At 65.3% G+C, this 112153-nt stretch carries 99 protein-coding genes, 8 tRNA genes and 1 pseudogene; 58 read left to right on the plus strand and 50 right to left on the minus strand.

Translation table 11 applies throughout. The annotated features are described in order from the left end of the window. Positions 1 to 834: 834 nt before the first annotated feature. The 4 genes from ACYVB7_RS15530 to ACYVB7_RS15545 form a co-directional block, all read right to left on the minus strand. Positions 835 to 1806 carry an RES family NAD+ phosphorylase gene (locus tag ACYVB7_RS15530; protein ID WP_460509332.1) on the minus strand — a complete coding sequence of 324 codons (972 nt, stop codon included), beginning with the start codon at positions 1804 to 1806 and terminating at the stop codon, positions 835 to 837. After that, a complete protein-coding gene (locus ACYVB7_RS15535; RefSeq protein ID WP_460509333.1) occupies positions 1807 to 2226 on the minus strand; it encodes a hypothetical protein in 420 nt (139 codons plus the stop codon). Between the two features lie 190 nt (positions 2227 to 2416). Then, positions 2417 to 2668 carry a toxin-antitoxin system HicB family antitoxin gene (locus ACYVB7_RS15540; RefSeq protein ID WP_460509335.1) on the minus strand — a complete coding sequence of 84 codons (252 nt, stop codon included), beginning with the start codon at positions 2666 to 2668 and terminating at the stop codon, positions 2417 to 2419. Further along, positions 2668 to 3081 (minus strand): PIN domain-containing protein, encoded by a 414-nt coding sequence (locus ACYVB7_RS15545; RefSeq protein ID WP_460509336.1) that lies wholly within the window; start codon positions 3079 to 3081, stop codon positions 2668 to 2670. The genes ACYVB7_RS15540 and ACYVB7_RS15545 overlap by 1 nt, the downstream gene beginning before the upstream one ends. Positions 3082 to 3496: 415 nt before the next feature. On the opposite strand from ACYVB7_RS15545, the gene ACYVB7_RS15550 reads away from it, so the two are divergent. The 6 genes from ACYVB7_RS15550 to ACYVB7_RS15575 all read left to right on the plus strand — a co-directional run bounded on the left by ACYVB7_RS15550 (position 3497) and on the right by ACYVB7_RS15575 (position 9093). After that, positions 3497 to 4648, plus strand: a complete 1152-nt coding sequence (locus ACYVB7_RS15550) for an IPTL-CTERM sorting domain-containing protein (protein ID WP_460509337.1) — start codon at positions 3497 to 3499, stop codon at positions 4646 to 4648. Positions 4649 to 4832: 184 nt separating this feature from the next. Beyond that, the gene (locus tag ACYVB7_RS15555; protein WP_460509339.1) at positions 4833 to 5312 is read left to right on the plus strand and encodes a 4Fe-4S dicluster domain-containing protein; all 480 of its coding nucleotides are present in this window, start codon (positions 4833 to 4835) and stop codon (positions 5310 to 5312) included. 38 nt (positions 5313 to 5350) lie between these two features. After that, positions 5351 to 7198 (plus strand): aldehyde ferredoxin oxidoreductase family protein, encoded by a 1848-nt coding sequence (locus tag ACYVB7_RS15560; RefSeq protein ID WP_460509340.1) that lies wholly within the window; start codon positions 5351 to 5353, stop codon positions 7196 to 7198. A 5-nt stretch (positions 7199 to 7203) separates the two neighbouring features. Further along, entirely contained in the window at positions 7204 to 8526 is a 1323-nt protein-coding gene (locus ACYVB7_RS15565) for an NAD(P)/FAD-dependent oxidoreductase (protein WP_460509342.1), read from the plus strand. A 12-nt stretch (positions 8527 to 8538) separates the two neighbouring features. After that, positions 8539 to 8793, plus strand: a complete 255-nt coding sequence (gene thiS / locus ACYVB7_RS15570; RefSeq protein ID WP_460509343.1) for a sulfur carrier protein ThiS — start codon at positions 8539 to 8541, stop codon at positions 8791 to 8793. Further along, positions 8794 to 9093, plus strand: coding sequence for a hypothetical protein (locus ACYVB7_RS15575; RefSeq protein WP_460509344.1), 300 nt, complete (start codon positions 8794 to 8796; stop codon positions 9091 to 9093). It begins immediately after the preceding gene. 80 nt (positions 9094 to 9173) lie between these two features. Here the strand turns inward: ACYVB7_RS15575 and oppF are convergent, their stop codons facing one another. The 8 genes from oppF to ACYVB7_RS15615 all read right to left on the minus strand — a co-directional run bounded on the left by oppF (position 9174) and on the right by ACYVB7_RS15615 (position 18189). Beyond that, positions 9174 to 10175 (minus strand): P-loop NTPase family protein, encoded by a 1002-nt coding sequence (oppF, locus tag ACYVB7_RS15580; protein ID WP_460509345.1) that lies wholly within the window; start codon positions 10173 to 10175, stop codon positions 9174 to 9176. After that, a complete protein-coding gene (locus ACYVB7_RS15585) occupies positions 10168 to 11160 on the minus strand; it encodes an oligopeptide/dipeptide ABC transporter ATP-binding protein (RefSeq protein WP_460509346.1) in 993 nt (330 codons plus the stop codon). The genes oppF and ACYVB7_RS15585 overlap by 8 nt, the downstream gene beginning before the upstream one ends. Positions 11161 to 11170: 10 nt before the next feature. Next, positions 11171 to 12079: an ABC transporter permease family protein gene (locus tag ACYVB7_RS15590; protein WP_460509347.1), complete on the minus strand. Its 909-nt coding sequence runs from the start codon at positions 12077 to 12079 to the stop codon at positions 11171 to 11173. Between the two features lie 14 nt (positions 12080 to 12093). Further along, positions 12094 to 13014 (minus strand): ABC transporter permease family protein, encoded by a 921-nt coding sequence (gene oppB / locus ACYVB7_RS15595; RefSeq protein ID WP_460509348.1) that lies wholly within the window; start codon positions 13012 to 13014, stop codon positions 12094 to 12096. 90 nt (positions 13015 to 13104) lie between these two features. After that, entirely contained in the window at positions 13105 to 15255 is a 2151-nt protein-coding gene (locus ACYVB7_RS15600) for a GGDEF domain-containing protein (RefSeq protein ID WP_460509350.1), read from the minus strand. Positions 15256 to 15439: 184 nt separating this feature from the next. Beyond that, positions 15440 to 17053 (minus strand): peptide ABC transporter substrate-binding protein, encoded by a 1614-nt coding sequence (locus tag ACYVB7_RS15605; protein WP_460509351.1) that lies wholly within the window; start codon positions 17051 to 17053, stop codon positions 15440 to 15442. 86 nt (positions 17054 to 17139) lie between these two features. After that, positions 17140 to 17733: a 3'-5' exonuclease gene (locus tag ACYVB7_RS15610; RefSeq protein ID WP_460509352.1), complete on the minus strand. Its 594-nt coding sequence runs from the start codon at positions 17731 to 17733 to the stop codon at positions 17140 to 17142. A gap of 135 nt (positions 17734 to 17868) precedes the next feature. Further along, the gene (locus ACYVB7_RS15615) at positions 17869 to 18189 is read right to left on the minus strand and encodes a ComEA family DNA-binding protein (protein WP_460509354.1); all 321 of its coding nucleotides are present in this window, start codon (positions 18187 to 18189) and stop codon (positions 17869 to 17871) included. A gap of 80 nt (positions 18190 to 18269) precedes the next feature. On the opposite strand from ACYVB7_RS15615, the gene ACYVB7_RS15620 reads away from it, so the two are divergent. The 19 genes from ACYVB7_RS15620 (at position 18270) to ACYVB7_RS15710 (ending at position 46209) form a co-directional block, all read left to right on the plus strand. Then, entirely contained in the window at positions 18270 to 20750 is a 2481-nt protein-coding gene (locus ACYVB7_RS15620) for a GspE/PulE family protein (protein WP_460509356.1), read from the plus strand. A 310-nt stretch (positions 20751 to 21060) separates the two neighbouring features. Beyond that, positions 21061 to 24165, plus strand: a complete 3105-nt coding sequence (locus ACYVB7_RS15625) for an ATP-binding protein (protein WP_460509358.1) — start codon at positions 21061 to 21063, stop codon at positions 24163 to 24165. After that, complete coding sequence (locus ACYVB7_RS15630) at positions 24162 to 27578, plus strand: AAA family ATPase (RefSeq protein ID WP_460509360.1); 3417 nt, start codon at positions 24162 to 24164, stop codon at positions 27576 to 27578. The genes ACYVB7_RS15625 and ACYVB7_RS15630 overlap by 4 nt, the downstream gene beginning before the upstream one ends. A 223-nt stretch (positions 27579 to 27801) precedes the next feature. Next, entirely contained in the window at positions 27802 to 28731 is a 930-nt protein-coding gene (locus ACYVB7_RS15635; RefSeq protein WP_460509361.1) for a type II secretion system protein, read from the plus strand. 38 nt (positions 28732 to 28769) lie between these two features. Next, positions 28770 to 29690, plus strand: coding sequence for a type II secretion system protein (locus tag ACYVB7_RS15640; RefSeq protein ID WP_460509363.1), 921 nt, complete (start codon positions 28770 to 28772; stop codon positions 29688 to 29690). Beyond that, entirely contained in the window at positions 29687 to 30181 is a 495-nt protein-coding gene (locus ACYVB7_RS15645) for a hypothetical protein (protein ID WP_460509365.1), read from the plus strand. The genes ACYVB7_RS15640 and ACYVB7_RS15645 overlap by 4 nt, the downstream gene beginning before the upstream one ends. Continuing rightward, on the plus strand, positions 30178 to 31473 hold the full coding sequence (locus ACYVB7_RS15650; protein ID WP_460509367.1) for a PilN domain-containing protein: 1296 nt from the start codon (positions 30178 to 30180) through the stop codon (positions 31471 to 31473). Before ACYVB7_RS15645 ends, ACYVB7_RS15650 begins: the two co-directional genes overlap by 4 nt. Continuing rightward, on the plus strand, positions 31470 to 32051 hold the full coding sequence (locus ACYVB7_RS15655) for a hypothetical protein (RefSeq protein WP_460509368.1): 582 nt from the start codon (positions 31470 to 31472) through the stop codon (positions 32049 to 32051). The genes ACYVB7_RS15650 and ACYVB7_RS15655 overlap by 4 nt, the downstream gene beginning before the upstream one ends. Next, a complete protein-coding gene (locus ACYVB7_RS15660; protein ID WP_460509369.1) occupies positions 32048 to 32626 on the plus strand; it encodes a hypothetical protein in 579 nt (192 codons plus the stop codon). Before ACYVB7_RS15655 ends, ACYVB7_RS15660 begins: the two co-directional genes overlap by 4 nt. A gap of 4 nt (positions 32627 to 32630) precedes the next feature. Next, entirely contained in the window at positions 32631 to 33407 is a 777-nt protein-coding gene (locus ACYVB7_RS15665; protein WP_460509370.1) for a type II secretion system protein, read from the plus strand. Between the two features lie 232 nt (positions 33408 to 33639). Continuing rightward, complete coding sequence (gene mshL / locus ACYVB7_RS15670) at positions 33640 to 35241, plus strand: pilus (MSHA type) biogenesis protein MshL (protein WP_460509371.1); 1602 nt, start codon at positions 33640 to 33642, stop codon at positions 35239 to 35241. After that, complete coding sequence (locus ACYVB7_RS15675) at positions 35238 to 36137, plus strand: tetratricopeptide repeat protein (RefSeq protein WP_460509372.1); 900 nt, start codon at positions 35238 to 35240, stop codon at positions 36135 to 36137. Before mshL ends, ACYVB7_RS15675 begins: the two co-directional genes overlap by 4 nt. Further along, positions 36134 to 37612, plus strand: a complete 1479-nt coding sequence (locus ACYVB7_RS15680; protein WP_460509373.1) for an AAA family ATPase — start codon at positions 36134 to 36136, stop codon at positions 37610 to 37612. Before ACYVB7_RS15675 ends, ACYVB7_RS15680 begins: the two co-directional genes overlap by 4 nt. Continuing rightward, on the plus strand, positions 37599 to 39305 hold the full coding sequence (locus ACYVB7_RS15685) for a GspE/PulE family protein (protein ID WP_460509374.1): 1707 nt from the start codon (positions 37599 to 37601) through the stop codon (positions 39303 to 39305). Before ACYVB7_RS15680 ends, ACYVB7_RS15685 begins: the two co-directional genes overlap by 14 nt. A gap of 6 nt (positions 39306 to 39311) precedes the next feature. Then, positions 39312 to 40577, plus strand: a complete 1266-nt coding sequence (locus tag ACYVB7_RS15690) for a type II secretion system F family protein (RefSeq protein ID WP_460509376.1) — start codon at positions 39312 to 39314, stop codon at positions 40575 to 40577. A 15-nt stretch (positions 40578 to 40592) separates the two neighbouring features. Then, a complete protein-coding gene (locus ACYVB7_RS15695) occupies positions 40593 to 43052 on the plus strand; it encodes a hypothetical protein (RefSeq protein ID WP_460509377.1) in 2460 nt (819 codons plus the stop codon). A 62-nt stretch (positions 43053 to 43114) separates the two neighbouring features. After that, a complete protein-coding gene (locus tag ACYVB7_RS15700) occupies positions 43115 to 44182 on the plus strand; it encodes a hypothetical protein (protein WP_460509378.1) in 1068 nt (355 codons plus the stop codon). Next, entirely contained in the window at positions 44179 to 45432 is a 1254-nt protein-coding gene (locus ACYVB7_RS15705) for a hypothetical protein (RefSeq protein ID WP_460509380.1), read from the plus strand. The genes ACYVB7_RS15700 and ACYVB7_RS15705 overlap by 4 nt, the downstream gene beginning before the upstream one ends. Before the next feature lie 30 nt (positions 45433 to 45462). Next, a complete protein-coding gene (locus ACYVB7_RS15710) occupies positions 45463 to 46209 on the plus strand; it encodes a type II secretion system protein (RefSeq protein WP_460509381.1) in 747 nt (248 codons plus the stop codon). A 23-nt stretch (positions 46210 to 46232) separates the two neighbouring features. Here the strand turns inward: ACYVB7_RS15710 and ACYVB7_RS15715 are convergent, their stop codons facing one another. Genes ACYVB7_RS15715 through purM form a run of 3 tightly spaced genes read right to left on the minus strand, consistent with a single transcriptional unit; the run spans position 46233 to position 48708 of the window. After that, a complete protein-coding gene (locus tag ACYVB7_RS15715; protein ID WP_460509382.1) occupies positions 46233 to 46952 on the minus strand; it encodes a hypothetical protein in 720 nt (239 codons plus the stop codon). Positions 46953 to 46987: 35 nt separating this feature from the next. Further along, the gene (locus tag ACYVB7_RS15720) at positions 46988 to 47635 is read right to left on the minus strand and encodes an HAD family hydrolase (RefSeq protein WP_460509562.1); all 648 of its coding nucleotides are present in this window, start codon (positions 47633 to 47635) and stop codon (positions 46988 to 46990) included. Continuing rightward, a complete protein-coding gene (purM, locus tag ACYVB7_RS15725; RefSeq protein WP_460509384.1) occupies positions 47632 to 48708 on the minus strand; it encodes a phosphoribosylformylglycinamidine cyclo-ligase in 1077 nt (358 codons plus the stop codon). The genes ACYVB7_RS15720 and purM overlap by 4 nt, the downstream gene beginning before the upstream one ends. Before the next feature lie 88 nt (positions 48709 to 48796). On the opposite strand from purM, the gene ACYVB7_RS15730 reads away from it, so the two are divergent. Genes ACYVB7_RS15730 through folK form a run of 5 tightly spaced genes read left to right on the plus strand, consistent with a single transcriptional unit; the run spans position 48797 to position 53473 of the window. After that, a complete protein-coding gene (locus tag ACYVB7_RS15730; protein ID WP_460509385.1) occupies positions 48797 to 49900 on the plus strand; it encodes an AI-2E family transporter in 1104 nt (367 codons plus the stop codon). A gap of 12 nt (positions 49901 to 49912) precedes the next feature. Further along, entirely contained in the window at positions 49913 to 50599 is a 687-nt protein-coding gene (hda, locus tag ACYVB7_RS15735; RefSeq protein ID WP_460509387.1) for a DnaA regulatory inactivator Hda, read from the plus strand. Further along, complete coding sequence (locus ACYVB7_RS15740; RefSeq protein WP_460509388.1) at positions 50596 to 51264, plus strand: HAD family hydrolase; 669 nt, start codon at positions 50596 to 50598, stop codon at positions 51262 to 51264. The genes hda and ACYVB7_RS15740 overlap by 4 nt, the downstream gene beginning before the upstream one ends. Continuing rightward, a complete protein-coding gene (gene pcnB, locus ACYVB7_RS15745; RefSeq protein WP_460509390.1) occupies positions 51261 to 52949 on the plus strand; it encodes a polynucleotide adenylyltransferase PcnB in 1689 nt (562 codons plus the stop codon). Before ACYVB7_RS15740 ends, pcnB begins: the two co-directional genes overlap by 4 nt. Next, positions 52946 to 53473, plus strand: a complete 528-nt coding sequence (folK, locus tag ACYVB7_RS15750) for a 2-amino-4-hydroxy-6-hydroxymethyldihydropteridine diphosphokinase (protein ID WP_460509391.1) — start codon at positions 52946 to 52948, stop codon at positions 53471 to 53473. Before pcnB ends, folK begins: the two co-directional genes overlap by 4 nt. Here the strand turns inward: folK and pdxH are convergent. Together pdxH and ACYVB7_RS15760 are read right to left on the minus strand one after the other, a co-directional pair. Further along, the gene (gene pdxH, locus ACYVB7_RS15755; protein ID WP_460509392.1) at positions 53428 to 54063 is read right to left on the minus strand and encodes a pyridoxine/pyridoxamine 5'-phosphate oxidase; all 636 of its coding nucleotides are present in this window, start codon (positions 54061 to 54063) and stop codon (positions 53428 to 53430) included. The genes folK and pdxH overlap by 46 nt on opposite strands. Then, entirely contained in the window at positions 54060 to 54191 is a 132-nt protein-coding gene (locus ACYVB7_RS15760; RefSeq protein ID WP_460509394.1) for a hypothetical protein, read from the minus strand. The genes pdxH and ACYVB7_RS15760 overlap by 4 nt, the downstream gene beginning before the upstream one ends. A gap of 105 nt (positions 54192 to 54296) precedes the next feature. On the opposite strand from ACYVB7_RS15760, the gene ACYVB7_RS15765 reads away from it, so the two are divergent. Beyond that, on the plus strand, positions 54297 to 54800 hold the full coding sequence (locus ACYVB7_RS15765) for an OmpA family protein (protein WP_460509395.1): 504 nt from the start codon (positions 54297 to 54299) through the stop codon (positions 54798 to 54800). Between the two features lie 102 nt (positions 54801 to 54902). Here the strand turns inward: ACYVB7_RS15765 and ACYVB7_RS15770 are convergent, their stop codons facing one another. The 8 genes from ACYVB7_RS15770 to ACYVB7_RS15805 form a co-directional block, all read right to left on the minus strand. Then, on the minus strand, positions 54903 to 55103 hold the full coding sequence (locus ACYVB7_RS15770) for a hypothetical protein (RefSeq protein ID WP_460509396.1): 201 nt from the start codon (positions 55101 to 55103) through the stop codon (positions 54903 to 54905). Positions 55104 to 55127: 24 nt separating this feature from the next. Then, on the minus strand, positions 55128 to 55484 hold the full coding sequence (locus ACYVB7_RS15775; RefSeq protein ID WP_460509398.1) for an ExbD/TolR family protein: 357 nt from the start codon (positions 55482 to 55484) through the stop codon (positions 55128 to 55130). A gap of 156 nt (positions 55485 to 55640) precedes the next feature. Further along, positions 55641 to 55716 (minus strand) — tRNA-Val (locus ACYVB7_RS15780). After that, a tRNA-Thr gene (locus ACYVB7_RS15785) sits at positions 55717 to 55792 on the minus strand. A gap of 11 nt (positions 55793 to 55803) precedes the next feature. Beyond that, positions 55804 to 56808, minus strand: coding sequence for a class 1 fructose-bisphosphatase (locus ACYVB7_RS15790; RefSeq protein ID WP_460509399.1), 1005 nt, complete (start codon positions 56806 to 56808; stop codon positions 55804 to 55806). 34 nt (positions 56809 to 56842) lie between these two features. Further along, the gene (gene pepN, locus ACYVB7_RS15795) at positions 56843 to 59572 is read right to left on the minus strand and encodes a M1 family metallopeptidase (RefSeq protein ID WP_460509401.1); all 2730 of its coding nucleotides are present in this window, start codon (positions 59570 to 59572) and stop codon (positions 56843 to 56845) included. Positions 59573 to 59650: 78 nt separating this feature from the next. Beyond that, positions 59651 to 60755, minus strand: a protein-coding gene (gene prfB, locus ACYVB7_RS15800; RefSeq protein WP_460509403.1) for a peptide chain release factor 2 whose coding sequence is annotated in 2 segments (ribosomal slippage) — positions 59651 to 60673 and positions 60675 to 60755 — 1104 coding nt in all. Because the reading frame shifts where the segments join, the coding sequence is not laid out codon by codon here. 91 nt (positions 60756 to 60846) lie between these two features. Then, a complete protein-coding gene (locus ACYVB7_RS15805) occupies positions 60847 to 61938 on the minus strand; it encodes an acyltransferase family protein (protein ID WP_460509404.1) in 1092 nt (363 codons plus the stop codon). A 204-nt stretch (positions 61939 to 62142) separates the two neighbouring features. Here ACYVB7_RS15805 and ACYVB7_RS15810 point away from each other — a divergent pair. Further along, positions 62143 to 62334, plus strand: a pseudogene (locus tag ACYVB7_RS15810) (transposase); the annotation flags it as partial. Positions 62335 to 62570: 236 nt separating this feature from the next. On the opposite strand, the gene ACYVB7_RS15815 reads toward ACYVB7_RS15810, so the two are convergent. From ACYVB7_RS15815 to ACYVB7_RS15825, 3 genes are all read right to left on the minus strand, one after another. Continuing rightward, positions 62571 to 63296 carry a metal-dependent hydrolase gene (locus tag ACYVB7_RS15815; RefSeq protein ID WP_460509405.1) on the minus strand — a complete coding sequence of 242 codons (726 nt, stop codon included), beginning with the start codon at positions 63294 to 63296 and terminating at the stop codon, positions 62571 to 62573. A gap of 11 nt (positions 63297 to 63307) precedes the next feature. Then, positions 63308 to 64042, minus strand: a complete 735-nt coding sequence (locus ACYVB7_RS15820) for a hypothetical protein (protein ID WP_460509406.1) — start codon at positions 64040 to 64042, stop codon at positions 63308 to 63310. A gap of 155 nt (positions 64043 to 64197) precedes the next feature. Next, positions 64198 to 65112 carry an alpha/beta fold hydrolase gene (locus ACYVB7_RS15825; protein WP_460509563.1) on the minus strand — a complete coding sequence of 305 codons (915 nt, stop codon included), beginning with the start codon at positions 65110 to 65112 and terminating at the stop codon, positions 64198 to 64200. Positions 65113 to 65328: 216 nt separating this feature from the next. Here ACYVB7_RS15825 and ACYVB7_RS15830 point away from each other — a divergent pair, with 216 nt between their 5' ends. Both ACYVB7_RS15830 and ACYVB7_RS15835 read left to right on the plus strand, forming a co-directional pair. Then, the gene (locus ACYVB7_RS15830; protein ID WP_460509564.1) at positions 65329 to 67221 is read left to right on the plus strand and encodes an acyl-CoA synthetase; all 1893 of its coding nucleotides are present in this window, start codon (positions 65329 to 65331) and stop codon (positions 67219 to 67221) included. 118 nt (positions 67222 to 67339) lie between these two features. Continuing rightward, positions 67340 to 68422, plus strand: a complete 1083-nt coding sequence (locus tag ACYVB7_RS15835) for an aldo/keto reductase (protein ID WP_460509407.1) — start codon at positions 67340 to 67342, stop codon at positions 68420 to 68422. Positions 68423 to 68464: 42 nt separating this feature from the next. Here the strand turns inward: ACYVB7_RS15835 and xopAG are convergent, their stop codons facing one another. Then, the gene (xopAG, locus tag ACYVB7_RS15840) at positions 68465 to 69808 is read right to left on the minus strand and encodes a XopAG/AvrGf1 family type III secretion system effector (protein ID WP_460509408.1); all 1344 of its coding nucleotides are present in this window, start codon (positions 69806 to 69808) and stop codon (positions 68465 to 68467) included. Positions 69809 to 70265: 457 nt separating this feature from the next. Here xopAG and ACYVB7_RS15845 point away from each other — a divergent pair, with 457 nt between their 5' ends. The 3 genes from ACYVB7_RS15845 (at position 70266) to ACYVB7_RS15855 (ending at position 71864) form a co-directional block, all read left to right on the plus strand. Beyond that, on the plus strand, positions 70266 to 70769 hold the full coding sequence (locus tag ACYVB7_RS15845) for an aminoacyl-tRNA deacylase (protein ID WP_460509409.1): 504 nt from the start codon (positions 70266 to 70268) through the stop codon (positions 70767 to 70769). Positions 70770 to 70872: 103 nt separating this feature from the next. Beyond that, entirely contained in the window at positions 70873 to 71502 is a 630-nt protein-coding gene (gene plsY / locus ACYVB7_RS15850) for a glycerol-3-phosphate 1-O-acyltransferase PlsY (protein WP_460509566.1), read from the plus strand. Continuing rightward, positions 71499 to 71864, plus strand: coding sequence for a RidA family protein (locus ACYVB7_RS15855; RefSeq protein ID WP_460509410.1), 366 nt, complete (start codon positions 71499 to 71501; stop codon positions 71862 to 71864). Before plsY ends, ACYVB7_RS15855 begins: the two co-directional genes overlap by 4 nt. Positions 71865 to 71925: 61 nt before the next feature. Here ACYVB7_RS15855 and ACYVB7_RS15860 read toward each other — a convergent pair whose 3' ends face one another. The 4 genes from ACYVB7_RS15860 to ACYVB7_RS15875 are packed head-to-tail and all read right to left on the minus strand — an operon-like array spanning position 71926 to position 75730. Next, entirely contained in the window at positions 71926 to 72624 is a 699-nt protein-coding gene (locus ACYVB7_RS15860; RefSeq protein WP_460509411.1) for a retropepsin-like aspartic protease family protein, read from the minus strand. Continuing rightward, positions 72605 to 73903 carry an HD-GYP domain-containing protein gene (locus ACYVB7_RS15865; protein ID WP_460509412.1) on the minus strand — a complete coding sequence of 433 codons (1299 nt, stop codon included), beginning with the start codon at positions 73901 to 73903 and terminating at the stop codon, positions 72605 to 72607. The genes ACYVB7_RS15860 and ACYVB7_RS15865 overlap by 20 nt, the downstream gene beginning before the upstream one ends. Then, positions 73900 to 75222 (minus strand): HD-GYP domain-containing protein, encoded by a 1323-nt coding sequence (locus tag ACYVB7_RS15870; RefSeq protein WP_460509414.1) that lies wholly within the window; start codon positions 75220 to 75222, stop codon positions 73900 to 73902. The genes ACYVB7_RS15865 and ACYVB7_RS15870 overlap by 4 nt, the downstream gene beginning before the upstream one ends. A gap of 22 nt (positions 75223 to 75244) precedes the next feature. Further along, positions 75245 to 75730, minus strand: coding sequence for a YajQ family nucleotide-binding protein (locus ACYVB7_RS15875; protein ID WP_460509415.1), 486 nt, complete (start codon positions 75728 to 75730; stop codon positions 75245 to 75247). A gap of 46 nt (positions 75731 to 75776) precedes the next feature. Here ACYVB7_RS15875 and murB point away from each other — a divergent pair, with 46 nt between their 5' ends. Then, positions 75777 to 76856 carry a UDP-N-acetylmuramate dehydrogenase gene (murB, locus tag ACYVB7_RS15880; RefSeq protein ID WP_460509416.1) on the plus strand — a complete coding sequence of 360 codons (1080 nt, stop codon included), beginning with the start codon at positions 75777 to 75779 and terminating at the stop codon, positions 76854 to 76856. 615 nt (positions 76857 to 77471) lie between these two features. Further along, on the plus strand, positions 77472 to 78599 hold the full coding sequence (locus ACYVB7_RS15885; RefSeq protein ID WP_460509417.1) for a hypothetical protein: 1128 nt from the start codon (positions 77472 to 77474) through the stop codon (positions 78597 to 78599). 389 nt (positions 78600 to 78988) lie between these two features. Here ACYVB7_RS15885 and argG read toward each other — a convergent pair whose 3' ends face one another. From argG to ACYVB7_RS15900, 3 genes are all read right to left on the minus strand, one after another. After that, positions 78989 to 80320 (minus strand): argininosuccinate synthase, encoded by a 1332-nt coding sequence (gene argG, locus ACYVB7_RS15890; RefSeq protein ID WP_460509418.1) that lies wholly within the window; start codon positions 80318 to 80320, stop codon positions 78989 to 78991. Positions 80321 to 80387: 67 nt separating this feature from the next. Then, the gene (ppnP, locus tag ACYVB7_RS15895; protein ID WP_460509419.1) at positions 80388 to 80714 is read right to left on the minus strand and encodes a pyrimidine/purine nucleoside phosphorylase; all 327 of its coding nucleotides are present in this window, start codon (positions 80712 to 80714) and stop codon (positions 80388 to 80390) included. 80 nt (positions 80715 to 80794) lie between these two features. Continuing rightward, on the minus strand, positions 80795 to 81139 hold the full coding sequence (locus ACYVB7_RS15900; protein WP_460509420.1) for an arsenate reductase: 345 nt from the start codon (positions 81137 to 81139) through the stop codon (positions 80795 to 80797). A 56-nt stretch (positions 81140 to 81195) separates the two neighbouring features. Between ACYVB7_RS15900 and folC the strand changes: the two genes are divergently transcribed. From folC to ACYVB7_RS15960, 12 genes are all read left to right on the plus strand, one after another. Further along, the gene (folC, locus tag ACYVB7_RS15905) at positions 81196 to 82566 is read left to right on the plus strand and encodes a bifunctional folylpolyglutamate synthase/dihydrofolate synthase (RefSeq protein ID WP_460509422.1); all 1371 of its coding nucleotides are present in this window, start codon (positions 81196 to 81198) and stop codon (positions 82564 to 82566) included. Between the two features lie 65 nt (positions 82567 to 82631). Next, entirely contained in the window at positions 82632 to 83462 is an 831-nt protein-coding gene (locus ACYVB7_RS15910; RefSeq protein WP_460509423.1) for an SPOR domain-containing protein, read from the plus strand. 43 nt (positions 83463 to 83505) lie between these two features. Continuing rightward, positions 83506 to 83997: a CvpA family protein gene (locus tag ACYVB7_RS15915; protein ID WP_460509424.1), complete on the plus strand. Its 492-nt coding sequence runs from the start codon at positions 83506 to 83508 to the stop codon at positions 83995 to 83997. Between the two features lies 1 nt (position 83998). Beyond that, complete coding sequence (gene purF, locus ACYVB7_RS15920) at positions 83999 to 85504, plus strand: amidophosphoribosyltransferase (protein ID WP_460509425.1); 1506 nt, start codon at positions 83999 to 84001, stop codon at positions 85502 to 85504. A gap of 1 nt (position 85505) precedes the next feature. Then, positions 85506 to 86714: a PLP-dependent aminotransferase family protein gene (locus tag ACYVB7_RS15925; protein ID WP_460509427.1), complete on the plus strand. Its 1209-nt coding sequence runs from the start codon at positions 85506 to 85508 to the stop codon at positions 86712 to 86714. A gap of 7 nt (positions 86715 to 86721) precedes the next feature. Then, complete coding sequence (gene gltX, locus ACYVB7_RS15930; protein WP_460509428.1) at positions 86722 to 88110, plus strand: glutamate--tRNA ligase; 1389 nt, start codon at positions 86722 to 86724, stop codon at positions 88108 to 88110. Between the two features lie 93 nt (positions 88111 to 88203). After that, positions 88204 to 88279 (plus strand) — tRNA-Ala (locus tag ACYVB7_RS15935). A gap of 39 nt (positions 88280 to 88318) precedes the next feature. After that, positions 88319 to 88394: transfer RNA gene (locus ACYVB7_RS15940), tRNA-Glu, on the plus strand. 3 nt (positions 88395 to 88397) lie between these two features. Next, a tRNA-Asp gene (locus ACYVB7_RS15945) sits at positions 88398 to 88474 on the plus strand. An 18-nt stretch (positions 88475 to 88492) separates the two neighbouring features. Next, positions 88493 to 88568, plus strand: a tRNA-Glu gene (locus tag ACYVB7_RS15950). Positions 88569 to 88615: 47 nt separating this feature from the next. Beyond that, a tRNA-Asp gene (locus tag ACYVB7_RS15955) sits at positions 88616 to 88692 on the plus strand. 9 nt (positions 88693 to 88701) lie between these two features. Beyond that, positions 88702 to 88777, plus strand: a tRNA-Ala gene (locus ACYVB7_RS15960). A 55-nt stretch (positions 88778 to 88832) separates the two neighbouring features. Here the strand turns inward: ACYVB7_RS15960 and ACYVB7_RS15965 are convergent. From ACYVB7_RS15965 to ACYVB7_RS15975, 3 genes are read right to left on the minus strand one after another with little or no spacing between them, the layout of a single operon-like run. After that, on the minus strand, positions 88833 to 89735 hold the full coding sequence (locus ACYVB7_RS15965) for a DMT family transporter (RefSeq protein ID WP_460509430.1): 903 nt from the start codon (positions 89733 to 89735) through the stop codon (positions 88833 to 88835). Continuing rightward, a complete protein-coding gene (locus tag ACYVB7_RS15970; RefSeq protein WP_460509432.1) occupies positions 89732 to 90226 on the minus strand; it encodes a methylated-DNA--[protein]-cysteine S-methyltransferase in 495 nt (164 codons plus the stop codon). The genes ACYVB7_RS15965 and ACYVB7_RS15970 overlap by 4 nt, the downstream gene beginning before the upstream one ends. After that, entirely contained in the window at positions 90223 to 91749 is a 1527-nt protein-coding gene (locus tag ACYVB7_RS15975; protein WP_460509433.1) for a DNA-3-methyladenine glycosylase 2 family protein, read from the minus strand. Before ACYVB7_RS15975 ends, ACYVB7_RS15970 begins: the two co-directional genes overlap by 4 nt. 139 nt (positions 91750 to 91888) lie before the next feature. On the opposite strand from ACYVB7_RS15975, the gene ACYVB7_RS15980 reads away from it, so the two are divergent. Genes ACYVB7_RS15980 through ACYVB7_RS15990 form a run of 3 tightly spaced genes read left to right on the plus strand, consistent with a single transcriptional unit; the run spans position 91889 to position 95849 of the window. Next, complete coding sequence (locus ACYVB7_RS15980) at positions 91889 to 93277, plus strand: phosphomannomutase/phosphoglucomutase (protein ID WP_460509434.1); 1389 nt, start codon at positions 91889 to 91891, stop codon at positions 93275 to 93277. Then, a complete protein-coding gene (locus ACYVB7_RS15985) occupies positions 93278 to 94369 on the plus strand; it encodes a glycosyltransferase family 4 protein (RefSeq protein ID WP_460509435.1) in 1092 nt (363 codons plus the stop codon). A 25-nt stretch (positions 94370 to 94394) separates the two neighbouring features. After that, the gene (locus tag ACYVB7_RS15990; protein WP_460509436.1) at positions 94395 to 95849 is read left to right on the plus strand and encodes a 3-deoxy-D-manno-octulosonic acid transferase; all 1455 of its coding nucleotides are present in this window, start codon (positions 94395 to 94397) and stop codon (positions 95847 to 95849) included. Here ACYVB7_RS15990 and ACYVB7_RS15995 read toward each other — a convergent pair. The 11 genes from ACYVB7_RS15995 to earP all read right to left on the minus strand — a co-directional run bounded on the left by ACYVB7_RS15995 (position 95827) and on the right by earP (position 108120). Next, a complete protein-coding gene (locus tag ACYVB7_RS15995) occupies positions 95827 to 97206 on the minus strand; it encodes a TolC family outer membrane protein (RefSeq protein ID WP_460509437.1) in 1380 nt (459 codons plus the stop codon). The two genes, ACYVB7_RS15990 and ACYVB7_RS15995, sit on opposite strands and share 23 nt — an antisense overlap. Before the next feature lie 34 nt (positions 97207 to 97240). Continuing rightward, complete coding sequence (locus ACYVB7_RS16000) at positions 97241 to 97600, minus strand: rhodanese-like domain-containing protein (RefSeq protein ID WP_460509439.1); 360 nt, start codon at positions 97598 to 97600, stop codon at positions 97241 to 97243. 5 nt (positions 97601 to 97605) lie between these two features. After that, positions 97606 to 98319 (minus strand): protein-L-isoaspartate O-methyltransferase family protein, encoded by a 714-nt coding sequence (locus ACYVB7_RS16005; RefSeq protein ID WP_460509440.1) that lies wholly within the window; start codon positions 98317 to 98319, stop codon positions 97606 to 97608. Positions 98320 to 98375: 56 nt separating this feature from the next. Next, on the minus strand, positions 98376 to 101573 hold the full coding sequence (locus tag ACYVB7_RS16010; protein ID WP_460509441.1) for an efflux RND transporter permease subunit: 3198 nt from the start codon (positions 101571 to 101573) through the stop codon (positions 98376 to 98378). 14 nt (positions 101574 to 101587) lie between these two features. Beyond that, positions 101588 to 102877: an efflux RND transporter periplasmic adaptor subunit gene (locus ACYVB7_RS16015; RefSeq protein ID WP_460509442.1), complete on the minus strand. Its 1290-nt coding sequence runs from the start codon at positions 102875 to 102877 to the stop codon at positions 101588 to 101590. A gap of 3 nt (positions 102878 to 102880) precedes the next feature. Next, positions 102881 to 103591 (minus strand): TetR family transcriptional regulator, encoded by a 711-nt coding sequence (locus tag ACYVB7_RS16020; RefSeq protein WP_460509443.1) that lies wholly within the window; start codon positions 103589 to 103591, stop codon positions 102881 to 102883. A gap of 65 nt (positions 103592 to 103656) precedes the next feature. Continuing rightward, positions 103657 to 104280: a DUF2239 family protein gene (locus ACYVB7_RS16025; protein ID WP_460509444.1), complete on the minus strand. Its 624-nt coding sequence runs from the start codon at positions 104278 to 104280 to the stop codon at positions 103657 to 103659. Positions 104281 to 104331: 51 nt separating this feature from the next. Next, a complete protein-coding gene (locus ACYVB7_RS16030) occupies positions 104332 to 105207 on the minus strand; it encodes an LOG family protein (protein ID WP_460509445.1) in 876 nt (291 codons plus the stop codon). Between the two features lie 138 nt (positions 105208 to 105345). Continuing rightward, entirely contained in the window at positions 105346 to 105900 is a 555-nt protein-coding gene (gene efp / locus ACYVB7_RS16035) for an elongation factor P (RefSeq protein WP_460509447.1), read from the minus strand. A 136-nt stretch (positions 105901 to 106036) separates the two neighbouring features. Continuing rightward, positions 106037 to 106957, minus strand: a complete 921-nt coding sequence (locus tag ACYVB7_RS16040) for a FecR family protein (RefSeq protein ID WP_460509448.1) — start codon at positions 106955 to 106957, stop codon at positions 106037 to 106039. After that, on the minus strand, positions 106924 to 108120 hold the full coding sequence (earP, locus tag ACYVB7_RS16045; RefSeq protein WP_460509449.1) for an elongation factor P maturation arginine rhamnosyltransferase EarP: 1197 nt from the start codon (positions 108118 to 108120) through the stop codon (positions 106924 to 106926). Before earP ends, ACYVB7_RS16040 begins: the two co-directional genes overlap by 34 nt. Before the next feature lie 39 nt (positions 108121 to 108159). Here earP and uvrC point away from each other — a divergent pair, with 39 nt between their 5' ends. From uvrC to ACYVB7_RS16065, 4 genes are all read left to right on the plus strand, one after another. After that, positions 108160 to 110247, plus strand: a complete 2088-nt coding sequence (gene uvrC, locus ACYVB7_RS16050) for an excinuclease ABC subunit UvrC (RefSeq protein ID WP_460509451.1) — start codon at positions 108160 to 108162, stop codon at positions 110245 to 110247. 12 nt (positions 110248 to 110259) lie between these two features. Then, a complete protein-coding gene (pgsA, locus tag ACYVB7_RS16055; protein WP_460509452.1) occupies positions 110260 to 110829 on the plus strand; it encodes a CDP-alcohol phosphatidyltransferase family protein in 570 nt (189 codons plus the stop codon). A gap of 15 nt (positions 110830 to 110844) precedes the next feature. Then, on the plus strand, positions 110845 to 111756 hold the full coding sequence (locus ACYVB7_RS16060) for a DMT family transporter (RefSeq protein ID WP_460509453.1): 912 nt from the start codon (positions 110845 to 110847) through the stop codon (positions 111754 to 111756). Positions 111757 to 111858: 102 nt separating this feature from the next. Continuing rightward, a complete protein-coding gene (locus ACYVB7_RS16065; protein ID WP_460509455.1) occupies positions 111859 to 112131 on the plus strand; it encodes an HU family DNA-binding protein in 273 nt (90 codons plus the stop codon). Positions 112132 to 112153 lie beyond the last annotated feature (22 nt).

Below are 112153 nucleotides of genomic sequence, written 5' to 3' on the forward strand. Positions count from 1 at the left end.
ACGCCGATTGGGGGCATCCCTCCGGCAGAAGCTGAGGCAAACTACTGGGGGCAACTCGCCGCCAGCGACACCTCGCCAGAGGTGTCAACTTAAACCAACCGGCCTCCTTGAAACCCGGGGCGGTTCAAACTGCCGGAGAGCAGCTCGATCGACTCATCGCCATACATGCATTGCTGCTGCGGCGCGGAAGGCATTTGCGGGGCGCTTGCCCGCCTTTCTTGCGAGTATCGGCGAGGGTGAGTGAGGCTGGGACAGGAAGGGTCACGGCGCGACAGTAGATGCACTGTCTTCCGCGCAGGAATGGCGCGGGCGACGGCAGACTGCTTGGTGACTCAATTCAGACTTCTGACATCGCAACCCGAATGGCAAGTTGCGCTGCACAGTGGCCTTTCAGCTTGGCAAGGCCAAGTTCCGAATCGGGCTGGATCGCTGCTACCCAATCACGAGGCGGAACTTACAGACGTCGCCCGCGGCTCAGCGCCAACCTGAAAATCATCAACAAAAACAGCCTCTACCGCTTTATAAAAAAGCGCAAGCAGCTCTGTTTTCAATAGCGATCACTCCCGGCCACCCTTCACTCCCGCGTTTCCCACTCCGCCGCCCAACGGGGCAGGCGGTGGTTGGTGACCATGGCCAGCAGTCCCAGGCCCCGAAGGGGCCACCTGCCCACCAAGAGCCCTGTCATTCGGTGGTGTCACCCCGCTGTTGATGGCTGCCGAGGCAACGTCGGGCACCTGCACCAGGGCGGTCTTGAACTTGTCTGCTGAGGCGATGAACGGACATGGACGAAACATGGCGTCCGCGTGGTTGCACATCGGCCAACCAGGGCCTTGCTCACACCTTCGGTGGCTTGATGCCCAACTGCGCCCAACCAGCAAGCTCTTCAGCCGTTGTTTCATCAAGGCGCACGGTTGCCCCTGCTGGTGGCGTGCCAGACAGCTCGACGTAGGACCCAGGCGCGAGCCGATCTACGAAGATCGCCAAGCAGGTTCCGCCGCTTTTGCTGGACTGGTACGCAATGGCTTCAAAGTCAGCGGCCCTGATGAGTTCTGACAGGATTTGGCTGGGTGCCGGGAGGCCGAACTGAACGGGGAGCACGCGCCAGTTGTGAACCGCAGCCGCATCGTGCAGTTGCTTGCCGGTTGTCAGCATGCGCAGATCATTTGGGTTGATCTTCAAGCGCTTCTTGATCCGCTCGGCCCTCTCGGGCATTCTGATCTTGCCAAGGACTCGTGCCACGGGGCCGAGGGTTGCAGGCGTCAGCGTAAAGACCCGCGAGAGCTTGCCGTTGAGGACCACGGTGGTGTGACTCTGGCCCGGGGTGAGCGCGAGCTCCTCTGGGCGCAGTCCCTCGACCATCTGGCCTGCCTCGATTTGGAACTTCTCCCGATATGCCGTTGCATGGTCGGAGGCCAGATACAGACACGGCCATGGACTGAAAGTTTGGCTGTCAATCTCGGTCCCCGCGTTGAATCGACCTCCAATGCTGGTGAGGCTGCCTGCCGCGGACAGTGGATACAGCGTCCATTGGTAGTCAACAATCCGGACCCAGTTTTCAAGCTCCAATGGCTGGGCGGGCGTCTCTTGCAAGGCTTTCAGCAGCTCTGGGCGTCGGCGGCGACGCTCAGGTTCGAGATTGAAGTAGAGGATGTCCTGGAGCTCATCCAGGTCCGCAGAGAGCTCGCTCCAACGCTCCAGCGACTCCTCGCTGAAGCGGTCGAGCTCAAGAATGCCTTTGACTGGGGGTGCACCGGCAGCCGCACCACGAGGTGCTGGTGGAGTCGGTTTCCTGTTGCGCCGTCTCAATTACTTGACCTGCGCCTGATTTGTCATGGCTTGGATGATGAATCGGCGCAGTCTGTCGTACCGCCCCAGACGGATCATGTCGCGAGGGGAGACGTCTCCCAGCAGCGGGTTCCTTGCCCGAAACCAAGCCACTGTTTTCTCGGGATCTCCCGAAAACTGCTTGGCAACCAAATTGATGGTCGAAGCGATTTCTTCCATCCGGACTTGAACGGCCTCGGGGATGTTGTCGTCCCAGCGAACGGAGGACTCTGCGACAGCAGCGATGCGGCCCACGTCAGCCTTCTTCAGGGACAAAAACTGGGCAGCCTTTTTTGCATCGAAAGTCGTGCCGTGGCCGAACTGCAAAAGGTCTTCAGGCACTGTGTCGAACAGGCCAAATCCAGACTGGCCAGAGGCCTGGCGGACTGTGGTGGTTTCCATGATGCCCGTCGATGGGGTGGAGAAGTTGGATGCCGATTGTGGAAGGAAACACATTCAAACCACGTTTTGACCATCTTTATACCTCACTCCCGCCTGTCCCGCTCCGCCGTCCACCCAGGCAGTCGGTGGTTGTTGGCCATGGCCAGCAGCCTCAGGCTCAGCAGGGGCCACCTAGCCACCCAGAGCCTTGTCATTCGGTGGTGTCACCCCGTTGGTCAAAGGCTTCCGGGGCAACGTCGGGCACTTGCGCCAGTGCGGCCTTGAACTTGTCTGCCGATGCCCGCTCCGCCCGTTCGCTGAGGTACTTTTCGGTGGACAGAGCCGACACCTTTTCTGCCACGGCTGAGGCGATGAACTGGTTCATGGACACCTGATCATGTTTGGCCAGTTCGCGCGCCATGTGGTGCAAGGAGTCTGGCAACCGGATGCTGAGTGCGCTCATCAAAGGTTCTCCAACAAATTCAACACGTCACCCGGGGTGACCACCTGGATGCCAAAGCGGGTCGCCTGCCGGAAATCTGCCACGTTCCACGTCACGATCTGTGCATGGGCTTTTACCGCAAGTTCCAAAATGAAGTCGTCTCCGGGGTCCTTCAGTGCAGGGCGCCACAAATAGAAAATTTTGTGGTGCACGGCCTTGGCGCACACAAAGTCCACCACATCGTCAATTTGCTGCGGTGACAAGTTCAGCATGCCGCGTTTGAGCACGGCTTCATATTCGGCAACCAGGGGTGCCGACACATGAAGCTGATACCGGTCTTCGGTGAGCAGCGACAAAAGCCTGTGAGACGTTCCGCGCGAAGACTTGAGTGCCGTCAACAGCACATTGGTGTCCAGAACGATCTGCGGTTTCATTTTGGTATTGTATGCAATACCAAAATGCCTGCATAGGTCAGCTGGCCGCTGCAAACACAGGCACCCTCGCTCCCGCCTCTCCCGCTCCGCCGTCCACCCAGGCAGCCGGTGGTTGCTCAGCATGGCCCACAGCCGCAGGCCCGAGGTGACGCCTGCGGCGGCCAGCGGGGCCAGGCCGTCGGGCAGGCCCAGGGTTTGCGGCCCAGCAGCACCCACAGCCAGTTGGCACGTGCCACCCAGAAGAAGGGGCGGCGGTCCAGCCTCGCGCCTGCCCGCTGTTAAGCACGTTGCAAGCCTTATCAGGTCTCATCCGTAAGGAGCGGTTTGCAATTGCTGTAAAAATGAAGCAATTTGTGTCGAATGCGCCTTGACGGTTTGTCCGCGTTTTGCAGGCAAGCTGCGGAGCCCAGCTTGAATGGAACACAACGCTTTTCTGCGTTTTTTTCAGCCACTCTCTGTCAGGAAAGTCATGTTCTCCAATTTGATCAAATCACCATGTTGGGTGCCCGTTCAGCGGGTAGGGGCCACTTTGGTCGTTGCTATCGCAGTGCTCTGGTCCGGGCTGGCGGCAGCTGCGCCGTTTGCTTACGTCACCAACAATACTGCCGCCAACGTCTCCGTGATTGACTTGGCAAGCAATACCGTGGTGGCGACGGTGGCCGTGGGGGCCAATCCCTATGGCGTTGCCACCAATGGCACCGGCACCCGGGCTTATGTGACGAATCAGGTTGGCAACACCCTGTCGGTGATTGATGCAACAACCAACACCGTGGTGGCGACGGTGGCTGTGGGTTCTTCTCCGGTGGGGGTGGCGGTCAACCCGGCTGGTTCGCGCGTGTATGTGGCGAACTTGTCCAGTGACTCCGTGTCGGTGATCAACACGACAAGCAACACCGTGGTGGCGACGGTGCCTGTGGGGACGCAGCCGTTTGGTGTGGCCGTCAGTCCGGACGGCAGCCGGGTCTATGTGACCAATCGGGGCAGCCAAACCGTGTCCGTCATCGACACCACCAGCAATGCCGTGGTGGCGACGGTGGCGGTGGGGGTGTTGCCGGCAGGTGTCGCAGTCAGCCCGAGCGGTGGTCGGCTTTACGTGGCCAATGCGACCGACAACACCCTGTCGGTCATCAACACCGCCAGCAATGCGGTGGTGGCCACAGTGCCGGTGGGTAATTTCCCCACTGGTGTTGCCATCAATCCGGCGGGCAGTCGGGTTTATGTGACCAACAACCTTGACCACACCGTGTCGGTCGTCGACACCGGCACCAATGCCGTGGTGGCCACGGTGTCGGTGGGAACCTCGCCACGTGGTGTGGCGGTCAACCCGGATGGCAGCCGGGTTTATGTTGCCAACACCAGCAGCGCCAACGTGTCGGTGATTAACACGGCGACCCATACCGTGGTGGCAACGGTTGGGACGGGTGCTTCACCAATCGCTTTGGGCCAGTTCATTGGCGGCTGGGGTGCGTCCACCTTGAGTTCTGTGCCGACGCTATCGACCTTGGGTCTGGTGCTGCTTTCATTGCTGGTGGCCGGGGCAATGGTGCGGGGCAGAGCCAGAGGCTGACCCGCTACTCCAACTACCCATGTGTCACAAATCTGGACACTTGCGCCGCAGGTGACGCCTGGCGCGGGAAAACCCCGATGGGGGCTGGGGGTGAACGGCCAACAATGCCTATGTCCATTTGTTCATAGGCAAGGCTGTGCATACCCCTGGGGTGGCCCGGTCGTTACCCACAGGAGACCCCACCATGCAGAAAGTCCTGCACATCAACCCCGACAAGTGCACCGGGTGTTTGCAGTGCGAAATGGCGTGTTCGTTCGAGAACCACGGCGTGTACGCCACCAGCAAGTCGCGCATCAAGGTGTTCGACTTCCACCACACCGGCAAGAAGGTGCCCTACACCTGCACCCAGTGCGACGAGGCCTGGTGCCTGCACGCCTGCCCGGTGGAGGCCATCAAGGTGGACAAGGACACCGGCGCCAAGGTGGTGAACGAGACCACCTGCGTGGGCTGCAAGGTCTGCACCATTGCCTGCCCGTTCGGCACGGTGAACTACGTGCAGGAAACCGGCAAGGTGCAAAAGTGCGACCTGTGCGGTGGCGATCCGGCCTGTGCCGATGCCTGCCCCACCGGCGCCATCACCTTCATCGACGCCAACTGGACCGGCATGGGCAAGATGCAGCAGTGGGCCGAAAAGTTGGGCAACCAATCAGCCCCTTCCGCTTGATATACAAGCACTGAACGCTATACATTCAGGAGAAACACATGTCCTGGGCTGGAAAAATCCTCCGCGTCAACCTGACCGCGGGCACCGTCAAATCCGAACCGCTGAACATGGACTGGGCCCGCGCCTACCTGGGCTCGCGCGGCTTGGCGTCCAAATACCTGATCGAAGAGATCAGCCCCAAGGTGGACCCGCTGTCCGCCGACAACAAGATCATCTGGGCCACCGGCCCGCTGACGGGCACCATGGCCTCCACCGGGGGGCGCTACACCGTGGTGACCAAGGGCCCGCTGACCGGGGCCATTGCCTGCTCCAACTCGGGCGGCTACTGGGGTGCCGAACTCAAGATGGCCGGTTGGGACATGGTCATTTTTGAAGGCAAGAGCGCCAAGCCGGTGTACCTGTACATCAACGACGATGTGGCCGAACTGCGCGACGCCGCCCACCTGTGGGGCCAGAGCGTGTGGAAGACCGAGGAAATCCTGAAGACCAGCCTGCAAGACCCGCTGCTGCGCGTCTCCAGCATTGGCAAGGCTGGTGAAAACGGCGTGTTGTACGCCGCCGTGGTGAACGACTTGCACCGCGCCGCCGGGCGCTCGGGCGTGGGCACGGTCATGGGCAGCAAGAACCTCAAGGCCATTGCGGTGCGCGGCACCAAGGGCGTGGGCAATGTGCGCGACCCCAAGGCGTTCATGGCCGCCACCAAGGCCGCCAAGAAGGTGCTGGCCGACAACGGCGTGACCGGCCAGGGCCTGCCCGCCTACGGCACGCAGGTGCTGATGAACGTCATCAACGAAGTGGGCGCACTGCCCACCCGCAACCACAAGGACGTGCAGTTCGAAGGGGCCAAGGACATTTCCGCCGAGGCCATGCTGACCCCCCGCGCCACCGACGGCAAGAAGCACCTGGTGACCAACCAGGCCTGCTTTGGCTGCACCATTGCCTGTGGGCGCATCAGCAAGATGGACGAGGGCCACTTCACCGTGGCCACCAAGCCGCAGTACTGGGGGGCCTCGGGCGGGCTGGAGTACGAAGCCGCCTGGGCGCTGGGCGCGGCCAACGGCGTCAACGACCTGGAGGCCCTGCAGTACGCCAACATGCTGTGCAACGAGGAAGGCTTTGACCCCATCAGCTTCGGCGCCACCGTGGGCGCGGTGATGGAGCTGTACGAAATGGGCGTGCTGACCAAGGAGTTGCTGGGCATTGAGGCCCCGTTCGGCTCGGCCCAGGCGCTGGCCTACTTTGCCGAAATCACCGCCAAGGGCGAAGGTTTTGGCAAGGAAATCGGCCAGGGCTCCAAGCGGCTGACGGCCAAGTATGGTCACCCCGACCTGTCCATGAGCGTCAAGGGCCAGGAATTCCCGGCCTACGACGGCCGCGTCATTCAAGGCATTGGCCTGGCCTATGCCACCAGCAACCGCGGTGCCTGCCACCTGCGGGGCTACACCATCGCGTCTGAAGTGCTGGGCATTCCAGTCAAGACCGAGCCGGTGGACGCCAACGGCAAGCCCGAGCTGGTGAAAGCCTTCCAGGACGCCACCGCGGCGTTTGACTCGGCGGGCGTGTGCATCTTCACCAGCTTTGCCTGGACGCTGGCCGACGTGGCCCCGCAAGTGCAGGCCGCCTGCGGCGAGGAGTACACGGTGGAGCACCTCAACCACATTGGTGAGCGCATCTGGAACATGGAGCGCGACTTCAACAACAACGCCGGCTTCACCGCCGCCGATGACAAGCTGCCCAAGCGCCTGCTGACCGAAGCCGCCAAGACCGGCCCCGCCGCCGGTGTGGTGAGCAAGCTGCCCGAGATGCTGCCCAAGTACTACGACGTGCGCGGCTGGAACGCCGACGGCACCGTCAAGCCCGAAACCCGCGAACGCCTGGGACTGTGAGCAGCATGACGCACCATGTGATCGTGGGTGCCGGCCCGGCCGGCGTGATTGCGGCGGAAACCCTCCGCAAGCATGCGCCGTCCGACCGCATCACCCTCATCGGCGACGAGCCCGAGGCCCCGTACTCGCGCATGGCCATTCCCTACCTGCTGATGGGCAACATCCAGGAAGAGGGCACCTGGCTGCGCAAGACGGCCACGCACTGGGCCGACAGGCGCATCGAGCGCCAGACGGCGCGGGTGACCGCGGTGCGCCCGGGCGCAGCCGGGCAGCCCCACACCCTGGTGCTGGACAACGGCGACACGCTGCAGGCCGACCGCGTGCTGCTGGCCAGCGGCTCGCAGCCAGTGCAGCCGCCCATTCCGGGCATCAACGCTCCCAACGTGCACACCTGCTGGACGCTGGCCGACGCCCGCGCCATCATGGCCAAGGCCCAGTCGGGTGCGCGGGTGTTGCAGATGGGCGCAGGTTTCATCGGCTGCATCATCATGGAAGCGCTGGCCGCCCGTGGCGTGCAGCTCAGCGTGGTGGAAATGGGCGACCGCATGGTGCCCCGCATGATGGGCCCGGTGGCGGGCGGCATGATCCGCCGCTGGGTGGAGGGCAAGGGCATTGCCGTGCACACCGGGGCGCGGGTGGAGTCCATCGAACCCGTGGCCGCCGTGGCCGACCAGCCCGCGTTCAGCCGCGTGCGCCTGTCCACCGGGCAGGTGCTGGAGGCCGACCTCATCATCAGCGCCACGGGTGTCAAACCCGCCATGGGTTTTCTGGAAGGCTCGGGCGTGTTGTGTCTGCAAGGCGTGCTGACCGACGAGCACATGGAAACCTCGGTGCCCGGCATCTACGCCGCGGGCGACTGTGCCGAAGCCTTTGACAAGGTGAGTGGCAAGCCCATCGTCAGCGCCATCCAGCCCAACGCGGCCGACCAAGCCTATGTGGCGGCGCTGAACATGGTGCACCGCCCTGGCCAGCCGCGGGCGGAGTTGAAAGGCGTCACCCAGATCAACGTGCTCGACACACTGGGCCTGATTTCCGCCAGCTTTGGTCAGTGGGAAGGAGTGCCCGGCGGCCAGTCGGTGGAACGGGTGGACGAAGCCAACCACCGCGCACTCACCCTGCAGTTCGACGGCGACGTGATGGTGGGTTGCAACAGCGTGGGCTGGACCCAGCATGTGGGCGTGATGCGCGGGCTGGTGGAAGGCCGGGTGCGCCTGGGCGAGTGGAAGGACAAGCTGCTGGCCGACCCCACCCAGCTCATGCACGCCTACCTGGCCAGCGCGCAAGCGCAGGGCGCGTGGAGCGGTGCGGGCGATGCGCGGCGGCGTTGACAATCCGGCCCCATGCGCATCACCCTCAAGCTGTTTGCCACGCTGACCGACTACCTGCCCCCGGACGCCCGGCGGGCCAACCAGGTGCCCCTGGACCTGCCCGACGGGTCCACGGTGGCCCAGGCCTACGAGCCTTTCGGGCTGCCCGCCAAGCTGGTGCACCTGGTGCTGGTCAACGGGCATTACATCGCCCCGGAGGCCCGCCCCGCCCATGCCCTGAAAGACGGTGACGTGCTGGCCCTCTGGCCCCCCATTGCCGGGGGCTGAGTGACGGTTCCCGACACCTTCGAGCGCGACATGGGCTGCACCGAGGCCGAGCTTAGTCGCTGCCTGCCCCAGGCGCTGGCAGGCTTGGACTGGGTGGCCGAAGACCAAGGCTTTTGCGTGCAGTGGCCGGACGCTGGAGGGCGTTTGCAGGTGCGCTGGGCCGCCTTGCCACCCCGCAGGCTGGGTTTGGCCGTGATCCCGCGGCTGGGCCTGCGCTTTTGTTTTGACGGGGTGTCCGCAGACCAGCGCCACGCCTGGTTGCAGCGCTTCGACCTGTACACCCGCCGCGGCGGAGGCTGATCAGGACGTTTGCACAGCACCCGGGCCGATTCGCCCAGCACCTGGTGCCGGTTGTGGAGGACGCGTGGGGTTGCCCAGGGTCAGGCGTCAGCCGTCACCAGGTGGCAGGCGGCCAGGGTCTGGTTCTGGGTGCGTACCCAGTCAGGCGGCGTGTTCTTGCAGTGAGGCGTGGCTTGGGGGCAGCGGGTGGAGAACACGCAGCCCGAGGGCGGATTCATGGGCGATGGCAGGTCGCCCGACAGCAGCCGAATGTGCTTGTTCCGTTCCTTGGTTGGATCGGGAATGGGAATGGCCGACAGCAGCGCCTGTGTGTATGGGTGCTGCGGCGTGCTGTAGAGCGGGTGTTTGTGGGCCAGTTCCATGGGCTGCCCCAGGTACATCACCATCACACGGTGGCTGATGTGCCGCACCACCGCCAGATCGTGGGCGATGAAGATCAGCGACAAGCCCATTTCTGCTTGCAGTTCCCGCAGCAGGTTGACGATTTGGGCCTGTATGGACACATCCAGCGCGGACACAGGCTCGTCGCACACCACCAGCTTGGGCTTGAGGATGAGGGCGCGGGCAATGCCGATGCGTTGGCACTGTCCGCCCGAGAACTCGTGCGGGTAGCGGTTGATGTGTTGGGGCATCAGACCCACACGGTCCATCATGGAGCGCACTTGCTTCATGATTTCGGCGTTTCCCCACTCGGGGTGGTGGGTGCGAAGCGGCTCGGCAATGATCTGGGCAACGGTCATGCGCGGATTCAGGCTGGCCAAGGGGTCTTGAAACACCATTTGCACGTCGCGTCGCAGGGCTTGCCATTCACTGGCACTGGCCCCGAACATTTCTTTGCCTTGCCATTGAATCGAGCCGCTGGTGGCTGGGTTGAGGTTGAGGATGGCGCGTGCCAGGGTTGATTTGCCGCAACCCGACTCTCCCACCACACCCAGGGTTTCACCCGCGGCGAGATCGAAGGACACCCCGTTGACGGCCTTGAGGGTGTGAGGGGGTTGCCAGGGCCAGGCTTGGGCTGCACGGATCTGGAAATGCACATGCAAATCGCGCACTTGCAGCAACGGAGTGGGCGAGTCAGTCATGGCCGGTGTCCAAGGGGGGCAGTGCTTCTGCGCGCAGGTGACAGGCACGCAGCCGTTGGCCGCTGCCCAATGGCCGCAGGCTTGGGGGATGCTGGGCGCATGCATCCAGTGCCAGGCCGCAGCGTGGCTGGAACGGACACCCCAGCGGGGGGTGCGCCATGTTGGGCGGTGTGCCGGGAATGGCTTGCAACGCGTCGTCGTCGCGGTCCATGCGGGGAATGGCCTGCAACAGCCCCTGGGTGTAGGGGTGGCTGGGCGTTTGGAACAGCGACAGCGCATCGCCTTGTTCCATGACCCGTCCGCCATACAGCACCAGCACTTGGTCGCACAGGCCCGCCACCACCCCCAGGTCGTGGGTGATGAGCACGATGGCGGTGCCGAAGTCCCGTTGCAGTTCACGCAGCAGGCTGAGGATTTGTGCTTGCACCGTGACGTCGAGTGCCGTGGTGGGCTCGTCGGCCACCAGCAGCTCGGGCTCGCACAGCAGCGCCATGGCAATCAACACGCGTTGACGCATGCCGCCCGAGAACTCGTGCGGGTGCATGTCCAACCGGCGTGCGGCTTCAGGGATTTTGACGGCATCCAGCATGCGCAGCGACTGGGCCCGGGCGCTCTTGCGGTCCATGCCTTTGTGGAGCTGAAGCACTTCGGTCATTTGCCGCTCCACCGTCAGGTAGGGGTTGAGCGAGGTCACAGGATCTTGAAAGATCATGGCCACACGGTTGCCCCGGATGCGGTTGAGCGCCTGCTCCGGCAGGGTGAGCAAGTTCTGCCCCTGGTACATCGCCTCGCCGGTGGCTTTGCCATTGCGGGCCAGCAGGCCCATCAAGGCCAGCACGGTCTGGCTTTTGCCCGAGCCGCTTTCACCCACGATGCCCAGGGTTTGTCCTTTGTCCACCGAAAAGCTGACCCCGTTGACGGCATACACCGGCCCATCGGGGGTGGAGAACTGCACGCCAAGGTTGGCCACATCAAGCAAAGCCATGGGCTGTTCCTCAGCGTTCTTTCGGGTCGAGCGCGTCGCGCAGGCCGTCGCCGATGTAGTTGAAGCAATACAGCGTGGTGGACAACAGCGCGGCGGGAAACAGCAGGATCCAGGGGGAGATTTCCATCACCGAGGTGCCGTCGTGGATGAGCACGCCCCAACTGGTCATGGGCTCCTGGATGCCCAGGCCCAGGAACGAGAGCACCGACTCGGTCAGGATCACGCCAGGCACGGTCACCGTGGTGTAGATCACCACGATGCCCAGCAGGTTGGGCACGATGTGCTGATAAATGATGCGCCATGTGGGCACGCCGATGGCGCGCGCAGCTTCCACAAACTCGCGTGAGCGCAGCGACAGCGTTTGGCCTCGCACCACCCGGGCCATGTCCATCCAAGAGAACACGGTGATGGTGACCACCACCAAATAAAAGTCGCGTCCCAGCAGCGTCACCATCAGGATGGCGATGAGCAGGTAGGGCACCGCGTACATCATGTCAACGATGCGCATCATCAGGCTGTCCACCCGCCCCCCCAGGAAGCCCGCGGTGGCCCCCCAGGCAATGCCCAGGCTGGCGGAGGTGAGGGTGGCCAACAGGCCCACCATCAGTGAAATGCGTCCCCCCATCAGGCTGCGCACCAACAAGTCGCGGCCCGACTCATCGGTGCCAAACCAGTGGAAGTTGCGCCAGGTGGGGGGCTGGCTCATGGCGTCCCAATCTGAGGTGTCGTAGGCGTGGGGCAGGACCCAGGGACCGATGACACACATGAGCGTCACCAGGATCAGCAGCACCAGGCTGACCACCGCCGCCTTGTTGTGCATGAAGCGTCGGCGGGCGTCGGTCCAGGGGCTGCGGCCTTGGACGGCGGTTTGTGCCACGACCGTGAGCTGGTCCACCAGTGCTTCGTTCTTGCTGGACATGAGGGGCTCCGTGTTCAGTAGCGGATCTTGGGGTCCAGCAGCGCATAGGCCAGGTCCACCAGCAGGTTGAGCACCACGGCAATGACGGTGATGAGCACCACCAAGCCAAGCACCAGGGTGTAGTCACGGTTGGCCGCCCCATTGACGATGAGTTTGCCCAGGCCGGGCAGCGAGAACACCGTTTCCGTCACCATGGCGGCAGTGATGGAGGAGATGGCCATGGGGCCAATCAGCGAGACCACGGGCAGCAATGCGGGCTTGAGCGTGTGGCGCAGCACGACGGTGCGCATGGGCAGGCCCTTGGCCCGTGCGGTGCGAATGAAGTTGCTTGACAGCACTTCAATCATGCTGCCGCGCATCACCCGGCCAATGGTGGCGGTGTTGATGATGACCAGCAACGCCATGGGCAGCACCATGTAGCGCACTTCAAAGTCGGACCAGCCACCCGAGGGCACCCATTTGAGCCCGATGGCAAACACCAGCACCAGGACGGGGCCGAGCACAAAGGGCGGGAAGGCATGCCCCACGTTGCCCAGCAGCATGGCGAAGTAGTCCACGAAACTGTTTTGCCGGAGGGCCGCCACGATGCCCAGCGCCACGCCAATCACCAATGCAATCACCATGGAGCCCCCGCCAATCAGGAGCGATACAGGGAGGGCGTTGGCCACCAGTTCATTGACGGTCCAGTCTTCATAGCGAAATGAGGCCCCCAGATCGCCATGGAGCAAACTCTGAAGGTAGAGCAGGTATTGCTTCCAAAGCGGTTCGTCGAGGTGGTACTTGGCTTGCAGGTTGGCCAGCACGGCGGCTGACACTTTGCGTTCGCTGTCGAACGGCCCCCCGGGTGTGAGGTGCAGCATCAGGTAACACAAGGTGATGACCGCCAGCAGCGTGGGCAGGGTTGCCAGCAGACGGCGAAATGCATAAGTCCACATGGCCAGTCTCTTTCAATGTCCTATCCGTTCGTCCGTCGTGGAGAGAGGTAGGCTGTGTGCAAGACTTGGATTGTCAACCATCAACGCCTTTTACTCGGGGGGCTTCTGCGTCTGGAATGGGGTGTTGGTCAATTGCCTGGCGGCCTCGACCCTGTTGCGGCCTTCGGCTTTGGCACGGTAGAGGGCGCAGTCCGCACGGGCCAGGAGTGCTTCGATGCGAGTGTCATTCGCCGCACGGGTTGCTATGCCAAAACTCGCTGTGACGTGCACGGGCTGGTCGTTGCAGCGCAATGTCAGCACCTCGGTTTCCTGGCGCAGATACTGCGCAACCCGCATCGCGCCATCGAGATCAGCCCTGGGCAACAGCAAGACAAACTCCTCGCCACCATAGCGGCCAAAGAGGTCGTGAGGGCGTTTGTGGCTGCGTGCCAACGCAGCAAATGCACGCAGAACCTGGTCCCCGAAGGCGTGTCCCCAAGTGTCGTTGAGCAGTTTGAAGCGGTCCAGGTCCACCATGATGACGGAGAGTGCTACTTGTTCGCGCTGGGCCCGTTGGAACTCCACGCTTGCCCGCTCGAAAAAGTAGCGGCGTGTCATGGCCTTCGTCAGCTCGTCTTCCCGCGCCGCAGCGAGCACGCTGGCGTAGAGCCTTGCGTTTTGCACCGCCACGGAAACAGAGGCTGCCAATGTCGTGAGGGTGGCCAAGTCCCGGTCGGTGTATGCGTAAGGCACACGGTTTTGGGCGGAGATGATCCCAATGACTTCATCGTTGATGACCATGGGCGCAAAGAGAAGCGACCGGTGGCGGCTTTCTGTGCCGTGGGATTGGGGGAGCTCCGGGAGGTAGCGGCGGTATTCAAGGGTGGCGTCGCCCATCATCAGCGGTTGGCGGTGCTCCACGCACCATCCCGAAAAACTGTTGGAGTTGTGTGTCAACAGCACGGGGGGCAAGCGCTGGCCGCCTTCCAAGAGCAGTTCGTAATGGATCTGGTCGTGCTCGGCATCGTAGAGACCGAGCCCGAAGCTGTCGGTCTTCATGAGCGCACCAATGCCTTCGTACACAGCCAGCACGATGTCTTCGAGCTTGAGGCTGGCCGCAATTTGGCGACCAATGTCGCCCAGCGCAGTGAGTACGCGCGTTTGTTCGCGCAGGTCTTGTGCACTGCGGTCAGCTTCCCATGCCGCGATTTGCTGCTGCAGGTCTTGGGCCGCCGTGCGTGCCGATAGCTGTTGGAAGCGTTCCAGGGCTTCAAACGCCTCTTTCCACTGTGCTTGCCGACGCAACAGTTGTGCCAATGCGCTCCAGGCTTTGGTCTCTTGCGGCAACGCGCCTGTCATTTGCGCCAACTGCACCACCAGCCGCAGTTCATCAAGCGCTCGCTCAGGTGCGAGAGGGCTGAGCACGGCAGCCATTTGCAGGTGGGCTTCCGACTCCACCGATGCATTGCCCGTTTGCCGGGACAAGGCAATGGCCTCGTCCAGCGATTGCAGCGCGTCAGCAGTTGCCTGCCGCTTGGCCTGAATGCTGGCCAGAACGGTAAGCCCCTCTGCTAGGTTGACGGCACAGTTCAGTTTGCGCGACAGCGCAATGGATTCGTCCACCAGGGCCTGGGCCTCGTCCAGCTTGTCCAGTGCCAGTAGCGCTTGCCCCAAAGTGAAGAGCGTGATGGCCCGGTTGAGCGGGCGGGCAAAGTCGTTGGCCAGCGCCTGGCGCAAGATCTGCTCGGCTGCTGGGTACTGCTCCAGGTTGACCAAGGTGCTGCCGATGTTCAGTCGCAGCACATTGGCCAAGGGGTCGTTGGTTCGGATGGCCTCGTCCAGTGCTTCCCGGTATCTGCGCAATGCCAACTCCGAGTTGCCCCTGTCTTTGGCAACGCAGGCCATTCCATTGAGCGCCTTGAGTCGATAGGCCTCGTTTCCCAGGCGTTGCATGGCATGCTCCACGCGCTCGAAAAGGCGTTGGGCTTCGGCGTAGTTGGCGCTGTCAAGTTCGATCCAAGCCAGCTCGTACTCGCAGTGTGCCGCCGCTGCCCCCCAGCCATGGTCATTGCAGTGTTGCAGCTCCTGGCGTAACAAAGGCCCTGTTTGATCGCTTTGGAACTGGCGATACTGATCTACGAAGTTCGCCAGCGCCAATGCGCGTGCTTCCCCAACGGGATGGGACTGCAGTTCGATGCGAAGTTCATCTACCGTGGTGGCAGTAAAGGCAAGGGGTGTATGCGGCATTTGGGTTGCGATCATGGTGGCCCGCCTACCAGGGGGCGCAGGTTTACCCCCGGAAAGCCCCCCCAAAAATCGATACTGATAATGTAGCGTTTTCGCTTATTTGTAAGGGAGCGTAAGCAAATTGAAACGCAACAACCACCCGACCGGGTGCCCTGTCGGGTGATCTTCGATGGACTGATGCCGGATGAGCAGGCCAGACTCAGTGCTTGATGATGTACAGATCCTTGGAGCGGTAGCGGTCCAGCGAGTTGGTGCTGGAATATCCACCCACCCAGGGCTTGACCAAGCGGGGCATGGAGTATTGCAGCAGGGGCATCAGCGGGTAGTCTTCCATGACCAGTTTGGCCGCCTGTGTCAGCAGCTCTGCACGCTTTTTGTCATCACTGAGTTTGTTGCCCTGTGCAATCAACTCTTCGGCTTTCTTGTTGCAGTTCTTGTTGTCATTCTGGTCGGAGTCACACTGCACCAGGGTCAGGAAGGTGGTGGCGTCGTTGTAATCGGCCACCCAGCCATTGCGGGCAACTTGGTATTCACCATCGTGGCGTTTTTTCAGCAGCACTTTGAATTCCATGGCCTCCATGTCCATGTCCAGCCCCAGCTTGGTTTTCCACTCTGAGGCCACGAAGATGGCCATCTTCTTGTGGTACTCATCGGTGTTGTATGAAAACTTGAGCCTGGTGCCGGGCTTGACGCCAGCCTCGGCCAACAGTTTTTTGGCTTCGGCCACACGTTTGTCCATGGGCCAGGATGCCCATTCGTACGTGGTGACATCGGCTCCTTTGGTGCCCCGAACGATCACTCCATAAGCGGGAGCTTGACCATCCGCTGTGACTTTTTGGGCCAGGATGTCTCGGTCCACGACCATCGACAAGGCCTTGCGAACCTTCAGGTCTTTCAGCAGAGGGTCCTGGTTGTTGAATGAGTAGTAGCGCAAGCCCAGGGTGGCGGCATTTTGCAACTCTTTGGGGTACTGGGCCTTGTACTTTTCGTAGGTGCCGGCGGGCAACTGGTAGACCCAGTGGTTTTCGCCCGACTCGTAGAGCTTGACGTCGGCGTCGCGGCTTTCAATGGCGAGGAAGGTGGACTTGGTCAGCACCACGTTTTTTGCGTCCCAGTACTGGGGATTTTTGGTCAGCACGACTTTGGCGTTGACTTGCCAGTCGCTCAGTATGTAGGCCCCGTTGCTGACGATGTTGCCCGGCTTGGTCCAAGCCTTACCGAACTTGTCCACCGTGGCTTTGTGGATGGGTGCGAACTGGCTGTTGGACACCAGTTCGGGCATGTAGCTGACGGGGAAGGGCGTCTTGATTTCCAGGGTGTGCTTGTCCAGGGCTTTCACGCCCAGGTCTTTGGAGGGTTTCTTGCCTTCCACCACTTCCGGGCCATTGAGCAGGAACATGCCGAAGGTGGACGCATAGGGCGAGGCTGTGCTGGGTTCCAGGAAACGGCGGACGCCGTACACCACGTCATCGGCGGTGATGGCTTCACCGTTGGACCATTTGGCGTTCTTGCGAAGGTTGAACACCCAGGTGGTGGCATCGGTTTGTTTCCAGGTCTCGGCCAGGCCGGGTACCACCACGCCATTGTTGTCGGTGGCGGTGAGGGCCTCGAACAGGTCGCGAACGATGTTGTGCGCGGGCAGGGATTCGCTCAAGGCCGGGTCCAGAGACTCCGGCTCCGATCCGTTGTTGCGGATCAGCTCCTGCTTGTCGCTCAAAGACACGCCCGCGGGGATCACGGCGGCGTAAGCGCTGCTGACCAGGGACAGTGCAATGGCAACGGCCACAGACGAGAGCTTCTGCTGAACTGGCATGTGAAATCCTTCCTGAATGATGAAAAGTTAATTTTAAGGATGGAATGCGTTGATGCGGCGGGAATGGGCAAGGGTCGTGCTGATGTTCATTTGGCTTCAGTCTGAACCAAGCGTTGAGATCCTGAACAGTGAATGATGTTTTTTGCGCGGTTCTGTTGACTCGTGACGGCGGCATGGGCGGTGACGCGCACCCAGGTTTGTTGCAGCACCCGGGCGTCGTTGCTGGCGCGGTGGCGGTTGAGCTTCAGTTCGTCAAGCACTTGGGTCTTGGCTGCGTCCCAGCGGGCCAGGGCCGCTTCGTCCAGCGCCTGGCGCAGGTCTTTGAGGACGAACTGGGGTTGCATGTCCGCTGCGTCGAACAGGCGGGCCAGCCATTGGAAGTCGTGGTACCACGCGTCGGTGTACACGGTTTGGGCATGGAGGCAGCGGTTCAGTTCCGAGGCCACCCGCGCCGCGGGTTTGCCGTGGGCCTTGAGCACCTCACGGGTGATGCCGTGCACCGCCTCGGCGGTGGGTTCCCAGTGCTGCCAGTCGGGCTCGGGGCTGATGAGCGAGCAGTAGGCCGCCCCATCGGGCAGCACTGCGCCCACTTCAATGGGGTAGCTGCCCAGGCCAAAACCGGATGCTTCGATGTCGATGACGCAGGGGGCTTCGCAAGGGAGGCTGGTCGTGCTGCTCATGGGGCCATTGTCGCGGGCGTGGCTGGCCTGTTGGGCGGGGCAAACCCCAGTCGGCGGGCCTGCAGGGTGTCAGTGTGGTGCATGGGCTGCCGTACATGGGCCGCGTGTTCGAGGCCCACACCTCCGGGGGCGGGGTTACGGTGCCGGGGAGGCCCAGGGCTGGCCGTTGACGGTCACCCCCTGCTCGGACCACTTGCGGGCGGTGGCGGCGCCAATGCCCTTGACCCGGCGCATCAGGTCCGGCCAGGAGTCGAACGGCGCCTGTTGACGGGCCGCGAGGATGCGGGCCGTCAGCGCCGGGCCACTGCCCCGGATGGCGTCCAGGTCGGCCTCGGACGCCTGGTTGATGTCCAGGGCGTGCCCGTTTTGCATGCACAGCCCCAGCAGCGCGATGGCGCCCAGGTGGCGCAGGGGCAGCTTCCACGGACGAGGACACAGGAAACGGCGCGTTCGCATGGGGTGGGGTTCCGTTAAGCTCGGTGTCATTCTGGCGCAAACGCTGCCCAGGCCCGTTGTGAACCTTGACCCAGGCCGCCATGTCTTCCTTCTACGATACCCGACCTCCCGTTTTCGACGAAGCCAACCCCAACGCCTTCTGGTGGCCCACCCCGCCGTTTGCCGGGTATCCGCAGGTGCAGATGTCGTCCGGGCCGCTCAAGGGCTTGCTGGTGGGCATGAACCAGAAGAGCACCCGCACCCTGCTGATGCACTTTGACTTGCGGGGTGGCTTGATCACCGTGCAGATTGCCCGGGGACAGGCCCCCATGGTGGTGCGCTTCCAGCAGTTTCGCCGGTTGGATGTGGACGAGCCGGTGCACCCGGAGGTGCCCCAGCAGTCCGACCCGCACGCGGCGTTGCTGGCCCACCGGCCGGTGTCTCCTTTCTCGGTGGTGTACGTCGATGGGGTGGTGGCCGAGGGCAAGACCATCGGCCATGTGGAAATGGAGCAGGGGCTGTTCCTGTTTCCCCCCGTGGACGACCAGGGCACCGTGTCCCGGGTGTTCATCCCCAAGCAGGCCTACAAATCATTCTCGGTGGGGGAGCGGGTGGGGGAAATCCTGGTGGCCCAGGCCAAGGTGACGCCCAGCGAGATCCACCAGGCAGTGGCCGAGCAAGACCAGCTTCGGCGCCGAAAGCTGGGCGACGTGCTGGTGAGCCAGAACATCATCACGCCCGAGCAGCTGCTGGAGGCCATCGACATGCAGGCCCGCCTGCCCGTGATGCGCCTGGGCGAGTCGCTGGTGGCGCTGAACATGATCACCGAAGACCAGCTGCGCGAGGCCCTGCAGCTGCAAAGCAAGGAGCAGGGGGTTCCGCTGGGCGAGCTGCTGGTCAAGAAGGGCCTGGTCACCCGCGAGAACCTGCAAACCGCCTTGGCCCACAAGATGGGCTACCCCTTGGTGGACGTGACCACCTTCCCCGTGGAAACGGCCGCCTGCAAGGCCGTGCCCCATGCCATGGCCGAGCGCCTGGAGGTGTTGCCCCTGCTGCTGCGCGACGGGCGGCTGGTGGTGGCCATGGAGGACCCCACCCGCCGCGCGGCCATCAGTGAGTTGGAGTTTTCCACCCAGTCCAAGGTGGTGGCCGCGTTGGCCAAGCTGGGGACGGTCAAACCGTCCTTGTACCAGGCCTACCTGCACCTGGGCCTGGATGCGGGTGGGCTTCGGGGCGACATTGCCCCCGTGGATGGTTCTTCGCTGCTGGCGCAGATGCAGAGCGACGCCCCGGTGGAAGAACCCGAGGCCAACGACGATTCCGGGGCCATCCAGCAAAACGACAACCAGCTGGTGCGGCTGATCAACACCATGATCATCGAGGCCCACAACCAGGGGGTGTCGGACATTCACGTGGAATGCCCCGCGGGCAAGGAAAAAATCCGCATCCGCTTTCGCAAGGACGGCCAGCTCAAGAACTACTTGGAGCTGCCGCCCAACTACCGCTCGGCGCTGGTGGCGCGCATCAAGATCATGTGCGACCTGGACATTTCGGAGCGCCGCCGCGCCCAGGACGGCAAGATCAACTTCGCCCGCTTCTCGCCCCAGCACAAGCTGGAGCTGCGGGTGGCCACCATCCCCACCGCCAACGGCGTGGAAGACGTGGTGATGCGTCTGCTGGCCGCCAGCAAGCCGCTGCCGCTGGACGGCATTGGCCTGTCGCCCCACAACTTCAAGCAACTCAGCTGGGCCGTGCAGCGCCCCTATGGCATGGTGCTGTGCGTGGGCCCCACCGGCTCCGGCAAAACCACCACCTTGCACTCGGCGCTGGGTTTCATCAACAACGAAACCACCAAGATCTGGACCGCCGAAGACCCGGTGGAAATCACCCAGCCCGGCCTGCGCCAGGTGCAGGTCAACCCCAAGATCGACTGGACCTTTGCCAAGGCGCTCAAGTCCTTCCTGCGGGCCGACCCCGACGTGATCATGGTGGGCGAAATCCGCGACGCCGAAACCGCGCACATGGCCATCGAAGCCTCGCTGACCGGCCACTTGGTGCTGTCCACCCTGCACACCAACAGCGCCCCCGAAACCATCACCCGCCTGCTGGACATGGGCATGGACCCGTTCAACTTTGCCGATTCGCTGCTGGCCGTGCTGGCCCAGCGCCTGGGGCGGCGCTTGTGCAAGGACTGCAAGGTGGGCAGCCCGGCCACGCCCGAGCAGGTGGACGAACTGCTGGACGACTTCATGCACGTCTACGGCACCACGCCGCCGCGCACCCGCGAGGACGTGCGGGCCGAATGGCAGCAGCGCTTTGCCGAGAACGGCCAGCTTGTGCTCTACCGCCCGGTGGGCTGCGACAAGTGCGACCAGCGGGGCTACCGCGGCCGCGTGGGTTTTCACGAGCTGCTGACGGTGTCACGCCCGCTGCGCCGCATGATCCAAAAGGGCGAGCGGGCCGAAGAAATCCAGCGCCAGGCCCTGAGCGAAGGCATGCAGACGCTGCGCCAGGACGGCATCGAAAAGGTGCTGCAAGGCCTGACCAGCCTGGACGAGGTGAGGGCGGTCAGCAACGTGTGATCCAAACAGTTGGTTGTTGTTTTTGAGTGTCATTTTTCATAAATACTATGATGGCTGCCCGTTTTTGCACGGATTTTGAGGTCATGGTTTGACGAGCCAGGCGGATTTGATGTTGCGCTTTGTTGGGTATTCGGCGGTTGTGAACGTCGCTGGACAACCGCAACCCATTCCTCTTCGGTATCGAAAGGGCGTTTTGCTCCTGGCGCTGACGTCATGCAACCCAGGAAAAATGCTCCAAAGGGGTTGGCTGGCGGAGTGGTTGTGGTCGTCGATGCCGCTGGCTGAGGCGCGCCGCAACTTGAGGGTTGTCTTGTCCGATGCTCAGCAGGCTTTGCGGAATGTGGGCTTGGATGACTGCCTGCGCGTGGACCGGGATTGGGTTCGCTGGAATGCAGGGGTTGCGGTCGATTCCACCAGCCTGGCTGAACTCTTGGCCGCTGCCCGTGCTGGGGACACTGCGGAGGGCCGGCCTCAATTCACGGATGTGTCGGAAGATCTGGTCCGTTGGTTGGGCATGTGGTCACCCGAAGCGGGGAGCGATGCCGACAGGGCCGCGAAGACCGTGCAGCCGTCACCGAATGGGGAGGCCTCTCCGGGGAGCTCAGAGCCTGTCTCCGTGCCACAGCAACCTCGGATTCACCTGGTCTCGCTGTTGCGCTTGAACTGGAGTGGGCTGGTGCGGTTGGACGATCACCAGACGCACGAGTCGTCAAGCAACGCGGTTCTGCCCACCTTGAAGGACCTGACAGAGTCATTGGCCTCGCGTTCGGGGGGGCAACGTTGCCTGGAAGACAGTTCTGGGGTGACCTACATGTTCGGGTTGGAGAGCTTGAGCCCCTCTTTCAGGTCCACCACGGTGCAAGTGGCGGGTCAGTTGGAACGTGAAATCAGGCTCTTGACCAATGGCCAGTCGGTGCAGATGGGCATCTGCTTTGGCCCGGTGTTGCGTCAGCCGGACTCAGGTGTGTCCGGTTGGCGGTTTCGCCTTGCAGAAAGGCTGGCTCAGTCGGCCGAGCAGGGTGAGTTGGTTTGCGATCAGAGCTTTGAGGACATGGCCCAGTGCTTGGGGTTTCATGATGATGGGGAGCGCCGGTTCCGGGGCTTTCAACGCGGATTTCGGTTGTTCCGCACCCGTTTGTCCGACATTGCCAATGTGACCAGTGTGCTGCTGGGCCAATCGCACCAGCCATTGGTTGGGCGAGATGCGTTTCTGGCAACTTGCATGAGTGTCCTGAAGGCCTGCTCGTCTGGCGCAAGTCGTGCCCTGGTGGTCCGGGCTCCCACGGGCATGGGGAAGACCCGCGTCGCACTGGAGTTGTGGCGTTTGCATCGTCAGTCGGGCGGTGGGGTCGTCTGGGTGGAAGGCCGTCCTGAAACCAGCAAACAGCCGTGGGCGGCATTGCGGGAGGCGGTGACCCAGCATCTGATGTGGGATGTCAGTGGACTCAATGAAGTGCATCTCCAGTTGCTGCGGGCTTTCGTGGTGACTGGCAGCGTCGCGCAGTCAGACCGGATGCAACTCCGGCAGGCGATTGCTCGGTTGGTCAGTCAACAAACGTTGCTCTGGGTGGTGGACGATGCCCAGTGGCTTGACGACACATCGGCTCAGTTTCTGGGCACTCTGTCCCAGGAGTTGCCTTCCACGTTGTGGTTGCTGACGGTGCGCGGAGACCTGGACAGTGACTCGTCGGTGGTGCCTGAGTGGCTGGGTCCGGGCATGACCCAGGTGCTTGATCTTTCCCCTTTGGCCGATCCCGATGCGCTGAAGCTGCTTGCTATGAACGAGCAGCGTGAGGATGCTGATGGCTCCACTGAAGCACAACACGCGCAGTCCATGGCCAGTTTGCATGCGGCCAGAGGGCGGCCGTTGTACCTAGTGTGTGAACAGGCGGGGGGTATGGGGCCGCACTTTGCCGCGCACTGTCAGGCCAGGGTGAACGCGCTCGGAGATGTGGGCCGAAGCTTGCTGGAGGTTGCGGCCATCCTCGGGTCGGTTTGGCTGTTGAACGATCTGCACCAGCTGTGTCCCGGAGTGGACGTGCGAGAGGTCCTTGCGATGGCCGAGGCGCTGGATTTGGTGGTGTTTCGCGGCGAAACCACTGGTGCCTTCTTTCACCCCACGGTGCGAGAGTTCTTTCTTGATTCTCAGCCGGTTGACTCTCGACAGGCGCGCGCTCTCCAAGTGGCTGCGTTTCTGGACAGCAAGGGTGAAGACGCGCGGGCAGCCCAGTGCTGGGAGTTCGCAGGACAGTCGCTGGCCGCGATGGTCAGTTGGCAACGGGCTGCATCCAAGGCCATGGCGTGTGACGACCATCATGCGGCATTGGCGCATTTTTCGGAACTCAGGCGCCTGGGTTACACAGCCAACCGCGATGCCGTTGAGTCCGTGCCCTGGCGTCTTGCGCATGCGCAAGCCCGGCTGGTGGTGCAGGGGTATGGAGATGCATTGGTCAACCAACTGGCCCACGAAATGGAAGCGGCAATGCGTGACGCACCACCCACGTCCGCGGAGGCTTTGCCTGAGGTGACCTTTGGCATTCACTTTCTGGCTTACATGAGCAGCAGCTCCAATGGACATGTGGACGGCATGGAGCATGCACGTCGGTTGGCCGTGTTTGCAGAGGGTCCTCCACAGCAACTGATTGCAGCTTGGGCACATGGCAATACCTGCTTCTGGCGCGGGGACACCGCAACGGCGCAGACTTGGTTTGAGCGAATGTTTGTGTTGGCCGATGCCGTGCCTTTGTCTACCAGAACACAGCTTTTCGTGAGTGATCCGGTCAATTTCGGGCGAGTTCAGTGGATATGGTTGCAGTCTTTGATGGTGGGAGATGCACAGCACGTTGCCCGCGCGGATGCTCTGGCCCATGAGCATGCGCGGTACCTTCCTCTGCCGCAGGATCTGGCCATTTATCACTGCATCAGTGCGTTTCGCTGCTTCACGGAAGGGAATGCGCAAGGCCTTTGTGCCCATGCCAGTCAGGCACGAAACATTGCCGAGGCCGAGAACTACCGCCTGTGGCAGGGGGTATCGGGCCTTCAATGGGCGCTGGGGCAGGCGTTGTTGGGGCAGCCTCATGACGAGGCCGCTTTGCAAGCCGACCTGCAGGCGTTGGGGGAGGGCTATGCCGCCGGAATCCCCACCGGGCTTTGGATGCTCGCTGATTTGCGCAGGGCGTCAGGTCGGCATGAAGACGCATTGCTCTTGTGCGATGAGTGGCTCGCGCGGTTCCCGCAAACCGAGCACAGACACTGTCTGATGGACATCCATCGGATTCGCGCCCAGGTGCTGCACACCATGGGGCGGATGGACGATGGGGCAAGCGCGTGGCAGCAAGCCCGGGACGTGGCGGTCGGCGCGGGCCTGAATGGCTGGCTTCAACGGTGGCAACGGGAGTTTTCCGCATGGGCATGAGCAATGCTGAAAATCTCGGAGAGCTGCATTTCCTGTCCTTCTTCAATGGCGTCTGGTTGTGGTCTGGCGACTCAGCGGCGGTGCAACTGCATTGGCGATACCGAAAAACCCCCATTCTGTTGGCGTTGGTGGCGGCCCAGCGAGGACGCGCCTGGACTCGTGCGCGCTTGGCCGAGCTGTTGTGGCCCAAGGCAGATGCATCGCAGGCCAAGGCCAACCTCCGTGTGTTGTTGGTTGACCTGCAATCCGTGTGGCGAAGCCATGGCTTGCCAGAGCTGTGGCGCATTGACCGTCAGCAGGTTTGTTTGCTTCCGGGGGAAACGGTCTGGTTTGATGCGGAGTTCTTGGTTCACCTGGCCCACGATTCACTCTCGGTTGACCTGCCCTCGGACGCCCTGAAGCAGTTGCTCCATGCAGCGCCCGACGACTGGTTGGTGCTGGGCATGGAAGATGTGTCCGACGACGCCGTGGATTGGGTTCAGATGCGGCGGGACCAGCTTGTCGCGGCCAGAGCGGTTCATCAGCGCAAGGAGGAACCTTCCCAGGATGCGTTGCCAAACGAGCCCAAGGAAGCTGTCCCCGTCGGTGTGCATCTGGCGGGGACGCAATGGCGGCAGTTGGTGCTGTGGCGGATTGAGTCTGCCGAAGTGCTGGATGCCGACGAGCTCGGGACGGGCACGGCGGAACACGATCGGTGGACCCGTGCGTGCGCGGTATTGCTGGACCGTGTTCAAGCGCAGGGTGCCAAAGTCTTTGAACAGGATGAATGGAGTGTCACGTTGGCCCTGGGGCTGTCCGATGGCCAGAATGGCCAACGCTGGCGAACCCTGGGACTGATCCAAGCCTCATGGGCACATATGAGACAGGCTGGATGCGAGGTCTCCATGGCAGTGGTCGCCGGTTGGGTCCTGGTGGAACCTGCTGGCCTCGGGGTGAAGCTTCAGGGATGGCGTTTGCGGTTGCTGTCGTCGCTGGCCCTGTGGGCCGAGGTTGGACACCTTGCCTGCGGCTCGGAATGGTCAGAGCTGATAGAGCCTTGCACGCCGACGCTGCATCGGCAGGTGAAATTCCGGGATGTCAGCCATCCGGTAGACGTCTGGTCGGTGGCCCTCAATGACCTGGTGAAGGCGCAGCTCCCCGTTGGGGTGGGCTCGTTGTCTTCCCGTTTTGTGGGGCGTCTCGAGCCCTTGGGGGCACTCAAGCGGTCGTGGTCCAGGGTGAGCCTGGAGAACCGGCCAGCGGTGCTCCGGGTGCGGGCGCCCTCCGGTTGGGGCAAGACACGACTGGCAGCCGAGTTCGCCAAGTGGGTGGGGAGCATGTCGTCGCAGGTGTGGTGGCTGGGAGCCCAGCCTGAGTTGAGGTCGATTCCTTGGAGCGCCTTGCACCTCATGCTGTTGAGGCACCTGCCACCAGGCGATTCCGCCTTGACGTTGTCTGCACGTTTGCAATCGGTGGGGGTTCAATGCACGGCACGTGTTGTCGATGTGCTGCTTCAGTTCCTGGACAGTGGCGGTTTGTCGCAGTCAGACGTGGACATGTTGGTCGATTTGCTCGCCACTTGGTGGGGTCAGGCGGACCGAGCCCGTCCCGAAGCGGTGACCCTGGTGGTGATCGACGATGCACAGTGGCTGGATGAGGCGAGTGCCGCGTTGTTGGCGAGGGTGGCATCGCGCCAGCCACGTCTGCTGTGGGTGCTCACGGAGCGTCATCCGCTACCACCCAATGAGTCGGTGGGTGTTGCGCTGAAGGGCCTGGACACTCAGCCACCTGTTGAACTCGGACCGTTGGCAGATGCGGATGCAGCCGCATTGCTGGACTCGATGCCTTTGGCGGAGTCCATGACCGGGGAAGAGCGCCAGCGGCGCATCGCCATGGCCCGGGGCATTCCGTTGTTCCTGATGACGGGCGGGGACGCACGCCAAGGCGGTCAGTCTCCGGGTTTTGTGGAGCACTGCGAGGCCATGCTCAATCGGCTCGGCCAGCACCAACCGGTGTTGCGCACCGCGGCGTTGCTGGGCATGCGGTTTGCCGTGCAGGACATGGTCAACCTGGCGGGTGAAGACAAAACGGTTTCGGCCTTGCGGTTGGCGACCCAGACTGGCCTGCTGGTGATGCGCGACGAGGGGTACTTGGCGTTTTTTCATCCCGCTTTGCGGGAATACCTCATGGTGACCTACGTCAGGCCTGCGTTACAGGCAGACAGTGCCCGGGTGGCGGAGATGCTGCAGGAGCGGGGCGAGTGGTCCAGGGCCGCACTGCTGTGGCAGCAGGCTCACAGGCCTCCACAAGCCTTGACGGCTTGGCGTTGTGCGGTCAATGCGGCCACGGCGCACGACGACTTGGAGTCTGCGTTGACGGCCCACCAGGCCATTCGTGACCTGGGTGGACTGCCAGGTGTGGACGGTTTGCAGGTTCGTGCGGCGCATGTGCGTGCTTTACTCGCCAAACACGGCTATGCCCATGCCCGTGCACACGCGTTGGCCGACGAGTTGGTGGGGCTTATTGAGGCATCTCCACAGGTGTCGGATGCCGAGTTGAAGTTTGAGGCGGCGGCTTTTCACTACCTTCGGGAGAGTGGACGAAGCCATGCAGCAGCGTTGATTGCGGGGGAACGCATGGTGCGTGAGGCCACCACAGCCTCTGCCCAGTTCACTGCCAGTTGGTCCATGGCCAATGCCCACTTCTGGCGGGGTGAGTTTGTGCTGGCGGCCCCGTGGTTCGACCGGATGGTTCAGTCGGGAGCCGCGCTGCCCAGAACGCAGCGATTGCGGTTCTTCCCGTCGGATCCCATGGTTTTTGGCCTGATGCAGCGGGCTTGGATGTGCTCCCTCGCCGGAGAGCACGCGGTTGTCCACGAATCCTGGACACAGGCTGCCAAGCTGATCGAGGACGTTGCTTCAAGCGTTCAGGACAAGGCCATTTATCACACATTGAGCCTCATTCTGTCGGAGGCACAGGGCGACTTCCAGGCTGTGGCGCATCATGTTCAACAGGCCCTTTTGTTTGCCCAGGTGGAAGGGTTTGAACTGTGGTTTGCGTTTGCCAGCCTGTACGACGCACAGCTGGCCGCCGCAAAGGGCAAACCAGTCGATCTGATGGCCTTGGGCGCTCAAAGTGAGCCTGTGCTGGAAAACTACGAGTCAGCCACACCCATTGCACTGTGGTTGACCGCCCGCTGCCTGGAAGCCTTGGGTGAAACCGAACTGGCTTTGGGGACCATCAACGTGGCCTTGGATCGGATGTCTGCCGACGGAGGTTCGGTGGTGATGGCCGATGCATGGTGGTTGAAAGCCAGCTTGCAAACACAGGCCAACCAAGAAGCTGAAGCAGCCCAATCCCGGGAGGCTGCACGAAAGTTGGCCCAGGACCGCGGCTGGCACGGCTGGTTGCAGCGACACGGTCAGCGCTGCTAGCGTTTGTGTAACGTTTGCAAACGGTCTGCAAACGGTCTGCAAACGGTCTGCAAACGGTGGGTTCCTAAAGTCCTCGCACGACGTCCGCTCTCGGGCGTCAGTTGTTCCATGACTTTGTTGTGAGGAAAGACCCATGACCATTTCTCCGCTGTCCCCAGAACTGGGGGCATCGCAACGGCAAGCCATGCCGTAACGTCCTCCCCTTTTTCAACAGGAGAGCGACATGCGCACATTTCAAAACGCTACCCCGGTGTTGCCAGCCCTTCTGCACGTCAGTGCACTTCTTTGCGAGGAATCAACCATGACTATTTCCGTGCCCCAGCGGCAGGTGTCGGCGCGTTGCGCACATCGCCGATCTGTCCGCCAGTCCGGCTTCACGCTGGTGGAGTTGTCCATCGTGTTGGCCATCATTGGCTTGATCATCGGCGCTGTTGCGATTGGCAAGGATGTCCAGCGCAATGCCGAGTACACCAAGATCAAGAACAAGTTCATTGATCAGTGGGAGCAGGCCTACAACCAGTATTACCAGCGTGCGGGCGTGGTACTGGGGGACAGTCAGACGGCGCCTCGTCTGATGGTCAATGGCGTCGCATACGCGGCAACCGGTGGTGCTTTGACTTCTGGTGGAGACATGACTGGCGTGACTTCGCCTGGTCCGGTGTGTCAGTTGGCCCTGCCGCCAGACAGTGCCCTTGGAGGAAAAGCCAATGCGCTGCCAGGAAGCTTGAACAAGGACATGCGGAGCTTGTTCGAGCGCATCGGGGTGCGCATGCCTCCAGGGCGTACCGAGGGCGCTGAGGACCGGTATGTGTACCTCGACAGCAATGGCAACCCGCAGGAGGTGCAGGTGTGCTTTCTGTGGCAACCCCCCACCACCGCATCTGGCGCGGGCAACGTGATGGTCATCACCGGTTTGACGCCTGACTTGGCCCGCTCGCTGGACCAGATGATTGACGGCAAACCCGATGCACGAGAAGGCCGCTTCCGGCAGCTGGGCATCACCAACGGAACGCCCAATGGCCCTGGCATTGAGTGGACGGCCGACAACACCTACGACATGTCGGCCACGCCGACCAGCGGAGACGGCAAAGGCCGACGCCAGGACGAGGACCAGGTGTTCACCGTGGCCGGCGTCCTCAAGATGAATCAATGACCACATTGTTTGGCGCAGTCCACAAAGGAGATATTCCCATGACAAACCGCTTCAGCAGGGGGCGTCTGACCGCCTCACAGGGGGGCTTCACGTTGGTGGAGTTGGCGATCGTGATGGCCGTGATCGGACTCATCATCGGTGCCGTGGCCATTGCCAAAGACGTGCAGCGCAACGCCGAATACCAGAAGGTGGCCAACAAGTTCGCCTACCAGTGGAAGATGGCTTACGACCAGTTCTACCAGCGCACCGGGGGGGTCCTGGGGGATTGCCAACAGGCGCCAACCTACATGGTCAACGGCTCCGAAACCACCTTGGGCAAGGACTCTTCCTGCACCCGTGCGGGTGGCAGCGGAGTGGCTGGCATTCCTGAGAACTTTGCCAACACGGGTCTGAAGATCTGTCACGGTCAGGGTTACACCGAGGGCAACGTGGGCAGTGGTGATGCCAAGTTAGGCACACAAGATTTGCGTGACCTGATGCTTCGCGCCGGTGTGCGGATGCCCCCTGGCCGGGGTGAGGGGCATGAGGATCGTTTCCTCTACATCGACTCCAACGGCAACGCCACCGAGTTGCAGGTTTGCTTCCAATGGAACACCTCCGGCACGGCCAGTGGCGCGGGTAACGTGATGGTGATCCGTGGGTTGACGCCCGACTTGGCCCGCTTCCTGGATCAGCTGATCGACGGCAAACCCGATTCTCGCGAAGGACGTTTCCGCATCCAGGGGCGCCCCGCACACACCGCTGCTGCGGAAGCCAACGGTCCGGGTACGCAGTGGGAGGCCAACAACACGCAGGGGGCCAACATCGCCACCACCGCGGCCAACAGCAACATGAGCGCCAGCGACAGTCGCTCCACGGTCTCCAATACGTCAGGGGACACGGGCGGGACCACCGCGGGCCGCCGGTTTGACGAAGACCGCGTGATGCTGGTGACGGCCCATTGGACCATGGAGCAGTGAGCACCATGGCACCGATCAGGATGGGGAGACTGGCGGCATTGGGTTTGGCCACGGGCTTGCTGATGGTTGGTGCCTGGGTGGCCCAGGACGGTCTGGCTCAGATGCGTTATCAGCAGCGCCTGTTGTCCCAGTCTCAGCAACGTTTGCAGGCGGCCCAAGCGCTGGCCCCGGAGATCGAGCGGCGCGAGGGGTATGTGCGGCAAATGAGCCAGATGACTGAACAGGTCAACCACAGCGGACTCGATCCGACCCAATGGGGAGAGCGTCGATTGCGCCGGGTTCTTCACCCCACTCCCCGGGTGGATGTGGCGCGATTTCTGGATGACCTGGCGCATGCAGGTTCTCGCAACCTGCTGGTGGCCGACTACTTCGAGCTGGCGACCGTCAGCAAAGGTGCTGGCCTGTTTCACCCTCCAGTGGCTGGGGACGAGGGGCTGGCCCTGGGCATCACAGCCACTCAATATTTCCGTTCTGACAAGGTAAGCCCATGACCGATATGGCCGTGTTGCGTGTCACCGAAGATGGATGGCACATGCTGGACCCGCAGACGGGTTGGCAGACGTTGGAGGCTTCTCCACGCCTGTCGATGGCCACCGTGGTGGTGCTGGATTTCGAAACCAGTGTCACCGACGTGTGGCGCTTTGACGGAAAGGTCGAGCACGCTCGAGCGCTGATCGAAAAGCGTGTGCGCACCGAAGGGTTGGTCGATGGCCTGGCCCATGTGGTGGTGCATCGCTTGCAGCGCTATGCGGGTGGATTCCAGGCCTACTTTTCAGCGTTCTCGTTGGAGCAATGGCAGCAGGTGTCGGCTTGGGCGCAAGCGCAGCAAGATCACTGCCTGCTGGTTCACGCAGCCGCGGTGTTGTGTGCAGACCTGCCAGCAGGACAGGGGCGCGTGTTGCTGTCCGGGCGAGGGATGTCGGTGTTCCTGAACGGTCGCAGCGGCATGCTGTACGCATCGGTTCGGTCCATGGACGGCGATGTGATGCGCCTGCCCGGATTGGCGCGGACACTGGGGCTGCAAGTGCTGCCCAGCGTGGACCTGTTGCAGGTGGATCAGGTGGGCGTGGGGACCGGTGCCGTGGACCGGGAAGTGCCCATGCATGACGTGATGGAAGCCTTCTCGGCGTCCAGCGGGTTGCGGGCCCGGTGGCTGACGCCTGAGACGGCGGGTGTCACAGGAGGGCAGCAAACCGTGCTGCCGTCTCTGGCGGTGCGTGCCGTCGATCACCACGTTCTCAATCCCGGCCTGGCTCGCATGGCGTGGTTGGCTGAATCCTGGCTGGGGCGCTTGACGGTGTTGGTGGCGTTGATTGCCGTCGGCCTGGTGGGGGTGGGTGGGTATGCACACACCCAGACTCGACAGCTGGTGGCAAAGGATGCCGCCGTGCAAAACGAGTTGTCCGCACTGGAAAAGCGGGTTCAGAAGGTGGGGCAGTTGGCCCCGGAACCTGCATTGCTGACGGTGGCTGAGTTCGCTCGCAAGCTGGACGAGGGCGTTCGTCAGGATCCATTGCACCTGCTGGCCGATCTGCGCAAGCTGACGCCACCCAGCATCCGGATCCAACAGGTCAAGCTGTCGGCCGTGGGGCAACAAGGCAAGGTGTTTCAGATCAACGGGTGGGCGGAGATCGGCGAATCGACCGCCGTGGTTCATTGGGTGTCGTCCATGGGACGGGTCGGCTGGCGCTTCAAGGCGGTGGACCCTGTGGAAGGCATGGCCGGGGCCTTCGCCTATGAGGTGCTCTGGTCCAAGACCGGGGCCGGCAAGGACAACACATGACCAAGTATTGGGCTCTTGGACTTTCGGCCACGGCGGTGGCGGTGTTGGCGGTGGCGGGGTGGTCGGTGTTTGACGCGTCCTCGTCGCGGTTGATGCCACCCCGCATGGATGCACCCGAACTCAAACCCCTGTCTCCCAAGATGGTGGACGACCAGCAGCGATTGAGCGAGGGCATCGAGGCATTGGTGCGTCTGGGGCACAGCGATGTGGCCTGGACGGTTCCCTCCCCCCTGGTGGCGGTGCCCGTGCCGGGCTCTGATGTGGTGGGCAGCATCCAAATGCCGCGGCGTTCGATGTCGCTCTTTCTGGAGTCGTTGGTGGACGAACGGGACATCGTGATCCTGGACGAGCAAAAGGTTCAGGCCGGGGCGCGTTTGTCGGAAGGGGGGCGGTTGACCAAGGTCCAGCCGTACCAAATCACCGTGCGTGAACAGCAGGGCCAACAGCGTTTGGAGTTGCCGCTTGAGCAACTCCAGGTGGGTACCTTGCGCTGGGCCGACGGTACGCCGGCCAGTGTGGCCACGCAGGTATATCGCAATGGCCCGCCGACATTGCCCAAGGTGGAGGCCGCCAAATGAAACGCATGGTGTTGGGTGGAGCGCTGGCAGGTGTGCTGGTGTTGGTGGGGGCGTGGTTCTGGGTGGCGGGTCAACCCACGGCCCGGGACGGAGGTCTGCCCAATGCAGCAGCGCCTGCGTCAGGCATGTCCGTGGAACCCCGAGGAGCCGAAGTCGCCGGTGGCGTCACGGGCCCTCGTGCGTCAGGCGCGGCGACTGTCCTGGGCGAAGCCCCGACTGGGCGTGGTGATGCGCTGCCCACCGCAGGGGGGCGTCCCCGTTTGGAGGACATTCAGGCAGAACTGAATGCGCTCAAGGCCGGGGGGCGAACCCCACAGCCTGCGGAACTGGACGGGGTGTTCGAAAAGTTGGAGCGCTACAACGGCGGTAGCACGATGGGCGGAGTGGACTTGCGTGCGGTACGCAAAAACCTCCAAGCCGCGGCACGCATTCAGACCTTGACCGAGCAGATGCGTCCCTTGGCCGAGTCGCCCACGCCCGAAAACCTTCAAAAACTGCAGACCCTCCTGGCCGACATGCGCCAGGCTCAATCGGGCATGACGTCCGACATGGGTGCAGCTCCGGTGTTGAGGTGACGCTGTGAGGACGCATTTCGACACCGCCGTGAGGGGGTTGCAGTCGGGCCTGACGGCACTTGAAATGGCCGTTGTGCTGGTCGTCTTGGGTTTGCTGGCGTGGCGCGGCGTGGGCGTATTGGACGCTGCGCAGGCCCAACGCCAGCGCGAGCAGGCCAAGGGTGAGTTGCAGACGCTGCGGGATCGGTTGAGCACCTATGCATTGCAGAACAAACGCCTGCCCTGCCCTGACGTGAATGGGCAAGGGTGGGAGGGTGACAGCACGGGCGCGTGTGATGCGGCCACCACCGGCTGGGTGCCCTACCGAACCTTGGGCTTGGACCTGCCGACGCAGGGCTTGCGCACGGCCTATGCCGTGTTTCGAGCGCCTCATGGAACCGACGCTCAACTGGATGCGGACTTGGCCGTCCAAAAGGAGCGAACAGGCAACGCCGCCGGTGAACAGGCGTATCAGGATGTGCATGACCTCATCCGGGCACTCCAGAACGCCGCCACACAAACCGAGGCCGCGGTGCTCACCAGCCAGCCCCATGTCACGGGCAATGGCGGCGGGAGCGGAGCCATCGATTGCGCGGCCCACCCCGTGGCCAATGCGGCGTTTCGGCTGATCGCTCCGCTCCAGGACCAAAGCGGTGACGGTGACCGGTTTGACAGCGTCAACGGACTCAGCGCGCTTTGCAGCCAGGGTCCGGACACGGCCCGGACGTTGGTCAATGACGACGTGGTGCTGATCGAGGGGTTTTCGGCATTGAGTGGATGGCTTTATGCGCGCTCGCAGTGAACCCGTTGCAACAGGACTGATGAACAGAACGAAAAGGAATCCGAACATGGCTGAAATCACACTTCCGATCCGGGACAACCTGCGATCCGCCGGGGGCAGGCCTGCGGTGGGGCTGCTCCCTTGGGCCTGTGTTCTTGCCCTGGCTCTGGGTGGGTGCGCATCCAGCCCGCCCCGCAGCGCCCAGACTTTGGGCGCCACCGACGAGGTCACCTCCAACCGTCTGAGGGAACAGATGGCGATGGAGAGCCAACGACTCCTGGAGCACCAGAAAGCCTTGCGGGAGCAGTTGACGAAAACCGCCGCCCGCCCGGTGTTGGAGCCTGTGGCGCCGCGTTTTGACCCGCTGGAAGGCAAGCTGATCAACGTGGCCATGTCGAAGGCGTCCATCAGCACCGTGCTGCAAGCGTTTGCCGATGCCGGCAAGCTCAACCTCATCGTGGACCCCCGTGTGCTCAAGGGCGGTCAATTGGCCGACATGTTCTTGCGCCAAGTCACCTTGCGTGAAGGCTTCAACGAAGTGCTGCGGACCTACGACGTGGCGGGCGAGATCAGCGGCAACACCATCCGTGTGAACCTCACGGAGGAAAAGTTCTTCAAGGTCAACTTCCTGAACACCCACAACAGCCTGCAAATGGGCTCCGGGGGTAATGTGCTGGGAGGCACCAGTTCGTCGGGGGCCAACTCGGCCCAGCAAGGCAACCTGACGCTGTCCAGTGGCGGGGGATTTGCATCCGAGCCTTACCAGGAACTGGAGACCGCCCTCAAGAACCTGTTGGGCGATGCGATCAAGGCCAACGCGGCTCAGGCGCCGCAAGCGCCGCAAACACCCCTCGTGACGGCACCAGGCGGTGCAGGCACCACGCCTGGCGTGACGTCAGCGCCACTGGCCGTGGCCGCCACCCTGGGTGAAGAAGGAGGCTTTTCGCTCAACCGCATGACCGGGACGCTCTATGTGAAGGCGCGCCCCTCCAAGATGCGCGCGGTGGAGTCGCTGATCCAGCAAGTCCAGTCCATGCTGGCACGTCAGGTGTATGTGGAAGCGCAGCTCATCGACGTTGAACTCAGTGACAACTTCGAGTTTGGCGTGGACTGGCAGCATCTGCGCAGCCGACTGGCCACCACATTCGGGGCATCGCCCATCACGCTAGGATCGGCCACCTCCACCTTGCCCAACGCGGTGGGGGGCAGCTTTGCATCGCGCGCGGTCACCATCCCCTCGGGGCTGATCGGCAGCACGGCAGGGCCGGCATTCGGGGTGTCGTACCAGGGCAGCAACTACGGCTTCATCCTGAACGCCCTGCGTTCGTACGGCAACCTGACGGTGCTCTCCAATCCCAACGTGCAGGTCCGCAACGGTACCCCTGCCTTGTTGTCGGTGGGCAGCAGTGCCCGCTACATCTCGCAGTCATCGACCACCCAGACTTCTCCTGGCGGTGGGGCCTCCACCACATCGTCCAATGTCCAGACCGACACGGTGTTTTCGGGGGTCATGGTGGGGGTGCTGCCGCTGGTGCGCGATGACGGGCGGGTGGAGATCCTGATCAACCCCATGCAAAGCGATGTGGATGCGGCCAGTTTGCAGTTGGTGACGGTGGGGGGAGGCAACATGGTGACCCTGCCCAAGGTGAGCTACAAGGGTCTTACCACCACGCTGAACGTGGCCGATGGCGATGTGGTGCTGGTGGGCGGGCTGATCGACCAACGCAGCTCGGGCAACGACCGCGGGGCACCGGGCGTGTCCGACATTCCCGTGCTGGGCAAGTTGTTTGGCAACGAGAAGAAGACCCACAACAGCCGTGAGCTGGTGATTGTGATGCGGGTGCATGTCCTATGAGCCTCATTCACGATGCCCTGCGTGCCGTGGATGCCGACACGCTGACGACAAGCCCGTCTCCCACGCCTTTGCAATCCACTGCGGGCCGTGAGCGACAGGTGATTGCACCTCGCCGCACCGAGTGGTGGGTGGCCTTGGGCTCCTTTGCGGTGGTGGTGGTGGCCGGGTCCGTTGCATGGACTTTGTGGCGCAGCTCCCAGGCGGTGGATGCGTCAGCGCCACCGGTGCTTCAACCCCAGGCACCGGTGGCAACGGCACAGCCTGCGTCCGCCACCGCACCTCTTGCGGCGGCCCCCGATCTCGCTCCCCCAGCGGCACCGCTGTCCATGGCTCAGGCCCCTGCGGTTCCCGTGGCCTCTGCGGCCCCTGAGGCGGTGGCCCAGCCTGCGCAGGCGGTGGCATCGCCCACGGTGTTGGTGCCTGAGAATTTGAATAAAAAAAGTACCCCTGCGCTTTCTGTACCTAATAAAGTTGCTATCAAAAAAGAAAAATCGACTCCTGAACCTGCGGCAGGTGCCGACGAGGACTCCATGCCCGTGGAACAGCGGTTTGCGCGTTTCATGGCCGCCATGACCAGTGAGGACGTGCCCGCGGCACAGCAAGAGCTGTTGTTGCTGCGCAAGCGCCTGCCGGTCCAGGCGGTGGGGTTGCTGCGTGCACAGGCGTGGTTCGACCTGCGCACCCACAACACCGACGCCGCCGTGCAAGGCTACCGACAGGTGCTGGAGCGCCTGCCGGGCGACGAAGAGGCCGCGGTCAACCTGGCCAGCTTGCTGAGCCAGATGGACCGGTCCGAACAGGCTCGCGAGGTGCTGGCCCAGGCGTTGGCCATCCGATCAGACTCGGCTGCGCTGCGCAACGCCTTGCGCCGCTTCACCCCAGAGGCCCGGCCATGAATTCCGTGTCGGTGTACGCATCCTTGGGGTTGAGTCGCAACCCTTTTCCGCCCACCCCGGATGCCGAGTCCTACTTCTTCACCCCTGCGCTTGAAGAGGAGTTTGCCGAGCTGCTGCATTGCGTGGCCGCGCGCAAGGGCATTGTGCTGTTGACTGGGGAAGTGGGCCTGGGCAAGAGCACGCTGGTCCGCCGCCTGCTGTCGTCGCTGGATGTCCAGCACTTCCACAGCGCCCTGGTGTTCAACACCTTCCTCCAGGGTGAGTCCCTGCTCGACGCCATCCTGACGGATTTCGGTCTGCCCACCGGGGGTGGCATGGCCGAAGGCTTGCAAACCCTCAATCGCTTTCTGTTGCAGCGGCGAGCCGATGGGGTGACCAGCTTGTTGGTCATTGACGATGCGCAAAACCTGACGGTGGCCAGCCTGGAGCTGGTTCGCCTGCTGTGCAACCTGGAGACCGGCCAGGAAAAGCTGCTGCAAATCCTGCTGGTGGGGCAACCGGAACTGGAGTCCACGCTGGCCGAGCCGGACATGCGCCAATTGCGAAGTCGCATCGTCAAACACGCGCGCTTGCGTGGGCTGACACCCGACGAGGTGGGGCGCTACTTTGACTTCAGGATGAACGCCGCCGGTGGCAGCGGCCGTCTGACCCTCACCCGCGAGGCCATCCGGCTGTTGCACCGATGCACCGATGGCAACCTGCGTCAGATGCACTTGCTGCTGGACCGGTGTCTCTATGGGCTGGCCGCGCGTCGGCAGTCGCGCATTGACCCCGCCCTGATTCACCGTGCCCTGGCCGATGTGCCCGAGTTGCAGGCCCGGGTACATCGGGGGTTGCGCGCGGGGCGCGGGCTGCGTGGGGCCTGGCGCTGGATGTTGGTGGGGGCCGGGTTGGGGTTGGCGTCCGTGGCCGCCATGGCCGCCTGGACCTACTGGCAGCCCGACATCTCCGTGGGGACTGTGCAAGCCCTGTGGTCGGGGTCTCAGACCCCCGCCACACCGGCCGCGCCTGCCACACCTGAACCCGTGGTCGCGTCCACCCCACCGGTGTCGGCCCCGGCCCCGGCCCCAGTTCCGACCCCGGCCCCGGCCCCGAGCCCCCGCCAGTTGTGCGAGGAAAAGCTGGGCGTGCACGAGGGAAAACCCGTGGTCAAAGAGTCCAGGGCCACCGATGCCCTGATCCAGCGCCTGAATGGACAGGAGGGTGTGTGCGTGTTTCAGGACAACGAGGTTGCGTGGCTCATGTGGTTGGACAGTGGGCGTGCCGCGCAGATCCAGCAGGCCGAGCACACGGTTCAGGCGGTGCAGTCGATGTTGCGCTCCGCGGGGCTGTTTGATGGCGGGGTGGATGGCCTGATGGGGCCGCAGACCCGCCAGTCCCTGGCGCGCTTCCAGAAAGCCAATGCACTGGCCCCCACGGGACAACCCGATGAGCTCACCCTTTACCTTCTGGAGAACCAGCATGCAGCCAGGTGATGGTCTGTCCGTCCTGCATTCGGAGCACGAACCTCGCATCAGCCTGGGGGATCGCCTGATCCAGGCCGGCGTGGTGGCCCCGGTGGCCATTGAGTATGTGCTGCAAAAGCAGAAGATCGAGAACCAGCCCCTGGGCAGCCTGCTGGTGGATCTGGGGTTTGCCAGCGCCAAGGAGGTGGCTCGGCAGTTGGCCGCCCAGCGGGGCATTCCATTTGTGGAATTGCACGAAGCCCCCGAGCCCGATGCCCAGGTGGCCGGGGTGTTCAACCGGGCCCTGTGTGTGTCGCATGGCTTTTTGCCGTTGCGGGAAGTGGGCTCCGAGGTGGAGGTGTTGCTGGGGGATGCCCGCCCCGACATGGTGGCCGAACAGGTCAAACGCAAGCTGGGACGCGGATGCCGGTTCTTGCAGGGTGAGTTCGACCGGGTGGCGCAGGCCATTCACCAATACTACTACTTTGCCGACAACCCACCGGCCAAGCTGATCGAAACCGAGGTGCGCAAGCTCCAGGCTGATGTGGACCGGGCCTACAGCCCCCACCGCCTGTTGGACCACATCCTCCACATGGCGGTCAAGGAGCGGGCCACCGACATCCACCTGGCCCCCACGGCGCACAGCCGCTCGGTGCTGCTGCGGGTCGATGGGGTGCTGCGTCCGATGTTTGCCTTGTCGCCAGCACTGGATCGGCTGATTGTGTACGTCAAGTTGCAGGCTGACATGGAGGCCAGCGAGCAGCGCTTGCCGCAAGACGGCAGCTTCACCGCCAAAGTCCTGGAGCAACAGTACACGGTGCGTGTCTCCACCCTCATCTCGGAGTTTGGTGAGCGCATGGTCCTTCGGCTGCTGCCCGAACGGGCCAGCCTGGACAAGCTGGAGGACTTGGGGTTTTGGCCTGAGGATGTGGAGGCCATGCGCCGTGTGTTTTCACGCCCCCATGGGCTGATCCTCATGACCGGTCCCACCGGGTCGGGCAAAAGCACCACCTTGCATGCCGCCCTGCGCATGCAACCCCTCATTGAACGCAACGTGCTCACGGTGGAAGACCCGGTGGAATACCGTGTGCCCGTGGCTTGTCAGACCGAAGTCAACCGCCGGGCGGGATACGAGTTCGCCAACGCCATGCGCCACTTCCTGCGGCATGACCCGGACATCATCCTGGTGGGCGAAATCCGGGATGCAGAGACCGCGCGTGCGGCGGTGGATGCGTCGTCCACCGGCCACTTGGTGCTGTCCACGCTGCACGTGGGGGGGATTTTTGGTGTGGTTCCACGCCTGAAGCTGCTGGGCATTGACACCGAAACGCTGGCCGAAAACCTGGTTGCCGTGCTCAACCAGCGCCTGGTCCGGAAAAACTGCCCTCACTGCGCCACGCAGACCCCGCCCACCTCGCAGGAAAAAGACTGGCTGCAACTGCAAGGGGTGGCTGAATCCGACATGCCCCTGCTGCTGAGTCGGGGGCAGGGGTGCAGCCACTGCCGGCACACCGGGTACCTGGGCCGCTTGCCCGTCTACGAACTGTTGGAGGTGAGCCGGAGCATGGCCGATGCCATTGCGAGCGATGCCAGCCGGGCGACGTTGCGTGAGCACGCCATGTCAGCAGGGCTGGTGCCCATCCTCTTGCAGGCGCGCCGTCGTGTGTTGGCAGGACAAACCACGGTGGAAGAAATCGAGCGCGCCGTGGGCGTCCACGGTTGACGACCCATGAGCACCGTGCACACATACTTTTACCGGGTGCTCATGCCCCATGGCGGCGTGAAGACTGGCCTGTTGCGCCTGGTTGCCCTGCGGGAGCTGTCAGTCCGGCTGCGGCTGGAGGCACAGACCGAGGGAACGGTGATCACCCTGGCGCGCTTGCCAGGTTGGGCAGGCGCAACCCTGCACACCGTGTCCGGCTGGTTCAGCCGTCGCCTGAGTCCCGAGGACCTGGTGGGTGTCCTTCGCGACATGGGGTTGATGATGGGGGCGGGTGTCCCTGCCATGGAAGCCTTGCGGACCTTGTCCGATGAGGGGGGGCAGGGTGGAAACAAGGCCGTGGCCGACTTGGCCGACACGCTGCGGGATGACCTCAACAGTGGGGTCGGCATGACCGAAGCGTTTGAGCGCCATCCCGATGTGTTTCCTGAAACCGTGCGCAACCTGGTGGACATTGGTGAACAGTCCGGTACCACCGATCGGATGCTGCGCGAGGCCGCCGCACACGTGGAACGGATGATCAACATCCGCAGGGACATTCGCACCGCACTGATCTACCCCCTGTTTGTGTTCGCCACCATTTTTGGTGTGGCCGCGTTCTGGATTTACTACGTGGTGCCCAACATGGCCCGGCTGTTCAAGCAGCTTCAGGCCAAGCTGCCCCCCATCACGGTGGGTTTGGTGAATTTCGCGGACCTCGTCACGGCGCACCTGCCGTGGGTGGTGCTGGCGCTGGTGCTTTGTGTGGCGGGTGTGGTTCTGGCCTTCAAGCGGTCGGAACGGGTGCAGCTCTGGTTTTACACGGTGGGACACAAGATTCCCATTGCCCGCCAGTTGCTGGTGTCGTCAGGCATGGCGCACATGACCGAACATTTGTCCATCCTGGTGCGGGCCGGTCTGGACATGATGTCCAGCCTCCAGACCCTGACGCGCTCTACACGCAACCGCTTTTATCGGGTCAGGTTGGAGCAGGTTGCGGCGTCCGTGGCCCGTGGCGACTCCATGGCCCAGTCCATGCGCAGGGTGGGGGGATTTCCGGCCATGGCCATTCGCATGATCTCCGTGGGTGAGGAGGTGGGGAGCCTGGACGTGCAGCTCCAGCACTTGGCTGATGAATACCGCAAGCGGTTGGATGTGCTGGTGCGTTCGCTGGCAGAGGTGCTCAAGCCCGTCATCATTCTGGTGGCGGGGGGGCTGTTCATCTTTCTCATCGTGGCACTGCTGCTGCCCATTTACGACCTGGTGCGCCAGACCGTGGCGCAGTCCATGGGTTGACGCGAGGACATGCACATGTGGGCTCCCGTTCTGTTTTCTTCTCGTGGCCGCGTGGGCCACTCGCGCCGCACCCAACTCGGCCTGGGATTGCTGGAAGTGGCCGTGCTGGTGATGCTGGTGTCGGCCGCCGTGGCGGGCGGTGTTCTGTCCATGCGCGTGCTTCAGCAGTCGCAAGCCTCGGAGTGGACGGGCGACGTGCTTCGGCGGGCAGACCGCATCATCGTGGCCTTTGTGGCTCAGAACCACCGCCTGCCGTGTCCCGATGTGGATGGCGACGGTTTGGAGGATGTGAATGCAACCGCGTCCGGTTGTTCGATCTCTGACCAGAAGGGATGGTTGCCCTTGCGGACTTTGGGCCTTGATGGCTCAGGCACGGTGCAAGGAAGCATGCCAAGGTTGATTTACCTGGTGCAACGTCAGGCGCAGGACCTGGCGTTGGCGGACCCGGCACGATACAACCCTCCGGCGTTTGACAACGAAGCCGAGCCTGCCGAGTACACCGGGGTACGACCTCTCAATCACCTTTCGACCGCCGACGTGTGTCAGGGCATTGAGGTGGCACGCACCAAGGCGGTGGAGGCCTCACAGGCCCGGGCGGGAACCCGTGCGGTGGCATATGCCGTGGTGCACCCGGGTCTGCGCATGGAGGGGGACAACTTCGGGTTTGACGGGCTCAATGGCAAGGATGCATCTGGGGTGCAGGTGGAGTTGCCCGAGCGCGGCTGGACCCTGGGCGTGTACGACGACAGGGTTCGGGTCCAGACCTATGCCGGGCTGTCTGCTGCACTGGATTGCCCCCGCTTGCTGGCATCAGAGCGCAACCTGGCATTTGCTGCAGAGTGGGTGGACGAGGTCAACGAGCAAAAGACCTCGACCATGACCTCGGCCATCATCGACACCACCATCAACGGCATCAAGGCCGGCGTGGCGTTGCTCAAGACCGGTTTGGCGGTCAAGGGGCTGGTCAACGCCGGGACCCATTTGACCGCAGCCATCTCTGCCTTGACCACGGCGTTGGCTTCGATTGTGGGCATTGTGCTGTTGCCCACGCTGGCGGCAGCGATCGCTGCCTCCATTGCCGCCATTGCCGCCTACACGGTGACCATCGCGCTGGCTGCCACGTCACTCGCTTCGTCTCTGGTGGCCTTGGGGTTGTCGATGGCGGTGGCCATCCAGGCTGGCGCGGAAGTGAATGCCGGGTTCAATCTGGACCAGGTACGTACACAGGCGCAGACGGCGTACACCGAGGCCGTCAAGCGAAAGACCGATGCCCAGGCCCGTCGGGATCAGGCCGTTTCCACGCGAGACGACACCAAGGCCCCTGCGTACAGCGCGGCGGTCAGCGCCCTTCAAAACAAGGTGTCTGCGTTTGCAAACCACGTCAACAGCCTGAATGACTGCGGTTCACACGCCACCGACTACAACTGCTCGCCCGCGCTGTCCCTCAGCACCTACCAGGCCCAGATCAACGCGGTGGTGTCCGGGGTGGACCGGCTGGTGGACAAGGAGCTGGCGTACCAGGATGCAGAGACCGTCTATCAACAAGCCATTGACGGTGAGAACAACCCCAAGCCGTCTGCGCCGGCCAACTCGCCGGTACCGGCCGAGGTGCGTGCAAAGCTGGTCGAAGCGCTCAATGCGGCTGAGGCAGCGGGGGACACGGAGAAGAAGACAGGGCTCATCAAAGCCATTGAGTACCTGGACAGCCAGCAGGCGGCGGCATCCACCTACTCTGACGATCAGCGGGCTGCTGACCTGGCTGCGCAGATGGACCAGATTCAGACGCAGATTGACGGGTATGCGGCCCGCATCACCAGCCTCAACACCATCATTGGTGGCGTGGCGTGCGATCCACTGCCCCCCGACGCTACCGTCCGGCAAGCCTGTGTGGACCGGGCCTTGCTGGAGCAGCAAAAGAGGCAAGCGCAAGCGCTCAGGACGGCCTTGCAGACCCAACTCAGTGGCCTTTCGCTGAGTGTGGATGCTGCCCTCAACGCCCGCAACGCGGCCCGCACCGCACGTGACGGTGCCCAGGGCACCCTGAACAGTGCCAAGAGCAGCCTGCGCAGCAGCCTCAACAACATGCGCTACACCACCTGCACCCGTGGGACCACCCTGAGTGAGGACAAAAAAACCAGCACACCGTGGTCGAACTGCACCATCCGGTACTACCCTTCGGTGGACAACGATGGTTCGGTCTTTGTGTCCCAGGAACTGATGGGCCAGACCTATGAAGGTTGGTACAAGGACTATGACGTCAAGCTCAACGAGGTGCTTCGGTCGCGGTACGACTACATGCTGGCCAGCCGGTCCGTGGATAAGGCCCAGGCGTCGCTGGATCAGGCCATTCAGGATGAGGCCGATGCCCTGTCCACGGTGCAAGCGCTGTCGGGCATGAATGCGGGCGGCATCGCAGTCTGGTCGGGGGCGGCCGACATCCTGGAGCGTGCAGACAAGAAAGGGGGCATCCGTTGAACGGGTGGCAAACACATCGGAAGGTCCGGAAGGGGCAGCAGGCTCAACGGGGCTTCACCTTGGTGGAGTTGGGCGTTGGCCTGGCGGCCACGGCGACACTGGGGTTGCTGCTGTGGGGGGTGGTACCCCAGCAACAGCAACAAAAGGACCGGTTGGCCTGGCAGCAGACCCTGAACGAAGTCCAGTCCGCCGTGTTGGGGTACACCCAGCGCAAATCCCGGCTGCCCTGCCCCGCTGAAGACACCGGTGGCGTGGAAAGCTGTGCCACGGGCCTTCGCGAGGGCTGGTTGCCTTGGAAAACCTTGGGGTTGACCCAAGGGGATTCGGTGTTTCGCTACGGTGTGGGCAGCAGCGCCCTGACGCAGACGTCCACAAGCTTCGTGCCCAACCTACCACCGGCCCCTGCTGCGGTAGCCGCCACATACGACGCGCTGGCCACGTCGAACGGCCTGGACTTCTGCCAGAGTCTCAGGATCGTGCTGGTCACATCCGCTGCAAACACCATTGCCGACGCTCCGTATGCCTGGGTGGTGGCGCACCCAGGAAGCAACCGGGTGTTTGACGGAGCCAACGTGGGTGGGTTTGCACTTCCCGGTCTTGCTCAATCGGTGTCGCCGGTGTACGACGACGCGGTGCTGGCTCAATCCCCCGCCGAGCTGTCAGCACGGCTGGCGTGCCCCCAGCGGTTGGCTGAAGCCCAGGTGGCTGCACGCTCCGCCTATGCAGCGTATGACCTGTGGCGCAACGTCGATGCGTTTTCCCAGTTTCGTGCTTTTGCTCACCAAGTCCGCCAAACCAATGTGACCTATGCCGGGGTGGGGCTGGCCATGGCCGTGACCGAAATTGTGAATGCGGGCGCGACTGGAATCACTGCGCTGGCCATCACCGCTGCCGGCGGCGGCGGTTCAGCGGCCGCCGCTGCGGACATTGCAGCCTTGACCATTGCCACCGGTGCAGCCATTGGTGCGGCGGGGGTTGCAGGGTTCAAGTTGGCCACGTCCATCCTGGCTGAAATCAAGGCAGGTCGCCAGAAAACCGCGGCACAGGCCGAGTTGGTCAAGGCAGGGATGGAGTATGTCGAGGGCTATACAGCAGCCACGACCGCCGACCAGAAGGGGTTGCAACCATGACACACCGCGTTGTGACGCGAGGGCGCATCAGTCGCGCGTCTCGGGGATGCATGGCCGGGTTCTCCTTGGTGGAAATGGGGGTGGCCCTGGTGGTATTGGGCTTGGTGCTGACAGGCTTGGCCACCTACTGGAAATGGCAGGCCCATCATGAGCTTGCCCAGCAAGTCCGAAGTGGCATGGACGAAGCAAATGCCGCACTGAGGGCCTATGTTCAGGCTCAGCATCGCTTGCCTTGCCCCGACACTGACGGCGATGGCATTGAGGGGGCTGCAGGCAGTTGCCCCGTGGGTGTCTCCATGGGGCGGTTCCCCTGGAAAACGGTGGGCGTGTTTGGGGCTGCAGCGCGTGAAATGACCTATGCGGTGTACCGCAAGGTCAACGCCGCTGACGCCCGTGCCGATGTGGATCTGGTCAGGGCCCAGGATCGGTATTCGCCCCTCGTGGCCGAAGGCAGTCCGCTGGGGGCCAACGAAATCCTGCTGGGCAATAGCAACCTGCTGGATTTTTGCCGAGCGCTCGATCTGCCGACCCGCGTGGCGGCGGCGGGCAGCACCGCCTCTGCGGTGGAGTCTGACCGCTTGTCCGTCTGGCAGCCTGGCCAGCCAGCGAGTCGGCGCAACGTGGCCTACGTGCTGGCACACGGCGGGTTGGCCGATGCAGATGGTGACGGCAAGCGGCTGGACGGTGCCAACGCTAGCGCCACCGAAGCAGAGCCAGCATTTGAGTTGCCCACACGTGCGCCTTCCGAAGGGTATGACGACACCGTGGTGGCAGGCACCTTCCAAGAGTTGTTTTCCGAGTTGGATTGCGGCCGTGGTCTTAGCGTGATTGGACACGGGCACGCCAATGCTGCATTGGCTTCGGCCATGCTGCGTCAGGGCATTCACGACTATCGGCGACAACTCCAGCTGCTGGCTGACGCGGCCGGAGCCGATGTGGCGGCGTCCACCGCAGCCCTGCTGATGGCCGGTTCCGGGCTCGGCAAGGCCATTGCCACGTCGTTGGATGCCACGTCGGTGTTGCTGGTGTCCCAGGGCACTGCGTCCGCCGTTCTAGCCCCTGCGGTATTGGCCATCATTGCCAACACCTCAGCGACCGTCACCGCCACGGTGACACTGGCCAAGGCCATTGCTTTCAAGGTAGAGGCAGATGACCGCTACGCCAAGGTCGCTCCGCTGGTGGACTTGGCCGATGGCCTGTCTCCGTCCGTCAACTCTAATTTCCGCCAGGCCGACCAGGCGGGCTTCTGATCAGGTTTCATTGTGGCGAACACGTTCTTTATGACCCCGCTTCCTTCCACAATCCATCGCCAGCGAGGTTTCAGTCTGACCGAACTTTCTGTGGTCCTGGTGGTCATCGGCATCATTTTGGGGGCCGTGGCGGTGGGCAAAGACCTCCAGCGCAATGCGGTGTATCAGCGCATCAGCACCGAGTTTGCACAAGGTTGGATGATGGCTTATGACCATTACGTGCAAGTGGTGGGTCGGGTGCCGGGGGACAGTCCCACAGCACCCACTGGTGCGGTCAACGCCTCGGTGGCCACTGCGGCAGCCAGCGGAACCGCACTGTGTGACAACCCGAGCAATCCCACTGACGCCAGCAGCCTGCTCAACCTGATGCTGGCTGCCGGGGTGCAGCTGCCCCAGGGGCGGGCCGAGGGGCAAAACAACCGCTACGTGTACCTGGACCCGAATGGAAACCCGCAGGAGGTGAGGGTGTGTTTTCGCAACGTGATGTGGGCCGAACCCGGTGCAACCGTGGGGAGCTACGTGTCCCGGCCCCGAAACGTCATGGTGCTCAGTGGCCTCAACCCATCGCTGGCCCGTTCATTGGACGCACAGATCGACACCCAGGCCGACGCGCGATTTGGTCGTGTCCGCGAAGACACTCAGGCCAATGCCACGACCACCACCACCTCGGTGGATTGGAGTGTGGACGACCGCATGGCCCACGGCAGCACCGTGGCCACCGCACGCGACGAGTCCCAGGTGGCGGTGGTCACCGCCTACATCCTCATGAATCGCTGAGCCTTGCCCGACGCTGTGTCGCCTCAGTGAGGGGCCTCGGCCAGCAACGCCTTGGCCGCCTCGATGCGCAGGTGCATCTCCACCGCGGGGTTGTTCATCACGTCCAGCAGGAACTGGCGCGGGTCGGTCATCGGCGGGCCGCTGGCCGCGGCAGGCGCCAAGGGCGCAGCCGACGCGGTGAGCGCTGATGGCGCAGCCCTGCCGGGGGCCGGGGCCGACGGACGAGGCTGGAGCCGTTCCACCTCAGCCGAGGGCACGCTGCGCAGCCGTGCCAGCAGGTCGGCCTGGGCGTCGTCGCCGGGGGGCAGGTCCAGCCAGGGTTCGTCGGCAAACACGCTGGCCAGGTCGCGGGTGACAAAGGCCGCCCAGCGCTCGGGGGCCACTTGGCGTGGGGGCAACATGTCTTGCGTTGCGGCGGGCCACAGGTGCAGCCGGTCGGCAGGCACTTCGGGCAGGTAGCGGGCACACAGTTGGACCAGCAGGGCCTGGGCTTGGGCCACGGGCACGGCGGCCTCCAGCGAAAACCACAGGTGCAGCCCGTCCTGGCCCGACACGGCAATGGCCGGGGCGGGCCAGTCCAGGTCCGTCTGCACGCCTTCCCACATGCGGGCCAGGGTGCGCCAGTCGGCGGGGCGGGCCAGCTCCAGGCAGAGGGCGCGTGTGCCGGGCTCAGCAGCGGACTGGCTGGCGGGCGCGGGGGGGGCACCGTACAGGCGCAGCAGTTCGGTTTGAAGGCGGTTCATGTTTTTTGCCTCTACCGCTTGATGTGAAAGCGCAATCAGCTATCAAAATAGGATTCGACATCGGCCCAGCTGCCCAGCACCGCGTGGGCCTGGTCAAACCGGTGGTGGGCCGACAGGGCGTTGGGCAGCCCCAGGCAGCGCAGCCCTGCCGCGGTGGCTGCTGTCACACCATGTTGGGTGTCTTCCACCGCCAGGCATTGCGAGGCGGGCAACCCCAGGCATTGCAGGGCCAACAGGTAAACGTCGGGGGCCGGTTTGCTGTGGGGCACATCGTCCCCCGTGACCACGGTGGACACCCACGCCGCCAGCCCATGGTGCTTCAAGGTGGCGGCCACCCCTTCGGGGCCTGCGCCGGTGACGATGGCCAGCGGGCGTCCGCTGCGGTGCCAGCGGTGCAACACCTCCAGGGCGCCGGGCTTCAACGGGAAGGCCTGGTTGGCGAGGTGGGCCAGGGTGGCGCGGTTCTTGGCCTCCACCAGCGCCTGGGGTGACACATCCAGCGCAAAACGCTGCACCAGATCGACGGCATTGGCCGGGGTGGGCACCCCGGCGTGGTGCTGGCGGTACTGCGCCTCGGTCAGGTTGACCCCCAAAGGGGCCAGCACCGCCTGCCACAAGGCCAGGTGCACGGGTTCCGAGTCGACCAGCGTGCCGTCGTGGTCGATCAGCAGGGCCTGGGTCAGGACACCACCACCTGGGCACCGTCACCTTGGGGGGCGATGGCGCCGATGGTGTACACCGCCTCGCCCAGTTCGCGCAGCGTGGCGGCCACGGCCTCGGCTTGGGCCGCCGACACCACCACCACCATGCCAATGCCGTTGTTGAAGGTGCGGTTCATCTCGATGTTGTCGATGCCCGCCGTGGCCTGCAGCCAGGCGAACAGCTCGGTCTGGGGCCAGCTGCCAGCTTTGAGGTGGGCGGCCAGGCCGTCGGGCAGCACGCGGGGGATGTTCTCCAGCAGGCCACCGCCGGTGATGTGGGCCAGCGCCTTGATGCCGCCTTCTGCCGTGGGGTGCTTGGCCAGCGCGGCCAGCACGTTTTTCACGTACAGGCGGGTGGGCTCCATCACCGCGGCCTTGAAGGGCTTGCCGTCCAGGGTGGCGGGCACGGTGCCTGCCTCTTCGGCGCGGCTGATGCATTTGCGCACCAGGCTGAAACCGTTGGAGTGCACGCCGGCGGAGGCCAGGCCCAGCACCACGTCACCGGCCTGCACGGTGGCGCCGGTGAGGATCTTGCTTTTTTCCACCGCGCCCACGGCAAAACCGGCCAGGTCGTATTCACCTGCGGGGTACATGCCGGGCATTTCGGCGGTTTCGCCGCCGATCAGGGCGCAGCCGCTCAGCTCGCAGCCCTTGGCAATGCCGCCCACCACGGCGGCGGCGGTGTCCACGTCGAGCTTGCCGCAGGCAAAGTAGTCGAGGAAGAACAGGGGTTCGGCGCCTTGCACCAGCACGTCGTTGACGCTCATGGCCACCAGGTCGATGCCCACGGTGTCGTGCATGTTCCACTCAAACGCCAGCTTGAGCTTGGTGCCCACGCCGTCGGTGCCGGACACCAGCACAGGCTCTTGGTAACGCTTGGGCACTTCGAACAGGGCACCAAAGCCGCCAATGCCGGCCAGCACGCCTTCGCGCATGGTTTTCTTGGCCAGGGGTTTGATGCGTTCGACCAGCGCGTCGCCGGCTTCGATGTCCACTCCGGCGTCTTTGTAGGAGATGGGGGTGGCGGGGGAGGAGGGGTTGTGTGCGCTGGTCATGGGGCAGATAGAATTTGTGGCGATTTTACGGGCACCCCAGACCCCCCTCCCGTGGCGCCGTCTGTCCCGACCCTTCCCCACCCCTGCCATGTCCCTGACCCCCGCTCAACTGCGCATCCTGGCCTGGGCCGCCCTGGCCCTGTTGGCCTGGGCGGTGCTGTACCTGCTGTCACCGGTGCTGTTGCCGTTTGTGGTGGCGGGCGTGCTCGCCTACGCCTTGCAGCCGTTGGTGGAGCGCCTGGCCCGTCGGCGGGTGCCTCGGTGGCTGGGGGCGGGGTTGGCCATTGGCCTGCTGACCGCCGTGCTGCTGGCGGTGCTGCTGCTGATCGTGCCGGTGGTCACCCGTCAGGTGCCGTTGTTGCGTGAGCAGGTGCCGGTGCTGATGGAGCACCTCAACGCCGTGTTGCAACCCTGGGCGGCCCGGTTCGGGCTGGACCTGGCGGTGGACGTGAACGCCGTGCGCGACGTGCTGCGCAAACTGGTCATGGGCCATGAAAGCGATTTGATGGACAGCCTGCTGTCTTCGCTGCGCATTGGCGGCAGTGCTTTGGCGGCGGTGCTGGGGCACCTGGTGCTGACGCCCATCGTCGCCTATTACCTGCTGCTGGAGTGGCCTGACCTGGTGCAGCGGGCCAAAGGCTTCATTCCCGTGCGTTGGCAAGAGGGCTCCCAGCGCTTTTTGGACGAAACCGACGACGTGCTGGGCCAGTACCTGCGGGGCCAGCTGCTGGTCATGGGGGCCTTGGCCCTGTTCTACACCCTGGGGCTGGCGCTGGCGGGCCTGAAGCTGGCGCTGCCCATTGGCGTGTTCACGGGGCTGGCGGTGTTTGTGCCTTACCTGGGTTTTGGCCTGGGGCTGGTGCTGGGCGTGCTGGCGGCGGCCTTGCAGTTCCAGGACCTGACCGGCGTGTTGCTGGTGCTGGGCGTGTACGGCGTGGGGCAGGTGGTGGAGAGCATGTGGCTCACCCCCAAGCTGCTGGGCGAGCGCATTGGCCTGCACCCGCTGGCCGTCATTTTTGCGTTGATGGCGTTTGGCCACCTGTTCGGTTTTGTGGGCGTGCTGGTGGCCTTGCCGGTGAGCGCCGTGCTGCTGGTGGCCTTGCGACGCGCCAAGGCCTGGTACCTGGGCAGCGACCTGTACCGCGGTGACGCCCTGCGCCTGCACCTGCGCCAACCCCCTTCGGACGAATGACACGGGCGAACGATGCAGCAGTTGGCGCTTGACTTCGGGCTGGCCCCTTTGCCCAGCCTGTCCAATTTTGTGGCCATCGGCAACGAGGCGGCGCTGGAGCACCTGCGCCTGTGGGCGGACAACCCGCTTCGCTCGCCCGTGCCCACCTACCTGTGGGGCGACGGGGGCTGCGGCAAGACCCACCTGCTGCGTGCGGTGGCGTCGGTGTTGCAAGGGCAGGGCGCGGCGGTGGGCTGGCTGGATGCCAGCAGCTGGCACCCACCCGCGTTCGACGACGCGTGGGCCGCGGTGCTGATGGACGACTGCCACCTCTACACCGCCGAGCAGCAGGCCGCCGCTTTCAACTGGTTTGTGAACGCCCAGACCCCGGCCCAAGGCCGCGCCCGCTGGGTGCTGGCCACGGGGGCCGTGCCCCCGGCGGACCTGGTGCTGCGTGAAGACCTGCGCACCCGGCTGGGCTGGGGCCAGGTGTTTCAGTTGCAGGCCCTGGACGAGGCCGAGCGCCGCGCCGTGCTGCGCCGCGCCGCCGACGACCGGGGTGTGCACCTGTCCGACGAGGTCATGGCCTTCATGCTCAACCGTTTTTCGCGCGACCTCAGCAGCCTGATGCAGCTGTTGGACCACCTGGACCGCCACGCCATGCGGACCCAGCGCGCCATCACCATCCCGCTCATCAAATCCATGCTGGACAGCGAATGAAACTGGCCCTTTTCGACCTGGATCACACCCTCATCCCCATGGACTCGGACTACGAGTGGGGCCAGTTCACCGTGTCCCTGGGCTGGCGCGACGCCGAGGCGTTTGGCCAGGCCAACCACCGCTTTTACGAGCAGTACAAGGCCGGCACGCTGGACATTGCCGAGTACGTGCGCTTTGCCACCGCCGCCTTGCGGGAACAGGGTGCTACAAATTCTGTAGCTGCTCACGCTTCTTACATGAGCGATGTGGTGCAAAAACACATCAAAAAACAGGCGCTGGACCTGCTGCAGCGCCACCGCGACGCGGGCGACCACCTCGTCATCGTCACCGCCACCAACGAGTTCGTCACCCGCCCCATTGCCGACGCCCTGGGCGTGGCCGACCTCATCGCCATCGAACTGGAGCGCGACGCCCAGGGCCTGCCCACCGGTGAAATCAAGGGCACGCCCTCGTTTCGCGAAGGCAAGGTGGCGCGTGTGGAACAATGGCTGTCTGCGCACGGGGCCACCTGGGCCGATGTGACCCGCAGCACCTTCTACAGCGATTCCATCAACGACCTGCCGTTGCTGGACAAGGTCACCCACCCGGTGGCCACCAACCCCGACGACCGTTTGCGCGCCGTGGCCGAGCAGCGCGGCTGGCCCATCCTCCAACTGTTTCCATGATCAAAAAGTTCATCGACAAGCTCCTGGGCAAGGCCCGCGGTGGCAGCAAAAAGGCCGCTCCACCCAAATTCGGTCAGCGCCAGGACGTGGGGCCTGAGGTCCACCGCATCGACCCCAAGCGCGTCGATCGCCGCGCCGCTGAAGTGGTGCACACCCTCAAGGCCGCGGGGTACGAGGCCTACATCGTCGGCGGGGCCGTGCGTGACCTGCTGCTGGGCCTCACGCCCAAGGACTTCGACGTGGCCACCAACGCCACGCCCGAGCAGGTCAAGGGCCTGTTCCGCCGCGCCTTCATCATCGGGCGGCGTTTTCGCATCGTGCACGTCATCCATGGCCGGGGGCGTGAACACGAGGTGATCGAGGTCTCCACCTTCCGCGCCTACCTGGACAACGCCGCCGCCGAGCAGGTCAGCGGCAACGAAAAAAGCAGCAAGTCCGAGCTGGCCGGCATGAAACACGCCGTGGACGCCAGTGGCCGCGTGCTGCGCGACAACGTGTGGGGCCCCATCGAGGAAGACGCCGCCCGGCGCGACTTCAGCGTCAACGCCATGTACTACGACCCGGTGTCGCAGATCGTGGTCGACTACCACAATGGCATTGCCGACGCCCAAAAGCGCACCCTGCGCATGATTGGCGACGCCGCCACCCGCTACCGCGAAGACCCGGTGCGCCTGATCCGCGCCGTGCGGTTTGCCGCCAAGCTCAGCAAGCTGGGCTTCACGCTGGACGACAGCACCCGCGCCCCGCTGCAAGCCTGCCTGCCGCTGCTGGCCGACGTGCCGCAAAGCCGCTTGTTCGACGAAATGCTCAAGCTGCTGCAAACCGGCCATGCGCTGGCCAGCATCGAGCAACTGCGCCTGCTGGGCCTGTCCAAGGGCATCTACCCGCTGCTGGACCTGGCGGTGGAGCGTGCCGCCGAACCCTTTGTGGTCCAGGCCCTCAAGGACACCGACCGCCGCGTGGGCGAGGGCAAGCCCGTGGCCCCCAGCTTCCTGCTGGCCAGCCTGCTGTGGGCCGACGTGCGCGACGCCTGGGCCAAACGCCTGCAACCCCGCGGCAACGCCCGCCCACCCACCCCGTTTGCCGCCCTGCAAGACGCGGTGGACCAGGTGTTCGACGCCCGCATTGGCGACGTGTCGGGCCGCGGCAAGCTGGGCACCGACATGCGCGAGATCTGGCTCATGCAACCCCGCTTCGACAAGCGCGTGGGCAGCTCGCCCTTCAGCCTGGTGGAGCAGCCGCGCTTTCGCGCCGGTTTTGACTTCATGCGCCTGCGCGCCGGCATCGGCGAGGTGCCCGAAGAGCTGGTGCACTGGTGGGAAACCTTCAGCCTGGCCGACGACGCCCACCGCCGCGACATGGTCGAGGCCGTGCGGGCCGAAGCCCAGCGCTCACACACCAAAACCCAGGCCCCCCGCAAAGCCAAGGTGCACCGCGTGAACGACGGCTCCACCCCGGGCGATGCGCCACAAGCCGATGCACCCGAGCAGGACGACCCACGGTTTCGCCCGCTGGACGACGATGCGCCGGATGTCGCGGACGACGGCAATGAAACCGGCAACCCCGACGCCCCGGCCCGCAAGCGCCGCCGTCGCCGTCGCAAGCCCTCGGGCGCCCGCGGTGGGGATGGCAGCGGTGGCGGCAACGGCGGGGACGGTGGCAACGTCGGCGGTTCAGCCGAATGACGCTGCCCCAGCGCCCTTGGGTGCTGGCCCATGTGGCCCTGGGGGCCAACCTGGGGGACGCGGCGCTGACCCTGGCCCAGGCGCTGGACGCGCTGGCCCAGACCCCCGGCGTGCGGCTGCTGAAGGCGTCCAGCCTGTACCGCACCGCCCCCATCGACTCCTCCGGCCCCGACTACCTCAATGCCGTGGCCGAGGTGGACACCCAGCTCACCGCCCCCGCGCTGCTGGCGGTGCTCCAGGCCATTGAACACACCCATGGGCGTGAGCGGCCCTACCGCAACGCGCCCCGCACGCTGGACCTGGACCTGCTGCGCTACGGCAGCGCCACCATTGATTCACCCACGCTCACGGTGCCGCACCCGCGCATGGCCGAGCGGGCCTTTGTGCTGGTGCCCTTGGCCGAAATCGCCCCCCACGCGGTCAGCGCCCAGGCGCTGCACGCGGTGGCCGACCAGGCCATTGAGCGCCTGGGGCCGCTTCAGGGGGCCAACCGTTCCCGCACCCAGTCGCCGCCGTCCTGCTGACGGTAGCGCAGCCGGTCGTGCAGGCGGCTCTTGCGCCCCTGCCAGAACTCCCAGGTGTCGGGCACCAGGCGGTAACCCCCCCAGTGCGGCGGGCGGGGCGGGTGCAGCAGGAACTGGGCGCCGTACTTGGCGGCGTTGGCCACCAGCACCGCGCGGCTGCTGATCACCTGGCTTTGCGGGCTGGCCCAGGCCCCGATGCGGCTGTCCAGCGGGCGGCTTTGGAAGTACTCGTCGCTCTCGGCGTCGCTGACTTTTTCCACCCGGCCCTCGATGCGCACCACGCGCTCCAGCTCCACCCAATGGAACTGCAGGGCGGCCCATGGGTTGCCCGCCAGTTCCAGGCCCTTGCGGCCCTGGTAGTTGGTGTACCAGACGATGCCGCGTTCGTCATACCCTTTGATGAGCACGATGCGGGTGCTGGGGCGCAGGTCGCTGCCCACGGTGGCCAGCGTCATGGCGTTGGGTTCGGGCACTTCGCCTTGAATGGCTTCCTTCAGCCAGCGGTCGAACTGACGCATGGGGTTGGCGTCGGATTCGGTCTCGCTCAGTTCGGCGCGTTCGTAGCTTTTGCGCAGGTCGGCAATGTTCATGGGTTCAGGGGGCGGTTGTGGATGCCCATGCGGGCCGGTTGGTGGTGGGTGTCCCAGGCGCAGTCCCCGGTGGTGCCGTGGCAGCCCCGGGCGTGGTGGAAGATGTCGGCGTATTCTGCGCCGCTCAAGGGCAGGGCTCGGGGGGCGAGTGTGGGTCGGGAGGGACCATGGAGGGTGTCAGTCTCGGCAAAGGGGATTGCCTAAAATGCCGAGTTTATTTCTCAGGAGCCCCCATGTCCGCACAGCAGCAAGACGACAGCACCCGCACGGCTTTTGCCATCCTCATTCCCCTCATCATCCTCATCGTGGGGGTGGTGTTGGGTGTGGGCATCCACAAGGCCCACCAGCGCAAGCCTGCCGCGGCCCCCGCGGTCGTGGCCCCGGTCGCTGCCCCGGCGGGTGCCGAGCCTGAGGCGCGTGTGGTGGTCACCGATGGGGTGGTGAAGTTCTATTTCGCATCGGGCAAGGCCGACTTGGCGGCCAACGCCGTCGAGGCCCTGGGCGCCGCCATCAAGGCCGCGGCCGATGGCAAGAAGCTGGTGCTGTCGGGGTACCACGACGCCACCGGTGACGCTGCCGCCAACGCCGAGCTGGCCAAGGTTCGCGCCCTGACTGTGCAGGCCGCCCTGGTGGCTGCCGGTGTGGCCGAAACCGCCATCGAACTGAAAAAGCCCGAGGTGCTGACCGGTTCCGGGGACAACGCCGAAGCCCGCCGCGTGGAGCTGTCCATCCAGTGAGGGGTTTTCACCCATCACAAAAAAGCCCGGCATCGCCCGGGCTTTTTTATGGCCCGATCAACCGGGCAGCAGGCCAACCTGGCCTGCGGCGTGGGGGGCTGGTCAGGCCCGCACGTTGACGTGGTTGCCCAGGGTGGCCGTGGGGTTGGGCATGCGTGTTGCGTTGGCTTTGGCGGCTTCGGTTTCCCGGGCTTTGCTGTTGTCCTTGTCGCCATCGCGGTCCACCTTGGCTGCTTTGGGGGCACTGGTGGCCTGGGTTTGGTAGGTGTTCAACCGCGTGGTGTTGAGGGCCGAGGGGGTCATGACGCGCTCCTGCGAGTGGAAGGTCTATTCTGCCGCATCGCCCTTGGCGTGTGTTCCCTGGGCGAGGGCGCCGGAATCAACGGGGTGGGCAAACGCCACACGGGCGTGGGCGGCGCGGATGGCGTCCAGCGCAAATTGAATGGCCGCCATGTCGGTTTGGGGAGTCACTTCCACGTCCACCAGCAGGCTGTCGCTCTCCTGTTTGGCCTTTTGCAGGGTGGTGGCCAGTTGAGCTCGTTCGACGGGCTGGTGTTTGAAGGTGTATTGGCCGTTGTCGCTGATGCCCAGCGTGGCGTGGGCCGCGGGGTCGGGTGTGCGGCAGGCCGACAAGCCCACCAAGGCCACCAGGGCGAGCCAACGAAGGGGGGTGGGGTGGATCATGGGGTGGTCCCGATGGAGGGGGTTGGCGTCATCGCCGGACAACCCTGCGACCGCCAAAACCCAGGCTTGGGTTCAGGGCTGCGCTGGAAGTTCCCCGGCACCTGGGCCTGGAGGGGCCGGGGCCACGCGGTGGCGTTGGTGCGGGGAGGAATGGGGTGGTGGATCGTGACAGGCTCGAACTGCCGACATTCTGTGTGTAAGACAGACGCTCTACCAACTGAGCTAACGATCCTGGTGCCGGAAAGAGGAATCGAACCCCCGACCTTCTCATTACGAATGAGCTGCTCTACCGACTGAGCTATTCCGGCTGAGCCCTCAATTATAGCTTGTCGTGATACGTCTGGATGACGGCCACTTCGTTTCGCGAGCCCAGCATGACCGACACCCGTTCGTGCAACTGGGTGGGCTGGATGTCGAGGATGCGCTGGCGCCCGTTGATGGCGGCCCCACCGGCCTGTTCGATCAGCCAGCCCATGGGGTTGGCCTCGTACATCAGGCGCAGCTTGCCGGGTTTGTGGGGCTCACGCTTGTCCCAGGGGTACATGAACACGCCGCCGCGGGTCATGATGCGGTGCACGTCGGCCACCATGCTGGCAATCCAACGCATGTTGAAGTCCTTGCCGCGCGGGCCTTCCTTGCCCTGCAGGCAGTCGTCGATGTAGCTGCGCACCGCGGCATCCCAATGCCGCATGTTGCTCATGTTGATGGCAAATTCCTTGGTGTCGGCGGGGATCTGGATCTTGTCCTCCACCAGCACGAAGGAGCCCAGCTCGCGGTCCAGCGTGAACATGGCCACGCCGTCGCCCACGGTCAACACCAGGGTGGTTTGCGGACCGTAGATGCAGTAGCCCGCCGCCACCTGCTGGTTGCCGGGTTGCAGGAAATCGCCCTCGCACACGCCCGCGCTGCCTTCGGGCTTTTTCAGCACGCTGAAGATGGTGCCGATGCTCACGTTGACGTCGATGTTGCTGGAGCCGTCCAGGGGATCGAACAGCAGCAGGTATTCACCCTGCGGGTAGCGGTTGGGCACCAGGTAGATGGTGTCCATTTCCTCGGACGCCATGGCGGCCAGGTGGCCGCCCCATTCGTTGGCTTCGATCAGCACCTCGTTGGCGATGATGTCCAGCTTCTTCTGCACCTCGCCTTGCACGTTCTCGCTGCTGGCGCTGCCCAGCACGTCACCCAGTGCGCCCTTGTTGACGGAGTGGCTGATGCGTTTGCAGGCCCGGGCCACCACCTCCAGCAGCAGGCGCAGCTGCGAGGGAATGTGCCCGTGCTGGCGTTGTTGTTCCACCAGGTAGCGGGAGAGGGACACACGGCTCATGGTTGGTCTCCTTGAAAGGGTTGTTCAGTGGCCATCAGTCGGCCAGGGCGCGGGTGACCACCTCGCGCACGTCGTTGCTCAGGTCGGCGCGGGCGGCCACGCGGGCAATGGCCTCGCGGGCGGCGCTGCGGTAGGGCTCGGCCAGCTTGCTCCAGCGGTCCAGGGCGCGGGCCAGACGGGCGGCGACCTGGGGGTTGAGGCCGTCCAGCTCCACCACCTGCTCGCTCCAGAACACGTAGCCCGCCGCGTCCATGCGGTGGAAGGCGGCCGGGTTGGCCTGGCAGTAGGTGGAGATGACGCTGCGGGCGCGGTTGGGGTTTTTCAGGTTGAAGTCGGGGTGGGCCATGAGGCGGCGCACCAGCGGCAGCACCTGGCCGCCGCGGTCGGGCGTGCCCGCTTGCAGGGCAAACCACTTGTCGATGACCAGGGCCTCGCCCTTGAACAGCGCGTGGAAGCGCTCCAGCGCGTTTTGCGCCAGCGGGTGACCGGCGCTGACCAGGGCGGCCACAGCCCCGAAGCGGTCGGTCATGTTGCTGGCGTCCTTGAAGCGCTGCAGGGCCTTGCCCGGCCACACCGTTTCGTGGCGCAAGGTGGCGCCCAGGCACAGCATCTGCAGCGCCAGGTTGGCCAGCGCACGGCGGCCACTGCTGGCGGCATCGGGCGAGTAGCCGCCTTGCGTCTGGTGGGCCTCGAACGCCCAGGCCCAGTCGTCGGCCAGGCCCAGGGCCAGGGCCTCGCGCATGGCCTCGCGCACGGCGTGCACGCGCTGCGGGTCCACCACGGCCAGTTGCTCGGCCATGTAGGTTTCGGCGGGCAGGGTCAGCACCAGTTCCTTGAAGGCCGGGTCCAGGCTGGGGTGACGCAGCACCGAGCGCATGGCGCTCAGGTAGGCATCGTTCAGTGCCTTTCCGCTTTCAGGTAAAGCATCTGAAGCTATTAATTTAAGAGCGGTTTGCAGCGCCAGGCGTTGACCGGCTTCCCAGCGGTTGAAGGGGTCTTCGTCGTGGGCCAGCAGGGTGAGCAGCTGGGCATCGGTGAAGTCCTGCTCCAGCACCACGGGGGCGCTGAAACCGCGCAGCAGCGAGGGCACGGGGGCGGCGGAGAGCCCCTCGAACACCAGGGTCTGGCTTTCCTCGGTCAGCACAAAGGTGCGGGTGGTGCGGGCGCTGCCGTCGATCTCGGCCTCGCCTTGCAGGCGCACGGGCATGGCGGTGCCGTCGGCGGCCAGCAGGCCCAGCGTCATGGGGATGACGAACGGGGCTTTGTCGGGCTGGCCGGGGGTGGCGGGGCAGCTCTGGCGCACGGTGAGGGCGCAGGTGCGGCTTTCGGCGTCGTAGTGGCTGCTCACGCTCACCCGGGGCGTTCCCGCTTGGGCGTACCAGCGCTTGAACTGGGGCAGGTGCTGCGCCAGGGCGCTGCCGGGGTTGGCGTCGGCAATGGCCTGGGCAAAGTCGTCGCAGGTCACGGCCTGGCCGTCATGGCGCTGGAAGTACAGCTTCATGCCCGCGGCAAAACCGGCGCGTCCGCTGGGGTCGGCGTCGTGGCCCACCAGCGTTTGCATCATGCGCACCACTTCAGCGCCTTTTTCGTAGACGGTGACGGTGTAGAAGTTGTTGATTTCCAGGTAGCTGTCGGGGCGCACCGGGTGGGCCATGGGGCCGGCATCCTCGGGGAACTGCGCGGTGCGCAGCACGCGCACGTCTTCAATGCGCTTGACGGCGCGGGCCGAGGGGCTGCCCGCCATGTCCATGCTGAATTCCTGGTCGCGGAAGACGGTCAGGCCCTCCTTCAGGCTGAGCTGGAACCAGTCGCGGCAGGTGATGCGGTTGCCCGTCCAGTTGTGGAAGTACTCGTGGGCCACCACGCTTTCCACGTTGGCAAAGTCCACGTCGGTGGCGGTGGCGGGGCTGGCCAGCACGTACTTGGTGTTGAAGATGTTGAGGCCCTTGTTCTCCATCGCGCCCATGTTGAAGTCGCTGGTGGCGACGATCATGAAACGCTCCAGGTCCAGCGGCAGGCCAAAGCGGGTTTCGTCCCAGGCGATGGAGGCCATGAGGGAGTTCATGGCGTGTTCGGTCTTGTCCAGGTCGCCGGGGCGCACGTACACCTGCAGCAGGTGCTGGGTGCCGCTGCGGCTGGTGATGGGCTGGCTGCGGCACACCAGGCTGCCGGCCACCAGGGCAAACAGGTAAGCGGGTTTCTTGTGCGGGTCCACCCACTTGGCGAAGTGGCGGCCATCGTCCAGCGGGCCTTCTTCCACCAGGTTGCCGTTGGACAGCAGCACCGGGTACTGGGCCTTGTCGGCCCGCAGGGTGACGGTGTAGCTGGCCATCACGTCCGGGCGGTCCAGGAAGTAGGTGATGCGGCGGAAACCTTCGGCCTCGCACTGGGTGAAGAAGGTGTCCTGGCTGACGTACAGGCCCATCAGCTTGGTGTTCTTGGCCGGGGCGCAGGTGGTGAAGATTTCCAGCTCGATGGGGTCGGCCCCCTCAGGCAGGTTGGCCAGCACCAGCTGGCTGCCTTCCATCTTGAAGCTGGTGCCCTGGCCGTTGACCAGCACACGCGCCAGGTTCAGGTCTTCACCGTCCAGGCGCAGGGGTTGCGGGGCCACGTCGGGGTTGCGGCGCACGCGCATGCGGTTGAGCACGCGGGTCTTGGCCGGGTCCAGGTCGAAGGTCAGGTCGACCGTGTCAACCCAGAACGCCGGGGCGGTGTAGTCCTCGCGCTTGACGAGGATCGAGGGGCCTTCACGCAGTGCCAACATGGGGGCTCTCCTGAAAATGGGTGGGCAGGCCGCTGGGGCCTGCGGAATGGAAGGGAATGGACCTGAGGGACAGGGCGATTACACGCCTTGCTTCAGCGACGCTTCGATGAAGCCGTCGAGGTCGCCGTCGAGCACCTTTTGCGTGGCCGACACTTCGACGTTGGTGCGCAGGTCCTTGATGCGGCTCTGGTCCAGCACGTAGCTGCGGATCTGGTGGCCCCAGCCCACGTCGGTCTTGGTGTCTTCCAGCTTTTGCTGCTCTTCCATGCGCTTGCGCATTTCATGGTCGTACAGGCGGCTGCGCAGGCGTTGCCAGGCCACGTCGCGGTTGCTGTGCTGGCTGCGGCCATCCTGGCACTGCACCACGATGCCGGTGGGGATGTGCGTCATGCGCACCGCCGAGTCGGTCTTGTTGATGTGCTGACCGCCCGCGCCGCTGGCGCGGAAGGTGTCCACACGCACATCGGCCGGGTTGATGTTGATCTCGATGGAGTCGTCGATTTCCGGATACACGAACACCGAGGCAAACGAGGTGTGGCGACCGCCCGAGCTGTCGAACGGGCTCTTGCGCACCAGGCGGTGCACGCCGGTTTCGGTGCGCAGCAGGCCAAAGGCGTATTCACCCTCGATCTTGATGGTGGCGCTCTTGATGCCGGCGGTGTCGCCCGCGGTTTCGTCTTCCAGCGTGGCCTTGAAGCCCTTGCGTTCGGCGTACTTCAGGTACTGGCGCAGCAGCATGCTGGCCCAGTCGCAGGCCTCGGTGCCACCGGCACCGGCTTGGATGTCGAGGAAGCAGTTCAGCGGGTCGGCCGGGTTGTTGAACATCCGGCGGAATTCCAGCTTTTCCACCATGTCGGTGAGCTTGTCGGCCTCGGCCTCGATGGTGAGCAGACCGGCCTCGTCCCCTTCTTCCTTGCTCATGTCGTAGAGCTCGGTGTTGTCGGTCAGCTCGCTGGTCAGGGTGTCGAGCACCAGCACCACGTCTTCGAGCGACTTCTTCTCTTTGCCCAGCTCCTGGGCGCGTTTGGGGTTGTCCCAGACGGTGGGGTCTTCGAGGGCGCTGTTGACCTCGGTGAGTTTCAGGGCTTTGGCATCGTAGTCAAAGATACCTCCGTAGCTCGACCACTCGCGCGGAGAGGTCGGCCAGTCGGGTGCCAATGCTGTTGATGTGTTCTGCGTCCATGATCGTGTCTTTGTGCGGTTGGCCGAAAACGGTGATTTTCTCACGCGCGCTTCGGCCCAAGGTGATCGGGCTTGGTCCGGCCCCTCCGCCATCAGGATGGTTTGGGCCTGCGCGGCTCGGTGTGGCCATTCATCCACAGCTTCTCAAAGAAGTGCCAAGACATGGCCGCCATGATGAAAGTCCCTATCAGGGTGGCCTTGAGCAGGCTTGGGCCTCGCCACTGGGTGTTGGCGATCAGGGCCATCAGGATCGGGGAGTGCCACAAATACAGGCCGTAGCTGATTTCCCCCAGGTAGACAAACGGCTTGGCCCATCCATGCCCTGAGCCGGGCAATATCAGAAAGACCGCCAGCAACCCGGCAAATCCCACGTTCAGAAGAAAACGCCACAGCACGATCATGGAAGACAGGTACCAGTAGTGCGACCGTGGCCAGAAGGTGAACCACGCTGCGCCCAGGGACACGATGGTCACGGCCAGTGCCACCCCCAGACGGGCCCAGGTGAAAGCCAGCCGCCCCGACACGGCAAGCTTGGCCAGCAAAATGCCCAGCACAAACTGGTCAAGCACCCCGGGCAGTTGGGTCGCATACACACGCTGGGTGGTCACATCGGCTGTGCCAGGCGTGAAAACGAGTGTGCTGCCATAGCGCCAGGCCAATGCAATGCCGATCCACGTCACGGCAATGCGTGGCAAGCTGTTGCGGGCCAGCCAGGGGGTGGCCCACAGCATCAACGCGTAGAACTGCACCTCCAGCGCCACCGACCAGTTGGGGCCGTTGATGGACCCAGAGGTTTCAGGCAGAAAGTGGTGAAGCATCAACACGTGGCTGAGCACGTGCCAAACGGATTTCAGGCCGTATTGAAGAATGCCCGGCTGGGTCATGAACAAATAGACCAGAAGGGTTGCGAAATACAGCGGGAATATCCGCCGCACCCGCCGGTCCCAGAACCGGGTTTTCCAGGTCAGCGGGTCTCTGGCTTGGGCCTCCAGCGCCGATTTGCCGATCACGAAGCCGCTGATCACAAAGAACAAGTCCACGCCGATCCACCCCACCCGGGGCAGCAAATACGCCCCGTGTATGGGGAAGGTGGTCCATTGGCCCACCTCGATGACGTGGTAGCAGATCACCAGCAAGGCGGCCAGGCCTCGCAGCACATCGACGTAGGGGTAGCGTTGGGTCATGAGGAGGGGCAAGAGCTGCGGTGAAACGGTGGGGGGCTGGGGATCGTAGTGCAGCGTGCCCCGCGCGTTGTAGCGCGTGTGCTACACCGCCAAAAAGCCGTCCAGCAAAGCCGCCAGTTGCGCGGGCTGGTCGTGGTGCAGCATGTGGCCCGCGTTGTCGATCTGAGCCACTTTGAGACGGCCTACAAGCTGCAAGTGGCCAAGATGCTCAGAGAGCAGGGCATGAGCCCGAGCCAGGTCTGCAAAGACATGAACCTCACGCCCAGCGCCGTTCGCAAATGGGTCAAACAACTGGATGCTGAACTTGCTGGGGGGCCTGGTGTTGGCAAACCCCTCACAGCAGATCAGCAACGCATCCGTGAGCTCGAACATCAGGTTCGCCAACTCAAATCGGACAAGGCCAAGGCAAACAAGCCATCGACCAGCATCAGCCCACTCAGCCGAGCCTTTGGCGTGAGCCGATCAGGCCTGCACAGCGCGCTGACCCGCCAAACCAAGCCCCCAGAGGCGTGCGGGTAGGCAGGTTCTGTTCGATTATGTTTGCCGCACTTCTGCCCACATACCCACTCCAGCTCCGTAGCATGACGTGAGTCCAGCGGGGAACATGAATATGAACATAAACAACTGCGCCCTCAACGGCGGCGCATGGGTCCCAGGTAAGCCAACCAGCCCCCCGCCATGCGCAGCAGCCCCGGCAGCGCCACCCCGGTGAAGCGCAGCGCTTGCAGCACCAGGGTGCCGCGGCGCACGTCGCCATGGCGCAGGTCGTGCCGCAGCAGCGTGGCGAGCAGGCGCAACACGTCCCCACCCAGGTACAGGCTGGCCGCCAGCAGGCAGGCCACGCGGCGCAGGTAGCCCACGCCGTGCTGGGCGGCCAGGTCCAGCATCACGTAGCGGTGGCCGATTTCCTCTTCGCAATGCCAGCGCCACAGGTGCACCTGCGGGCCGTCGCTGGCCGCGTTGAGCCAGGGCTGGCCCTTGAGCACCTCTTGCGACAGCAACACCGTCAGGTGTTCAAACGCCGCCCCCAGGGCCAGGCGGGTGCCCAGGCCCAGCGGGTTCAGTTCGGCTGCGGCCTGGCACATGCGTTCGGCCAGCGCCAGCGCGGGCAAGCCCTGCTGCTCCAGGCGACGGTTGTACAGGCCGTGGGCGCGTTGGTGGGCCCGTTCCTCGTCGATGAAATGCTGCGCCTGTGCCCGCAGCGAGTCGCTGGCGGGCGCGGCGGCGGGCGCTGCAGCTGAGGGCTGCGCGTCCAGCCAATCGGCCACGGCGCGGATCACAAAGGTTTCGCCCGCGGGCAGCAGCAGCGACAGGGCATCGAACAGGCGGGTGCGCAGGGCGTCGCCGTTCCACAGCATGGTCGGTTCTCTCACAACAGCGCCGTGACCCAGCCCGACAGGCGCTGGAGCACCGGCAACGGCAGGCGACGCCACACCGGTGACCAGCGCGACAAGGGAATGCGCCCGCGCAGCACCGCCGCATGGTCCAGCGATGCCTCGTGGGGGAAGTAGCCGGCACGCACCGCCACGATGTCCTTGAACCCCTTGCGGTGGTAGTAGCGCAGCTGCGGGTCGGCAGGCAGGCCGCGGCGGCGGGCGCGGGCGTGGTGCTCGGCGGACAGCCGGGGGTGTTGCTCCCGGGCGCGGCGGTAACCCGGCATGGGGGAGCCCAGGTAAATGTCACGCCACCCCTGCTGGAGCGCGTGGGGCCAGAAAAAGCGGATCAGCGCCCAGGCCGCCTCACCGTCCACGCTGGTGAGGCTGATGCCAAACAGCGATCCGCCCGAGGGCGCGGGGGCGTCGGCCACGGGGTCGATGCGGGCGCAATCGGCCCAGTCGCGGGCGCGTTCGATGGCCTCGCGGGACATGGGCTTCATGAACAGCGAGGCCAGGGCCTCGCCCGTGGTGGCGCAAAAGGCCCCCACACACAGCAGGGGGTGGGCCTGCATGCGTTGCAGCATGGCTTGGGCCGAAGCGGCTTGCTGCGCGGTCCACTGGCGTTGTTCCAGCGCTTGCAGGGCGGGCAGGTCGGCGGGGGTCAGAAAACGCACGGTGATCGTGCGGGCCGAGGCGGTGTCGGCAGTCGAGGCAACGGGGGCGGACATCATCGAAAGAACTGGCGGAAGCCAGCCACGAAAACACAGTCGTGGGCATTCTTTCGATGGAATGTTACAGGCGTATGTAACTGTTACATCGGCTTCCCTTTTCCCTGAGGGGAACGAAAAATCAACGGGTTGCGAAACACGAGCCTTGCGGGCGCTCAGCCCAGGAACGCGTGCAGCAGCGCCGCCAGCTGTTCGGGCTGGTCGTGGTGCAGCATGTGCCCGGCGTCTTGAACCACCGCCGTGCGCACGTCGGGCACCTGAGTCAGGCGTTGGTGGTAGTCGTCCAGCGTGTAGCGGTTCTGCCACCAGGTGGCCAGGTTGGTGTGGCTGGCCTCCACGGCCAGCACCGGCACGGCAATGCGGGCCCAGGTGGCCAGGGCCTCGTCCACGCGGTACAGCATGGGGTTGACCAGCTTGTGCGCCGCCTCGCCCAGGATGCGCCAGCGCCCCTGCGCGTCGGGGGCGGCCCAGTGCTGGGCCAGCCAGCCCGCCTTGTCGGGGCTGAGGCGGGGGTTGGTTTTCATCAGGCGCTGGGCCACGCCGTCGGCGCTGGGGTAGGTTTTCAGGTCCTTGTCGCCCTGACGCAGGGCCTGGAGTTCGTCCAGCCACTGCGTCAGTCGACCGGGGGCCTGGGCGGGCACGGTGGCGGGCAGGCCAAAGCCTTCCAGGTTGACCAGGCGGCGAACCCGGCCCGGGCGCACCCCGGCGTAGTGCATGGCGATGTTGCCGCCCATGCTGTGGCCCAGCAGGTCCACCGGGGCGTGGGGGCTGAGGTGGTCGAGCAGGGCGTCCAGGTCGGCCAGGTAGTCGGGGAACCAGAAGCAGTCGGCCCCGCCCGAGTCGGTGCGGCCAAAGCCCCGCCAGTCGGGGGCCACCACCCAGGGCGAGAAGCCCAGGGCGTGCAGCGCATCCACCACAAACTGGAACGAGGCCCCCACGTCCATCCACCCATGCACCATCACCAGCGGCACGGGCTGCGCTTCGGACCGCTCGCCCCAATGGCGCAGGTGGTACTGCAGCCCCCGGATGGGGACAAACTCGGAGCGTGCCGGGCGCTGGGCGGTGTACAACGCAGGGGTGGTGGTGGGTTCGGTCATGGGTTCATCTTACGGAGCCCCTGGCCGCCACCGGGGGCCGATGCCCCGGCCCCGAGTCGCCACCACGACACCGCTTTTGCCCCTCACCCTGCCAAGCTTTCCACCATGAACGCTGCCACCGACGCTGCCACCGACGCTGCCACCGACGCTGCCGCCACCGCGCCCCACCCGTTTGACCACCACGCCGCCATGCAGCAGCGCTTTGGCTGGCAGGTGCCGCCGCGGCTGAACATGGCCCAGGTCTGCTGCGTGCGCTGGGCACAGAGTCCAGATCATGCAAATTCCATAGCGGTCATTGCAGATGGAGCAAGCGGCAGGGCCACTTTTCATTCGTATGCCGAGCTGCATGCGCAGGCCAACCGCCTGGCCAACGTGCTGACGGCGGCGGGGGTGGGCCGGGGCGACCGGGTGGCCATCGTCATGCCGCAGCGCTTCGAGACCGCCGTGGCCTACATGGGCGTGCTGCAGACCGGGGCGGTGGGCATGCCGCTGTCCATGCTGTTCGGGCCGGATGCGCTGGCCTACCGCCTGCAAGACAGCCAGGCCGTGGTGGCCATTTGCGACCGCGCCGGTTGGCCCCACCTGGCCGAAGTGCGCGCCCAGTGCCCGCAACTGCGCACCGTGCTGCTGGTGGGCGACGCGCCCGAAGCCACCCACCCGGGCGAAGACGACGGCGCTGGGCCGGACGAGGGCCACGAAGCGGACCCGCCCGGCGTGCAAGCCTGGGGCCAGGCCCTGGCCGCGGCCAGCGACCGGTTTGCCTGCGTGGACACCGCCGCCGACGAACCCGCTGTGCTCATCTACACCAGCGGCACCACCGGCAACCCCAAGGGCGCGCTCATCCCGCACCGGGCGCTGGTGGGCAACCTCAGCGGCTTTGTGTGCAGCCAGAACCTGTTTGGCTTTGCCCCGGGGCCGCAGGGCGAACTGCCGTTTCCGTCGCAGCTGGGGGGCACGCCTTGCGCCGAACCGCCCCTGCCCACCGGCAGCCAGGCGGTGTTTTGGTCTCCCGCCGACTGGGCCTGGACCGGCGGCCTCATGGACGCACTGCTGCCCACGCTGTACTTTGGCCGCCCCATCGTGGCCTACAACGGGCGCTTCAGCCCCGATGCGGCGTTTGGCCTGCTGGAGCGCCACGGGGTGACGCACAGCTTTCTGTTCCCCACCGCGCTCAAGGCCATGATGAAGGCCTACCCCCATCCCCGAGCGCAGTTCCAGCTGCGCCTGCAAGGCCTGATGAGTGCGGGCGAGGCCGTGGGCGACGCCGTGTTTGCCTACTGCCGCGAGCAACTGGGCGTGGTGGTCAACGAAATGTTCGGCCAGACCGAGGTGAACTACATCGTGGGCAACTTCTGCCTGGGCCGGGTGTGGGGCGAGGCGAACGCTGCCGATGCCGAAACCAGTCAAACCCTGGGCTGGCCCGCCAAGCCCGGCAGCATGGGCCGGGGCTACCCGGGCCACCGTGTCACCACCATTGACGACGACGGCCACGAATGCCCGGTGGGCGTGCCCGGCGAGGTGGCGGTGCACAGCCTCAGCCCCAATGGCCAGCCCGACCCCATCTTCATGCTGGGCTACTGGAACAAGCCCCAGGCCACGCTGGACAAGTTCACCGGCCCGCGCGAGGCCAGCTGGTTTCGCACCGGCGACCTGGCCGTGCGCGACGCCGATGGTTACCTGTGGTACCAGGGCCGGGCGGACGACGTGTTCAAGTCCGCGGGCTACCGCATCGGCCCCGGCGAAATCGAGAACTGCCTGGTCAAACACCCCACCGTGCTCAACGCCGCCGTGGTGCCCAAGCCCGACGCCGAGCGTGGCGCACTGGTCAAGGCCTATGTGGTGTTGACTCCTGATTTTGTAGCTGCTCACGCTTTTCATGTAAGCGCTGAAGGCACTTTTGATGATGAAAGGCTGCTGCCCCTGGTGGCCGAGCTGCAAGCCCACGTCAAGGCGCAGCTGGCGCCTTACGAGTACCCCAAGGACATCGAGTTCGTCCAGGCCCTGCCCATGACCACCACCGGCAAGGTGCAGCGGCGCGTGCTGCGCCTGCAAGAGGAGGAACGCGCTCGCCGCCCGGTTTGACCCCACCGCAGCGCCCGCGGGCCAAAAGCGGTTCAATGGCGCTTCAACCGCGCTTCAACCTCGCTGCAATCGGGTCAGCCCCGTCGGGCCTGTTTTTGTTTCTTTACCCCAAGCTTCCATGACCACTGAACTCAACCAAGTTTCCCTGGGCCGCAGCGGCCTGAGCGTCACCCCCATCTGCCTGGGCACCATGACCTTTGGCGAACAGGTCAACCAGGCCGACGCCCACACCATCCTCGACCGCTCGCTGGCGCGGGGTGTCAACTTCCTCGACACCGCCGAGATGTATTCCGTGCCACCCCGCGCCGAAACCTTCGGGGCCACCGAAACCATCCTGGGCCACTGGTTTGCCTCGCGCCCGGGGGCGCGCCAGAAGGTGGTGCTGGCCAGCAAGGTGGCCGGGCCGTCGCGTGGCATGCCCTGGATCCGCGGCGACGAGGCCGGGCTGACCAAGGCCGAAATCCTCACCGCCTGCGACAACAGCCTGCGCCGCCTGCAAACCGACGTGATCGACCTGTACCAAATCCACTGGCCGGCCCGCAACACCCCGTCCTTCGGGGCGCTGTACTTCGACGAATCCAAGGACTACCCCTGTGCCAGCATCCACGAGCAGCTGGAGGCCATGGCCGAGCTGGTCAAGGCGGGCAAGGTGCGCGCCATCGGCCTGTCCAACGAAACGCCCTACGGCGTGCACGAGTTCGTGCGCCTGGCCGAGCAGCACGGCCTGCCCCGCGTGGCCACGGTGCAAAACCCCTACTGCCTCATCAACCGCAGTTGGGAAAACGGCCTGGACGAAACCTGCCACCACCTGGACGTGGGCCTGCTGGCCTACTCCCCCCTGGGCTTTGGCCTGCTGACCGGCAAGTACGACGAGGGCGGCATCCACAACCCCGTCTCGGAAGAAGCCAAGCGGGGCCGCATGGCGCTGTACGAGCGCATGAAGTCGCAACGCTGGGGCCGCCCCGAGGCCATGGACGCCTCGCGCCGCTACAACGCGCTGGCGCGTGAACACGGCCTCACCCCCACGCAGCTGGCGCTGGCCTTCTGCTACCGCAACCCCAAGGTGGCCAGCACCATCATCGGCGTGATCAGCCTGGCCCAGCTGGACGAATGCCTGGACGCCTGGAGCGTGCAGCTCACGCCCGAGCTGCTCAAGGCCATCAACGCCATCCGCTGGGAAAGCCGCGACCCGGCGCAGTGAGGGGGGCCGCATGCCCGTTGCTGCGCACGGGCATGTCTGTCGTCAGGGGGTTGGGCGCGGTGGGGTTTCGTCAGATCGCTGTGCCAACGCCTTGCCCACATAAAACTCCTTGGCAGCGCTTTTGCACACGTCGGCATAAAACGCATCGGCGTTGTCGCAGGTGGAGCCTGCTCCGGCATAGCAGCCTCTGGCAATTTCTCGCATCGTGTGGCGCACGCTGCTCACGTCGTCATAGACGGCATTCAGGCAGGCGACGATGACCTGTGCATCAAAGGCCGACAGAGGAGGCTCTGCACTCATCAGTCGGGCGTGGTTGATGCACGCAACCGCGTTGGCGCTGGTGAACGAATCGCCAAGCCCTGAACTGTCTTCGAAGCCTGTGCCTTTTTCATTCACTTTGACGTGGGCAATGGGCAGGTTCTCCATGTTCTTTTCCTTCGCCATGGCCATGATGTCGGCTCGAGCTTCGGGGTTGTTGCGCAGCTTGGCTTCTTGAAGGGTCGTGTCCAGTTTGTGCAGTGCCGGGCCTGCCACGCTGGTGTTTCGTTTGAGGATGCTGGTGGCGGGGTCTTCAAAAAGCAGGGTTGCGTCAAGCTTGTCGGTCTCAGCCGAGAGCAGCAGGCCTTGATTTTTCAGTGCGGGCATCACGACCCGCTCGGCGTGCCCCCAATGGGCGTCGTCTGCATAGACCTGGCGGGTGTTCAGGATGAGTTGGCCCGCCGCTTTTTGGGCTTCGGGGCCCAGCGCCGGGTCTGCCTCCAGCGCTGACTTCAGCGATGCCAGGCACTGTCGGGGCGACAACCCCCGGGAGGCTGTCTCGTCTGTGTAGTCCTTCATGCCTTTGTTGATGAAGGGCTGGGTGAGCGAACGCGAGGTGTAGCCGCTGGCCCCGGTCTGGTCGTTGGGCACGCCTGCCAGCGCGTATTTGTTTTTTTTGTCGAACAGGCTGCTCTTGGTCAGGTCGTATTCGGCGGGGACATGGCTGGGTTGGAGCTCCGCCACCTTTTCTGGTTTGACCCGCTGGCCCAGCAGGCACTCGATGCTGGTCATGAGCGAGGCGCGTGCTTCGGGGGTGTTCATCCGGTCAGCCAAGTGCAGCTTGGTTGCTGCACGGAAGTCGGTCATGGTCACAAACTGGTTGTCGCCCACCAAGTGCAGCGGGAACCTTGGGTCGCCCTGCGCCGCCCGCGCCTCGGGCGTGGCAGCTTGGTAGGCCGCACGGTAGCTGGCGGCTTTGGTTTGGGCGTTGTTGAGGCGTTCGTTGCTGGTGAAGCCCCCTTTTCCATCTGGAAACGCGGTGGTGGAGAGGGGGAAATCGTTGACGATTTTGTCGCCCACCAGCCCCGCACCGACCAAGCCCATGGCGTACTTCGCGAGTCGAACCATGCCACTTGAAGGCCCATCGGAGCGCCCCTCGTTTCTTGCCTCCTGCGCAGCAAGCCGATGGCCATTTCGAGGTGGCAGAGACTGGGAGTCCGCTTTCAGCGCGCGGGTCGCAATGGGCAATCCAGCTTCTGGCCCCTGGCCTCCGTTCACGGATGTTGCGGCTTGGCATTGGGCTGCCACGCGCACCCTTTGCAAGAGTTGCGGAAAAGGGCTTTTGTCCAAGCGCATGATCATTGTTCCCCCTGAGTTTCGAGTGCGGCTGGTCACCCTATGTCGAGCACCAAGGACACATTTGTTGAAGGGGAAAATCATGCATTGCCTTGTGCTTGTGTGTGACCAACAAACGAAGGGTGGCCACAAAACACGAAAGTCGCCGTTGAATCACCTTGTCTTTGGATGCTTTGCAGCTTCCTTTGCGAACCTGTGTGACACCCTGCGGCTGCGGCACACTTGCCCCATGGCCAAGAAAGACAAATCCACCGCACACGTCTCCGAAACCCCGGCCACGGCCTGGCTCAAAAGCCACGGCGTGGCCTACACCGAACATCCCTACGAGTACCTGGAGCACGGCGGTGCCCAGCACAGTGCCCAGGTGCTGGGCCTGGACCCGTTCACCGTGGTCAAGACCCTGGTCATGCAGGACCAGGATGCCAAGCCCCTGCTGGTGCTGATGCACGGCAACCGCACCGTGTCCACCAAGAACCTGGCGCGGCAGATCGGGGCCAAGTCGGTCGAGCCCTGCAAGCCCGAGGTGGCCAACCGCCACAGCGGCTACCTGGTGGGCGGCACCAGCCCCTTTGGCACGCGCAAGGCCATGCCGGTGTATGTGGAAGACACCATCCTGGCGCTGCCACGCATCGTCATCAACGGCGGGCGGCGCGGTTTTCTGGTGGGCATCAGTCCCCAGGTGCTCACCGGTCCCCTGGGCGCCAAGCCCGTGGGGTGTGCGCTGGCAGAATAGCCGCCCGTGGCCCCGTGGGGGGTATTCCTGATTTGATAGCTGCTTGCGCTTTATTTAAAAGCGCTAGAGGCCATTTATATATGAGAAGGACATCGTCGTGAACATGCAATCGCTTTGGCCGTGGGGCGCTGTGGTGGTGGCTTACCTGGTGGGGTCGCTGTCGTTCGCGGTCATCGTCAGCCGGGGGTTTGGCCTGTCGGACCCGCGCACCTACGGCAGCAAGAACCCGGGGGCCACCAACGTGCTGCGCTCGGGCAACAAGGCCGCCGCCGCGGTCACGCTGCTGCTGGACGCCCTCAAAGGCTGGGTGCCGGTGTGGGCGGTGCAGGTGTGGGGCAGCGCCTACGGCCTGGGGGATGCCACCGTGGCCGCGGTGGCGCTGGCGGCTTTCCTGGGGCATTTGTTCCCGGTGTTCTTCCACTTCAAGGGTGGCAAGGGTGTGGCCACCGCCGCCGGGGTGCTGTTTGGGGTGGATTGGCTGCTGGGCCTGCTGACGCTGGCGGCCTGGGTGGCGGTGGTGGCGCTGTCGCGCATGTCCTCGCTGGGGGCCATTGCCGCCGCGGTGTTTGCGCCGGTGTGTTTCATGTTTGGCGCGGGCGTGGCGTGGGTGGCCTCGGGCCCCATCACCGGCGCCATTGCGGTCATGAGCATCTTGCTGGTCTGGCGCCACAGTGAGAACATCGGGCGCCTGTTGCAAGGCAAAGAATCCAAACTGGGGAGCAAAAAGTCATGAGCGACAACACCCGTCCTGTTCAGCGTCTGAACGTGGCCGCCCGCTACAGCGATGCCGCCATTTTCAATGGGGTGGTTTACCTGGCGGGCGTGGTGCCCGAGTGTGTATCCACCGACATCCGCAGCCAGACGGCCGATGTGCTGGCCCAGATCGATGACCTGCTGGCCCAGGCCGGCAGCGACAAGACCCGCCTGCTGCGGGTGCAGATCTACCTGACCGACATCCGCGACATTGCCGCCATGAACGAGGTGTGGGACGCCTGGGTGGTGCCCGGCCACACCCCGCCCCGGGCGACGGTGCAGGCCCCGCTGGCCGACCCGTCCTGGCGCATTGAGGTGGTGGTGACCGCCGCCCAACGCTGATTCCGCGGCGCTGCTGCGGCACCGGGCTGGCACTGCGGCTGCCGCAGGCAGGGCCGGGCCTTCAGGGGCGGCGCTCCAGCACCAGTTGGTCGGCGTCGCTGTGCATCCTGAAGTGTTTGAGGAAACTGTTGCCCAGCAGGGCCACGGGCATGTCGTGCGGCATGACCAAGGCGGTGACCTGCCGCACCTCGACCGAGCCCACGCGCACCGAATCCAGCTGTGTTTGCCACGCGTCCGACACCCCATTGGCCGTGTGGGTGCGGGTCTTCTTGCCCGAGCCTTGGCCGACTTGGATGCCCATGCGCAGCGCATCCGACCGCCCCAGCGTGACCAGCGTGGCCCCGGTGTCCACCAGGAATTGCACCGTCTGGCCATTGACCGAGCCGCTGGCCAGGTAATGGCCTTGGCCGTTGGCGAACAGCACCACCCGCGTGTCGCCGATGCCGCCCCCGCCGTTGCCCACGCTCACCGGGGCATCGCCCAGCCGCAGGGTGAGCTTGTGGCCATCCACCTGCACCGTGGCCTGGGGGCCGTCCAGGGCGAGCAGTTGCACACCTTGCACCGTCTGGCCCACGGCCACAAAACGCGGCGGCTGCGTGCCCACCACCAGCAAGGCCTTGTCGCCCGACACCCCGGCCAGTGACACGGCGGTGGCGGCGTGCAGGGCGGTGTGCGGCCACAACCCCACCGCCACGGTGCCTGCCAGCCGAATCAGCGCCTGCCGTCGGGGCAGGGCGGGGTCAGAACAGGCCCAACCCACGGTCGGCCCCGGTTTTGGACGATGCCAACTGCCGCAGCATCTGTTCCAGGTTGAGGCGCACCCGCACGCCCGAGCCCGACACCCCATGGGCCACCGCATGGTCGGCCTTGGCGGTGTTGATGAGCCGCGGCTCGGAAATGGGTTCGTCGCGTTTGTTGAGCACGGTGGCCACCAGGGGCTCGTTGGGTTTGTTGCCCTTGCGCAGGACCACCGCCGTCTCGCCGGAGGCGAGCTTGACGAAGGTGCCTGCGGGGTGCAGGCCCAGCTGCATCATCAGGGCCAGGCCCACCTCGTCGTGGCTGCCCGCGCCGGGCTGGACGATGGCCGAGCGGGCCGCGTCCTTGGCGTCGCGCCCGGCGCGTGACACGCGGGGGCTCATGGCGGCGGTGTAGCGGTCCACCACTTGCAGGATGCGCGCCAGCCGGTCGATCACCGGGCGCTGCGCCAGGGTGACGTCACCCGGCAGGTCCTGGTGGTGCTTGAGCACGGTGCCCAGCCACATGGGGTCGGACACCCCCGCGGCTTGCAGCATCTTGGCCCCTTCCAGCGGGTGGCGGTCAATCTGGGCCTGCTGGTTGGGGGTGGGGCGGTGTTTCTGGCTGGCCAACGCGTCTTGCAGGTTGGTCATGGCCAGGTTCATGGTCAGGGCCGCGTGCAACAGGCTGCGGTCCTCGGGGTCGGTGAGCTTGAGCGGGGCCTTGAGTGCATGGCACACCACCGCCGTCAGCAGAGAGTGCAGGGCGCTGTAGCCGCTGTAACTGGTCACGGCGCGGTGAATCAGCAGGAACAGCGCGGCCTCGCGGTCGCGGTTGAGCAGGGCATCAATGGGGCGGACCACCTGGGTGTCCAGCCGGGGAACGGCGTCGGCGGCGGTGGACCCGCCCAAGGCCAGGTTGGCCAGCAGCACGCGCAAGCGCGACTCGATTTCGCTCCAGTTCTGCGGCACGCTGCCTTCGGTGGCGGGGCTGGCACCGGGCTCCTTGTCGGAGGCCTTGAGGGAGACAAAACGGTCCAGGTCTTTCAGCGGCGCATCGCGCCTTGAGGCCTCGCTCAAACCGCCCATCAGCACCTTGACGGCCTCGTCCGATTCTTCGTACTCCACAAACACCGCGCGGCGGCGCTGGAGCTGCTCCAACGCCTTCTGGTCTTCGATCTTCAGGCCCTTGGCCAGCAGGACGCGCCCGGCCTCGTCGCGCAGGGTGAAGCGCAACACGTCCCCCACATGCAGCTGCGAAGGCGACAGGGCAATGAGTTCCTGCTTCCAGTCGTCGGCGCTCATGCCCGGGTGCCTCCCAGGCCCACGGGCCGGGTGTCTTGCAGCACCCGCAACAGGGCCGTTTCGTTGAGGCGGACCTTCACGTCGGAGCCGGACAACCCCGAGGCCACCGCGGTGGTGGCATCGGTGGTGGCCAGCAGGCGCGGCGTCTGGATGGGTTCGCCCGCCTTGTTGACCACGGTGGCCACCCAGGGCTGGTCGGGGCGTCCGCCGGGCCGCAGCACCACGGCCACCTCACCCCCGCGCAGTTGCACAAAGGTGCCCGGGGGGTAGAGACCCAGGTTTTGCATCAGGTCCAGCCCCACCTCGTCGTGGTCGGCCCCGCCGTGGGTGCGGATCACGGTCCGCGCCGCGTCACGCGGGGGGCGGCCGGCACGGCTGCCCCGGGGGCTCATGGCGGCGGTGTAGCGGTCAATGACCTGGAGGATCTTGGTCAGCTTTTCAACCGGCTCCCGGTTGTTGATGGCCGGGTTGTAGGGCAGGTCGTCATGGTGACCGCGGACCACGCCCAGCCACAGGGGGTTGTCCACCCCGGCGTCGCGCAGGATGCGCTCGCTCATTTCGGCGTGGCGGCCAATGGCCAGCAGCTGGTCCTGGGTGGGGGCGTGGCGCTGGGACGCCATCTGGTCCTGCAGCACCTTGATGGACACGTTCATGGTCAACGCCGCCTTGAACAGGGCTTGCGACTCGTCGGCGCTCACCGGCAGGCGGCGCGAGGCATCCCAGGCCACCACCGCGCACAACAGGGAATGCAGCACGCTGTAACCCGCAAACCCGGTGACCGAGCGGCTGAACAGCAGGAAGGTGGCCGATTGCAGGTCGTGCTCCAGCGCCTCGTGAAGCTGCTCGTGCAGTTGGTCCAGGCGCTTGAGTGCCTCCTGGGCCGCGTTTCCACCCAAGGCCAGCCCCGCCAGCACGCCGCCCAGCTTGGACTCCAGGTTGCGCCAGTGCTCGGCCAGGTCGGGCGGCGGGCGCACGGAGGCGGGGCGCGGTGCCACCGGGGTGGCCATGGCCTCGGCAGGGGCGGCGGCAATGCCCGCGGCAGGCAGCTTGCCCAGCGGGATGTCGCGGCGGGACGCTTCTTCGAAACTCGCCATCACCGCCCGGGCGGTTTCCTGGATGGCGCGCTCGTCGGTGAACAGCGCCGGGTGTTCCCGCAGGGTGGCCAGCAGCGTGGGCGAGTCGATCACGGCGTGCCGCGCCAGCAGCAAGTGGCCGTTTTCGTCGTACAGCGGGGTTTGCAGCGTCATGCCCAGCGCCAGGTTCCGACTGGCCACCGGCTGAAGTCGGGCGGGGCGTTGGATTTTTCCGGCGTCGGGCATGGGCCGTGCGGTGGGTGGGGCTTCAGTCGCGGAAGTTGTTGAAGCTCAGCGGCAGGTCGGCCACGTCCTTGCGGATGATGGCCATGGCCGCTTGCAGGTCGTCCTTCTTGGCCCCGGTGACGCGCACGGCGTCGCCCTGGATGGCGGCCTGCACCTTGAGCTTGCTGGCCTTGAGGGCCTGCTGGATCTTCTTGCCCACTTCGGTCTCGATGCCGCTGCGCACCGTCAGCGCCTGCTTGACCTTGTCGCCGCCGATCTTTTCGACCTTGCCGGCGTCGATGAAGCGCACGTCCACGCTGCGCTTGGTGAGCTTGTTGCGCAGGATTTCGTCCACCTGCGTGATTTGGAAGTCGCTGTCGCCAAACAGCGTGATGACCTTGTCCTTCAGCTCCAGGTTGGCCGAGGTGCCTTTGAAGTCGAAGCGTGTGCCCACCTCGCGGCTGGCCTGTTCGACGGCATTTTTCACTTCGACCAGGTTGGGTTCGAGCACGGTGTCAAAAGAGGGCATGGCAGGGCAATCCGAGAGACAAAAACCAGGGTGAGACAATCCCGGGATGTTAGTCGAGAAAGACGTTTCCCTACAGCCCTGCAACACCTTCGGCATCCAGGCCAGGGCCCCCGTGCTGGTGCGCGTGACCTCGGTGCAAGACGTGCTGGATTGCGTGGCCCAACACCCCCATTGGATGCAGGCCCAGCCCCTGGTGCTGGGCGGGGGCAGCAACCTGGTGCTGACCGGCGACGTGGACCGCGTGGTTCTGAAAATCGACATCCTGGGCCGCCGCCTGGTGGCCGAAACCCCCACCCACTGGATTGCCGAGGCCGGTGCCGGCGAGTGCTGGCACGACTGGGTGGACTGGACCCTGGCCCAGGGCTGGCCCGGCCTGGAAAACCTGGCCCTCATCCCCGGCACCGTGGGCGCGGCCCCGGTGCAGAACATCGGCGCCTACGGGCTGGAGCTGCAAGACCGCTTCCACTCGCTGGACGCGGTGGACCTGCTCACCGGCCAGACCTTCACGCTGGACGCCGCCCAGTGCGGCTTTGGCTACCGCGACTCGGTCTTCAAACACCCGCCTGCCACGGCGGCGGACCCGGTGGCCCCCGGTAGGCCCGGCATGGGCCTGCAAGGCCGCGCCGTCATCACCCATGTGCGGTTTGCCCTGCCCAAGCGCTGGCAGCCCGAGCTGGGCTACCTGGACCTGGCCCGCAAGGCCGAGGAACACGGCGTGGCCCAACCCACCGCCCGCCAGGTGTTCAACTGGGTGTGCGAAGTGCGCCGCGCCAAGCTCCCTGACCCGGCGGTGCTGGGCAATGCTGGCAGCTTCTTCAAGAACCCCGTGGTCAGCGCCGAACAGTGCGCCGACATCATTGGCCGCGAACCCAAGCTGGTGCACTACCCCATGCCCGACGGCAGCTTCAAGCTGGCCGCAGGCTGGCTCATCGATGCCTGCGGCTGGAAAGGCAAGGGCGTGGGCAACGCCGCCGTGTACGACAAGCAGGCCCTGGTGCTGGTCAACCGGGGCGGACGCGAACAACCCGCCACCGGCGGCGAGGTGATGACCCTGGCCCAGGCCATCCAGACCAGCGTGTACGAGCGCTATGGCCTGAGGCTGGAGATTGAGCCTGTGGTGGTGTGACGGTGTCGCCCCACCCCTGCCAGGGGCTATGGGGATGTCGCTGGAATTCAATGCGAAAAATGCCTCTGCCGCTTTGTTTGTAAGCGCTGGTAGCTATGAATTTTGTGGGTTTGAACGGCGGGCGCAAGGGCGTGCGACCTGCGCGTTTTGACCGTGACGAACGGCTGCCCGGGCATCGGGTTGTGCTGGAGGGATGTAGTCCGAACCGTTTCGGGTGGTTGGGGTCGGCCATGGGCCGTCAGGCGAGGCGAACTCCTGTTTGCCTTGGGGCGGTAAAGTGACTTTGCGGCTGAGTGGCTGCACCCTTCAAACAGGAAACACAATGTCGGCCAAGCGAAGAGTCAAAGATGCCCTCAGTGCAGTAGAAGATGCTTTGCGAGCGTTGAGCAGGGCAGCACAAGCTGCGCCGGGCGAGGCAAACATTGCCCGCGCAATTCGGGAACTCCGAGAAGCCGAGACCCTTCTTCAACGAGTGGCCAGAGACGTTAGTCGCCTGGAGTCGCAGTAGTTCGCTCAACGGCGACAAGCGCCCCTACGGTCAGCAACGGGCGCTACCAACCTCGGTGGCGATCATCTATTTTCATCGAGCTAAGATTTATCTCGAAAGGGAGAACCATGCCGCTAACAGCCTTCTCAATTTCCCGCTCCGGCGAGTTTGATGTAGACCAAATTTTGGAAAGGCTCGGTGTAGAAACTGGTCAAGCCTACGCGTCCGTTGAGAAGATTCCGGATGCGTGGCGTGCCCATCTTCGCGCCGATCTCAAGTGCCCAGACTGCTCGACGACAGGTGCCGAAGTCGTTCGTGCCGCCGTCGTCGGCAAGTCCGGTAAGCCCAGAAGGCAGTCATTTTTCAGATTCACGACGCCGGGTCACCATCCCGTTTGCGACTACGCCAACCCCGAAACGGCGAATGCCGTGCCCGAAACCCTCGTGGCTTTCGGTGAGTCAAAGTCGAAGCTAACGCGAGCGGTGAGGGATCTGGTGTGCACCGGGATCGAAATGGGTACCTTCAACCAAGGTTCGATCCGCTCAATGCGTGACTGGTTTTTCAAAAAGAAGGCCGAATCGATGTTCGTGGTTTCCCTGGATCCGCGAACGTATTCATGGATCTGTGCCTTGGTGGCGAACGAATCTCGCTCTCGCGGCGCGTTGCCGCCGGATGTGGACATCACGCCAGAGGTCGCCGCACTGCCCAATTTCGACTGGGAGGCTCAGGCCGCTCGTCTGGTCCAGGCCCGCTACCCCCAGCACGAAGCGAACATGCGCGCATTGAGGGATGAGCGGATTGCCATATACGGCGAGGTCGGAAAGCGGTCTGAAAGCCTGGCCAAGCGCTACGCCGGTAGGTCCGTTTTCAATCCCACAGTGCTGGCCTCAGAGTACGGGAAGACACTGGCCTTGTCGGAGTTCATCGCTCATACCCACCCCCCGTTGAAAGCTGCCAAGGACGTTGGGGCAAGCAGCGTGCTTGCATTCTCAGCGTTACTGTTATTCGGGCGAGACTGGGACATTGGCAAGGCGATCGCGGACTTCGCAAGGATCTCGCCGAAGGTGGGTACTGCAGACCCGCAGCTCGGCAACGTGATGGGATTGAATCCCTTCCACGACTACAAAGCCTGGGCTACGCTGAAAAAATTGCAGGATCTGAACATTCAGGTGCCAGACGAGATCGACATCAAAGCCGAGCGAAACGCAATGGACGTGGAGCTTCGTGCGAAGTTCGGGGTGCCGCAGGCTGTCTGATCAGCGATTTGCGAGCATCGTCTACCCCACGGGGGTGATACCGAAGTCCCATTTCATCGTCGTGCGAAGCTCAGCTCGGTTCTAAGCCGTGCGCTGTGCCCAATCGGTTGGAGGGCAGGTTGCCGATTTATGACACCGTGGCGGAACCTCATTTAGGTGTCTCCGCGTTCGACGGGCAGCTTTGTGCGACCAGGTCAGGTCATCAGATGTTTCCCCGGGGCGCGACCAACTGCCCCAAATATAAATAACCAATAAAAAAGCTGCTGTCGCTTTTTTTGAAAGCGATAGCAGCTATGAATTTGAAAGTATGCCGTAGGCCCTCGCGCCCGTGACCCACCCCCAGTGGCAGGGCTGCCCACCCGGCACGCACCGGGGGGCAAAAAGAGGTGTCAGCGCTCGATGCGCAGCATCTCCGTGCCGTCGCCTGCGGTCAGCAGGCCGCTTTGTGTGTACACGCCCAGCTTGGCGCGGGTGTCGGTGATGTCCAGGTTGCGCATGGTCAGCTGGCCAATGCGGTCCAGCGGCGTGAACGGCGCGTTTTCCACCTTTTCCATGGACAGGCGCTCGGGCGCGTAGGTCAGGTTGGGCGACTCGGTGTTGACGATGCTGTAGTCGTTGCCGCGGCGCAGCTCCAGCGTCACCTCGCCGGTGATGGCGCGGGCCACCCAGCGTTGGGCGGTTTCGCGCAGCATCAGGGCTTGCGGGTCGAACCAGCGGCCTTGGTACAGCAGGCGGCCCAGCTTCAGGCCGTTGACGCGGTACTGCTCGATGGTGTCTTCGTTGTGGATGCCGGTCACCAGGCGTTCGTAGGCAATGTGCAGCAGCGCCATGCCAGGGGCTTCGTAAATGCCGCGGCTCTTGGCTTCGATGATGCGGTTCTCGATCTGGTCGCTCATGCCCAGACCGTGGCGGCCACCGATGCGGTTGGCCTCCAGCATCAGTTCCACGGCGTCGGTGTACTCCACGCCGTTCAGGGCCACGGGGCGGCCTTCGACAAAGCGCACGCGCACTTCCTCGGCCTTCACGTCCACCTCGGGCTTCCAGAAGGCGCTGCCCATGATGGGGCTGACGATGCGGATGCCGCTGTCCAGGTGCTCCAGGTCCTTGGCCTCGTGGGTGGCACCCAGCAGGTTGCTGTCGGTGCTGTAGGCCTTTTCCACGCTCATCTTGTAGTCGAAGCCGTTGGCGATGAGGAATTCACTCATCTCCTTGCGACCGCCCAGCTCGTCGATGAAGGTCTGGTCCAGCCAGGGCTTGTAGATCTTCAGGCTGGGGTTGGTCAGCAGGCCGTAGCGGTAGAAGCGCTCGATGTCGTTGCCCTTGAAGGTGGAGCCGTCACCCCAGATGTGCACATCGTCTTCCTTCATGGCGGCCACCAGCATGGTGCCGGTCACGGCGCGGCCCAGCGGGGTGGTGTTGAAGTAGGTGATGCCGCCGGTGCTGATGTGGAAGGCGTTGCTCTGGATGGCGGCAATGCCTTCGGCCACCAGCTGCTGGCGGCAGTCGATCAGGCGAGCCTTTTCCGCGCCGTAGGCCATGGCCTTGCGGGGAATGGCGTCGTAGTCGGTCTCGTCGGGCTGGCCCAGGTTGGCGGTGTAGGCGTAGGGCACGGCGCCCTTCTTGCGCATCCACAACAGGGCGGCGCTGGTGTCCAGCCCGCCGGAGAAGGCGATGCCCACTTTTTGGCCGGTGGGGATGTTTTCGAGGATGGTGTTGGACATGAAAAATGGCTCCAGCGCTTTCAAATCAAGCGCGAACAGCTATGAAAATTGATGATGGACCGACGCATCAACCAAAGTGGCAGATGTAGTGGTACGCGGCGTGGCCTTCGGTCACGCGGATCTGGAACTTGGCATTGCCCGGCACGCTGAAGCGTTCGCCCGCGCCGCTGGTCACCCAGGTGTCGGCACCGTCCAGCAGGTAGTCGCAGCTGCCAGCCACGCATTCCATGATTTCAGGCGAGCCGGTGTTGAAGGTGAGGGTGGCGGGCAGGATGACGCCCACCGACTTCTTGGTGCCATCCGGGAACGTGATGCCGTGGCTGACGCACTTGCCGTCGAAATACACATTGGCCTGGGTGGTGACGGAGACGCCGTCGATGCGGGTGGTGGTCATGGGTGAATGCTTTGGTGGAAGGAAATGGGCAAACCCGTGATTTTAGGTGGGCCACACCCCAAACCCGGCTCCAGCCCGACTCACCCCAACGCCGCCCACTTCTCCGGCACAAAGCCCACGGTCAGCCCGCGGGCCCACGCCACCACCGGGCGTTTGATGGTGCTGGGGTGGGCCAGCATCACGGCCTGGGCGCTGGCGGCGTCCACCACGCCGGTGCGGGTGGCCTCGTCCAGCTGCCGCCAGGTGGTGCCTTTGCGGTTGAGCACCGCCTCCCAGCCCAGTTGCTGCACCCAGCGGGCCAGTTCGTCGGCGGGAACGCCTTGTTTCTTGAAGTCGTGAAACGCCACCGTCAGGCCCTGGGCCTGCATCCAGGTGCGGGCTTTCTTGACGGTGTCGCAGTTGGGAATGCCGTAGAGGGTGATCATGCGGGGCATTCTCGCTGCCTTGCCAAAGCCCGGTGGGCGGCTGAGACAATCGCGGCATGTCGCTGTTTTCGCACCCTCCTGCATCCCCTGGTCCTGACGCAACGCTGGCCGACTGGCTGGGCTACATCGAACGCATTCACCCCGCCACCATCGACATGGGGCTGGAGCGCGTGCGCACCGTGGCCGAACGCATGGGCCTGAACAACCCCTGGCCCTGCCCCACGGTGGTGGTGGCGGGCACCAACGGCAAGGGCTCCACCTGCGCCATGCTGGCCGCCATCTACCAGCAGGCCGGTTACCGGGCGGGGGTGTACAGCTCGCCGCACCTGGTGCACTTCAACGAGCGTTGCCGCATCGACGGTGTACCGGTGGATGATGCAAATTTGATAGCTGCTTTCGCTTTTGTTGAAAGCGCTAGGTGCCAAAATCATTCAAAAAATCAGGCCGAGGTGAGCCTGAGTTACTTCGAGTTCACCACGTTGGCCATCCTGTGGGTGCTGGCGCAGGCGGGGCTGGATGTGGCCATTCTGGAGGTGGGGCTGGGCGGGCGGCTGGACGCGGTCAACATCGTGGATGCCGACTGCGCCGTCATCACCAGCATCGACATCGACCACACCGAATTTTTGGGCCACACCCGCGAGGCCATCGGCTTCGAGAAGGCGGGCATTTTGCGCACCGGTCGGGCCGCGGTGGTCAGCGACCCGTCGCCCCCGCAGTCGGTGCGCGACCGGGCCACCGAGATCGAGGCCGACCTGTGGGTCTCGGGCGTCGATTTCGGGTTTGAAGGCGACAAGCAGCAATGGGGCTGGAAGGCCGCCGCCCCCCGTGGCGGGCGGCGTTACAGCGGCCTGGCCTACCCGGCGCTGCGGGGGGCCAACCAGCTGCTCAACGCCTCGGGCGTGCTGGCGGTGCTGGAGGCGCTGCGCGAGCGCCTGCCGGTCACCGCCCAGGCGGTGCGCAACGGCCTGGCCATGGTGGATTGGCCTGGGCGCTTCCAGATTGTTCCCGGCGAGCCCGCCCTGGTGCTGGACGTGGCGCACAACCCGCATTCGGTGGCGGCGCTGGCGCTCAACCTGGACGCGATGGGCTTTTACCCGGCCACACACGCGGTGTTCGGGGCCATGGCCGACAAGGACCTGCCCGCCATGCTGGCCAAGGTGGCCCCCATCATCGACCGCTGGTACCTGACCGACCTGCCCACCCCGCGGGCCGAGACGGCGGCGCGGCTGGCCGAGCGCTTGGAAGGCGCGGGCGTGGCCCCAGACAAGCTGGCGGGTTGCTTTGCCAGCCCCCAGCAGGCGCTGGAGGCGGCGGTGGCCGCGGCAGACCCCACTGATAGAATCGTGGTCTTTGGATCGTTCTTCACCGTGGGCGGGGTTTTGCTCGACGGCACCCCCCGCCTGGCGGCCAAGCATTTGCAGCGCTGACGTCTTCGCCCGGTGCTTTTCGTGGCGCAGATGGGCGCTTTTTCCGCTTTTTGAACCCCAACCGCATGTCCAAGTCCCGCTCTGTGGTCCCCCCCGATTCCCCACCCAGCGTCGAGGTGGTGCGGCAGCGGGCCAAGCACCGCCTGATCGGCGTGTCGGTGCTGGTGCTGGCGGCGGTGCTGGTGTTCCCGCTGCTGTTCGACACCCAACCCCGGCCCGTGCCGGTGGACATCCCCATCGAAATCCCGTCGCGCAAGGCCGCCAAGCCCCTGCAGGTGGACACGCCTGCGGTGGTGTCGGGGGCCACCGAATCGACGGCCCCCACCGCCGTGGCCAGTGCCGACAAGGAAGAGGTGCTGATCGACAGCGGCGCAGCCCCCAAGGCCGCCGCGGTGGCCACCCCGGCCAAGGCCGAGCCCGTTGCCAAGACAGAGGCCCCCGCCAAGGTGGAAGCGCCTGCCAAGGCCCCTGCACCCGTCAAGCCTGAACCGGCCAAACCCGTTCCGGCCAAGGAAGCGGTCGCCAAGAAAGAACCTCCTGCCAAGGAGGCTGCACCCAAGGAGCCGCCGCCCGCCCCCAAGAAGCCCGATGACGCGGCTCGCGCCCAGGCATTGCTGGAGGGCAAGCCCGCTTCGGCGGCAGCCACCCCGGCGGGGGATGCCGCCGCGGCGCGCTTCATCGTTCAGGTGGGGGCCTTTGCCGAAACCGATGCCGCGCAGGCCGCGCGCCTCAAGCTGGAGCGTGTGGGCCTGAAGACCTACACCCATGTGGCCCAGACGCCCGAAGGCAAGCGTACCCGGGTTCGCCTGGGGCCTTTTGCCACCCGGGCCGAGGCTGAAAAGGCCGCGGCCAAGGCCAAGGCCCAGGGCTTGGCGGCGGCCATCCTGACGCTGTGAACATGCGGACCATGGGTGGGCAGGTGCTGAGGGAAGGCCGGGCATGAACTTCAATGGCCTGGATCTGGCGGTGGCCGTGGTGGCGCTGCTGTCCATTGCGCTGGGCGCGTGGCGCGGGTTCCTGTACGAGTTGTTTTCGTTGGGCGGATGGGTGGTGGCCTTTGTGGTGGCCCGCCTGTTTGCCGCCGATGTGGCGGGTCAATTGCCCATGAATGGGGCTTCGCCCGAGTTGCGCATGGTGGTGGCCTTTGCGGGCCTGTTCATCGCCACGGCGTTTGCGGCGGGGTTGTTGTCGTGGTTGGTGCGCAAGCTGGTGAGTGTGTCGGGCCTCAGGCCTGTGGACCGCAGCTTGGGCATGGTGTTCGGCATGGCCAGGGCCACGCTGATTCTGATCATCGTTGGACTGGTGGCCGGTGCAACGCCGCTGGCCAAGCAGGATGTGTGGGTGCAGTCGGCGAGTGGCCCTTGGCTGCTCAAGGCTGCAGATTACGGCAAGAGATGGTTGCCGGAAGAACTTGAAAAGGTCTTGGACTGACATGTGTGGAATCATTGGCGTGGTCAGCAACGCCCCGGTCAATCAGCTGATTTATGACGCTTTGCTGCTCTTGCAACATCGGGGGCAGGATGCGGCAGGCATTGCCACCCAGGACGGTCGCAAGTTCTACATGCACAAGGCCAAGGGCATGGTGCGTGACGTGTTCCGCACCCGCAACATGCGGGCGCTGCCGGGCAACATCGGTTTGGGTCAAGTGCGTTACCCCACCGCGGGCAACGCGCACAGCGAGGAAGAGGCCCAGCCGTTCTACGTGAACGCACCGTTTGGCATCGTCATGGTGCACAACGGCAACCTGACCAACGCGCAGGCGCTGAAGTCGCAGCTGTTCAGCACCGACCACCGGCACATCAACACCGAGAGCGATTCCGAGGTGCTGCTGAACGTGCTGGCGCACGAGCTGGAGCGCACCACGCGCGGCCTGCCGCTCAAGCCCGCCGACGTGTTCGAGGCCGTGCGGGGTGTGAACCGCCGCATCCGCGGTTCCTACGCGGTGGTGGCGCTGATTGCCGGGCACGGGCTGGTGGCGTTCCGCGACCCGTTTGGCATCCGTCCGCTGTGCATCGGCCATGGGGCCGACGGCACCCAGGCCGTGGCCAGTGAATCGGTGGCGCTGGAGGGCGTGGGCATGGTGTTCGACCGTGACATTGCGCCCGGCGAAGCCGTGTTCATCGACCTGGAAGGCAAGGTCCACCAGGCCGCGTGTGCCGATGCGCCCAAGCACTACCCCTGTGTGTTCGAGTACGTGTACCTGGCTCGGCCCGACTCGGTGATGGACGGCATTTCGGTCTACCAAGCCCGGCTCAACATGGGCGAGACGCTGGCCAAGCGCGTCATTTCCACCGTGCCGCCTGACCAGATTGACGTGGTCATTCCCATCCCTGAGTCGTCCCGTCCCAGCGCCATGCAGTTGGCGCAGCTGCTGGGCCGTCCCTACCGCGAGGGGTTTGTGAAGAACCGCTATGTGGGGCGGACCTTCATCATGCCGGGGCAGGGCGTGCGCAAGAAGTCGGTGCGCCAGAAGCTCAACGTCATTGCCAGCGAGTTCAAGGGCCGCAACGTGCTGCTGGTGGATGATTCCATCGTCCGCGGCACCACCAGCCGCGAAATCGTGCAGATGGCGCGTGACGCCGGGGCCAACAAGGTCTACATGGCCAGTGCCGCACCACCGGTGCGTTACCCCAACGTCTACGGCATCGACATGCCCACCGCCAGCGAGCTGGTGGCCCATGGCCGCACGGTGGACGAGATCCGCCAGATCATTGGCTGTGATGCCCTCATCTACCAGGATGTGGACGCCATGAAGCAGGCCATCCTGGCGCTGAACCCCAGCCTGAATGGTTTTGATGCATCGTGTTTTGACGGCGTGTACTGCACGGGCGACATCACCGCCGGTGACATCGAGCGCCTGAACGAGGCCCGCGTGACCGACCAGGAAGCGCTGGAAGACACCTCCCGTCTGGCGCTGCCCAACGCCCAGGAGTCCTGAAATGACCCGGCCCGATGACGCCCTGTCGCTGCACCGCCAGACCCTGGCCGTGCGTGCCGGGGTGGAGCCGTCCCAGTACGGTGAAAACTCCGAGGCGCTGTACCTGAGCAGTGGCTTTTTGCAGCCCGACGCCACCACCTCGGCCCGCCGCTTTGCGGGCGAGGAGGAGGGCTACACCTACGGCCGTTCGGGCAACCCCACGCTCACCGCGTTCGAACAGCGCCTGGCGGCCCTGGAAGGCAGCGAGGCGGCCATGGCCACCGCGTCGGGCATGGCGGCCATCATGCTGATGTGCTTCAGCCTGCTGAAGGCGGGGGACCACGTCATCATTTCGCAGTCGATGTTCGGCTCCACGCTCAAGCTCATCGGCTCGGAGTTTGGCCGCTTTGGCGTGGAAACCTCGGTGGTGTCGCAGACCGACGTTCAGGCCTGGGCACAGGCCATCCGGCCCAACACCCGGCTGCTGTTTGCCGAAACCCCCACCAACCCGCTGACCGAGGTGTGCGACATCGCCGCGTTGGCCGACATCGCCCACAACGCCGGGGCCTGGCTGGCGGTGGACAACAGCTTTGCCAGTCCCGCCTTGCAGCGCCCCATCGAGCTGGGGGCCGACATCGTCATGCACTCCGGCACCAAGTACCTGGACGGGCAGGGGCGGGTCATGGCCGGGTCCTTGTGCGCCACGGCGCAGATGGTCAACGAGAAGTTCCTGCCCGTGCAGAAGAACAGCGGCATGATCCTGTCGCCCTTCAACGCCTGGGTGGTGCTCAAGGGTTTGGAAACGCTGGACCTGCGCATGCGCGCCCAAAGCGCCCTGGCCCTGGAACTGGCCGCGTGGATGGAGTCCCACCCCGCGGTGGCCCGGGTGTACTACCCCGGTTTGCCCAGTCACCCGCAGCACGAACTGGCCATGCGGCAGATGTCCGCCGGGGGGGCGGTGCTGTCGTTCGAGGTCAAGGCCGACAACGCCGAGCAGGCCCGCCAGCGTGCCTTCCATGTGCTGGACAGCATGAAGACCCTGTCGCTGTGCACCAACCTGGGCGACACCAAGACCCTGGTGGCGCACCCGGCCAGCACCTCGCACGGCAAGCTGACCGAGGCGCAGCGCCAGGCCGCCGGCATTGGACAGGGGCTGATCCGCGTGGCGGTCGGCCTGGAACACCCTGAAGACGTGCGGGCCGACCTGGCCCGCGGTCTGGACACCTTGTGATTGATTCATGACACAACGCACCCGCACCCGGTTTGCACCGTCGCCCACTGGTTTCATCCACCTGGGCAACATCCGTTCGGCCTTGTACCCGTGGGCCTTTGCCCGCTCCACGGGCGGCGATTTCATCCTGCGCATCGAGGACACCGACCTGGAGCGGTCTTCTCAGGCCGCGGTGGACGTCATCCTCGAAGGCATGGCCTGGCTGGGCCTGAACCACGACGAAGGCCCGTTCTACCAAATGCAGCGCATGGACCGCTACAAGGCGGTGCTGGCCGACATGCAGGCCAAGGGCCTGGTCTACCCCTGCTACATGAGCGTGGCCGAGCTGGACGCCCTGCGCGAGCGCCAGATGGCCAACAAGGAAAAGCCCCGCTACGACGGCACCTGGCGGCCCGAGCCGGGCAAGGTGCTGCCGCCGGTGCCGGAGGGTGTGCAACCGGTGCTGCGGTTTCGCAACCCCATCGACGGTGTGGTGGCCTGGGACGACAAGGTCAAGGGCCGTGTGGAGTTCAGCAACGCCGAGCTGGATGACCTGGTCATTGCCCGTCCCGACGGAACGCCCACCTACAACTTCTGCGTGGTGGTGGACGACATCGACATGGGCATCACCCACGTCATCCGCGGGGACGACCACGTCAACAACACGCCGCGCCAGATCCACATCTTCCGTGCGCTGGGCCACGAGCCGCCGGTGTACGCCCACCTGCCCACCGTGCTGAACGAGCAGGGCGAAAAGATGAGCAAGCGCCATGGCGCCAAGCCCGTCACCCAGTACCGCGACGATGGCTTCCTGCCCGATGCCATGGTCAACTACCTGGCTCGCCTGGGCTGGAGCCACGGCGACGACGAAATCTTCAGCCGCGAGCAGTTCCTGCAGTGGTTCAACCTGGACCACCTGGGCAGCAGCGCAGCCCGGTTCGACGAAGCCAAGCTGCGTTGGGTCAACGCCCAGCACATGAAGCTGATGCCCGACGCCCAGCTGGCCCCGCTGGTGGCCGCGCAACTGGCCAAACGCGGCCTGACCGCGGACGACCGCCTGGAGGCCATCTGCGCCCTGTTCAAGGACCGCTGCGACACCGTGGTGGCGCTGGCCGACTGGGCGCAAGCCTTCTATGCCGACGTGAGCCCCAAGGCCGAAGACCTGGCCCAGCACGTCACCGACGCCATCAAACCGGCCCTGGCCGCCTTGGCACAGAAGCTGTCTGCCGCCGAATGGACCAAGGAGGCCATTGCCGCCGCCATCAAGCAGACGCTCACTGAGTGTGGTTTGAAGATGCCCCAACTGGCCATGCCCGTGCGTGTGCTGGTCATGGGCACACCGCAAACCCCGTCGGTGGATGCGGTGCTGTTGCTGCAAGGTCGTGAAAAAACTGTGGCAAGGCTTCAAAAGTTCTGAAATTCGATATAGAATCTTGGTCTTGCTGATGTGCAGCGGTTGAGCAGTCGAAAGGCAGCTTTTTCAAAGCATGTTTGCAGAAAACCTGCCCTTGGGGGTATAGCTCAGCTGGGAGAGCGCTTGCATGGCATGCAAGAGGTCAGCGGTTCGATCCCGCTTACCTCCACCAAACGGTTTTCGCAAACAAGGCAAACAGTTTTCTAGGTTTGACCCTATCGTCTAGAGGCCTAGGACATCACCCTTTCACGGTGAGTACCGGGGTTCGAATCCCCGTAGGGTCGCCACCAGGAGTGGTAGTTCAGTTGGTTAGAATACCGGCCTGTCACGCCGGGGGTCGCGGGTTCGAGCCCCGTCCACTCCGCCAACAATTTGCGTCCTATTTGACCCTATCGTCTAGAGGCCTAGGACATCACCCTTTCACGGTGAGTACCGGGGTTCGAATCCCCGTAGGGTCGCCAAGTTTGTGGTCGCTTGGCTTGCATCTGCAAGCGAAGACCGCCTGCCAGGAGTGGTAGTTCAGTTGGTCAGAATACCGGCCTGTCACGCCGGGGGTCGCGGGTTCGAGCCCCGTCCACTCCGCCAGTCATCGTTGGGGGTATAGCTCAGCTGGGAGAGCGCTTGCATGGCATGCAAGAGGTCAGCGGTTCGATCCCGCTTACCTCCACCAGCACAAAACCCTTGCAGGTTCTGCCTGCAAGGGTTTTTTGTTTTCTGCGCCGATTTCACCGCGCGCGGCGTAGGCTGATCACCCCCGACGACAAGCCCGTGCCCAGCAGAATCACACCACCCCAGCCCACCATGGCCAGCGTGACCTGTTCGTTCAGCAGCACCACGCCGTAGGCAATGGCAAACACCGGCACCAGAAAGGTCACGGTCAACGCCCGCGCCGGTCCAGCGGATTCGATCAGGCGGAAGTACAGGATGTAGGCCACCCCGGTGCACAACACGCCCACGGCCAGCAACGCCAGCCACGCGGTGGTGCTTGGCCAATGGCTGGGTGCCCACACACCGGCGGGCAAGGCCAGGCCCAGGGTGGCCCCCAGTTGGCTGCCCGTGGCGGTGACCAGTGGCGGAATGCCTTGAAGGTGTTTTTTGGTGAAGCTGGCCGCCAATCCGTAGCAGAACGTGGCCACCAGGCAGGCCAGCACCGCCCAAAAGGCGTGGGGGTTCGATTCACCCTTGAAGCCGGCCTGGCCCCAAGCCAGCATCAACACACCTCCAAACCCGATGAACAAACCCACCACGCGCGGCGCTGACGGGCGGTCGTGGAGCCAGGCCCAGGCGATGACGGCGCCAAACAACGGCACCGTGGCGTTGAGGATGGACGACAGGCCGGTGGAAATGTGCAGCAGGGCAAACGAGTAACACGCAAACGGGATGCCCGAGTTCAGCATGCCCACCCCCAGCACCGGGCGCCAGTGCTGGCGCAGCACCGGCAGCAAACCCCGCCACCACACCCAGGGCAGCAAAAACAGGGTGGCGATGGCCACGCGCAAGGCGGCGGTGGGCAGCGGGCCGAACTCCACCGAGGCCTGCCGCATGAACAGGAACGACGAACCCCAAATGGCCCCCAGCCACACAAAGTCAGCCAGCCAACCCCTTGGACCCGAACGGTTTGCGCTCACAACACCCCCTCCAACACCAGCAGGTGACGCTTGCGGTCCAAGCCTCCGGCATAACCCGTCAACTGGCCGTTGCCGCCCAGCACCCGGTGACACGGCACCACGATGCTGATGGGGTTGCGTCCGATGGCCGCACCCACGGCCCGCACCGCCGCCGGGCACCCCATGCGCTGGGCCACCGCGCCATACGTGGCATGCTGTCCCGGGCCAATGGCCAGCAGCGCTTGCCACACCTGTTGTTGGAACGGCGTGCCACCGCGCAAGTCCAGCGGGGGCAAAGCCTCCCAGGGCCGACCCGCAAAGTAAGCGTCCAGCTGGGTGCACAACGGGGTCAGCAGCGGGTGTTGCGACACGACGGCAAAGGGCGACAGGTCTGGGTGATGCCGTTGACCCTCGAACCACAACCCGGCCAGACCGTGGTCGGTGGCGGCCAAGGTCACCGGCCCCAGGGGCGTGAGGTGACGCAGCAGCACGGTGTCGGGGGCAAGTTTCATGGCGTTGGAACCTTGGGGAGAGAAGGGGAAGCCGATGCCCAGGCGCGAACCACGGCGTAGCTGCGCCAGGGCTTCCAGGGGGCGGACAGGGCTTGGGCCTGGCGTGCGGCCCCGGGGCCTTTGGGAATGCGCAAGGCCGTGTGCAGCGCCACGTCACCAGCGGGAAAGGCGTCGGGCCAGCGCAAGGCCCGCATGGCGATGTATTGGGCCGTCCAGTCGCCCACACCGGGCAGTTGTGTCAGGGCCGCCACCGTGTCGTGCACGGGTGCACCCCCATGGAGGGCCAGCGTCTGTTGCGACACCGCTTGCGCCAAGGCCAGGATGGCGGCCTGCCGCTGGCGCACGATGCCCAGCTCACCCAGGGCGGATGCGCCCAGGTCCAGCAACGCCGTTGCGGTGGGGAACAGGCGATTCAGTTCGGGGTGGGGCGTGGTGATGGGCTCGCCGACTGCCGCCACCAGCCGCAGTGCCAAGGTCCGGGCCGCCGCCACGGTGATTTGCTGCCCCAGCACGGCGCGCACGGCCAGCTCAAAGCCGTCCAGGGTTCCGGGCACACGCAGGCCGTCGCCCTCGGGAAACGCGGGGTGAAGCACCGCGTTGATGGCCTTGGGGTCGGCGTCCAGGTCCAGGGTGGCGCGCAAGCGGCGGATCACCAGGGGCAGCACGGGCCGGAGGCTGTCGGCCACCTCGGCCACGACGCCATGCCGCTCGGCGTCGAAGCGGGCCATCACCCAACCGGTCCAGGTGCGGCCCCCCGATGCCAACTGGAGGGTGCGGCCCCATTGGGGCGCAGCACCGGGGGGCGACACCCATTCCACCCCCGCGAGCTGCCGTTGGCGGAAAAAGTCCAGCATGGCGTCGATGTCGTAGGGTGGCCGGAAGGCCAGCCGGATGGACGTGGTGGCGGTGGAGTGAAGCGCGGGCGTGTGCCGCACGGTGCGGCGCAAGGCGCTGGGGTTGAGCCCGTAATGGGAGGCAAAGGCCGTGTTGAACCGCCGAACGCTGGCAAACCCGCTGGCCAGCGCCACCTCGGCCACGGGCAGGTCGGTGTCGGCCAGCAGTTGCTTGGCGCTCAGCAGGCGCCGGGTGTGCAGGTACTGCATGGGGGTGACGCCCAACTGGGTCTCGAACAGGCGGCGCAGGTGCCGGTCGCTCACGCCCAGCCGACGGGCCAGGGCCGCGACCGTGGGGGGCTCGGCGTCCCAGGCTTCGGGCTCGTCCAGCAGGCGGGCGGCCTGCAAGGCCAGGATGCGACTGGCATCCTGGGTGGACCACACCAGCGAGCCGGGGGCCAGCTCGGGCCGACACCGCAGGCAGGGGCGAAAACCCGCGCTTTCCGCCTGGGCGGCCAGGCCAAAAAAGCGGCAGTTTTCCCGTTTGGGGGTGCGCACCTTGCACACCGGGCGGCAATAGATGCCGGTGCTGGTCACCCCGGTGAAAAAGCAGCCGTCAAACCGGGCATCGCGGGCCTTCAGTGCCAGGTAGCAGGCATCGGGTTGGAGGGCGATGGTGTCGGGTGTCATGGGGGCATGATACGGAGCACCCGCCCCGCCCACTGGCCGTTTTCGGACCTGTGCCTGCACGGGGGAATGGGGCCTTTGCCCCACAGGGGCGGCCTACAATGCCCGCGTCCGTTTTGTCCAACCCACACCGCCACACGCCATGCAGCCCTCACCCTCCATCTTCAAGGCTTATGACATCCGGGGCGTGGTCCCCGCGACCCTCACCGAAGAGGTGGCCGAGGCCCTGGGCAAAGCCTTTGGCACGGCGGCTCGGGCAGAGGGCGAAACCACGGTGGCCGTGGGGCGCGATGGCCGCCTGAGCGGTCCGGCCCTCAGCCAGGCCCTGATTCGCGGCCTGGTGGCCACCGGGCTGGAGGTGTTGGATGTGGGCATGGTCACCACGCCCATGCTGTACTTTGCGGCCAGCACCTTGTGCCGCAGTGGCATCCAGGTCACGGGCAGCCACAACCCCAAGGACTACAACGGCTTCAAGATGGTGCTGGCGGGGCGCGCCATCTACGGCGACGAAATCCAGGGCCTGCGCCGCACCATCGAGGCCGAGAGCTGGACGCTGGCCGCGGGCGGCACGGTCCGCAGCGTGCGTGTGAACGAGGACTACCAGGCCCGCATCGTGTCCGACGTGAAGCTGGTCCGCCCGCTCAAGGTGGTGGTGGACAGTGGCAACGGCGTGGCCGGTGATTCGGCCCCGGCCATCTTCCGGGCCCTGGGTTGTGAGGTGATCGAACTGTTCAGCGAGGTGGATGGCCATTTCCCCAACCACCACCCCGACCCCAGCAAGCCCGAAAACCTGAAAGACCTGATCCGCGTGCTGGGCGAATCCGGGGCCGAGCTGGGCCTGGCCTTCGACGGCGACGGCGACCGCCTGGGCCTGATCACCCGCGGCGGCAACAACATCTTCCCCGACCGGCAGCTGATGCTGTTTGCCCAGGACGTGCTCTCTCGCGTGCCGGGCGGCACCATCCTGTTCGACGTCAAATGCACCCAGCGCCTGGCCCCGGCCATTGCCGCGGCGGGCGGCGTGCCTGAGATGTTCAAGACCGGGCATTCGCTCATCAAGGCCCGCATGAAAGAAGTGAACTCGCCGCTGGGCGGCGAAATGAGCGGGCACATCTTCTTCAAGGAGCGCTGGTACGGCTTTGACGACGGCACCTACGCCGGTGCCCGCATGCTGGAAATCCTGAGCCGCCACGCCGACCCGTCCGCGGTGCTGGACGCCCTGCCCACCAGCCACAGCACGCCCGAGCTGAACGTGGCCTGCGCCGAAGGCGAGCCCCACGCCCTGGTGGCCCGCATGCAGGCCGATGCCGCCACCCGGTTTGCCGCACCCGCCCAAGTCAACACCATCGACGGTGTGCGTGTGGATTGGCCCGATGGCTTTGGCCTGGTGCGCGCCTCCAACACCACGCCGGTGCTGGTGCTGCGTTTTGAAGGCCACACGCCCGAGGCGTTGCACCGCATCGAGGCCGACATGCTGGCGCTGCTGCACGCCGTCAAGCCCGACGCGGTGGTGGGCGCTTCGGCGCACTGAATGGGCGCCCGCGCAACCGTGCCGCTCCATCCCGGCCTGAGCGATGACCCCGAGGTCATCGTGTTCAACCTCAAGAAGCGCTACACCGGGGTCTCGGCCACGGTGAATGCGCTGGTGCCCCTGCAAATGACGCAGTGGCGTCTGGGCTACTGCGGCACCACGCAGTCCAACGGCGTGGTGGGCCTGACGCTGCGCGAGGCCATCCGGGTGTCCAAAAAGCCCCCGGCAGGCCGCCCGTTCCGCATCTGGCATGTGCGCCGCGACCCCGAGATGATGGCCGGGCTGTGGGCCCGCGACGTGCTGCGCCTGCCCATCAAACTGGTGTTCACCTCGGCGGCCCAGCATGTGCATGGCCGCTTTCCGCGCTGGCTCATCAGCCGCATGGACGCCGTCATTGCCACCACCCAGAAGGCCGCCGACTGCGTGCCCAACACCACCGCGGTGGTGCACCACGGCATCGATCTGGCGCGGTTTGCCCCGGTGGACAAGGCCACCGCCTGGGCCGACAGCGGCCTGCCTGGGCGTTACGGCATTGGCGTGTTCGGGCGCGTGCGGCCCGACAAAGGGACCGACGTGTTTGTGGACGCGCTGATCCAGGCGCTGCCCCGCTTCCCCGACTTCACCGCCGTCATCGCCGGGCTGGCACAGCCGCAGCATCAGACCTACCAGGCCGAGTTGCAGGCGCGCATCGACGCGGCGGGGCTGCACGGGCGCATCGTGTTCCTGGGCGAAATCCCGGCGGGCGAGGTGCACCGCTGGTACCAGCGCTGCCTGATCGGGGTGGCCTGCCCGCGTTACGAACCCTTTGGCCTCACCCCGTTCGAGGCGGGGGCCACCGGCTGTGCCTTGGTGTGTTCGCGCACGGGTGCTTTTGAAGAACTGATTGCGCCCGGCCAGAACGGCTGGCTGGTGCCCACGGGCGACGCGCCCGCGCTGGCCGATGCCGTCACCCGCCTCATGGCCGACCCCGCCGCCACCCAGGCCCTGGGCCAGCAGGCGCGGGCCACGGTGGCACAACGGTTTTCGTTGGCTGCCGAGGCCCAGGGCATTGGCCGCGTGTACCAGGGCTTGTGGGCCGCTGCCGCGGCCTGAACGGCCTTTTTCGTCCTCCACAGCCATGCACACCCCTGCTTCCCCGTGGCGTTGGCACGAGCGCCTGGCGCTGGCCCTGTACGGCGGGCTGATGGCCCTGGCCCGGCCCCTGTTGCGCCGCAAGCTGGCCCGCCGTGCAGTGTCCGAGCCCGGCTACGCGCTGGAGGTGGACGCCCGGTTTGGCCACCCGCCGGTGGATGCGCAGCCCCTGGCCGCCCCACAACCCGCTCTTCCGTCGGCCCACCCGCCCGCAGACGGCGGCCCCACGCTGTGGCTGCACGCCGTCTCCCTGGGCGAAACCCGGGCGGCGGCGGTGCTGCTGGCGGCCTTGCGCGAACGCCTGCCCCCATTGCGCCTGCTGCTGACCCACAGCACCGCCACCGGCTGGGCTGAGGGCCAGCGCCTGCTGCGCCCCGGCGACACCCACACCTGGCTGCCGTGGGACGACCCCTGGAGCGTGCGCCGCTTCTTGCAGCACCAGCGCCCCCGCGTGGGCGTGCTGATGGAAACCGAAATCTGGCCGACCCTCATCCACCAGGCCCATGCCGCCGGGGTGCCGCTGATGCTGGTCAACGCCCGGCTCAATGAACGGTCCACCCGCGGGGCCCAGCGCCTGGCGTGGCTGTCCCGGCCCGCCTACGCCGCGCTGACCGTGGTGGGCGCGCAGACCGAGGCCGATGCCCAACGCCTGCAGCAGGTGGGCGCACGCGCCGTGCAGGTGTGGGGCAACCTGAAGTACGACGCCCGGCCCCACCCCGACCAGCAGGCCACCGCCCGTCGCTGGCGGCACACCCTGCAACGCCCGGTGGTGATGCTGGCCAGCAGCCGCGAGGGGGAGGAGCTGGAGTTTTACAAGCAAATTTGTGCTCTGTCGCTTGGTGTTAAAGCGCAAGCAGCTATCAAAAACATAGTATTCCTGGTGGTGCCCCGGCACCCGCAGCGCTTTGATGCGGTGGCCGAGCTTCTGCAAACCGACGGGGGCGAGGTGCTTCGCCGGGCACAGTGGGGGGCGGCCCTGGACGCCGGGCAGCAGCCCCGGGCGCAGGGCAAGTCCGCCGCACTTGACGCCACTCAGCCGCCCGCGGGTGACGGACCCACCGTCTGGCTGGGCGACTCCCTGGGCGAAATGACGCTGTACGCCTCGCTGGCCGACGTGGCCTTGCTGGGCGGGAGTTTTCAGCCCCTGGGCGGGCAGAACCTGATCGAACTGGCGGCCTGTGGATGCCCGGTGGTGGTGGGGCCCCACACCTTCAACTTTGCCGAGGCCACCGACCAGGCGCTGGCCGCAGGCGCCGCGCAGCGCGTGCCCGACCTGGCCAGCGGTGTGTTGGCCGCGCTGCAATGGCTGACCGATGCCCCTGCCCATGCGCAGGCGACCGAGGCCGCGCGGGCCTGGGCCTCGTCACAGCAAGGGGCTGCGGCACGCACGGCGGAGGCCGTGCTGGCACAGCTGGCGCTCAGCGCGCCACCAGCGCGTTGATGGGGGCGAGGTCGTCCGCCGTCAGGCTGCCGCTGGCCTGACGCAGTTTCAGGCTGCCCAGCAGCACGTTGTAGCGGGCCACGGCCAGGTCACGCTTGGTCTGGTAGAGCTGGCTTTGGGCGTTGAGCACGTCGATGTTGATGCGAACCCCCACTTGGTAGCCCAGTTGGTTGGCCTCCAGGGCGCTTTGGCTGGAGGCTTCGGCAGCTTCCAGCGCCTTGACCTGGCCTTTGCCCGACTGCACGCCAAAGAAGGCGGTGCGGGTGGCCTGGGCCACGGCGCGGCGGACGGCTTCCAGGTCGGTGCGGGCCTTGTCCTCCAGGGCCAGGGTTTCCTTCACCCGGTTCTGGATGGCGAAGCCTGCAAACAGCGGCAGGTTGAACTGCACGCCCACGCTGGCGGTGTTGCTGCGCACGATCTGCCCCGTGGAGTTGGAGGGTGCGCGGGCCATCTGGTACTGGGCGGTCAGGTCCAGCGTGGGGCCGTGGCCGGCCTTGGCCTTGTCGGTTTCCAGCTTGGCGATGTCGAGCGCGGCCTGGGCCTGTTGCACGCTGGGGTGGCCGGTTTCGGCTTGGTTGACCCAGGTGGACACGTCGTCCGGCGTCACGGCGGGCAGGGCCACCGGCAGGGCCAGGGGTGCGGGGGCGGTTTGCGGGCGGCCCACCAGGGTGTCCAGCGCCAGCTTTTTCACGCGCAGGTCGTTCTCGGCGGCGATTTCCTGGGCCAGCACCAGGTCGTACCGGGCCTGGGCCTCGCGCGAGTCGGTGATGGTGGCGGTGCCCACCTCGAAGTTGCGCTGGGCGGCGGCGAGCTGCTCGGCCACGGCCTTCTTTTGCGCGCCGACGAAGGTGAGGGTGTCTTGCGCGGCCAGCACGTCAAAGTAGGCCTGCGTGGTGCGGATGATCAGGTCTTGCTCGGCGGCCTTCAGCTGGGCCTGGGCCACGTCCAGCGACTTCTGCCCTTGTTCGTAGACCAGCTTGTTGGCGGGGCGGTACAGCGGTTGGCTGGCGGCCACGGTGGCGTTCTGGGCGCTGAAACTGCGGTCGGGCAGGGGGGCGGCGTTGTCCACGTTGCTCCGGCTGGCCCCGGCCGACAGGCCCACTGTGGGCAGCAGCCCCGCACGCGCCTGGTCGGCTTTGGCTGCAGCGGCGTCGTAGGCCGAGCGTGCGCTTTGGAAGGTGGCGTCAAACCCCTTGGCCGCCTCGTACAGGTCCACCAGCGATTGGGCCTGGGCCATGGAAGCCCCCCATCCCATCAGAGCGGCCAAGACCACGCTGCGCAGGCGCGACGGCACGGGCTGGGCCACAGGGCGGGTGGCGATGGTCGCTGGGCAATGGGCGGGGTGATGGAGTGTCATGGCGGTGTGGGCGGAAGCTGGACAGGGGATGCGGTCAGTACAACGGAACGCGGGAATCGTGCTCCAAGGCCCAGGCGTTGATGCCCCCTTGGATGTTGACCACGTGGGTGAAACCGTTTTGTTCCAGGAAGTGGGCCACTTGCAGGCTGCGGGCGCCGTGGTGGCACAGGCAGGCAATGGGTTGGGCCTTGTCCAGCTCCAGGTACCGCGCCGGCACGGTGCGCATGGGCATGTGCACCACCTGGTATCCATCGGCCTCGGTGGGCGCGGGCAGGGCGGCGGTCTGGAGTTCCCAGGCCTCCCGCACGTCCATCACCAGGGGCCGTTGCCCGGGCACGGTGTCGGCGTGTTGTCGGGCCCAATCGGCCACTTGGCTGGCGCGGAGTTGTTGCATGGTGTTCAGAACTGGAAACCAGGGGTTTGCGGGAAGTTGACCAGCCGTGCCGCGGTGTAGTCCCAGGGTTGGGCGGTGGCGAAGCCGGTGGCGGAGGTGCGGGTGATGACGTGGACGCGCATCACCGGCTCGTTGCCCACGATGGCCACCAAGCGGCCACCGGGTTTGAGCATGGACAGCAGCGCCTGCGGCACCTCGGCCATGGAGCCGCTGAGCATGATCACGTCGTAGGGGGCCTTGGCCTGGCAGGCCTTGAAGTCCTGGGCGGTGGCGTCGGCGGTGACCACCTCGACGTTGGTGATGCCCACGGCCTTGAGGTTGGCGCGGGCCTGGTCGGCCAGCGCGGGATTGATCTCGATGCTGGTCACCGACTGGGCCTGTTTGCCCAGCAGGGCGGCCATGAAGCCGGTGCCGGTGCCCACGTGCAGCACGGTGTCGGTGGCTTGCACGGCGGCGTCTTGAACCATGCGGGCCTGCACCTTGGGTTGCAGCATGGCTTCGCCTTCCTTGGCGCTGGCCGAGGTGGGCAGCGACAGGTCGGCATAGGCCAGTGCGCGGTGGGCTTCGCCCACAAACGCGTCGCGCGGTACGCTGTCCAGCAGGGCCAGCACGGCAGAGTCGGCCACGTCCCAGGGGCGGATCTGCTGCTCGATCATGTTGAACCGGGCCTTGGCGGCGTCGAAGCCTGCGGGTGTGGAGGCGGTGGTCATGGCGGTCATTTTATACTCCGGTGGGTATATTGGAAGGGTTCCGTTCATTCTAAATGGGCATGCTTTCATGGGCTCAGCTTGCGGCGCAGCCAGGCGCCCAGGTCGTCCATGTAGCAATAGACCACCGGCACCACCACCAGGGTGAGGATGGACGAGGTGATGACCCCGCCGATCACCGCCTGCCCCATGGGGGCCCGTTGTTCCGAACCTTCCGACAGGGCAAAGGCCAGTGGCACCATGCCAAACACCATGGCCAGGGTGGTCATGAGGATGGGGCGCAGCCGCACCTTGGCGGCCAGCAGCAGGGCGTCGGTGCGGCCCAGGGCGGGGTGGTCGGGCGTGCCTTCGCGGGCACGGATGGCAAAGTCCACCAGCAGGATGGCGTTTTTGGTGACCAGCCCCATGAGCATGATGACCCCGATGACCGAGAACATGCTCAGGCTGGAGCCGAACATCATGAGCGCCAGCACCACGCCGATGAGGGTGAGCGGCAGCGAGGTCATCAAGGCCAGCGGTTGCAAAAAGCTTTTGAACTGGCTGGCCAGGATCATGTAGATGAAGATCACCGCCATGGCCAGGGCCGAGACGGCGTAGCCGAACGACTCCTGCATGTTCTTGGTGGAGCCGCCAAACTGGTAGCGGTAGCCGGGCGGGAAGGCCGTTTCGTCCAGCACCTTGCGGATGTCGGCCGACACCTCGCCCGCGGTGCGGCCGTAGACGTTGGCGTTGATGGCCACCTCGCGGGTCAGGCTGCGGCGGTTGATCTGGTTGGCCCCCGTGGCCGCGACCACATCGGCCACCTGGCCCACCCGCACCACGCGGGCGCTGCCGTCGGCGTTGGTGCCCACCACCACGGGCAGGCGGGCCAGCATCTCGGGGGTGCGGCGCTCGTCGGGGGGCAGTCGCACGATGACGTCGTGCGTCTCGTCGTTCTGGTCACGCCAGTTGCCCACGGTCTGCCCGGCGATCAGGGTGCGCAAGGCGCTGGCCAGGCTGCCGGTGGACACGCCCAGGTCGGACGCGGCATCGGCCTTGAGGTGCAGCTCCACCGTGGGTTTGTCGGGTTTGACGGAGGAGTCCAGGTCCACCAGGCCGGGAATGGGCCGGATGCGCGCCATCACCTGCTGGGCGAGGCGCTCCAGTTCTTTCAGGTCGGCCCCTTGCAGCGAAAACTCCACCTGCTTGTTGCCGCCCACGGCGTCCAGCAGGCCCACGTGGGTGACGTTGATGCCGCCCACGCTGCGCAGGCGCTCGCGCAGGGTGGACGACATCTGGTCGGCACTCAGCGTGCGGTCCTTGCGGTCCACCAGACGGATGTAGATGTTGGCGTAGATCTTGCCCTGGGCGTTGCCCACGTTGAGGGTGGACAGGGTGTAGCGCACCTCGGGAAACTCGCGCACGATGGCCTCGACCTGCCGGGCCTTGGCCTCGGTGGCCTCCAGCGACGAGCCCACCGGGGTGTGGAAGGTCAGGCTGGTTTCGGAGAAGTCGGCCTTGGGCACGAACTCGGTGCCCAGCAGCGGCACCATCAGCACGCTGGTGACAAACACCGCGGTGGCCATTGCCAGGGTGGTCAGCTTGTGTTGCAGGGCCCACTCCAGCACATGGCGGTACACCTCGGCCAGTTCGTCCTGCAGGTGGTCGATCCAGCCGGTTACGCGGCCAATGCTGCGGTCGTACCAGCCCTGGGGTGGCCCCCCGGCGTCCACCCAGTGGCCGGTGCCGTCGGGGTTGCTGTGGGCATGCACCGACGGGTCGTGCCACACCGAGGACAGCATGGGGTCCAGGGTGAAGCTGACGAACATCGAAATCAGGATGGCCGCGGCCACCGTGATGCCGAACTCGTGGAAGAACTTGCCGATGATGCCTTCCATGAACCCGATGGGCAGGAACACCGCCACGATGGACAGCGACGTGGCCAGCACCGCCAGCCCGATTTCCTGCGTGCCGTCCATGGCCGCGTTGTAGGCCGTCTTGCCCATTTGCAGGTGGCGCACGATGTTCTCGCGCACCACGATGGCGTCGTCGATCAGCAGGCCCACGCTCAAGCTCAGGGCCATGAGGGTGAGCATGTTGATGGTGAAGCCGAACGCCTTCATCACCATGAAGGTGCCCACCAGGGCAATGGGCAGGGTCAGTCCGGTGATGAGGGTGGAGCGCCAGCTGTTGAGGAACAGGAAGACGATGAGCACCGTCAGCAAGGCGCCTTCGATCAGCGTCTGGCGCACGTTGGCCACGCCCACCTTGATGGGGCGCGATCCGTCCTGCACCTCGCGCAGCTGGATGCCCGCCGGGGCCTGGGCCTGGATGTCCTTGAGCGCCGCCTGCAGGCCGTTGACCACCTCGATGGTGTTTTCGTCCTGGGTTTTCTGCACCTGCAGCAGCAGGGTGCGCTCGCCGTTGTACAGCGCCAGGTTCTCCTGCTCCAGCGCACTGTCCACCACCCGGGCCACCTGGCCCAGGCGCACGGCTTGGCCGCCGCGGCGGCTGACGATGATGCGTTCAAGGTCCTGCGGCTGCGCCACCCGGGACTGCAGCTGCACCACCTTTTCCTGCTGCAGGGTGCGCAGGGTGCCCAAGGGGGCGTCCTGGTTTTCGGTGCGCACCGCGGCCACCACCTGGTCGGCGGTGATGCCGAAAGCCTCCATGGCCTGGGGGTTGAGTTCGATCTGGATGGCCCGGCTGGTGCCCCCCACCACGGTCACCGCGCCCACGCCACGCACGTTTTCCAGGCGCTTTTTCAGCGTCTGCTCGGCCCATTGGGTCAGCTCCACGTGCGAGGGGGCACGCACGGGGGGCGCCCCGGGGGAGGCCGTGTCAGGGCTGGCAGGCAGCACCGCCACCGACCACACGGCGCGTGCCGCGGGGTCGAAGCGCAGCACCTTGGGGTCTTTCACCTCGGTGCGCAGGCTGGGCTTGAGCAGGGCGATCTTTTCGCGCACGTCTTCGGCGGCCTTGCGACCTTCGATGTGCAGGCCGAACTCGATGATGACCACCGACTGGCTCTCGTAGCTGCGCGAGGTCAGGGCGTTGATGCCGGCAATCGTGTTGACCGCCTCTTCCACTTTCTGCGTGACCTCGGTTTCCACGATTTCAGGCGCGGCACCGGGGTATTCGGTGGTGACCACCACCACGGGGAAGTCGATGTTGGGGAACTGGTCCACCTGCATGCGCTGGATGGCGAACAGCCCCAGCACCACAAAGGCCAGCATCACCATGGTCGCAAAGACCGGGTTGCGCAGGGAAACTTGGGTGAACCACATGGCGGGTCGGTGCCTCAGCGGGGGGTGGAGCTGTCGCCCGGTGTGGACGGGGCCGCCGGGGTGGCTGCGACAGGTGCGTTCGGGGCAGCGGCCAGGCGGACCCGGGTTTTTTCTTGAAACAAACCGGCCCTACCGCTGATGAATAAAGTGTTGTCTGCTATGGAATCGAGAATGACGTGGGTGCCCGTTCCATCGGGCGTGTCGGGGCCTTGACCCCGCGCGACCACCCGCACCGGCTGGTGCACCACTTCGGCCTGCGCACCGTCGGTGGCGTTGGACAGGGGCCGCAGCCACTGCACATAGGGTTGGGGGCGGTCGTTGCGCACGGCAGAGGCGGGCACGGCCACGCCTTGCACCGGCCCCAGGGCAATGAATCCATTGGCAAACAGACCGTGGCGCAGCCCGGGGGTCGGTGCCACCTTGAGGTAAGCCAGGATGCTGCGGCTGGCGGTCTGGGCGCTCGGGCTGATGCGGATCACCTTGGCGGCCACGGGCTGGGGCAGCCCCTCCACCGTCAGCGTGGCGGTCTGGCCCACGGCCACGCGGGCGGCGTCGGCAGGCGTCAGGGCCACTTCCAGCTCCAGCTCGCGCAGGTCCACCAACTCCAGCACCCGGGCATCCACGCCCACGCGCTCCCCGTTTTGCACCAGGCGGGCGGCCACCTGGCCGGTCAAGGGGCTGCGCAGGGCGGTGTCGGACAGCGATTTGCGGGCCACGTCCAGGGCCGCCAGGGCCGCACGGTGGTTGGCCTGGGCACCTTCCAGGTTGGATGCCGAGGTGTCCAGTGCGGTCTTGGAGATGAAGCCTTGGTTCACCAGTGCCTGGTTGTTGGCCCAGGCCCGCTGGGCAATGTCCACCTGCGCCTGGGCGGCTTGTGCCTGTTGTTCGGCCTGTTGCGTGCGAGCCTGGTATTCGGTGGTGTCCACGCGGCCCAGCACCTGCCCAGCCTGCACCGCATCGCCTTCACGCACCTGCAAGCCTTGCACCTCGCCCGCCACCTTGGCTTTCAGGACCGCAGTCTGCGTGGCCTTGACGGTGCCGGAAATGGTCACGGTCTGCGTGAGGGTGAGGTGGCGGGCGGTCACCGTGTCGGCACTGGCCAGCGCATACACCACCGGGGCTTGCAGGCGGGCAGCGGCGGCATCGGCCTCGGTGCGCTGGACCTGGCGCTTGTTCAGTGCCCGTCCCACCCCCACAGCCACCACCACCACCGCCAGGGCCACGGCGGTCCAGCGCACCCAGCGGCGTCGCGCGGTGGGGCGGGAGGAAGACGAGGGTGAGGAAGATGGAAGCGGATGGGACATGGGTCAGCGGCCTGCGGACAGGTGGGAGGGGGCGGCCTGGGGGGCGCTGGTCGGTGCGCGGCGGATCAGCCCCTGCAGCAGCATTTCGGCCTGTTGGTCGATGAAGGTCTTGGGGTCGAGGTTGCGCCCGGTGCTGGACAGCGCGCAGCACGGGGCCAGCGAGTGTTTCCACAGGACCGCAAAAATCATGGGGGCGATGACGGAAAAAATCGCGTAATCCAGATCCATGGGGCGAAATTCGCCCCGGTCAATGCCCCGCTGCAGGATGCGGCGGATCAGCGCATTGCCAGGCTCGATCACTTCGTGGGTGTAGAACTCGGCAATTTCGGGGAACTGGCCGGCTTCGCTCATCACCAGCTTGGTGATGCCCGAGGCCCGCGTGGCTCCGATGCGCTCCCACCACTGGTGCATGGCGTAACGCACCAGCTCGACGGTGGTGCCCTCGAAGGAGTCGAACTCGGAGTTCCACTCGCCAAAACGGCCCGCGATGTTTTCGCGCACCACGGCCTTGAACAACTCCACCTTGCTCGGGAAGTACAAAAACAGCGTGCCCTTGGACACACCGGCCAGGCTGGCCACCTCTTCCACGCGGGTGGCGGCAAAGCCCTTGTCCACGAACAGTGTGAGGGCTGCGTCCATCAGCTCGCCCGGGCGGGCGTCTTTGCGACGCTCGCGGCGGTGCGGGGTTGGAGGGGCGGGGACAGGAGTGGACATGTTTACTGACCGGTTGGTTAGTAATATACAGGACGCGACGGGCGTTTGTGTGGCACCGCGTGGGTTCAGGGGGTGTCAAAGGCGTGTTGGGCCAGGTGCAGCGCGTGTTCACGCACGTCCGCGGGCCACGGGACCATCAAGGCCTGAAAGCGCTGCAGGTCGCCTGCAAACAGGGCGCGGGTGGCTTCTTCGAACGAGTCCAGGCCACTGGCGATGGCCGTCATGAACTGGTAGGTGGCGTCGCGTGAACGGCGCACCGCGTCACGTCCGGCGTGGGTGCGCCGGGCTTCGTCCACCAGCTTGCGCAGCGCCACCGAGGCACCACCGGGTTGGCTGGTCAACCAATCCCAGTGGCGGGGCAGCAGCGTGACCTCGCGGGCCACCACCCCCAGCTTGGGGCGACCCCGGGCGCGCTGGGGCTCGGGGGCGGGGAGGGGGGGGGGCGGCTCGGGCGGCAGGGTGGCGGCATACCGTTGCACCACGTCGGCCTCGCTGCCGCGGGTGTCCACCTCCAGCAAGGCACTGGTGTCGGCGTTGAACAGCAGGATGGGGCCGTGTTCACCCCCGTCGGTCACCCGTTTGATGGCCAAGGCCACGTCGGCCAGCGAACCGGTGGCCAAGCGTTGTGTGCCCTGGAAGGCAATGCAATGGGGTGGCGGGGGGGCAGAAGGGGATGTGGGATCGTCCATGGGCTTATTTTACCCGGGTATTTATATTTTTACCAGGGTAATATAAGCCGTTCAAGCTTTGGTGGGCAGGCCGTAGAAGCGGCGGATGCAGTCCCAGATGGCCTGGGGCTCATCGGCATAGGTGAGCAGGTGCAGGTCGTCGGGCGAAATGGTGCCGTATTCCACCAACGCCTCGAAGTTGAACAGCTTGTGCCAGTAGTCGCTGCCGAACAGCACGATGGGCACGGGTTTGGCCTTGCCGCATTGCACCAGGGTGATGACTTCGAACAACTCATCCAGCGTGCCAAAGCCACCGGGGAACACCACCAGCGCCTTGGCCCGCATCATGAAGTGCATCTTGCGCATGGCGAAGTAGTGGAACTTGAAGCTCAGCTCCGGCGACACCCAGGGGTTGGCCCCTTGTTCGTGCGGCAGGGCGATGTTGAGGCCCACCGTCAGGGCCCCTGCCTCCGCGGCGCCGCGGTTGGCGGCTTCCATGATGCCGGGGCCACCGCCCGTGCAGACAAACAGCTGTTCGCCCGGGGTGCAGCACTGGCTGTTTTCGGCCACGATGCGCCCGAATGCCCGGGCCTGCTCGTAAAAGTAGGCGTTGCGCAGTTGGCGTTCGGCCCGTTGGATGGCGGCAGCATCACCACCGGCCTGGGCTTGGGCCAGTTGTTCGCGGGCCACGTCTTCCGACACAAAGCGGGCGCTGCCATACACCACCACGGTGTTGTCGATGCCCAGGGCCCGTTGGGTCAGGTCGGGTTTGAGCATTTCCAGTTGCAGCCGGATGCCGCGGGTTTCGCGGCGCAGCAGGAACTCGGGGTCGGCAAAGGCCAGGCGGTGGGCCGCGGCGTCGATGGGGGCTCCGGATGCTGCATGGGCTTGCAGCTCGGCCCAGGCATCGGCCAGGCGGTCGGTGTTGAGGTTTTGGGTGTTTTCCATGGGACCAGGGACGGGATCAGGTGAAACAAACGAACATGTGCACGGCCCGATCATGCACCACGGTGGTGACGAATTCCGGGGTGGTGGGGCAGCAAAAAAGGCTCCCGAAGGAGCCTTTTTGACGAGGGCGGCTGAGGGTCAGACGCGCTTGCGGTATTCACCGGTGCGGGTGTCGATTTCGATGCGGTCGCCTTGGTTGACGAACAGGGGCACGGGCACTTCGAAGCCGGTGGCGATCTTGGCGGGCTTGAGCACCTTGCCGGACGTGTCGCCCTTGACGGCGGGTTCGGTCCAGGTGATTTCGCGCTCGACGCTGGTGGGCAGCTCGACGGAGATGGCCTTGCCGTCGTAGAACACCACTTCAACGGGCATGCCGTCTTCCAGGTAGTTCAGGGAGTCGCCCATGTTTTCGGCTTCGACTTCGTACTGGTTGTACTCGGTGTCCATGCACACGTACATGGGGTCGGCGAAGTAGGAGTAGGTGCACTCTTTCTTGTCAAGGATGACGTTGTCGATCTTGTCGTCGGCCTTGAACACCACTTCGGTGCCGAAGTTGGCGATCAGGCTCTTGAGCTTCATGCGCACGGTGGCTGCACCGCGGCCGCCACGGGCGTATTCGGTTTTCAGGACCACCATGGGGTCCTTGCCGTGCATGATGACGTTGCCGGCGCGGATTTCTTGGGCGATTTTCATGAGAGTGAGGTCGGATGGGTGCCGCGGCGCGCGGCGGACAGTGCGCCGCGGCAAGCTTGGCCGGCGGCATCAAGGTAACCGGGCATTCTACCCGGTCAGGGTGGCGAGGCCTTGGCCGTTCCGCCGCGGGCGGGGCTCAGCGTCGGCCTCCGCCCCCACCTCCGCCCTTGCCGTCCTTGCCGCCACGGTGCTGGGCGGCCCGCCGCTGGGCGCGTTGGAGCAGTTCGCGGTCGCTCAGGGTGGAATCCGGGTTGTCCTGGCGGAACTGGTCGATGCGTTGTTGCAGCGTCTGCCCGGTGGTGGCCAGGCTGCGCTCTTGCAGCTTGGCGAGGATGGTGGCCTTGATGTTGGCGGCTTCGTTGTCCACCAGACCTTCGAAGCGACCACGCCTGCGCCGAAGGAAGGCTGGAACCTGCTCGTGCTTCTGTGGTGCCTGCCCTTCGCGATCGACCCAGGCCGCTTGGCCTTCAGGGACATCCACTTCGCCGCTGTCGTTGAAGAGCACCGTGGCCCCTTCCAGCACCAGGATGTGGGTGCCGATTTCGTCGGCAGGGGTGTCGTCGGCCGGGCCGAGGTGCTGCAGTTCGAAGTCGGTGCCGCGGATGCCGATGGTGGCCACCGGGGTCTTGAGGCGAAAGCCCGGGCGGTGGGCCTTGCCAATCCAGCCGGTGACCATGCGCAAGCCGCCTTGTAGCAGGGTGATCCAACTCAGGTCCTGGGGGTCGCCCTGGAGCCGGAAGGCGTCCACGCGGATGCTGCTGCGGGGGCGGGCCGCCAGGTAGGCCCCATCGCTCCACTGGGCGTGCAACTCGCTGCCCGGGCCGGTGGTGATGAGGTCGCCCACATGCACCGACTCGCCCACCAGAGGCTGCCGATGGTGGCCGTTGGCGCTGGTGATCTGCACCTCGCCCTGAACCAGCTTGACCTGCGCCGCCGCGGGCTCCGAAGCCCGGGCGGGCAAGGCGGGCAGGGCGGCCAAGCCGCTGGCCCAGGGCAGGCTTTGGAGCAACAGGTGGCGGCGGTTCAGGCGGAGGCGGGCGAGGATGGGCTGGTCCATGCCAGCAATTGTGTGACCAAGTCGGGCTGTTGGCACAACGCATCGCGGGTGCGCTGGGCCCAGTCGGTGTCGTCGGGCCAGGCGGTGGGCTCGGGGGAGGCGGAAGCGTCAGGGGCGTTCCACCAGCGGTGCCAGTCTTGCAGGTGGGCGGGCACGTTCAAGCGCTCCAGGAACGCCGCCAGCTTGGCGTGGTGGGCCCCATCGTCTTGCGGGTAGATGTGCCACACCAAAGGCTTGCCTGCCCACAGGGCGCGCACCAGCGAGTCTTCGCCGCGCACCATGTTCCAGTCGCAGGCCCACAGCAGGTGGTCGTAGTCGTCCTGGCTGAGGGGGGGCAGAAACTGCACGGTCAGCCGCCCGTGTTGCAGGGGCTGCGGCAGCGCGTCCGGGGGGCAGGCGGGGCGGTTCAGGCCCAGGGCCGACCAGGCCGCCAGCACCGCCGCCCGGGGGCGGCCATGCGCCACCAGCAGGGTGTGGGACCGGGCGTCGTGGCCCAGGCGGTGCAGCAGCTGGGGCAGGGCAGGGGGTTCGTAGCAGAACAGGCTGACCAGGGTCTGGCCGGTCCTGGCCACGCCGTGTTGGGCCAGCCAGGCGGCACGGTCAAACCGCTGCTGGCGCTGGGCCAGCTCGGGCTCGCGCAGCAAGCCGCCGGTGCGGGGGCTGAAGCCGGGGTAGTGGAAGTGTTTGGTCCAGCCCTTGGCGGGGCCGCTCATCACGGGTGAGGGCAGGCGGTGGCAGCGCTCGGCGTAGGGTTCGGCGGTCAGGTACTCCAGGTTCAGCCACACCGGAATTTTCAAGTCTTTTTGGCCTCCAGCGCTTTCATATAAAGCGTGAGCAGCTATGAATTCAGGACTTATCTCGCACCCAAAACCTTCCACCCACACATCGGCCCGCGGCCAGGTGGTGGTGTCTTGGACGGTGTGGCGCGACTCGCTCAAGCTCCAGGGCAGCACCTGCACGCCGGGTTCGCCTTCGGGGGCCATCCACCGCAAGGCGCTGGCGTCGTCCACCCACAGGCGCACGCGCTGGCCGCGGCGGGCCAGCTGGCGCGACAGCCGCCACAACACCCCCAGGTCGCCGTGGTTGTCGATGACGCGGCAGAACACGTCCCACCACAGGCTGGGCGGGGTTGGGGTGGCTTGGGGGGCAGGGCAGGCATCCATGCATCCAGTATGACAATACCGCCCCAGCACCCTGCCGCCATGTCCGACACCACCCCACCGCCCAGCCCTTCGCCCGCCGCTCAGTCCGCCTTGCCCCCGGCCTCAGCGCCTGCCGCGGTCCCCGCCACCCCGCCCCCCGCGCACAGCCCCGAGTTGCTGGCGCAGGTGGCGGCTTTGCCCACCTTGCCAGGCGTGTACCGGTACTTTGATGCCGCCGACCAGGTGCTGTACGTGGGCAAGGCCCGCAACCTCAAGCGCCGGGTGTCCAGCTACTTCCAGCGCACGCTGGACGGCACCCGCATCGGGCAGATGGTCAGCCGCATCGTGCGGCTGGAGACCACCGTGGTGCGCACCGAGGCCGAGGCCCTGCTGCTGGAGAACAACCTCATCAAGACGTTGAACCCCAAGTTCAACATCCTGTTCCGCGACGACAAGAGCTACCCCTACCTGCGCCTGGGCAAGGGCCCGGTGGGGGCCTTGCAGCGCGACCCCTCCGGCGCGGACGACGGCCCCCCTGCGCCCACCGACTACCCCCGCATGTCGTACTACCGCGGGGCGGTGGACAAGCGCCACCAGTACTTCGGGCCTTACCCCAGCGCCTGGGCGGTGAAGGAAAGCATCCAGCTCATGCAGAAGGTGTTTCGGCTGCGCACCTGCGAGGACACCGTGTTTGCCCACCGCACCCGGCCCTGCCTGCTGTTCCAGATCAAGCGCTGCACCGGCCCCTGCGTGGGCCTGATTTCGGTGGCCGATTACGCCGCCGACGTGGCCCGGGCCGCGGCCTTCCTGAATGGCGAAACCCAGCAGGTGCTGCAAGACCTGCAACGCCAGATGATGGATCACGCCGAGCACCTGGCCTTTGAAAAGGCCGCCGAGGTGCGCAACCAGGTCACGGCGCTGTCCACCGTGCTGCAACAGCAGTCCATCGACAACATGGCCGACCAGGACGTGGACATCCTCGCCGTGCGGGTGCAGGGCGGGCGGGCCTGCGTCAACCTGGCCATGGTGCGCGGGGGCCGCCACCTGGGCGACCGGGCCTACTTCCCCAGCCATGTGGAAGACGGCACCGCCTGGCGCCACCAGGACGACGCAGCGGAGGCCGACACCGACCTGCGCCCCACGCCCTCGCCCGAACAGCTGGTGCTGGAAGCCTTTCTGGCCCAGCACTACACCCAGGTGCCCCCGCCGCCCGTGCTGGTGCTGGGGCAGGGCGTGGACGCGGGCTTGCTGGAGGCGCTGACCGAACAGACCGGGGTGCGTCTGCACGCCGTCACCAGCCCGCGCGAGCACCGCCGTGCCTGGCTGGACATGGCCCAGACCAACGCCGACCTGCAACTGGCCCGCCTGCTGGCCGAAGAAGGCTCGCAACAGGCCCGCACCCGGGCGCTGGCCGACGCGTTGGACCTGACGCTGGACGACCTGAGCCGCCTGCGCATCGAGTGTTTCGACATCTCGCACACCGCGGGTGAATCCACCCAGGCCTCGTGTGTGGTGTTCGAAAACCACCAGATGCAAAGCAGCCAGTACCGCCGCTACGGCATCAGCGACATCACCCCGGGCGATGACTACGCCGCCATGCGCCAGGTGCTGACGCGGCGCTACGGCAAACTGGCCGAAGCGCTGCGGGCGGCGGCTGCCGAGTCCGGGGGTGCGTCGGGCGGGAGCGCCAGCGGTGCCCGCTTGCCCGACCTGGTGCTGGTGGACGGCGGCAAGGGTCAGGTCAGCATGGCGCGCGAGGTGTTCGAGTCGCTGGGTCTGGACCTGTCGGTCATCGTGGGCGTTGAAAAAGGCGAAGGCCGCAAAGTCGGCCTGGAAGAGCTGGTGTTTGCCGACGGGCGCGACAAGGTCTACCTGGGCAAGGATTCGGCGGCGCTGATGCTGGTGGCCCAGATCCGCGACGAGGCCCACCGCTTCGCCATCACCGGCATGCGGGCGCAACGCGCCAAGGTGCGCACGGGCGGCAGTCGGCTGGAAGACGTGCCAGGCATCGGCCCCAAACGCCGGGCCAAGCTGTTGCAGCGCTTTGGCGGCGTCAAGGGGGTGGAGGCCGCCAGCGTGGCCGATCTGCTCACCGTGGAAGGCATTTCGGTGGAGCTGGCCGACGCCATCTACCGCGCCTTGCACTGATAATCGCCCACCATGTTCTTCAACCTGCCGACCTTGCTGACCTGGGCGCGCATCGTCGCCATTCCGCTGATCGTGGGGGTGTTCTACCTCGATGGTTGGAGCATGGCCGACCGCAACCTGACCGCCACGGTCTTGTTTGTGGTGTTTGCCGCCACCGACTGGGCCGACGGCTACCTGGCCCGACGGCTCAACCAGACGTCGGCGTTCGGGGCGTTTTTGGACCCGGTGGCCGACAAGTTCCTGGTCTGCGCCAGCCTGCTGGTGTTGGTGCATCTGGAGCGGGCCGATGTGTTCGTGGCCCTCATCATCATCGGGCGCGAAATCGCCATTTCGTCGCTGCGCGAATGGATGGCTATCATCGGTGCCACCAAAAGTGTGGCCGTCCACATGATTGGCAAGCTCAAGACCTCGGTGCAAATGACGGCCATCCCCTTTTTGCTGTTCAACGGCAAGGTGTTCGGGGTGGTGGACACCGCCGTGTGGGGGCAGTGGCTGATCTGGCTGTCCGCGGTGCTCACCGTGTGGTCCATGGTGTATTACCTGCGCAAAGCCTTGCCCGAAATCCGCGCCCGCGCCCGTTGACGTTGGCGGGTGCCCATGCCGTCGGCGGATTCCACGTCTCCTCATGCCTGGCTTCGGGCCATGCCCGTGGTGTTTGTGCTCATCTGGAGCACGGGCTTCATCGTGGCGCGCTATGGCATGCCCCATGCGCCGCCGTTGTCGTTCCTGGCGGTGCGTTATGCCCTGTCGGTGCTGTGTTTCGGTGTGTGGGTGGTGGTCGCGGGTGTGGCCTGGCCGCGCACGCGGGGGCAGTGGCTGCACCTGGCTGTGACCGGGGTGCTGATGCATGCCGGTTACCTGGGGGGCGTCTGGGCCGCGGTGAAGGCGGGCATGGGCTCGGGCCTGACGGCGTTGATCGTGGGTGTGCAACCGGTGCTCACGGCGTTGTGGCTGTCGGCGGCAGGCACCCGTGTGTCGGCCCGTCAGTGGGCGGGTCTGGGGCTGGGTTTTGTGGGGCTGGTGCTGGTGGTGTCGCGCAAGTTCGCCCAAGGCGGCCCGGGTGACACGGCCACCTGGCAGAACCTGTCGTACGCGGTGGGGGCGCTGGTGTGCATCACCGCGGGCACGCTGTACCAGAAGCGCCATGTCACGCCCTGTGACGTGCGTTCGGCCAACGCCGTGCAGTTGGTGGCGGCGTTGGGGGTGACCCTGCCGCTGGCGCTGCTGGAGACCGAACCCTTGGTGTGGCACCCCGAATTGGTGGGGGCCATGGCGTGGTCGGTGTTCGGGCTGACGCTGGGCGGCAGTTCGCTGCTGTACCTGCTGATCCAGCGCGGGGCCGCGGCCACCGTCAGCAGCCTGATGTACCTGGTGCCGCCGTGCACCGCCTTGATCGCCTGGGTGCTGTTTGGTGAACCCATCACCCCGCTGACCGTGCTGGGGATTGCCGTGACCGCCCTGGGGGTGGGGTTGGTGGTTCGCGCGCCGTCAGGAAAGGTGACCGGATAGACTTGCTGTTGCGACTAGAATTCGCCTCCGCCATTTCTCAATGCGCCTGCGGAATTGCCACGGCGCATGGACTGGACCCCGTGTCCACTCAAAGGATTTTTCGTGAACAAGACAGAACTCATCGAGCACATTGCCAACGACGCCGACATCCCCAAGGCATCGGCCACCCGCGCACTGGATGCCGCCTTGGCCGCCATTGCCGCCACGCTGAAAGAAGGCGGTTCGGTGTCCCTGGTGGGCTTTGGCACTTTCGAAGTGGGCCAGCGCGCCGCCCGTTCCGGTCGCAATCCCCGCACCGGTGAGTCGATTAAAATCGATTCCGCCAAAGTGCCCAAGTTCCGTGCTGGCAAAGCACTGAAAGACGCCGTCAACTGATCCTGACGGGGGGCGGCCCCTC

The organism is Hydrogenophaga soli (assembly GCF_054777695.1).

What these genes read in the sequence shown, in the direction of transcription:
- ACYVB7_RS15535 (WP_460509333.1), bottom strand. Translation starts at nt 2,226, where the DNA reads ATGGAAACCACCACAGTCCGCCAGGCCTCTGGCCAGTCTGGATTTGGC.
- ACYVB7_RS15540 (WP_460509335.1), bottom strand. Translation starts at nt 2,668, where the DNA reads ATGAGCGCACTCAGCATCCGGTTGCCAGACTCCTTGCACCACATGGCG.
- ACYVB7_RS15545 (WP_460509336.1), bottom strand. Translation starts at nt 3,081, where the DNA reads ATGAAACCGCAGATCGTTCTGGACACCAATGTGCTGTTGACGGCACTC.
- ACYVB7_RS15550 (WP_460509337.1), top strand. Translation starts at nt 3,497, where the DNA reads ATGGAACACAACGCTTTTCTGCGTTTTTTTCAGCCACTCTCTGTCAGG.
- ACYVB7_RS15555 (WP_460509339.1), top strand. Translation starts at nt 4,833, where the DNA reads ATGCAGAAAGTCCTGCACATCAACCCCGACAAGTGCACCGGGTGTTTG.
- ACYVB7_RS15560 (WP_460509340.1), top strand. Translation starts at nt 5,351, where the DNA reads ATGTCCTGGGCTGGAAAAATCCTCCGCGTCAACCTGACCGCGGGCACC.
- ACYVB7_RS15565 (WP_460509342.1), top strand. Translation starts at nt 7,204, where the DNA reads ATGACGCACCATGTGATCGTGGGTGCCGGCCCGGCCGGCGTGATTGCG.
- thiS (WP_460509343.1), top strand. Translation starts at nt 8,539, where the DNA reads ATGCGCATCACCCTCAAGCTGTTTGCCACGCTGACCGACTACCTGCCC.
- oppF (WP_460509345.1), bottom strand. Translation starts at nt 10,175, where the DNA reads ATGACTGACTCGCCCACTCCGTTGCTGCAAGTGCGCGATTTGCATGTG.
- ACYVB7_RS15585 (WP_460509346.1), bottom strand. Translation starts at nt 11,160, where the DNA reads ATGGCTTTGCTTGATGTGGCCAACCTTGGCGTGCAGTTCTCCACCCCC.
- ACYVB7_RS15590 (WP_460509347.1), bottom strand. Translation starts at nt 12,079, where the DNA reads ATGTCCAGCAAGAACGAAGCACTGGTGGACCAGCTCACGGTCGTGGCA.
- oppB (WP_460509348.1), bottom strand. Translation starts at nt 13,014, where the DNA reads ATGTGGACTTATGCATTTCGCCGTCTGCTGGCAACCCTGCCCACGCTG.
- ACYVB7_RS15600 (WP_460509350.1), bottom strand. Translation starts at nt 15,255, where the DNA reads ATGATCGCAACCCAAATGCCGCATACACCCCTTGCCTTTACTGCCACC.
- ACYVB7_RS15605 (WP_460509351.1), bottom strand. Translation starts at nt 17,053, where the DNA reads ATGCCAGTTCAGCAGAAGCTCTCGTCTGTGGCCGTTGCCATTGCACTG.
- ACYVB7_RS15610 (WP_460509352.1), bottom strand. Translation starts at nt 17,733, where the DNA reads ATGAGCAGCACGACCAGCCTCCCTTGCGAAGCCCCCTGCGTCATCGAC.
- ACYVB7_RS15615 (WP_460509354.1), bottom strand. Translation starts at nt 18,189, where the DNA reads ATGCGAACGCGCCGTTTCCTGTGTCCTCGTCCGTGGAAGCTGCCCCTG.
- ACYVB7_RS15620 (WP_460509356.1), top strand. Translation starts at nt 18,270, where the DNA reads ATGTCTTCCTTCTACGATACCCGACCTCCCGTTTTCGACGAAGCCAAC.
- ACYVB7_RS15630 (WP_460509360.1), top strand. Translation starts at nt 24,162, where the DNA reads ATGAGCAATGCTGAAAATCTCGGAGAGCTGCATTTCCTGTCCTTCTTC.
- ACYVB7_RS15635 (WP_460509361.1), top strand. Translation starts at nt 27,802, where the DNA reads ATGCGCACATTTCAAAACGCTACCCCGGTGTTGCCAGCCCTTCTGCAC.
- ACYVB7_RS15640 (WP_460509363.1), top strand. Translation starts at nt 28,770, where the DNA reads ATGACAAACCGCTTCAGCAGGGGGCGTCTGACCGCCTCACAGGGGGGC.
- ACYVB7_RS15650 (WP_460509367.1), top strand. Translation starts at nt 30,178, where the DNA reads ATGACCGATATGGCCGTGTTGCGTGTCACCGAAGATGGATGGCACATG.
- ACYVB7_RS15655 (WP_460509368.1), top strand. Translation starts at nt 31,470, where the DNA reads ATGACCAAGTATTGGGCTCTTGGACTTTCGGCCACGGCGGTGGCGGTG.
- ACYVB7_RS15660 (WP_460509369.1), top strand. Translation starts at nt 32,048, where the DNA reads ATGAAACGCATGGTGTTGGGTGGAGCGCTGGCAGGTGTGCTGGTGTTG.
- mshL (WP_460509371.1), top strand. Translation starts at nt 33,640, where the DNA reads ATGGCGATGGAGAGCCAACGACTCCTGGAGCACCAGAAAGCCTTGCGG.
- ACYVB7_RS15675 (WP_460509372.1), top strand. Translation starts at nt 35,238, where the DNA reads ATGAGCCTCATTCACGATGCCCTGCGTGCCGTGGATGCCGACACGCTG.
- ACYVB7_RS15680 (WP_460509373.1), top strand. Translation starts at nt 36,134, where the DNA reads ATGAATTCCGTGTCGGTGTACGCATCCTTGGGGTTGAGTCGCAACCCT.
- ACYVB7_RS15685 (WP_460509374.1), top strand. Translation starts at nt 37,599, where the DNA reads ATGCAGCCAGGTGATGGTCTGTCCGTCCTGCATTCGGAGCACGAACCT.
- ACYVB7_RS15690 (WP_460509376.1), top strand. Translation starts at nt 39,312, where the DNA reads ATGAGCACCGTGCACACATACTTTTACCGGGTGCTCATGCCCCATGGC.
- ACYVB7_RS15695 (WP_460509377.1), top strand. Translation starts at nt 40,593, where the DNA reads ATGTGGGCTCCCGTTCTGTTTTCTTCTCGTGGCCGCGTGGGCCACTCG.
- ACYVB7_RS15705 (WP_460509380.1), top strand. Translation starts at nt 44,179, where the DNA reads ATGACACACCGCGTTGTGACGCGAGGGCGCATCAGTCGCGCGTCTCGG.
- ACYVB7_RS15710 (WP_460509381.1), top strand. Translation starts at nt 45,463, where the DNA reads ATGACCCCGCTTCCTTCCACAATCCATCGCCAGCGAGGTTTCAGTCTG.
- ACYVB7_RS15715 (WP_460509382.1), bottom strand. Translation starts at nt 46,952, where the DNA reads ATGAACCGCCTTCAAACCGAACTGCTGCGCCTGTACGGTGCCCCCCCC.
- purM (WP_460509384.1), bottom strand. Translation starts at nt 48,708, where the DNA reads ATGACCAGCGCACACAACCCCTCCTCCCCCGCCACCCCCATCTCCTAC.
- ACYVB7_RS15730 (WP_460509385.1), top strand. Translation starts at nt 48,797, where the DNA reads ATGTCCCTGACCCCCGCTCAACTGCGCATCCTGGCCTGGGCCGCCCTG.
- hda (WP_460509387.1), top strand. Translation starts at nt 49,913, where the DNA reads ATGCAGCAGTTGGCGCTTGACTTCGGGCTGGCCCCTTTGCCCAGCCTG.
- ACYVB7_RS15740 (WP_460509388.1), top strand. Translation starts at nt 50,596, where the DNA reads ATGAAACTGGCCCTTTTCGACCTGGATCACACCCTCATCCCCATGGAC.
- pcnB (WP_460509390.1), top strand. Translation starts at nt 51,261, where the DNA reads ATGATCAAAAAGTTCATCGACAAGCTCCTGGGCAAGGCCCGCGGTGGC.
- folK (WP_460509391.1), top strand. Translation starts at nt 52,946, where the DNA reads ATGACGCTGCCCCAGCGCCCTTGGGTGCTGGCCCATGTGGCCCTGGGG.
- pdxH (WP_460509392.1), bottom strand. Translation starts at nt 54,063, where the DNA reads ATGAACATTGCCGACCTGCGCAAAAGCTACGAACGCGCCGAACTGAGC.
- ACYVB7_RS15765 (WP_460509395.1), top strand. Translation starts at nt 54,297, where the DNA reads ATGTCCGCACAGCAGCAAGACGACAGCACCCGCACGGCTTTTGCCATC.
- ACYVB7_RS15770 (WP_460509396.1), bottom strand. Translation starts at nt 55,103, where the DNA reads ATGACCCCCTCGGCCCTCAACACCACGCGGTTGAACACCTACCAAACC.
- ACYVB7_RS15775 (WP_460509398.1), bottom strand. Translation starts at nt 55,484, where the DNA reads ATGATCCACCCCACCCCCCTTCGTTGGCTCGCCCTGGTGGCCTTGGTG.
- ACYVB7_RS15790 (WP_460509399.1), bottom strand. Translation starts at nt 56,808, where the DNA reads ATGAGCCGTGTGTCCCTCTCCCGCTACCTGGTGGAACAACAACGCCAG.
- pepN (WP_460509401.1), bottom strand. Translation starts at nt 59,572, where the DNA reads ATGTTGGCACTGCGTGAAGGCCCCTCGATCCTCGTCAAGCGCGAGGAC.
- ACYVB7_RS15805 (WP_460509404.1), bottom strand. Translation starts at nt 61,938, where the DNA reads ATGACCCAACGCTACCCCTACGTCGATGTGCTGCGAGGCCTGGCCGCC.
- ACYVB7_RS15815 (WP_460509405.1), bottom strand. Translation starts at nt 63,296, where the DNA reads ATGCTGTGGAACGGCGACGCCCTGCGCACCCGCCTGTTCGATGCCCTG.
- ACYVB7_RS15820 (WP_460509406.1), bottom strand. Translation starts at nt 64,042, where the DNA reads ATGTCCGCCCCCGTTGCCTCGACTGCCGACACCGCCTCGGCCCGCACG.
- ACYVB7_RS15830 (WP_460509564.1), top strand. Translation starts at nt 65,329, where the DNA reads ATGCAGCAGCGCTTTGGCTGGCAGGTGCCGCCGCGGCTGAACATGGCC.
- ACYVB7_RS15835 (WP_460509407.1), top strand. Translation starts at nt 67,340, where the DNA reads ATGACCACTGAACTCAACCAAGTTTCCCTGGGCCGCAGCGGCCTGAGC.
- xopAG (WP_460509408.1), bottom strand. Translation starts at nt 69,808, where the DNA reads ATGGTTCGACTCGCGAAGTACGCCATGGGCTTGGTCGGTGCGGGGCTG.
- ACYVB7_RS15845 (WP_460509409.1), top strand. Translation starts at nt 70,266, where the DNA reads ATGGCCAAGAAAGACAAATCCACCGCACACGTCTCCGAAACCCCGGCC.
- plsY (WP_460509566.1), top strand. Translation starts at nt 70,873, where the DNA reads ATGCAATCGCTTTGGCCGTGGGGCGCTGTGGTGGTGGCTTACCTGGTG.
- ACYVB7_RS15855 (WP_460509410.1), top strand. Translation starts at nt 71,499, where the DNA reads ATGAGCGACAACACCCGTCCTGTTCAGCGTCTGAACGTGGCCGCCCGC.
- ACYVB7_RS15865 (WP_460509412.1), bottom strand. Translation starts at nt 73,903, where the DNA reads ATGAGCGCCGACGACTGGAAGCAGGAACTCATTGCCCTGTCGCCTTCG.
- ACYVB7_RS15870 (WP_460509414.1), bottom strand. Translation starts at nt 75,222, where the DNA reads ATGCCCGACGCCGGAAAAATCCAACGCCCCGCCCGACTTCAGCCGGTG.
- ACYVB7_RS15875 (WP_460509415.1), bottom strand. Translation starts at nt 75,730, where the DNA reads ATGCCCTCTTTTGACACCGTGCTCGAACCCAACCTGGTCGAAGTGAAA.
- murB (WP_460509416.1), top strand. Translation starts at nt 75,777, where the DNA reads ATGTTAGTCGAGAAAGACGTTTCCCTACAGCCCTGCAACACCTTCGGC.
- ACYVB7_RS15885 (WP_460509417.1), top strand. Translation starts at nt 77,472, where the DNA reads ATGCCGCTAACAGCCTTCTCAATTTCCCGCTCCGGCGAGTTTGATGTA.
- argG (WP_460509418.1), bottom strand. Translation starts at nt 80,320, where the DNA reads ATGTCCAACACCATCCTCGAAAACATCCCCACCGGCCAAAAAGTGGGC.
- ppnP (WP_460509419.1), bottom strand. Translation starts at nt 80,714, where the DNA reads ATGACCACCACCCGCATCGACGGCGTCTCCGTCACCACCCAGGCCAAT.
- ACYVB7_RS15900 (WP_460509420.1), bottom strand. Translation starts at nt 81,139, where the DNA reads ATGATCACCCTCTACGGCATTCCCAACTGCGACACCGTCAAGAAAGCC.
- folC (WP_460509422.1), top strand. Translation starts at nt 81,196, where the DNA reads ATGTCGCTGTTTTCGCACCCTCCTGCATCCCCTGGTCCTGACGCAACG.
- ACYVB7_RS15910 (WP_460509423.1), top strand. Translation starts at nt 82,632, where the DNA reads ATGTCCAAGTCCCGCTCTGTGGTCCCCCCCGATTCCCCACCCAGCGTC.
- ACYVB7_RS15915 (WP_460509424.1), top strand. Translation starts at nt 83,506, where the DNA reads ATGAACTTCAATGGCCTGGATCTGGCGGTGGCCGTGGTGGCGCTGCTG.
- purF (WP_460509425.1), top strand. Translation starts at nt 83,999, where the DNA reads ATGTGTGGAATCATTGGCGTGGTCAGCAACGCCCCGGTCAATCAGCTG.
- ACYVB7_RS15925 (WP_460509427.1), top strand. Translation starts at nt 85,506, where the DNA reads ATGACCCGGCCCGATGACGCCCTGTCGCTGCACCGCCAGACCCTGGCC.
- gltX (WP_460509428.1), top strand. Translation starts at nt 86,722, where the DNA reads ATGACACAACGCACCCGCACCCGGTTTGCACCGTCGCCCACTGGTTTC.
- ACYVB7_RS15970 (WP_460509432.1), bottom strand. Translation starts at nt 90,226, where the DNA reads ATGAAACTTGCCCCCGACACCGTGCTGCTGCGTCACCTCACGCCCCTG.
- ACYVB7_RS15975 (WP_460509433.1), bottom strand. Translation starts at nt 91,749, where the DNA reads ATGACACCCGACACCATCGCCCTCCAACCCGATGCCTGCTACCTGGCA.
- ACYVB7_RS15980 (WP_460509434.1), top strand. Translation starts at nt 91,889, where the DNA reads ATGCAGCCCTCACCCTCCATCTTCAAGGCTTATGACATCCGGGGCGTG.
- ACYVB7_RS15985 (WP_460509435.1), top strand. Translation starts at nt 93,278, where the DNA reads ATGGGCGCCCGCGCAACCGTGCCGCTCCATCCCGGCCTGAGCGATGAC.
- ACYVB7_RS15990 (WP_460509436.1), top strand. Translation starts at nt 94,395, where the DNA reads ATGCACACCCCTGCTTCCCCGTGGCGTTGGCACGAGCGCCTGGCGCTG.
- ACYVB7_RS15995 (WP_460509437.1), bottom strand. Translation starts at nt 97,206, where the DNA reads ATGACACTCCATCACCCCGCCCATTGCCCAGCGACCATCGCCACCCGC.
- ACYVB7_RS16000 (WP_460509439.1), bottom strand. Translation starts at nt 97,600, where the DNA reads ATGCAACAACTCCGCGCCAGCCAAGTGGCCGATTGGGCCCGACAACAC.
- ACYVB7_RS16005 (WP_460509440.1), bottom strand. Translation starts at nt 98,319, where the DNA reads ATGACCGCCATGACCACCGCCTCCACACCCGCAGGCTTCGACGCCGCC.
- ACYVB7_RS16010 (WP_460509441.1), bottom strand. Translation starts at nt 101,573, where the DNA reads ATGTGGTTCACCCAAGTTTCCCTGCGCAACCCGGTCTTTGCGACCATG.
- ACYVB7_RS16015 (WP_460509442.1), bottom strand. Translation starts at nt 102,877, where the DNA reads ATGTCCCATCCGCTTCCATCTTCCTCACCCTCGTCTTCCTCCCGCCCC.
- ACYVB7_RS16020 (WP_460509443.1), bottom strand. Translation starts at nt 103,591, where the DNA reads ATGTCCACTCCTGTCCCCGCCCCTCCAACCCCGCACCGCCGCGAGCGT.
- ACYVB7_RS16025 (WP_460509444.1), bottom strand. Translation starts at nt 104,280, where the DNA reads ATGGACGATCCCACATCCCCTTCTGCCCCCCCGCCACCCCATTGCATT.
- ACYVB7_RS16030 (WP_460509445.1), bottom strand. Translation starts at nt 105,207, where the DNA reads ATGGAAAACACCCAAAACCTCAACACCGACCGCCTGGCCGATGCCTGG.
- efp (WP_460509447.1), bottom strand. Translation starts at nt 105,900, where the DNA reads ATGAAAATCGCCCAAGAAATCCGCGCCGGCAACGTCATCATGCACGGC.
- ACYVB7_RS16040 (WP_460509448.1), bottom strand. Translation starts at nt 106,957, where the DNA reads ATGGACCAGCCCATCCTCGCCCGCCTCCGCCTGAACCGCCGCCACCTG.
- earP (WP_460509449.1), bottom strand. Translation starts at nt 108,120, where the DNA reads ATGGATGCCTGCCCTGCCCCCCAAGCCACCCCAACCCCGCCCAGCCTG.
- uvrC (WP_460509451.1), top strand. Translation starts at nt 108,160, where the DNA reads ATGTCCGACACCACCCCACCGCCCAGCCCTTCGCCCGCCGCTCAGTCC.
- pgsA (WP_460509452.1), top strand. Translation starts at nt 110,260, where the DNA reads ATGTTCTTCAACCTGCCGACCTTGCTGACCTGGGCGCGCATCGTCGCC.
- ACYVB7_RS16060 (WP_460509453.1), top strand. Translation starts at nt 110,845, where the DNA reads ATGCCGTCGGCGGATTCCACGTCTCCTCATGCCTGGCTTCGGGCCATG.